115 protein-coding genes, 2 tRNA genes, 1 other RNA gene and 1 pseudogene (1 of these 119 cut by a window edge) are annotated in these 108,556 nt (G+C 70.3%); 61 read left to right on the top strand and 58 right to left on the bottom strand.

All coding sequences use genetic code 11. The features are described 5' to 3' along the window. Nucleotides 1-1,054, bottom strand: the 5' portion of a protein-coding gene (locus ACIBHY_RS18925) for an MATE family efflux transporter (RefSeq protein ID WP_397307320.1). 248 nt of this gene lie to the left of the window's left edge; 1,054 of the gene's 1,302 nt are visible here — the first part of the coding sequence; it begins with the start codon at nt 1,052-1,054; the stop codon falls past the left edge of the window. Between the two features lie 286 nt (nt 1,055-1,340). Here ACIBHY_RS18925 and dnaB point away from each other — a divergent pair, with 286 nt between their 5' ends. The 3 genes from dnaB (at nt 1,341) to ACIBHY_RS18910 (ending at nt 5,819) form a co-directional block, all read left to right on the top strand. Further along, nucleotides 1,341-4,202: a replicative DNA helicase gene (dnaB, locus tag ACIBHY_RS18920; protein ID WP_397307456.1), complete on the top strand. Its 2,862-nt coding sequence runs from the start codon at nt 1,341-1,343 to the stop codon at nt 4,200-4,202. Nucleotides 4,203-4,328: 126 nt separating this feature from the next. Then, nucleotides 4,329-5,294, top strand: coding sequence for a small ribosomal subunit Rsm22 family protein (locus ACIBHY_RS18915; protein WP_397257496.1), 966 nt, complete (start codon nt 4,329-4,331; stop codon nt 5,292-5,294). A gap of 78 nt (nt 5,295-5,372) precedes the next feature. Then, nucleotides 5,373-5,819: a universal stress protein gene (locus ACIBHY_RS18910; protein WP_397257495.1), complete on the top strand. Its 447-nt coding sequence runs from the start codon at nt 5,373-5,375 to the stop codon at nt 5,817-5,819. On the opposite strand, the gene soxR is transcribed toward ACIBHY_RS18910, so the two are convergent. After that, on the bottom strand, nt 5,816-6,301 hold the full coding sequence (soxR, locus tag ACIBHY_RS18905) for a redox-sensitive transcriptional activator SoxR (protein ID WP_379613089.1): 486 nt from the start codon (nt 6,299-6,301) through the stop codon (nt 5,816-5,818). The two genes, ACIBHY_RS18910 and soxR, sit on opposite strands and share 4 nt — an antisense overlap. 9 nt (nt 6,302-6,310) lie before the next feature. After that, nucleotides 6,311-6,748: an Lrp/AsnC family transcriptional regulator gene (locus ACIBHY_RS18900; protein ID WP_397307319.1), complete on the bottom strand. Its 438-nt coding sequence runs from the start codon at nt 6,746-6,748 to the stop codon at nt 6,311-6,313. Nucleotides 6,749-6,803: 55 nt separating this feature from the next. Between ACIBHY_RS18900 and ACIBHY_RS18895 the strand changes: the two genes are divergently transcribed. Further along, nucleotides 6,804-7,709, top strand: coding sequence for an SMP-30/gluconolactonase/LRE family protein (locus ACIBHY_RS18895; RefSeq protein ID WP_397257493.1), 906 nt, complete (start codon nt 6,804-6,806; stop codon nt 7,707-7,709). 1 nt (nt 7,710) lies between these two features. On the opposite strand, the gene ACIBHY_RS18890 is transcribed toward ACIBHY_RS18895, so the two are convergent. Then, the gene (locus tag ACIBHY_RS18890; protein ID WP_397257492.1) at nt 7,711-8,445 is read right to left on the bottom strand and encodes an ABC transporter permease; all 735 of its coding nucleotides are present in this window, start codon (nt 8,443-8,445) and stop codon (nt 7,711-7,713) included. Further along, nucleotides 8,442-9,350, bottom strand: a complete 909-nt coding sequence (locus ACIBHY_RS18885) for an ABC transporter ATP-binding protein (protein WP_397257490.1) — start codon at nt 9,348-9,350, stop codon at nt 8,442-8,444. Before ACIBHY_RS18885 ends, ACIBHY_RS18890 begins: the two co-directional genes overlap by 4 nt. A 108-nt stretch (nt 9,351-9,458) precedes the next feature. On the opposite strand from ACIBHY_RS18885, the gene ACIBHY_RS18880 reads away from it, so the two are divergent. The 3 genes from ACIBHY_RS18880 (at nt 9,459) to dnaN (ending at nt 12,697) form a co-directional block, all read left to right on the top strand. Next, complete coding sequence (locus ACIBHY_RS18880; protein ID WP_397307318.1) at nt 9,459-10,883, top strand: sensor histidine kinase; 1,425 nt, start codon at nt 9,459-9,461, stop codon at nt 10,881-10,883. After that, complete coding sequence (locus ACIBHY_RS18875) at nt 10,877-11,530, top strand: LuxR C-terminal-related transcriptional regulator (RefSeq protein WP_397257486.1); 654 nt, start codon at nt 10,877-10,879, stop codon at nt 11,528-11,530. The genes ACIBHY_RS18880 and ACIBHY_RS18875 overlap by 7 nt, the downstream gene beginning before the upstream one ends. Nucleotides 11,531-11,596: 66 nt before the next feature. After that, entirely contained in the window at nt 11,597-12,697 is a 1,101-nt protein-coding gene (gene dnaN / locus ACIBHY_RS18870) for a DNA polymerase III subunit beta (RefSeq protein WP_397257484.1), read from the top strand. 271 nt (nt 12,698-12,968) lie between these two features. Here dnaN and ACIBHY_RS18865 read toward each other — a convergent pair whose 3' ends face one another. Further along, complete coding sequence (locus ACIBHY_RS18865; RefSeq protein ID WP_397307317.1) at nt 12,969-13,403, bottom strand: MarR family winged helix-turn-helix transcriptional regulator; 435 nt, start codon at nt 13,401-13,403, stop codon at nt 12,969-12,971. A 60-nt stretch (nt 13,404-13,463) separates the two neighbouring features. On the opposite strand from ACIBHY_RS18865, the gene ACIBHY_RS18860 reads away from it, so the two are divergent. Next, the gene (locus ACIBHY_RS18860; protein ID WP_379613098.1) at nt 13,464-13,748 is read left to right on the top strand and encodes a hypothetical protein; all 285 of its coding nucleotides are present in this window, start codon (nt 13,464-13,466) and stop codon (nt 13,746-13,748) included. Between the two features lie 6 nt (nt 13,749-13,754). Here ACIBHY_RS18860 and ACIBHY_RS18855 read toward each other — a convergent pair whose 3' ends face one another. From ACIBHY_RS18855 to upp, 5 genes are all read right to left on the bottom strand, one after another. Beyond that, the gene (locus ACIBHY_RS18855; RefSeq protein WP_379613099.1) at nt 13,755-14,432 is read right to left on the bottom strand and encodes a FadR/GntR family transcriptional regulator; all 678 of its coding nucleotides are present in this window, start codon (nt 14,430-14,432) and stop codon (nt 13,755-13,757) included. A gap of 148 nt (nt 14,433-14,580) precedes the next feature. Further along, a complete protein-coding gene (locus ACIBHY_RS18850) occupies nt 14,581-15,921 on the bottom strand; it encodes a helix-turn-helix domain-containing protein (protein ID WP_397307316.1) in 1,341 nt (446 codons plus the stop codon). A gap of 97 nt (nt 15,922-16,018) precedes the next feature. Beyond that, the gene (locus tag ACIBHY_RS18845; RefSeq protein ID WP_397257476.1) at nt 16,019-16,549 is read right to left on the bottom strand and encodes a PH domain-containing protein; all 531 of its coding nucleotides are present in this window, start codon (nt 16,547-16,549) and stop codon (nt 16,019-16,021) included. Between the two features lie 252 nt (nt 16,550-16,801). Further along, a complete protein-coding gene (locus tag ACIBHY_RS18840; protein ID WP_184959181.1) occupies nt 16,802-17,026 on the bottom strand; it encodes a hypothetical protein in 225 nt (74 codons plus the stop codon). 111 nt (nt 17,027-17,137) lie between these two features. Then, nucleotides 17,138-17,776: a uracil phosphoribosyltransferase gene (gene upp / locus ACIBHY_RS18835; protein ID WP_397257474.1), complete on the bottom strand. Its 639-nt coding sequence runs from the start codon at nt 17,774-17,776 to the stop codon at nt 17,138-17,140. A gap of 154 nt (nt 17,777-17,930) precedes the next feature. On the opposite strand from upp, the gene ACIBHY_RS18830 reads away from it, so the two are divergent. The 5 genes from ACIBHY_RS18830 (at nt 17,931) to ACIBHY_RS18810 (ending at nt 19,982) form a co-directional block, all read left to right on the top strand. Then, nucleotides 17,931-18,440, top strand: coding sequence for a tRNA adenosine deaminase-associated protein (locus ACIBHY_RS18830; protein WP_397106192.1), 510 nt, complete (start codon nt 17,931-17,933; stop codon nt 18,438-18,440). Nucleotides 18,441-18,456: 16 nt separating this feature from the next. Then, nucleotides 18,457-18,933 (top strand): tRNA adenosine deaminase-associated protein, encoded by a 477-nt coding sequence (locus ACIBHY_RS18825; RefSeq protein WP_397257472.1) that lies wholly within the window; start codon nt 18,457-18,459, stop codon nt 18,931-18,933. A gap of 14 nt (nt 18,934-18,947) precedes the next feature. Further along, nucleotides 18,948-19,385: a tRNA adenosine(34) deaminase TadA gene (gene tadA / locus ACIBHY_RS18820; protein WP_397106188.1), complete on the top strand. Its 438-nt coding sequence runs from the start codon at nt 18,948-18,950 to the stop codon at nt 19,383-19,385. A gap of 10 nt (nt 19,386-19,395) precedes the next feature. After that, nucleotides 19,396-19,482: transfer RNA gene (locus ACIBHY_RS18815), tRNA-Ser, on the top strand. A 116-nt stretch (nt 19,483-19,598) separates the two neighbouring features. Further along, the gene (locus ACIBHY_RS18810; RefSeq protein ID WP_397257470.1) at nt 19,599-19,982 is read left to right on the top strand and encodes a hypothetical protein; all 384 of its coding nucleotides are present in this window, start codon (nt 19,599-19,601) and stop codon (nt 19,980-19,982) included. Nucleotides 19,983-19,985: 3 nt separating this feature from the next. Here ACIBHY_RS18810 and ACIBHY_RS18805 read toward each other — a convergent pair whose 3' ends face one another. Continuing rightward, a complete protein-coding gene (locus tag ACIBHY_RS18805) occupies nt 19,986-20,285 on the bottom strand; it encodes a type II toxin-antitoxin system VapB family antitoxin (RefSeq protein ID WP_379613156.1) in 300 nt (99 codons plus the stop codon). 113 nt (nt 20,286-20,398) lie between these two features. Further along, nucleotides 20,399-21,349: a neutral zinc metallopeptidase gene (locus ACIBHY_RS18800; RefSeq protein WP_397257468.1), complete on the bottom strand. Its 951-nt coding sequence runs from the start codon at nt 21,347-21,349 to the stop codon at nt 20,399-20,401. Nucleotides 21,350-21,440: 91 nt separating this feature from the next. On the opposite strand from ACIBHY_RS18800, the gene ACIBHY_RS18795 reads away from it, so the two are divergent. Both ACIBHY_RS18795 and ACIBHY_RS18790 read left to right on the top strand, forming a co-directional pair. Further along, nucleotides 21,441-22,064: a LysE family translocator gene (locus ACIBHY_RS18795; protein ID WP_397257466.1), complete on the top strand. Its 624-nt coding sequence runs from the start codon at nt 21,441-21,443 to the stop codon at nt 22,062-22,064. Nucleotides 22,065-22,080: 16 nt separating this feature from the next. Next, nucleotides 22,081-22,542, top strand: coding sequence for an NUDIX domain-containing protein (locus tag ACIBHY_RS18790; protein ID WP_397257464.1), 462 nt, complete (start codon nt 22,081-22,083; stop codon nt 22,540-22,542). On the opposite strand, the gene ACIBHY_RS18785 is transcribed toward ACIBHY_RS18790, so the two are convergent. Continuing rightward, nucleotides 22,539-22,994: a hypothetical protein gene (locus ACIBHY_RS18785; RefSeq protein WP_397307315.1), complete on the bottom strand. Its 456-nt coding sequence runs from the start codon at nt 22,992-22,994 to the stop codon at nt 22,539-22,541. The genes ACIBHY_RS18790 and ACIBHY_RS18785 overlap by 4 nt on opposite strands. 105 nt (nt 22,995-23,099) lie before the next feature. On the opposite strand from ACIBHY_RS18785, the gene ACIBHY_RS18780 reads away from it, so the two are divergent. Both ACIBHY_RS18780 and ACIBHY_RS18775 read left to right on the top strand, forming a co-directional pair. Next, a complete protein-coding gene (locus ACIBHY_RS18780) occupies nt 23,100-23,552 on the top strand; it encodes a helix-turn-helix transcriptional regulator (protein WP_397257565.1) in 453 nt (150 codons plus the stop codon). Between the two features lie 5 nt (nt 23,553-23,557). Continuing rightward, complete coding sequence (locus ACIBHY_RS18775; RefSeq protein WP_397307314.1) at nt 23,558-23,965, top strand: VOC family protein; 408 nt, start codon at nt 23,558-23,560, stop codon at nt 23,963-23,965. Nucleotides 23,966-24,030: 65 nt separating this feature from the next. Here the strand turns inward: ACIBHY_RS18775 and ACIBHY_RS18770 are convergent. After that, nucleotides 24,031-24,115: transfer RNA gene (locus tag ACIBHY_RS18770), tRNA-Ser, on the bottom strand. An 83-nt stretch (nt 24,116-24,198) separates the two neighbouring features. Here ACIBHY_RS18770 and ffs point away from each other — a divergent pair. Beyond that, an RNA gene (gene ffs, locus ACIBHY_RS18765) (signal recognition particle sRNA small type) lies at nt 24,199-24,294 on the top strand. Between the two features lie 30 nt (nt 24,295-24,324). Beyond that, a complete protein-coding gene (locus ACIBHY_RS18760) occupies nt 24,325-26,847 on the top strand; it encodes a DNA polymerase III subunit gamma and tau (protein WP_397307313.1) in 2,523 nt (840 codons plus the stop codon). A 4-nt stretch (nt 26,848-26,851) separates the two neighbouring features. Here the strand turns inward: ACIBHY_RS18760 and ACIBHY_RS18755 are convergent, their stop codons facing one another. Further along, entirely contained in the window at nt 26,852-28,285 is a 1,434-nt protein-coding gene (locus tag ACIBHY_RS18755; RefSeq protein ID WP_397257457.1) for a GAF domain-containing protein, read from the bottom strand. Between the two features lie 315 nt (nt 28,286-28,600). Here ACIBHY_RS18755 and ACIBHY_RS18750 point away from each other — a divergent pair, with 315 nt between their 5' ends. From ACIBHY_RS18750 to ACIBHY_RS18730, 5 genes are all read left to right on the top strand, one after another. Next, nucleotides 28,601-28,951, top strand: coding sequence for a YbaB/EbfC family nucleoid-associated protein (locus ACIBHY_RS18750; protein WP_379613165.1), 351 nt, complete (start codon nt 28,601-28,603; stop codon nt 28,949-28,951). Nucleotides 28,952-28,954: 3 nt separating this feature from the next. Then, the gene (gene recR / locus ACIBHY_RS18745) at nt 28,955-29,554 is read left to right on the top strand and encodes a recombination mediator RecR (protein ID WP_397106168.1); all 600 of its coding nucleotides are present in this window, start codon (nt 28,955-28,957) and stop codon (nt 29,552-29,554) included. After that, the gene (locus ACIBHY_RS18740) at nt 29,547-30,077 is read left to right on the top strand and encodes a DUF5063 domain-containing protein (RefSeq protein ID WP_379613167.1); all 531 of its coding nucleotides are present in this window, start codon (nt 29,547-29,549) and stop codon (nt 30,075-30,077) included. Before recR ends, ACIBHY_RS18740 begins: the two co-directional genes overlap by 8 nt. Before the next feature lie 72 nt (nt 30,078-30,149). Then, nucleotides 30,150-31,439 carry an aspartate kinase gene (locus ACIBHY_RS18735; RefSeq protein ID WP_397307312.1) on the top strand — a complete coding sequence of 430 codons (1,290 nt, stop codon included), beginning with the start codon at nt 30,150-30,152 and terminating at the stop codon, nt 31,437-31,439. Continuing rightward, entirely contained in the window at nt 31,436-32,494 is a 1,059-nt protein-coding gene (locus ACIBHY_RS18730) for an aspartate-semialdehyde dehydrogenase (RefSeq protein WP_397257453.1), read from the top strand. The genes ACIBHY_RS18735 and ACIBHY_RS18730 overlap by 4 nt, the downstream gene beginning before the upstream one ends. A 201-nt stretch (nt 32,495-32,695) precedes the next feature. On the opposite strand, the gene ACIBHY_RS18725 is transcribed toward ACIBHY_RS18730, so the two are convergent. Further along, on the bottom strand, nt 32,696-33,124 hold the full coding sequence (locus tag ACIBHY_RS18725) for a hypothetical protein (RefSeq protein WP_397307311.1): 429 nt from the start codon (nt 33,122-33,124) through the stop codon (nt 32,696-32,698). Nucleotides 33,125-33,469: 345 nt separating this feature from the next. Between ACIBHY_RS18725 and ACIBHY_RS18720 the strand changes: the two genes are divergently transcribed. After that, a complete protein-coding gene (locus ACIBHY_RS18720; protein ID WP_397257449.1) occupies nt 33,470-34,147 on the top strand; it encodes a TetR family transcriptional regulator in 678 nt (225 codons plus the stop codon). Here ACIBHY_RS18720 and ACIBHY_RS18715 read toward each other — a convergent pair. Further along, nucleotides 34,116-34,298: a hypothetical protein gene (locus ACIBHY_RS18715; RefSeq protein WP_397307310.1), complete on the bottom strand. Its 183-nt coding sequence runs from the start codon at nt 34,296-34,298 to the stop codon at nt 34,116-34,118. The genes ACIBHY_RS18720 and ACIBHY_RS18715 overlap by 32 nt on opposite strands. 105 nt (nt 34,299-34,403) lie before the next feature. Between ACIBHY_RS18715 and ACIBHY_RS18710 the strand changes: the two genes are divergently transcribed. The 3 genes from ACIBHY_RS18710 to ACIBHY_RS18700 are packed head-to-tail and all read left to right on the top strand — an operon-like array spanning nt 34,404 to nt 37,225. Beyond that, the gene (locus ACIBHY_RS18710) at nt 34,404-35,366 is read left to right on the top strand and encodes an LLM class F420-dependent oxidoreductase (RefSeq protein WP_397257447.1); all 963 of its coding nucleotides are present in this window, start codon (nt 34,404-34,406) and stop codon (nt 35,364-35,366) included. A gap of 10 nt (nt 35,367-35,376) precedes the next feature. Next, nucleotides 35,377-36,795: an amidase gene (locus ACIBHY_RS18705; RefSeq protein ID WP_397307309.1), complete on the top strand. Its 1,419-nt coding sequence runs from the start codon at nt 35,377-35,379 to the stop codon at nt 36,793-36,795. 58 nt (nt 36,796-36,853) lie between these two features. Beyond that, a complete protein-coding gene (locus ACIBHY_RS18700; RefSeq protein ID WP_397257444.1) occupies nt 36,854-37,225 on the top strand; it encodes a YkvA family protein in 372 nt (123 codons plus the stop codon). On the opposite strand, the gene ACIBHY_RS18695 is transcribed toward ACIBHY_RS18700, so the two are convergent. The 3 genes from ACIBHY_RS18695 to ACIBHY_RS18685 form a co-directional block, all read right to left on the bottom strand. After that, nucleotides 37,206-38,402, bottom strand: coding sequence for an amidohydrolase family protein (locus tag ACIBHY_RS18695; protein ID WP_397307308.1), 1,197 nt, complete (start codon nt 38,400-38,402; stop codon nt 37,206-37,208). The genes ACIBHY_RS18700 and ACIBHY_RS18695 overlap by 20 nt on opposite strands. 1,072 nt (nt 38,403-39,474) lie before the next feature. Beyond that, nucleotides 39,475-40,218 carry a tyrosine-protein phosphatase gene (locus ACIBHY_RS18690; RefSeq protein WP_397307307.1) on the bottom strand — a complete coding sequence of 248 codons (744 nt, stop codon included), beginning with the start codon at nt 40,216-40,218 and terminating at the stop codon, nt 39,475-39,477. Between the two features lie 501 nt (nt 40,219-40,719). Further along, entirely contained in the window at nt 40,720-41,499 is a 780-nt protein-coding gene (locus ACIBHY_RS18685; RefSeq protein ID WP_397307306.1) for an SURF1 family protein, read from the bottom strand. A 127-nt stretch (nt 41,500-41,626) separates the two neighbouring features. Between ACIBHY_RS18685 and ACIBHY_RS18680 the strand changes: the two genes are divergently transcribed. Further along, nucleotides 41,627-42,274, top strand: coding sequence for a VC0807 family protein (locus ACIBHY_RS18680; RefSeq protein ID WP_397257432.1), 648 nt, complete (start codon nt 41,627-41,629; stop codon nt 42,272-42,274). Here ACIBHY_RS18680 and ACIBHY_RS18675 read toward each other — a convergent pair. After that, on the bottom strand, nt 42,248-42,715 hold the full coding sequence (locus ACIBHY_RS18675; RefSeq protein WP_379613184.1) for a winged helix-turn-helix transcriptional regulator: 468 nt from the start codon (nt 42,713-42,715) through the stop codon (nt 42,248-42,250). The genes ACIBHY_RS18680 and ACIBHY_RS18675 overlap by 27 nt on opposite strands. Nucleotides 42,716-42,775: 60 nt before the next feature. On the opposite strand from ACIBHY_RS18675, the gene ACIBHY_RS18670 reads away from it, so the two are divergent. The 3 genes from ACIBHY_RS18670 to ACIBHY_RS18660 are packed head-to-tail and all read left to right on the top strand — an operon-like array spanning nt 42,776 to nt 44,894. Then, nucleotides 42,776-43,288, top strand: a complete 513-nt coding sequence (locus ACIBHY_RS18670) for a GNAT family N-acetyltransferase (RefSeq protein ID WP_397257430.1) — start codon at nt 42,776-42,778, stop codon at nt 43,286-43,288. Then, nucleotides 43,285-43,884: a TetR/AcrR family transcriptional regulator gene (locus ACIBHY_RS18665; protein WP_397257428.1), complete on the top strand. Its 600-nt coding sequence runs from the start codon at nt 43,285-43,287 to the stop codon at nt 43,882-43,884. Before ACIBHY_RS18670 ends, ACIBHY_RS18665 begins: the two co-directional genes overlap by 4 nt. Before the next feature lie 35 nt (nt 43,885-43,919). Continuing rightward, nucleotides 43,920-44,894 (top strand): NAD(P)-dependent oxidoreductase, encoded by a 975-nt coding sequence (locus ACIBHY_RS18660; RefSeq protein WP_397257426.1) that lies wholly within the window; start codon nt 43,920-43,922, stop codon nt 44,892-44,894. On the opposite strand, the gene ACIBHY_RS18655 is transcribed toward ACIBHY_RS18660, so the two are convergent. After that, nucleotides 44,869-45,171, bottom strand: coding sequence for a hypothetical protein (locus ACIBHY_RS18655; RefSeq protein ID WP_379613188.1), 303 nt, complete (start codon nt 45,169-45,171; stop codon nt 44,869-44,871). The two genes, ACIBHY_RS18660 and ACIBHY_RS18655, sit on opposite strands and share 26 nt — an antisense overlap. Before the next feature lie 130 nt (nt 45,172-45,301). On the opposite strand from ACIBHY_RS18655, the gene ACIBHY_RS18650 reads away from it, so the two are divergent. Further along, nucleotides 45,302-46,702 (top strand): methyltransferase, encoded by a 1,401-nt coding sequence (locus tag ACIBHY_RS18650; protein WP_397307305.1) that lies wholly within the window; start codon nt 45,302-45,304, stop codon nt 46,700-46,702. 279 nt (nt 46,703-46,981) lie between these two features. Here the strand turns inward: ACIBHY_RS18650 and ACIBHY_RS18645 are convergent, their stop codons facing one another. The 3 genes from ACIBHY_RS18645 to ACIBHY_RS18635 form a co-directional block, all read right to left on the bottom strand. Then, the gene (locus tag ACIBHY_RS18645; protein WP_397307304.1) at nt 46,982-49,963 is read right to left on the bottom strand and encodes an AfsR/SARP family transcriptional regulator; all 2,982 of its coding nucleotides are present in this window, start codon (nt 49,961-49,963) and stop codon (nt 46,982-46,984) included. 244 nt (nt 49,964-50,207) lie between these two features. Next, a complete protein-coding gene (locus ACIBHY_RS18640) occupies nt 50,208-50,855 on the bottom strand; it encodes a GNAT family N-acetyltransferase (RefSeq protein WP_379613191.1) in 648 nt (215 codons plus the stop codon). Nucleotides 50,856-50,958: 103 nt separating this feature from the next. Further along, the gene (locus ACIBHY_RS18635) at nt 50,959-52,242 is read right to left on the bottom strand and encodes a pyridoxal phosphate-dependent aminotransferase (protein ID WP_397257420.1); all 1,284 of its coding nucleotides are present in this window, start codon (nt 52,240-52,242) and stop codon (nt 50,959-50,961) included. 79 nt (nt 52,243-52,321) lie between these two features. On the opposite strand from ACIBHY_RS18635, the gene ACIBHY_RS18630 reads away from it, so the two are divergent. After that, nucleotides 52,322-53,257, top strand: a complete 936-nt coding sequence (locus tag ACIBHY_RS18630) for a LysR family transcriptional regulator (protein WP_397106126.1) — start codon at nt 52,322-52,324, stop codon at nt 53,255-53,257. 10 nt (nt 53,258-53,267) lie between these two features. Then, complete coding sequence (locus ACIBHY_RS18625; RefSeq protein WP_397257418.1) at nt 53,268-53,939, top strand: ribonuclease HII; 672 nt, start codon at nt 53,268-53,270, stop codon at nt 53,937-53,939. Here the strand turns inward: ACIBHY_RS18625 and ACIBHY_RS18620 are convergent. Genes ACIBHY_RS18620 through ACIBHY_RS18610 form a run of 3 tightly spaced genes read right to left on the bottom strand, consistent with a single transcriptional unit; the run spans nt 53,936 to nt 56,183 of the window. After that, entirely contained in the window at nt 53,936-55,195 is a 1,260-nt protein-coding gene (locus tag ACIBHY_RS18620) for an FAD-binding oxidoreductase (RefSeq protein ID WP_397307303.1), read from the bottom strand. The genes ACIBHY_RS18625 and ACIBHY_RS18620 overlap by 4 nt on opposite strands. Before the next feature lie 4 nt (nt 55,196-55,199). Next, the gene (locus ACIBHY_RS18615) at nt 55,200-55,637 is read right to left on the bottom strand and encodes a carboxymuconolactone decarboxylase family protein (protein ID WP_397257414.1); all 438 of its coding nucleotides are present in this window, start codon (nt 55,635-55,637) and stop codon (nt 55,200-55,202) included. A 60-nt stretch (nt 55,638-55,697) separates the two neighbouring features. Beyond that, entirely contained in the window at nt 55,698-56,183 is a 486-nt protein-coding gene (locus ACIBHY_RS18610) for an RrF2 family transcriptional regulator (protein WP_397257412.1), read from the bottom strand. Between the two features lie 55 nt (nt 56,184-56,238). On the opposite strand from ACIBHY_RS18610, the gene ACIBHY_RS18605 reads away from it, so the two are divergent. Next, a complete protein-coding gene (locus ACIBHY_RS18605) occupies nt 56,239-57,288 on the top strand; it encodes an LLM class flavin-dependent oxidoreductase (RefSeq protein ID WP_397307302.1) in 1,050 nt (349 codons plus the stop codon). Here the strand turns inward: ACIBHY_RS18605 and ACIBHY_RS18600 are convergent. Continuing rightward, nucleotides 57,257-57,643 (bottom strand): SCO5389 family protein, encoded by a 387-nt coding sequence (locus tag ACIBHY_RS18600; protein WP_397257408.1) that lies wholly within the window; start codon nt 57,641-57,643, stop codon nt 57,257-57,259. The genes ACIBHY_RS18605 and ACIBHY_RS18600 overlap by 32 nt on opposite strands. An 88-nt stretch (nt 57,644-57,731) precedes the next feature. Beyond that, nucleotides 57,732-58,667, bottom strand: coding sequence for an ATP-binding protein (locus tag ACIBHY_RS18595; protein ID WP_397307301.1), 936 nt, complete (start codon nt 58,665-58,667; stop codon nt 57,732-57,734). Between the two features lie 69 nt (nt 58,668-58,736). Here ACIBHY_RS18595 and ACIBHY_RS18590 point away from each other — a divergent pair, with 69 nt between their 5' ends. After that, on the top strand, nt 58,737-59,210 hold the full coding sequence (locus ACIBHY_RS18590; protein ID WP_397257405.1) for a tetratricopeptide repeat protein: 474 nt from the start codon (nt 58,737-58,739) through the stop codon (nt 59,208-59,210). On the opposite strand, the gene ACIBHY_RS18585 is transcribed toward ACIBHY_RS18590, so the two are convergent. Then, nucleotides 59,207-60,598, bottom strand: coding sequence for an LCP family protein (locus ACIBHY_RS18585; RefSeq protein WP_397307300.1), 1,392 nt, complete (start codon nt 60,596-60,598; stop codon nt 59,207-59,209). The two genes, ACIBHY_RS18590 and ACIBHY_RS18585, sit on opposite strands and share 4 nt — an antisense overlap. A gap of 124 nt (nt 60,599-60,722) precedes the next feature. Between ACIBHY_RS18585 and ACIBHY_RS18580 the strand changes: the two genes are divergently transcribed. Next, complete coding sequence (locus ACIBHY_RS18580) at nt 60,723-61,439, top strand: class I SAM-dependent methyltransferase (RefSeq protein WP_397257401.1); 717 nt, start codon at nt 60,723-60,725, stop codon at nt 61,437-61,439. Nucleotides 61,440-61,443: 4 nt separating this feature from the next. On the opposite strand, the gene ACIBHY_RS18575 is transcribed toward ACIBHY_RS18580, so the two are convergent. The 4 genes from ACIBHY_RS18575 to ACIBHY_RS18560 all read right to left on the bottom strand — a co-directional run bounded on the left by ACIBHY_RS18575 (nt 61,444) and on the right by ACIBHY_RS18560 (nt 65,301). Beyond that, the gene (locus tag ACIBHY_RS18575; RefSeq protein ID WP_397257399.1) at nt 61,444-62,061 is read right to left on the bottom strand and encodes a hypothetical protein; all 618 of its coding nucleotides are present in this window, start codon (nt 62,059-62,061) and stop codon (nt 61,444-61,446) included. Beyond that, entirely contained in the window at nt 62,062-62,724 is a 663-nt protein-coding gene (locus ACIBHY_RS18570) for a hypothetical protein (RefSeq protein ID WP_397257397.1), read from the bottom strand. A gap of 88 nt (nt 62,725-62,812) precedes the next feature. Continuing rightward, complete coding sequence (locus ACIBHY_RS18565) at nt 62,813-63,883, bottom strand: polyprenyl synthetase family protein (protein ID WP_397307299.1); 1,071 nt, start codon at nt 63,881-63,883, stop codon at nt 62,813-62,815. A gap of 5 nt (nt 63,884-63,888) precedes the next feature. After that, the gene (locus ACIBHY_RS18560; RefSeq protein ID WP_397307298.1) at nt 63,889-65,301 is read right to left on the bottom strand and encodes an MDR family MFS transporter; all 1,413 of its coding nucleotides are present in this window, start codon (nt 65,299-65,301) and stop codon (nt 63,889-63,891) included. Between the two features lie 56 nt (nt 65,302-65,357). Here ACIBHY_RS18560 and ACIBHY_RS18555 point away from each other — a divergent pair, with 56 nt between their 5' ends. The 3 genes from ACIBHY_RS18555 to ACIBHY_RS18545 are packed head-to-tail and all read left to right on the top strand — an operon-like array spanning nt 65,358 to nt 67,250. Then, on the top strand, nt 65,358-65,864 hold the full coding sequence (locus tag ACIBHY_RS18555; RefSeq protein WP_397257391.1) for a PadR family transcriptional regulator: 507 nt from the start codon (nt 65,358-65,360) through the stop codon (nt 65,862-65,864). A gap of 14 nt (nt 65,865-65,878) precedes the next feature. After that, nucleotides 65,879-66,277: a VOC family protein gene (locus tag ACIBHY_RS18550; RefSeq protein WP_397307297.1), complete on the top strand. Its 399-nt coding sequence runs from the start codon at nt 65,879-65,881 to the stop codon at nt 66,275-66,277. 34 nt (nt 66,278-66,311) lie between these two features. Then, nucleotides 66,312-67,250, top strand: a complete 939-nt coding sequence (locus ACIBHY_RS18545) for a serine hydrolase domain-containing protein (protein ID WP_397257387.1) — start codon at nt 66,312-66,314, stop codon at nt 67,248-67,250. Here ACIBHY_RS18545 and ACIBHY_RS18540 read toward each other — a convergent pair. After that, the gene (locus tag ACIBHY_RS18540) at nt 67,240-68,100 is read right to left on the bottom strand and encodes a LysR family transcriptional regulator (protein WP_397257385.1); all 861 of its coding nucleotides are present in this window, start codon (nt 68,098-68,100) and stop codon (nt 67,240-67,242) included. The genes ACIBHY_RS18545 and ACIBHY_RS18540 overlap by 11 nt on opposite strands. Before the next feature lie 71 nt (nt 68,101-68,171). Here ACIBHY_RS18540 and dapA point away from each other — a divergent pair, with 71 nt between their 5' ends. Then, complete coding sequence (dapA, locus tag ACIBHY_RS18535) at nt 68,172-69,047, top strand: 4-hydroxy-tetrahydrodipicolinate synthase (protein WP_397257383.1); 876 nt, start codon at nt 68,172-68,174, stop codon at nt 69,045-69,047. 4 nt (nt 69,048-69,051) lie between these two features. Here the strand turns inward: dapA and ACIBHY_RS18530 are convergent, their stop codons facing one another. Next, a complete protein-coding gene (locus tag ACIBHY_RS18530; RefSeq protein ID WP_397307296.1) occupies nt 69,052-70,197 on the bottom strand; it encodes an FAD-dependent monooxygenase in 1,146 nt (381 codons plus the stop codon). A 51-nt stretch (nt 70,198-70,248) separates the two neighbouring features. On the opposite strand from ACIBHY_RS18530, the gene ACIBHY_RS18525 reads away from it, so the two are divergent. Continuing rightward, nucleotides 70,249-70,755, top strand: a complete 507-nt coding sequence (locus ACIBHY_RS18525) for a MarR family winged helix-turn-helix transcriptional regulator (RefSeq protein ID WP_397257379.1) — start codon at nt 70,249-70,251, stop codon at nt 70,753-70,755. A gap of 157 nt (nt 70,756-70,912) precedes the next feature. Then, nucleotides 70,913-72,886: an ABC-F family ATP-binding cassette domain-containing protein gene (locus tag ACIBHY_RS18520; protein WP_397307295.1), complete on the top strand. Its 1,974-nt coding sequence runs from the start codon at nt 70,913-70,915 to the stop codon at nt 72,884-72,886. 335 nt (nt 72,887-73,221) lie between these two features. On the opposite strand, the gene ACIBHY_RS18515 is transcribed toward ACIBHY_RS18520, so the two are convergent. The 5 genes from ACIBHY_RS18515 to ACIBHY_RS18495 form a co-directional block, all read right to left on the bottom strand. Continuing rightward, nucleotides 73,222-77,988 carry a DNA repair ATPase gene (locus tag ACIBHY_RS18515; protein WP_397307294.1) on the bottom strand — a complete coding sequence of 1,589 codons (4,767 nt, stop codon included), beginning with the start codon at nt 77,986-77,988 and terminating at the stop codon, nt 73,222-73,224. A 4-nt stretch (nt 77,989-77,992) separates the two neighbouring features. Continuing rightward, nucleotides 77,993-80,077, bottom strand: a complete 2,085-nt coding sequence (locus ACIBHY_RS18510; RefSeq protein WP_397307293.1) for an SPFH domain-containing protein — start codon at nt 80,075-80,077, stop codon at nt 77,993-77,995. Next, nucleotides 80,077-80,574 (bottom strand): hypothetical protein, encoded by a 498-nt coding sequence (locus ACIBHY_RS18505; RefSeq protein WP_397257372.1) that lies wholly within the window; start codon nt 80,572-80,574, stop codon nt 80,077-80,079. The genes ACIBHY_RS18510 and ACIBHY_RS18505 overlap by 1 nt, the downstream gene beginning before the upstream one ends. A 198-nt stretch (nt 80,575-80,772) precedes the next feature. Further along, nucleotides 80,773-81,264 (bottom strand): DUF1269 domain-containing protein, encoded by a 492-nt coding sequence (locus tag ACIBHY_RS18500; protein WP_397106081.1) that lies wholly within the window; start codon nt 81,262-81,264, stop codon nt 80,773-80,775. Between the two features lie 47 nt (nt 81,265-81,311). Beyond that, nucleotides 81,312-81,497 (bottom strand): hypothetical protein, encoded by a 186-nt coding sequence (locus ACIBHY_RS18495; protein ID WP_184959265.1) that lies wholly within the window; start codon nt 81,495-81,497, stop codon nt 81,312-81,314. Nucleotides 81,498-81,577: 80 nt separating this feature from the next. On the opposite strand from ACIBHY_RS18495, the gene ACIBHY_RS18490 reads away from it, so the two are divergent. Continuing rightward, complete coding sequence (locus tag ACIBHY_RS18490; RefSeq protein ID WP_397307292.1) at nt 81,578-82,501, top strand: NADP-dependent oxidoreductase; 924 nt, start codon at nt 81,578-81,580, stop codon at nt 82,499-82,501. On the opposite strand, the gene ACIBHY_RS18485 is transcribed toward ACIBHY_RS18490, so the two are convergent. Beyond that, on the bottom strand, nt 82,498-83,007 hold the full coding sequence (locus tag ACIBHY_RS18485; RefSeq protein ID WP_397307291.1) for a CGNR zinc finger domain-containing protein: 510 nt from the start codon (nt 83,005-83,007) through the stop codon (nt 82,498-82,500). The genes ACIBHY_RS18490 and ACIBHY_RS18485 overlap by 4 nt on opposite strands. Nucleotides 83,008-83,095: 88 nt before the next feature. Here ACIBHY_RS18485 and ACIBHY_RS18480 point away from each other — a divergent pair, with 88 nt between their 5' ends. Both ACIBHY_RS18480 and ACIBHY_RS18475 read left to right on the top strand, forming a co-directional pair. Then, nucleotides 83,096-83,950, top strand: coding sequence for an alpha/beta fold hydrolase (locus tag ACIBHY_RS18480; RefSeq protein WP_397257366.1), 855 nt, complete (start codon nt 83,096-83,098; stop codon nt 83,948-83,950). Continuing rightward, nucleotides 83,950-84,411 (top strand): HPP family protein, encoded by a 462-nt coding sequence (locus ACIBHY_RS18475; RefSeq protein ID WP_397257364.1) that lies wholly within the window; start codon nt 83,950-83,952, stop codon nt 84,409-84,411. Before ACIBHY_RS18480 ends, ACIBHY_RS18475 begins: the two co-directional genes overlap by 1 nt. Nucleotides 84,412-84,413: 2 nt before the next feature. Here ACIBHY_RS18475 and ACIBHY_RS18470 read toward each other — a convergent pair whose 3' ends face one another. Genes ACIBHY_RS18470 through ACIBHY_RS18455 form a run of 4 tightly spaced genes read right to left on the bottom strand, consistent with a single transcriptional unit; the run spans nt 84,414 to nt 87,119 of the window. Beyond that, nucleotides 84,414-85,337, bottom strand: coding sequence for an aminoglycoside phosphotransferase family protein (locus tag ACIBHY_RS18470; RefSeq protein WP_397257362.1), 924 nt, complete (start codon nt 85,335-85,337; stop codon nt 84,414-84,416). 7 nt (nt 85,338-85,344) lie between these two features. Continuing rightward, nucleotides 85,345-86,223, bottom strand: coding sequence for a 1,4-dihydroxy-2-naphthoyl-CoA synthase (locus ACIBHY_RS18465; RefSeq protein WP_184959270.1), 879 nt, complete (start codon nt 86,221-86,223; stop codon nt 85,345-85,347). A gap of 10 nt (nt 86,224-86,233) precedes the next feature. Further along, nucleotides 86,234-86,746 carry a PadR family transcriptional regulator gene (locus ACIBHY_RS18460; RefSeq protein ID WP_397307290.1) on the bottom strand — a complete coding sequence of 171 codons (513 nt, stop codon included), beginning with the start codon at nt 86,744-86,746 and terminating at the stop codon, nt 86,234-86,236. Between the two features lie 37 nt (nt 86,747-86,783). Next, nucleotides 86,784-87,119 carry an ArsR/SmtB family transcription factor gene (locus ACIBHY_RS18455; RefSeq protein ID WP_397106067.1) on the bottom strand — a complete coding sequence of 112 codons (336 nt, stop codon included), beginning with the start codon at nt 87,117-87,119 and terminating at the stop codon, nt 86,784-86,786. Nucleotides 87,120-87,206: 87 nt separating this feature from the next. Here ACIBHY_RS18455 and ACIBHY_RS18450 point away from each other — a divergent pair, with 87 nt between their 5' ends. Next, complete coding sequence (locus tag ACIBHY_RS18450) at nt 87,207-87,374, top strand: DUF3073 domain-containing protein (protein ID WP_184959274.1); 168 nt, start codon at nt 87,207-87,209, stop codon at nt 87,372-87,374. Nucleotides 87,375-87,471: 97 nt separating this feature from the next. Here the strand turns inward: ACIBHY_RS18450 and ACIBHY_RS18445 are convergent, their stop codons facing one another. Continuing rightward, entirely contained in the window at nt 87,472-88,401 is a 930-nt protein-coding gene (locus tag ACIBHY_RS18445) for an NADP-dependent oxidoreductase (protein ID WP_397257356.1), read from the bottom strand. 122 nt (nt 88,402-88,523) lie between these two features. Between ACIBHY_RS18445 and ACIBHY_RS18440 the strand changes: the two genes are divergently transcribed. Together ACIBHY_RS18440 and ACIBHY_RS18435 are read left to right on the top strand one after the other, a co-directional pair. Further along, nucleotides 88,524-89,573, top strand: coding sequence for a hypothetical protein (locus tag ACIBHY_RS18440; protein ID WP_397307289.1), 1,050 nt, complete (start codon nt 88,524-88,526; stop codon nt 89,571-89,573). 20 nt (nt 89,574-89,593) lie between these two features. Next, complete coding sequence (locus ACIBHY_RS18435) at nt 89,594-92,143, top strand: AAA family ATPase (protein ID WP_397257352.1); 2,550 nt, start codon at nt 89,594-89,596, stop codon at nt 92,141-92,143. On the opposite strand, the gene ACIBHY_RS18430 is transcribed toward ACIBHY_RS18435, so the two are convergent. Together ACIBHY_RS18430 and ACIBHY_RS18425 are read right to left on the bottom strand one after the other, a co-directional pair. Next, nucleotides 92,136-92,582: a hypothetical protein gene (locus ACIBHY_RS18430; protein WP_397257350.1), complete on the bottom strand. Its 447-nt coding sequence runs from the start codon at nt 92,580-92,582 to the stop codon at nt 92,136-92,138. The genes ACIBHY_RS18435 and ACIBHY_RS18430 overlap by 8 nt on opposite strands. Continuing rightward, on the bottom strand, nt 92,569-93,099 hold the full coding sequence (locus ACIBHY_RS18425) for an RNA polymerase sigma factor (RefSeq protein WP_397307288.1): 531 nt from the start codon (nt 93,097-93,099) through the stop codon (nt 92,569-92,571). The genes ACIBHY_RS18430 and ACIBHY_RS18425 overlap by 14 nt, the downstream gene beginning before the upstream one ends. Nucleotides 93,100-93,218: 119 nt before the next feature. On the opposite strand from ACIBHY_RS18425, the gene ACIBHY_RS18420 reads away from it, so the two are divergent. Next, nucleotides 93,219-94,103, top strand: coding sequence for a DUF1702 family protein (locus ACIBHY_RS18420; protein WP_397257346.1), 885 nt, complete (start codon nt 93,219-93,221; stop codon nt 94,101-94,103). 40 nt (nt 94,104-94,143) lie between these two features. Further along, nucleotides 94,144-95,655, top strand: coding sequence for an NAD(P)-binding domain-containing protein (locus ACIBHY_RS18415; RefSeq protein ID WP_397307287.1), 1,512 nt, complete (start codon nt 94,144-94,146; stop codon nt 95,653-95,655). Here the strand turns inward: ACIBHY_RS18415 and ACIBHY_RS18410 are convergent. Beyond that, nucleotides 95,652-96,596: a glycerophosphodiester phosphodiesterase family protein gene (locus tag ACIBHY_RS18410; RefSeq protein ID WP_397307286.1), complete on the bottom strand. Its 945-nt coding sequence runs from the start codon at nt 96,594-96,596 to the stop codon at nt 95,652-95,654. The two genes, ACIBHY_RS18415 and ACIBHY_RS18410, sit on opposite strands and share 4 nt — an antisense overlap. A gap of 47 nt (nt 96,597-96,643) precedes the next feature. After that, entirely contained in the window at nt 96,644-97,246 is a 603-nt protein-coding gene (locus ACIBHY_RS18405) for a response regulator (protein WP_397307285.1), read from the bottom strand. A gap of 7 nt (nt 97,247-97,253) precedes the next feature. On the opposite strand from ACIBHY_RS18405, the gene ACIBHY_RS18400 reads away from it, so the two are divergent. From ACIBHY_RS18400 to ACIBHY_RS18370, 7 genes and pseudogenes are all read left to right on the top strand, one after another. Next, nucleotides 97,254-98,276: a sensor histidine kinase gene (locus ACIBHY_RS18400; protein WP_397307284.1), complete on the top strand. Its 1,023-nt coding sequence runs from the start codon at nt 97,254-97,256 to the stop codon at nt 98,274-98,276. A 3-nt stretch (nt 98,277-98,279) separates the two neighbouring features. Further along, nucleotides 98,280-100,097 carry a polysaccharide lyase 8 family protein gene (locus ACIBHY_RS18395; RefSeq protein WP_397307283.1) on the top strand — a complete coding sequence of 606 codons (1,818 nt, stop codon included), beginning with the start codon at nt 98,280-98,282 and terminating at the stop codon, nt 100,095-100,097. 55 nt (nt 100,098-100,152) lie between these two features. Continuing rightward, nucleotides 100,153-100,527 (top strand): PRC-barrel domain-containing protein, encoded by a 375-nt coding sequence (locus ACIBHY_RS18390; protein ID WP_397257334.1) that lies wholly within the window; start codon nt 100,153-100,155, stop codon nt 100,525-100,527. Between the two features lie 64 nt (nt 100,528-100,591). Further along, on the top strand, nt 100,592-101,584 hold the full coding sequence (locus ACIBHY_RS18385) for an SDR family oxidoreductase (protein WP_397257332.1): 993 nt from the start codon (nt 100,592-100,594) through the stop codon (nt 101,582-101,584). Nucleotides 101,585-101,728: 144 nt separating this feature from the next. Next, nucleotides 101,729-101,836: pseudogene (locus tag ACIBHY_RS18380) on the top strand (CBS domain-containing protein); the annotation flags it as partial. A gap of 170 nt (nt 101,837-102,006) precedes the next feature. Continuing rightward, a complete protein-coding gene (locus ACIBHY_RS18375) occupies nt 102,007-102,141 on the top strand; it encodes a CBS domain-containing protein (protein ID WP_397307282.1) in 135 nt (44 codons plus the stop codon). 5 nt (nt 102,142-102,146) lie between these two features. After that, on the top strand, nt 102,147-102,407 hold the full coding sequence (locus ACIBHY_RS18370; RefSeq protein WP_397257328.1) for a hypothetical protein: 261 nt from the start codon (nt 102,147-102,149) through the stop codon (nt 102,405-102,407). Nucleotides 102,408-102,414: 7 nt separating this feature from the next. Here ACIBHY_RS18370 and ACIBHY_RS18365 read toward each other — a convergent pair whose 3' ends face one another. Then, entirely contained in the window at nt 102,415-102,912 is a 498-nt protein-coding gene (locus ACIBHY_RS18365; RefSeq protein WP_397257326.1) for a DUF1707 domain-containing protein, read from the bottom strand. Nucleotides 102,913-102,961: 49 nt separating this feature from the next. Next, nucleotides 102,962-103,684 (bottom strand): TetR/AcrR family transcriptional regulator, encoded by a 723-nt coding sequence (locus tag ACIBHY_RS18360; RefSeq protein WP_397257324.1) that lies wholly within the window; start codon nt 103,682-103,684, stop codon nt 102,962-102,964. A gap of 77 nt (nt 103,685-103,761) precedes the next feature. Between ACIBHY_RS18360 and ACIBHY_RS18355 the strand changes: the two genes are divergently transcribed. Further along, complete coding sequence (locus tag ACIBHY_RS18355) at nt 103,762-104,556, top strand: DUF4097 family beta strand repeat-containing protein (protein WP_397307281.1); 795 nt, start codon at nt 103,762-103,764, stop codon at nt 104,554-104,556. 519 nt (nt 104,557-105,075) lie between these two features. Further along, nucleotides 105,076-105,552, top strand: a complete 477-nt coding sequence (locus tag ACIBHY_RS18350; protein WP_397307280.1) for a hypothetical protein — start codon at nt 105,076-105,078, stop codon at nt 105,550-105,552. A 3-nt stretch (nt 105,553-105,555) separates the two neighbouring features. Here the strand turns inward: ACIBHY_RS18350 and ACIBHY_RS18345 are convergent, their stop codons facing one another. From ACIBHY_RS18345 to ACIBHY_RS18335, 3 genes are all read right to left on the bottom strand, one after another. Next, the gene (locus ACIBHY_RS18345; protein ID WP_379613248.1) at nt 105,556-105,936 is read right to left on the bottom strand and encodes an HNH endonuclease family protein; all 381 of its coding nucleotides are present in this window, start codon (nt 105,934-105,936) and stop codon (nt 105,556-105,558) included. 715 nt (nt 105,937-106,651) lie between these two features. Continuing rightward, a complete protein-coding gene (locus tag ACIBHY_RS18340) occupies nt 106,652-107,686 on the bottom strand; it encodes an alpha/beta hydrolase (protein ID WP_397307279.1) in 1,035 nt (344 codons plus the stop codon). A gap of 38 nt (nt 107,687-107,724) precedes the next feature. Next, entirely contained in the window at nt 107,725-108,306 is a 582-nt protein-coding gene (locus tag ACIBHY_RS18335; RefSeq protein WP_397257315.1) for a TetR/AcrR family transcriptional regulator, read from the bottom strand. Nucleotides 108,307-108,556: the final 250 nt, after the last annotated feature.

The raw sequence follows: 108,556 nt of genomic DNA, 5'->3' as shown, positions 1-108,556 counted from the left end.
CCGGCCACAACACGGCCAGCAACTCCGCGGTGACCTGCGGGTCGGCGGCGAACAGCCCCGGCACCCACGGCCTGGTCACCAGCACCAGCCCGCCCAGCACCACCCCCGACCACAGGCCCCAGCGCACCATCCGGGTGGTGGCCACCCTGGCCGCGGCGACGTCCCCGGCGCCCAGCGCCCGTCCGGTGATCGCCTGCCCGGCGATGGCGATCGCGTCGAGGGCGAAGGCCAGCAGCGTCCAGACCTGGGTGGCGATGGCGTACGCGGCCAGTTCCGGCCGGCCCATGCGGGTGGCCACCACGGTCGCGACGACCAGCACCACGCGCAGGCAGACGGTCCGGACCAGGAGCGCGAACCCGGCCGTGCCCGCCTGCCCGATCCCCGCCCAGTCGGGGCGCAGCGAGACGCCGCGGGCCCGCGCGCCCCTGACCACGATCACGAGGTAGACGGCGGCGCCCGCCGTCTGGGCGGCGACCGTTCCCCAGGCCGAACCGGCGATGCCCCAGTGGAGCCCGAGGACGAACCAGGCGTTGAGCGCGGCGTTCAGCGCGAAGGAGCCGATCGCGACGACGAGCGGGGCGAGCGTGTTCTGCAGGCCACGCAGTACGCCGGTGCCGGCCAGTACCACGAGCATGCCCGGGGTGCCGAGCAGGCTGATGCGCAGATAGACGACGGCCTGCACGGCCTGGTCCGGGGCGGCGCCGAACAGGCCGACCACGGCGGGCGCGAGCGGCCAGCCGACGAGGATCACGGCGAGGCCGATGCCGATCGCCAGCCACAGGCCGTCCACGCCGCTGCGCATGGCGCGCGCGTGTTGTCCGGCCCCGGTGAGGCGGGCGACGGAGGCGGTGGTGGCGTAGGCGAGGAAGACGCAGAGGTTCACCACGGTCGCGAGGACGGTGCCCGCGACGCCCAGCGCGCCGACCGCGGTGGTGCCCAGACCGTGGCCGACGATGGCGTAGTCGGCGAGCAGGAAGAGCGGTTCGGCGACCAGCGCGCCGAAGGCGGGCACGGCTAGTCGGAGAATCTCCCGATCCTGGGAGGTAATGGGCATTTGTCTAGTATGAGCCTTACACGGCGTGTCGCGGCAACTTTCTTTCCTCCACAGTCGGTGGACATTGTTTCCCCAGGTCAAGATGCTGTTCGGGAGTGCTGTCCAGAGTTATCCCCAGGGCTGTCCACAGTGCTCCCACACCCTGAGGCGCGTCGTGCACAGCTTGACCACAGCCTTGTCCACAGGCCGCGTTGCCGTACCTCGCGGAACCCGCGAAACTGTCAGACCGGTCGGCTACAAGTGGGGGTGGTGCGACCGCCTGCTAGTTCGAGGGGGCGCGGTGAGCATGGACGACGAAGAGCCGGGCGGCGGTGGCGGCCCGAGTTTCGAACGTACCCCGCCCCACAACATCGAGGCGGAGCAGTCGGTCCTGGGTGGCATGCTGCTGTCCAAGGACGCCATCGCCGACGTCATCGAGATCCTGCGTTCCGACGACTTCTACCGGCCCGCCCACCAGATCATCCACGACGTCATCACCGACCTCTACGGCAGAGGCGAGCCCGCCGACGCCGTCACCGTCTTCGACGAACTGCAGAAGCGCGGCGAGATGGCCAGGGTCGGCGGCGCCGCCTACCTCCACACGCTGACCGCGGTCGTCCCGACGGCCGCCAACGCGGGCTACTACGCGAAGATCGTCCGCGAACAGGCCATCCTGCGCCGCCTCATCGAGGCCGGCACCCGCATCGTCTCCTACGGCTACGGCGGCCAGAACGAAGAGGTCGACGACCTGGTCGACCGTGCCCAGGCCGAGATCTACAAGGTCACCGAGCGCCGCACCTCCGAGGACTACCGCCCCCTGTCGGAGATCATGCCCGGCGCCCTCGACGAACTGGAGGCCATCGGCAGCCGCGGCGGCCACATGGTCGGCGTACCCACCGGCTTCCAGGACCTCGACCAGCTCACCAACGGCCTGCACCCGGGCCAGATGATCGTCGTGGCCGCCCGCCCCGCCATGGGCAAGGCCCTCGCGCTCGACACCCCGCTGCCCACGCCCACGGGCTGGACGACGATGGGGGAGGTCGCCGTCGGTGACGCTCTGATCGGAGCGGACGGCAAGCCCACCCGTGTCGTGGCGGCCACCGAGGTCATGCACGGCAGGCCCTGCTACGAGGTGGAGTTCAGCGACGGAACGGTGATCGTCGCCGACGCGCAGCATCAGTGGCGGACCACGACCCGTGCCGCCCGCCGCCAGGCGTCCGAGGCCAAGAGGTCCATGCGCTGGTCCGACGGTTCCGTCCGCCGGGTCCGGGAGGCGCACGCCGCGTACGCGGGTGATGTCGTGAGCTTCCTCAGCCACCGCGAGGCCGTCGCGACAGTGGGCGAGGAGTTCCGCCATGTCCTGTCGTCGGTGCAGCAGGAGATCGGCTCCAGCGACAAGAGGCCTGTCCTGGTGGGCGGGCCCGCCAGGTCCTACGAGTGGCGTTCGCCCGTGTACCCGGCGGCCAGGCCACTCGCGGCCCTGCTGGACAGGGTGACCAGTCCGATCAACTCCGCCACCACCGCGCGACACGAGCCCATTGTGACCACCGAGGAAATTGCCGCGACGCTGCGCTGCGGGTCGGCGGATCGGCGTCCGAACCATGCGGTCGCGGTGGCCGGCGCCTTCGAACTCCCCGAACGGGATCTGCCGTTGCCCCCCTACGCGCTCGGCCTCTGGCTCGGCGACGGGCATAGCGCGAGTGCGCGGATCACCACGATGGACGCCGAGGTCGTGGCCAACCTCCGAAGCGAGGGCCTGAGGGTCACTTCCGTCGCCAACTCGACGTCCTATGGCCTGGCGCTAGCGGTGCCTTCGGCTGTGCCCGCCCGGGAGTGTGCCGTTTGTGGCACGGAGTTCGTGCCAAAGACGGCGCAGGCTCGCGCCTGTGGGCGGAGTTGTGGTGGCCGCGCGAGGTTCGTCTCCCCCCCGGAGCCTGCTCCCACCTGCCCTGACTGTGGGGGGCCTTCGAGTGGTCCGCGTCAGTGCCAGGCATGCCGTAACGATCATGGCACGATCACCGGCATCCTCCGCAAGCTCGCCCTGCTGGGCGACAAGCACATCCCTCTCGCCTACCTGCGAGGCTCGGAGCGGCAACGCCGCGACTTGCTGGCCGGCCTTCTCGACTCCGACGGCTACGTGAGCCCCAGCGGGCAGATCCAGTTCGCGGTGACCAATCGGCGGCTCGCCGAGGACACCCTGGAGCTGGTCCTGAGTCTCGGTCATCGCGCGACCATGCGGACGAAGCCGGTACGAGGCAGGACCGAGGAGTCCTCGACCTGCTACATGATCGATTTCACGACCGCGGAAAGGGTCTTCCGGCTGTCCCGCAAGGCTGATCGGCAGGTAGAGACAGAACACGCCACCACACGTGTCCGCTACATCGTCGACGTGCGCCCGATCGCCTCGCGCCCGGTCCGATGTGTCGAGGTCGACAATGCCGACCACATGTACCTCGCCGGCAGAGCCTGTATCCCCACGCACAACAGCACGCTCGGGCTGGACTTCGCGCGCTCGGCGGCGATCAGGAACGGGATGACCACGGTCATCTTCTCGCTGGAAATGTCGCGCAACGAGATCACCATGCGCCTGCTCTCCGCCGAGGCCCGGGTCGCGCTGCACGCGATGCGCTCCGGCATGATGAGCGACGACGACTGGACCCGGCTGGCCCGGCGGATGAGCGAGGTGGCCGAGGCGCCGCTGTTCATCGACGACTCGCCCAACATGTCAATGATGGAGATCCGGGCCAAGTGCCGGCGCCTCAAACAGCGCCACGACCTGCGCTTCGTCATCATCGACTACCTCCAGCTGATGAGCTCGCCGAAGAAGACGGAAAGCCGCCAGAACGAGGTCTCGGAGATCTCGCGAGGCATCAAGCTGCTGGCGAAGGAGCTTGAGGTCCCGGTCATCGCGATGTCCCAGCTCAACCGCGGCCCCGAGCAACGCACCGACAAACGCCCCCAGGTCAGCGACCTACGTGAGTCCGGATCCATCGAGCAGGATGCGGACATGGTGATCCTCTTGCATCGTGAGGACGCCTACGAGAAGGAGTCGCCGCGTGCCGGCGAAGCCGACCTGATCGTGGGCAAGCATCGTAACGGTCCCACCGCCACGGTCACCGTGGCCTTCCAGGGCCACTACAGCCGCTTCGTCGACATGGCCCAGCACTGACGCGAAAAACCGGATGACGCGCCTGCCGACGCGGAGTTAGCCTGCCTGGCGACCCCAGGAGGTGCCCATGCAGGACAAGGACGTCATCCGGCCCCAGCGTCCCTTCTCCAGCCGAGGAGTCTCCTTTTGTATGTCCTGCCTGCCGAGCTCAGGCATGCCCTGACCGAAGAGCTCGAGTCCCACCGTGAGCACGACCTGGCCGCTTCGGCCGCTGAGCTCACCGCGCGTTACCACCGTCCGATCGACCGGCCCGCGCTGCGGTCGGCGACCGACGTGGCCGCCTACGCGGCGGTCCGCATGCCGGCCACCTTCGCCGCCGTCCGATCCGCCCTGGCCCAGGCGGCGGCCGTGGCGCCGGGTTTCGGCCCGCGTACCCATCTGGATGTCGGGGGTGGCACCGGCGCGGCGGTCTGGGCGGCCGCCGACTGCTGGCCCTACCTGCGCGAGGTGACCGTCCTTGAGCGCGACCGCGCGGCCGCCGGCCTCGGCCGCGCGCTGGCCGCCCGTTCCGCCCATCCCGCGGTACGGCAGGCCACCTGGCGCCAGGCCGACCTGGTGAAAGACGTCACCACGGAGCCGGCCGACCTGGTCACCGTGTCGTACGTGCTGGGGGAGTTGCCGGAGGCGGCCCGGCTGCCGCTGATCAGGCGGCTGGCAGGGCGGGCCGGGATGCTGGCCGTGGTCGAGCCGGGTTCGCCGGACGGGTTCGCGCGGGTGCTGGCCGTCCGTGATCTCCTGGTCGAGCTGGGCATGAACATCGCGGCTCCCTGCCCCCATGAGGGGGCGTGCCCGCTCGCTTCCGGCGACTGGTGTCATTTCGCCGCCCGGTTGCCGCGCGAGAGCCTGCACCGGCGGCTCAAGGCGGGCTCGCTGGGCTTCGAGGACGAGAAGTTCTCCTATGTCGTGGCGACGTCGGCGCCGGTCACGCCGCCGGGAGCGCGGGTGCTGCGCCACCCGCGTACCCGCAAGGGGCTGGTGACGCTGACGTTGTGCGGCGACGGCGTCTCCGACCAGAACGTCTCCAAGCGCGACGGCGAGCTCTACCGCGCGGCCCGCGACACCGCGTGGGGCGAGGCGTGGCCGCCGGTGTGACTCAGTAGACACGCGGCGGCGGAATCGGGCTGATCTTCGCGGTGCTTTAGCAGATGACTACAGCGAAGGGAAGAAGCCATGACCATCTTGATCGCCTATGACGGTTCCGCCGACGCGAAGGCGGCCATCGAGTTCGCGGGCGAGCACCTCGCCCGGGAGTCGACTGTCGTGATCACGGTGTGGGAGCCGCTGCTCGTCCAGCTGAAGCGGCACCCGATCGCCGGTCCCGCGCTGATTTCCGACCAGGGCGAGGAGTGGAAGGAACTGGCCGAGCAGCAGGCCAAGGAGGGCGCGGAGCTGGCCGTGAAGGCCGGTCTGAACGACGTGACGGCGCGCGCGGTGGCCGACCGCGAGTCGATCTGGAAGACCATCGTGGACGTGGCCGACGAGATCGACGCCTCGCTCATCGTGACCGGTTCGCGGGGTCTGGCCGGGGTGCGCTCGGTGTTGCTGGGCAGCGTGTCCAACCACGTGCTGCACCACGCGCACCGCCCGACGCTGATCGTGCCTCCGGCGAAGAGCTAGCAGGCCGCGCAGTTGGAGGCCGGGGAGAGCCGGGTGTCGATGCGCCTGGCTCCCGGCCCTTCGTCGCCCAGGCGGTCGAAGGGGTTGGCCAGGACGCACCGGTCGAGCGACAGGCACCCGCAGCCGATGCAGTCGGTCAGGTCGTCGCGCAGCCGCTGGAGCTGCTCGATGCGGTCGTCGAGCTCGGTGCGCCACGCGGCGGAGAGCTTGGCCCAGTCCTCGCGGTTGGGCGTGCGCTCCTCGGGGAGTTGGGCGAGGGCGTCCTTGATGGTCTTGAGCGGGATGCCGATGCGCTGGGCCAGCCGGATGAAGGCGACCCTGCGCAGGGTGTCGCGCGAGTAGCGGCGCTGGTTGCCGGTGGTGCGGCGGCTGTCGATCAGGCCCTTGGCCTCGTAGAAGTGCAGCGCGGAAACGGCGACCCCGCTGCGCTCGGACAGCTGGCCGACGGTGAGCTCCTTGGAATTCCACGGCGCCTTGCTCATCTGCGCAGCCTATGTCACCTGTGTCGGGCGATCGAAGAGGGTCTCCAGCACGACGATGGTCTGGGTGCCGGTGACGCCGTCGATGTCGAAGATCTCGCGGAGCACCTCCTGGAGTTGCTCGGTGCCGGCCGTACGGACCTTGACCAGGACGGAGGCGGGGCCGGCGATGATGTGGGCCTCCTCGACGCCGTCGATGGCCTTGAGCGGCTCGGTCGTGCCGCCCATCCACACGCTGCCGTCGACCAGGACGTAGGCGAGTACGCCCCGTCCGGTGGCGACCGGGTCCACGTCGACGGTGGTGCGCCGGATGACGCCGCGTTCGCGGAGTTTGCGGACCCGCTCGTGGGCGGCGCCGCTGGACAGCCCCACCGCCTTGCCGAGCACGGCGTACGAACGCGTGGCGTCCTCTTGGAGCTGACCGATCAGCATCCTGTCAATGTTGTCCACAACAGGATGGTAGTCGGCCGTAGCCTTCCATTGCCGGATGAGGTTTGCTTCTGCTATGACGACCGTGATTCCCACCGAGTTCGAGCCGTTCGACCCGCGCGCCGCCGAGATCCGCGGGGACCTGTGGACGGAGGTGTTGCACACCGGCACCCGCTGGGCCGAGGGCCCGGTCTACTTCCCGGCCGGACGCTTCCTGGTCTGGAGCGACATCCCCAACGACCGCCTGCTGCGCTGGGACGAGATGACCGGCCACGTCGGCCCCTTCCGCCAGCCGGCCGACTACGTCAACGGCAACACCCTCGACCGGGTCGGGCGGCTGATCTCCTGCGAGCAGGGCACCCGCCGGGTCACCCGCACCGAGGCCGACGGGCGCGTCACCGTGATCGCCGACCGGTGGAAGGGCAAGCGCCTCAACAGCCCCAACGACGTGGTCGTGCGCTCCGACGGCTCCATCTGGTTCACCGACCCGCCGTACGGCATCATCAGCGACTACGAGGGCCACCGGGCCGAGCAGGAGATCGACGGCTGCCACGTCTACCGCGTCGACCCGGGCACCGCCGAGGTGAGCGTCGTGGCCGGCGACTTCGAACGCCCCAACGGCCTCGCGTTCTCCACCGACGAGAAGCAGCTGTACGTCGCCGACACGCAGGCCAACCACATCCGCCTGTTCGACGTGCACGAGGACGGCCGGTTGTCCGGAGGGAAGGTCTTCGCCGACACCGAGCACGGCAGCTTCGACGGCCTGCGCCTGGACGACACCGGCCGGGTCTGGGCGGCCTGCGGCAAGGCGGTCAACTGCTACGACCCCGACGGCACCCTGCTGGGCCGCCTGAAGTTCCCCGAGCAGGTGGCGAACCTGGTCTTCGGCGGCCCCAAGCGCAACCGCCTGTTCGTCACCGCCACCTCGTCGCTGTACTCGATCCTGTCCGGGGTACGCGGCGCCCGCCCGGTCTGGGGCTGAGTCACTCCCACCGGAACAGCCGTACGGCCAGCCCGCCGAACACCAGCAGCCCACCGGCCATGACGGCCAGGTGCGGCAGCTGGGGCGCATTGCCCGCCCAGGTGTCGCGCAGGGCCTGGGCGAACGGCCCGGCCACGGAGAAGTCGCCGATCGTGCGCAGGACCGGGGACATGAGCTCGCGCGGGATCCACATGCCCGCGACGAACATCAGCGGAAACATGATCACCGATCCGACCGGCGCCGCCACCTTGCTGTTCTTCAGCATCGCCGCGACCACCAGGCCCATGGCCAGGAGCGCGGCCGTACCGAGGAGATAGACGAGGGCGAAGGCGACGGGGGCGCGCGGCGGCACGGTGCCGAGCACGAGACGGGCGCAGACGATGAGCGTCAACGTCGACAGGGCGGCGATCGAGAGGTTGATGACGAGCTGGGCGGCCAGGACGCGCGCCGGATGCACGGGCGTGGTCGACATCCTGCGCAGCACGCCGCGCTCGCGGTAGGCGGTCAGGGTCGAGGGCAGGACGGTGAACGCCAGCGTGAGCAGCGCGAGCATGGTCATCATGGCCGGCATCTGGGTGTCGTTGAGCGACTGGCCGCTCAGCTCGGGCTTGCGCTCGGAGAAGCCCGGCATGCTGCCCAGGACGAGCAGCAACGCCAGCGGCAGCGCGACGGTGAACGCGATGCCCGGCCATTCGCGCAGCTGGAGCTTGGTCTCGACGGCGAGGATCTTCATCATGGGATGAGCTTCTTTCCGGTGATGGCGAGGAAGGCGTCGTCCAGGCTGGCCTGCTCGATGCGCAGGTCGGTCGGGACGATCTGGTGCTGTGCCAGCGCGAGCGTGACGGCGGGCGCGAGGTTGCCGGAGCCGCTGACGACGAGCCGGGCGCCGCTGCGCTCGACCGACCGCACCTCGGGCAGGGCGAGCAGGACCGCCTCGTCCACGGGGGAGGAGGGCCGGAAGCTGACCTCCTGGTCACCGTCCACGGACGCCACCAGCCCGGCGGGGGTGTCGATCGCGGCCACCTTGCCCCCGTCGATGAGGGCCACGCGGTCGCAGAGCCGTTCGGCCTCCTCCATGAAGTGGGTGACCAGCAGGACCGTCACGCCGTCGGCGCGGATCCGCTCCACGAGCTCCCACACGTCGCGCCGCGCCTGCGGGTCGAGTCCGGTGGTCAGCTCGTCCAGGACGGCCACGCGCGGCCGCCCCACCAGCGCCAGCGCCACCGACAGCCGTTGCCGTTGGCCGCCGGAGAGCTTGGCGAACGTGGCGTTCCGCTTGGCGGTCAGGCCGACCAGGTCGAGCAGCTCCGGCCAGTCGGCGGGGTCGGGGTAGAAGGAGGCGTACAGGTCCATGGCCTCCCACACCTTGATGCGCTCGGGCAGCTGGGAGCTCTGCAACTGGGCGCCGAGGATGCGGCGCAGCCGGTCGCGGTCGCGGCCGGGGTCGATGCCGGCCACGCTGATCTGGCCGCCGTCGCGGCGGCGCAGGCCGGAGACGCACTCGACGGTGGTGGTCTTGCCGGCCCCGTTGGGCCCGAGGATGCCGAAGATCTCGCCTTCCTCGACGGAGAACGAGACGTCCTCGACGGCCACATGGTCTTTGTAGCTCTTGCGGAGGTTGGTGACTTCGATCAGGTCCATGCCTCAGACGCTAGAAACACCCGGTCCACGGCGGAATCGCGCTAGCTGCCAGGCAAGGGTGTACTTAGATGCAGTGTCTGATTCGCCGGGTTCCTGCACACTGAGGGCATGAGATTCGGTCGCGCCATGCTCCTGCTCGCGATGGCGTTCGTCGAGGTCGGCATGGTGCTGGTCGCGTTGCCGATGCTCACGCTGGCCTTCGCGTTCGGCATGGTGTTCCTCTATCCGCCGCAGGTCATGATGGTCCGGTGGGCGGCCGAGCTGACCCGGCGCTGGGCTCGGGAGTGGGCCGGGGTCGAGATCGCCTCGCCGTACCTGCCGAAGCCGCCGCCGGCGCAACCCCAGCCGGACGGCTGGTACCGGCACGACCGTACGCTCTACAAGACTCCGCGGATTCCCGACTGGAGCAACCGCTGGAAGTGGCTGATCAGCGACGCGGCCTCCTGGCGGGACTCGCTGTGGCTGCTGTGGGACCCGATCGTCAAGATCACGCTCGCGCCGCTGCTCATCTTCCTGCCGCGCGTGGGCGTCCGGCTGTACGCCCTGTGGGCGCGTGCCCTGCTGGCGCCCACCGCGGCGAGCCTGCTGGCGGGGCGGGTACGCCACCTGGACAGGGTGCGCAATCTGGCCAACGACACGCAGGCCGCCGAGATGCGCAGGATCGAGCGGGACCTGCACGACGGCACCCAAGCCAGGCTGGTGGCGCTCGGCATGACGCTCGGCGCCGTCGAGGAACTCGTCGAGAAGGACCCGGCGGCCGCCAAGGCCCTGCTGGCCAAGGCCCGCGACGCCTCGGCCGACACGCTGACCGAGCTGCGCCGCGTGGTGCGCGGCATCCACCCGCCCGTGCTGGCCGAGCGGGGCATCGGCGACGCCGTACGGGCGATGGCGATGGACAGCCCGCTGCGTGTCGAGGTGGACGTGGACCTGCCGCACCGCCCCGAGGCGCCCGTGGAGGCGGCCGCGTACTTCGCCGTCAGCGAGCTGCTGTCGAACGCCGCCCGCCACGGTCAGGCGGAGCGCGCCCACGTCGACATCAGCCAGCACGACGGCGACCTACGCATCACCGTCGAGGACGACGGCCTGGGCGGCGCCGACCCCGCCAAGGGCAGCGGACTGGCCGGGATCGAACGCAGGCTGGCCGCCTTCGACGGCGTCCTGGCCCTGCACAGCCCGCCCGGCGGCCCCACCACGGTCACGATGGAGCTGCCGCGCTCCCTGCCGGAGAAGTGGTCGTCCGGCGCCCTGCCCAAGATGCCGCTGTGGAAGACCTGCGTGGTCGTCTTCCTGTGGCTGACCGCCTGGTGCCCGTTCTTCCCGCAGGGCCTGGTGGCCGCGATCTTCAAGATCTTCTCCATAGACGAGAAGGCGTGGTTCCTCGCCCTCTACCTGCCGGAGCCGTGGCAGTGGCCGGTCATCGCCCTGATGATGCTGGTCGGCGGCAGTATGTACGTGGCGGCCGTCCTGATCCCCGCGACCCATTCCCACAAGGGCCAGTGGGCTCCTCCCCGCCTATCATTCAACCGATGCTGAACCGCGTTCTCATAGCAGAAGACCTGTACCTGCTCCGCGACGGACTCGTCCGCCTTCTCCAGGCGCACGGCTTCACGGTCGTGGGCGCGGTGGAGACCGGTCCCGAACTGCTGAAGGCCCTGATCGAGCTGCGCCCCGACGTCTCCGTCGTGGACGTACGGCTGCCGCCCACCCTCACCGACGAGGGCATCAAGGCCTCCCTGGAGGCGCGCAGGAAGATCCCCGGCCTGCCGGTCCTGGTGCTGTCCCAGCACGTCGAGCAGCTCTACGCCCGCGAGCTCCTGGCCGACGGCTCCGGCGGCATCGGCTACCTGCTGAAGGACCGCGTCTTCAACGCCGACCAGTTCGTCGACGCGGTACGCCGCGTGGCGGCCGGCGGCACCGCCATGGACCCCGAGGTCATCTCCAAGCTGCTGGCCAGCAACGCCCGCAACGAACCCTTGACCGCCCTCACCCCGCGCGAACGCGAGGTCCTGGAGGTCATGGCCGAGGGGCGTTCCAACGCGGCGATCGCGCAGCGCCTGTACCTGAGCGAGAGCGCGGTGGCCAAGCACACGGCCAACATCTTCGCCAAGCTCGACCTGGCGCCGTCGGACGACGACAACCGCCGTGTCCTGGCCGTTCTCACCTACCTCAACAGCCGGTGACGGGCCGCTTTGTCGGTGGCACCGGATACCTTCATAGGAGGCAGGTGACACGAAAGGGTAGATCAGGTGAAATTCCGGGTTAGCCGTGATGTGCTGGCAGACGCGGTGGCATGGGCGGCCAGGGTGTTGCCCAGCCGGCCTGTCGTCCCCGTGCTGTCCGGGCTGCTGATCGAGGCGAGCGACGAGCTGAGCCTGGCGGCGTTCGACTACGACGTCTCCGCCCAGGCCAGGGTCGAGGCCGACGTGGCCGAGCCCGGCAAGGTGCTCATCCCCGGCCGCCTGCTGGCCGAGATCAGCCGCAGCCTGCCCGCCGAGGACGTCCAGATCGTGACGGAGGGCGCCGAAGCCATCCTGACCTGCGGCAGCGCCGAGTTTGGCCTGATCACGATGCCCGTCGACGACTTCCCGACCCTGCCCACCATGCCGCCGGGCATCGGCGCCATCGGCGGAGGCGTGTTCGCCAGTGCGGTGACGCAGGTGGCGCCCGCCTCCAGCCGCGACGACACGCTGCCCATGCTGACCGGCATCCGCGTCGACATCGAGGGCGAGAACGTCGCGATGGCGGCCACCGACCGCTACCGCATCGCCGCCCGCGACTTCACCTGGCGCCCGGCCCGGCCCGACGTGGCGGTCTCCGCGATGGTGCCCGCGCGGGTGCTGGTCGAGGTGGCCAAGTCGTTGCGCGGCGGTGAGGTGCTGATCGCGATGGGCGACGGCGTGGCCGGCTTCGAGAGCGTGGGCAGGAGCACGACCGTACGCCTGCTCGACGAGCAGTTCATCGACTACCGCACCCGCCTGACCGCCGACTGGTCCATCCGCGCCGACGTCCGCGTGACGCCGTTCGTGGAGGCGATCAAGCGCGTGGCGCTGGTGGCGGAGCGCAACACGGCGATCAGGCTGACGTTCAGCAAGAGCCAGGTGCTGATCCAGGCGGGCGGCGGCGACATCGGCCGCGGCACCGAGGTCGTCGAATGCGAACTGCGCGGCGGCGACGACATCCAGATGGCCTTCCAGTCCCACTTCCTGCTCGACGGCCTGACCGGCGTGGAGACGGAGCTGGCCCGCATCAACATGGAATCCTCCACCCGCCCCGCCCTCATCCAGGACGTCCCCGGCGACGCCGAGCCCGAGTTCCGCTATCTCGTGATGTCCCTCCGCCAGGGATAAACCCTCACCATCCGTTACGGCGAAGCCACCCCCACGCCACCCGCCGCCGTGCGCGGGCGGCGATCGGGGGGATCGCTTCTCACGTCGGACGGATGCCCCACCGCAACGGCCCTCCGACAACCACGATCCCGAGCCCCCAATACCGAGCACCCGCAAGGCAGCCCCAGCGCCGCTCAAGTCGGCGGTGCTGCCTTGCGGGTGTGACGAGAAGTGCCGAGGCGGCGCCGCCCCGGCTCAACGGGCGGCGAGCGGTCCTGGGTGGGATGGAGGGTCAGGCGGTGATTTCGCGGAACACGCGTTTGAAGGCCGCCCACTCCGCGTCCCCCACCTTGGCCGCGTGGCGGTGTTCGATCTGTTTCACCAGTTCGTCCGCCTTGGCCATCTGGTCCAGTCCCAGCTCCGTCGGCACGATCAGCTTGGCCCGCCGGTCCTTCGGATCTGGCCGCCGTTCCACGTACCCCAGCTCCACCAGCTCATCCACCAGCGTCCCGATGACCTGCTTGTGCTGCCCCGACTGGGCGGAAAGGTCGGTGGCGCGGCTGCCTTCGGGATCCAGGTAGGCGAGGACGGCGCCGTGCCGGGGCCTGATGCGGCTGTGTCCCTGCTTGGCGATGGTGGAGAACAGCTCCCGCTGGAAGGCGAACAACGTCCGGCCGGCGAGAATCCCCAGGTCGGGGTCGATCTTCTTGTGCTCGCTGCGCCGCACGGCAACCTCCATATAGTCACTAATATTGACTATCATCAATCCTTACTATACCTTAGCCGCATGACGACAACTGTGGAACTCACCCGTTTCAAGGCGGCCAGAGCCGACGAGCTTCTGGCCGCGCGCCCCGCCATGCTGGCCGACTTCGCGAAGGACCGTGCCGGGTTCCTGAACGCCCGCCTGGTGCGCCTGCCCGGCGACGAATGGCTGGACGTCGTCGAATGGCGATCGCCCGCGGACTTCGCCGCCTCGCGGGAGAAGGGCGCCAACCTGCCCGGGATCGCGGCCTTCTTCGCCGCGATCGACGCCCTTGTGGTGGCCGAGGAGGGTACCCGTGAGGACTGAGGAGGGTCAGCTCTCGTCGGTGAGGGCGATGAGAATGTGCTCCATGCACGCGTGCCCGGCCCGCTCCGCCGCGGCGGCGTCGCCGGCGGCGATGGCGCGGGCGATCGCGTCGTGCGGGATGTAGCTCTTGTTGAGCGAGGTGCCCGCGGCGGTGATGCTGGCCCGCAGCGCGGCCGAGAAGTCCTCGTACAGGTCGATGAGCACCAGGTTGTGCGTGGCATGCGCGACGGCCATGTGGAAGGCCAGGTCGGCCTCCACGAACGCGTCGGGGTCGTCGGCCTCCCAGGCGCGGTCGCGCTCGGCCAGACGGCTCTCGATGTTGAGGATGTCGGTGTCGGTGCGGCGGGTGGCGGCCAGGCGTGCCGACTCGACCTCCAGCGCGCGGCGTACCTCGAGGATCTCCAGCTGTTCCGCCTGACGCAGCCGGCGCAGCATGGCCCCGGACAGCTCGCTGGTGGCCCGTACGTAGGTGCCGTCGCCCTGGCGGCAGTCGAGCAGGCCGGCGTGAGTGAGCGCGCGTACGGCTTCCCTGACGGTGTTGCGACCGACCCCGAGCTGCTCGGCCAGAACGGTCTCTGTCGGGATCTTGCCGTTCAACGGCCACGACCCTGACGTGATCTGCTCCTTGAGCTGATCGATCACCTGGTCCACGAGCGATGCCCGCTGTGCCGTACGCAGACTCACAGTCTGCCTCCTCCGGGGAAACCAATCATCCTATGAGTCAATGACTGGTAGACCCTAATTATTCCTGCCTGAGAGGCGCAAGTCTAAGCCTGCCGGGCAGGTGCCATCACCAGGGCCTCCACCGAAAGGCCCTGGTCAGCGGAGTCGGCTAACTGCTGCCGTGCGTGATCTGGGCGTCGGCTGTAACCCCCGCCATGAACGAGCGTACGCCTGCCGCTTCGAGCGCCCTGCGGTAGGCCGCCGTCTGCTGGCCGGGCGCGTTCGCCTCGCCGTAGAGGTCACCGAGCTCACGCCAGGAACGCGCGGCCTGCCGGTCGGAGCCGTACATCGGACGGCCGAGCCCGGCGAGCACGTCGCGGGCGGCGTCCAGGTGTACGAAGGCGTCGCCGCCCAGCCCCATCGAGACCTTGGCGATCACCAGGTGCGCCTCGGCCTTGATCGGAGAGCTCGCGAGCAGGTCGATCGCGGCTCCGGCCAGCTCGCCCGCCTTGGCGGGCTCGCCGGCGCGCAGGCGTACCTGGGCGTGGGCGACCAGGCTCTCGCCGTGCTCGGCCGCCGTGCCGGGCAGCCCGGCGAAGACGGTCGTCGCGGCGGCGGCGAGTACCTCGGCCTCGTCGACCGAAGAGGTCTCCAGCTTCGCCCACCGCATGGCGGTGACGGCGAGCTGGCGCCCGATCCGGCCGGCGCGACCGGCCATGATGGCATCGTCGGCCAGGCGGACCGCCAGAGCGGAGTCCTCGCCCGCGGCCGCGGCGATGCTCGCCTGCCACAGTGCGTGGATCTCTCCGGAACGGTCCACAACAAGCGATACGCCACTCACGTCCAGCACTTGCTTGACGAAGGTGATCGCCGCCGAGTCGCCCTCCCCCTGCGTCTCGATCAGCGCCGCGGCGAGGTCCACCGCGAGCTCACCCTGCATGATCGCCAGCCTGGACGCCTGCGCGAGCGCGTTCGCGGCCAGGTCGCGTGCTCTCAGCCGGTCGCCGGCCCGCTGGTAGCAGCGGCTCAGCGCGACGGTCAGCGGCAGGTCGGCCAGGCGCTCGGGATGAGCGGCGGCCTCGCGGCGCAGCCGTTCGAACGCCTCGACGGCCTGCCCGAGGCGGCCCTGTGCTTCGAGCGCGCGCGCACGGCCGAAGCGGGCCTGCGCGGTGAGCATCGCGTTTTCCTCGTCCGCGGCCTTCACGATCTCGGTGAAGCGCTCGGCTGCCGTGGCCGCGTCGCCGTGCTGCAGCTCAAGCTCGGCGTGTCTCAGCCCGAGCTCGGTGTCGATGCGCTGCCTTGGCTCGATGCCGTGCAGAAGGAATTCGGTGGTGCAGCCCAGCCGTTCGGCGAGAAGGCGGGCCACGACAGGAGTCGGCGTACGCTTGCCTGACTCGATGAGTGAGACGTAACTGTCTGACAGGTCGGGCCCGGCCAGCTGGGCCTGGGACATCCGCCTGTTCAGCCGCAGTCCTCGGACGCGGTCACCGATGGTTCCCTGACTCGGCATCTCATCTCTCAAGGCGGGGAAGGGTCAACAACACGCAAATGATTGCATGAAGTAGCCGAATCGGGTATCCCCGCCTGAAGAATTCCCTACGTGGAGATTAATCGTCCCCCTCGTCCTTGCCGGGGAAAAGCATCTGGCAGACCTCCAGATACAGGGTCTCGGGGTAGGGAATGTACTCCACGTTGGACAGGGCCTGGTCCTGGCCCGCCGACTCGAGGATGAACTCCCCGTAACCGAGCATGCGCCCCAGCAGGGACCGCTGGAAGCTCATGTCCGTGACCTTCTGCAGCGGCATCATCGCGACCTTACGGGTGATCAAACCCGTGGTCAGCAGCATCCGCTTCGAAGTAACCACAAAGTAGTCAACCGACCACTCCGCGACTTTCCATACAAAACGGATCAAGAGCAGCAACCAGAGCCACCAGACGACAACGAGGGCCGTGCCGCCCCCCTTGTCGCCGAAGAACTTGCTCAGCAGCCCGGCGATGATCAGGCCGCCGAAGACCTCGGCGACCGGACGGAGCAGCACGGCTGGGTGACGCCGCACCATGATGACCTGGTGTTCGTGGGGGAGTAGGTAGCGGTTGACCGACGACGGAGCAGAGTCCCCGTGGGTCACAAGTCTCATGCGAGGCTGTTCACAAATTGAGCCAGCGAGTCGGCCGCGTTGAAGACCGTGTCGAACGCCCCTCTGACCGCGTCAGCGGCGTCCGCTGGTCGCGCGAACAGGTAGTACGCAACGAATGCGATACCACCGTAGGTGAGGACTTTTTTGACCTGCACTGTCGCCTCCGTACCACTTACCCACTACACCCGCCGTATACGTTACCCACTACCTAGCCGGGGTAAAGCGCAACTGCGCCGGTTAGTTGTGATCTTCTTAGCCGCGCTCGCTGGCCACGAGCGCCAGGACGTGAAGGTGTTTGCGCGCGATCCGCTCGACGAGGCCCGCATGGGCGTAGCCGGTCACCTCTAGCGCACCGTAATGAGCGGCTTCGACGCAGCGTGTGACCGTGGTCGCGGAGTGGACGCCGGCGAACTCGTCGCGCAGCGCCGTCTCGACGTCCGCGTACGGACTCGGATCGGCTTCGGTGCGATCGCTCATCGTGCTCCCTCACGCCCGCATCCCGGAAAATGGGACGGCTTCCTTACTCTTCGTACCCACACAAACACAGTATGTAACGAAGGGCAGGTCCATGGAGAGGGAAAGAGGTTCTCAGACCACGCCGTAGAGACGGTCGCCGGCGTCCCCGAGGCCGGGCACGATGTAGCCGTTCTCGTTCAGCCGCTCGTCAAGAGCGGCCGTGACCACGCGGATGGGCTTGCCGGAATTGGCGAACACCTTGTCCATGTGCGCCAGGCCCTCCGGCGCCGCCAGGAGGCAGAGCGCCGTCACGTCGACCGCGCCCCGGTCGAACAGGAACTGGATCGCCGCGGCCAGCGTGCCGCCGGTGGCCAGCATCGGGTCCACGACGTAGCACTGCCGGCCGGACAGGTCGTCGGGCAGCCGGGTGGCGTAGGTCTCCGCCTGGAGCGTCGACTCGTTGCGGATCATGCCCAGGAACCCGACCTCCGCCGTGGGCAGCAGCCGCGTCATGCCCTCCAGCATGCCGAGCCCGGCCCGCAGGATCGGGACCACCAGCGGGTACGGCCGCGCCAGCCGTACCCCATGAGCCTCGGCGACGGGCGAGCGCACCGTGACGTCGGTGACCCGGACGTCACGAGTGGCCTCGTACGCGAGCAGAGTCACCAGTTCGTCCGCGAGCCTGCGGAACGTCGGCGAGTCGGTGCGGACATCCCGCAGCGCGGTGAGCTTGTGCGCCACCAAGGGATGATCGACGACGAGGGTTTCCATAAGGGACAACGCTATCTTGTGTGGAACGTACCGGCACGTCGCGGAACTGGTTTTGATCACAATTTGGTCGGAGCCGCCCACGGCGGGTAGGCACGTCTGGAACGATTGGGTGCCCTACTAGTGGCCGTCAGGTCAGGGATCGGGTGGATGGACGATGGCAGACGAAGACGCCCTTGATTTCGCCGTCGTGGTCTACCGCGAAGACGGCTGCTGGGACGCCGAGCTCCTTCCTATCGGGCTCACCTCCGACCTGCACGGCCTGATCCACGCGCTACGCCAGCAGCCGAGCGAGAGCGGCACGATTGGCCTGGTCGCCGTGGGGGATGAGTTCTTCGTGGCGCTGCGCGTTCTCGGTGAGCGGGTCGATGTCTTCCTGTCCGACATCGCCGCCTCCTGGGACTTCCCGCTCGCCCAGCAGGTCCTCGAGTACATCGACGTCCCGATCCCCGACGAGGATGAGCTCGACGAGATCCTCCAGGACGAGGACACGGTGCTGCCCGCGGGCGACCTGTCGATCTTCGCCGACCTCGGGCTCGACGAGATGGAGCTGGGCATCCTGTCCGGCGACATCGACCTGCTGCCCGAGGACGTCCTGTCCAGCATCGCCGGGCGGCTCGGATTCTCCGAGCCGTTCGAGCGCGCCATCGAATCGGTCTTCGGCTGACTCACGGGAGTTCGGGATGGCCTCTAACACCTTCTCTGCGGCGTTCGTCAGGACCGAGGACGGCTGGAGCGGTGCCGAGGTCGACCTCAGCGCGGCCGAGTTCGTCGACGATCTCGGCGACGCCGTACAGGAGAGTCTGGGCCTGACCGGCGACGAGCTGGCGCTGCTGTGCGTCGAGGTCGAGGACGAGTGGTTCGCCATCGCCCGCTACACCGGCGAGGAGGAGCCGCGCGTCTTCCTGTCCGACGCGCACGCCGGCCTGACCGACACCCTCGGCGAGCTGTTCGCCGAGTTCGCCGGTGTCGCGCCGGAGACGGAGGGCAACGGGCTCGGCGTGAAGCCGTCCGGCGACTTCGAGCTGCTGAGCGACCTCGGCGTCAGCTCCGAGGAACTCCTGGAGCTCAGCATGGAGGAGGGCGTGCTGCCCGCCGACGTCCTGTCGGTCATCGCCGAGCGCCTGGCCTTCGCCGACGAACTGGACCGCCTGCGTTGACCCACGCGGCCGCCATGCGCCTGGCGCTCCAGGAGGCCCGGCAGGCCGGGGCGCGCGGCGAGGTCCCCGTCGGCGCCGTGATCCTCTCCGCCGAGGGCGAGGTCCTGTCCCGCGCGGGCAACGACCGCGAGGCGAGCGCCGACCCCACCGCCCACGCCGAGATCCTCGCCGTACGGCGGGCCGCCACCGCACGCGGCGCCTGGCGCCTGACCGGCTGCACGCTCGTGGTCACCCTGGAGCCGTGCACCATGTGCGCGGGAGCCGCCGTGCTGGCCCGGGTGGACCGGATCGTGTACGGCGCGGTGGATCCGAAGGGCGGCGCCGTCGGCTCGCTGTGGGACGTCGTCAGGGACCGCCGGCTCAACCACCGCCCCGAGGTCGTCATGGGCGTGCTCGCGGATGAGTGTTCCGCGGTACTTAAGGAGTTCTTCGCCACTCGGCGGATCCGGTAAGCTCGTCGGCGGTGGTGTCGCCTAGTGGCCGAGGGCGCACGCCTCGAAAGCGTGTGATGGGGCAACTCATCCGTGGGTTCAAATCCCACCACCACCGCCTGGCACAAGAGCCGCCGACCCGGACCGGGCCGGCGGCTCTTCGCGTTTCTTGTGACCGTCCGCGATGACGTGTGATCATGGGCCGACTTGACTGCTTCTTTACCGGGGGTTTCCGTGAAACGTCTGATCGCGCTCGTCTCCGGCCTGGCCCTGGCCGGGACGCTGGTCGCGGCGCCGGCCCAGGCGGCGGCCGCGCCGGTGCGGCTGAAGCTCAGTTTCGGATGGTGCGAGTCGGCCTGCGCGATCCGCATCAAGGTGATCAACAACAGCCGTCGCAACATCGCCTGGGTGGGAGGGACCTGCCGCCTGCACATCAACGGCCGGTACGTCGGCAAGGGCACCATCTACGTGGGCCCGATCAAGCGCGGCCACTCCCGCACCAGCACCTGCAACGTCGTGGACGACCGCCTTGAGGACGCCTGGTACGACTTCCAGGACGACGGCGGCCTCTGGCAGCGCTACGCGAGCGTCAAGGCGAAGCCGTACTTCCGTCGCTGAGCGTCAGCTCGGGGGCAGTTCGAGGACCCTGGCGTGCAGGATGGACCGCTGGTGCAGCGCGGCGCGCAGTGCCCGGTGCAGGCCGTCCTCCAGGTAGAGCTCGCCCTGCCACTGGACCACGTGCGGGAACAGGTCGCCGTAGAACGTCGAGTCGGCGGCCAGCAGCGAGTGCAGGTCGAGCATGGCTTTGGTGGTGACCAGCGAGTCGAGCCGGACCTGCCGCGGTGGTATCTGCGCCCACTCGCGGTGCGTCAGACCATGTTCGGGATAAGGACGTCCGTCGCCGACCAACTTAAAGATCACCCATTGATTTTAGGAGAGAATCCGATTTCTCGCGCTCTCCACCGCCGTCGGCCCAGGCCGGCCCGCGTCGCATTCGCCGCGAACACCGGCGGTGTGGCCGCCGGGGAAAGCCCTCAGATCGCTCCGGTGAACGTGTCGCAACGCTTGGGGTCACCGGTCTGGTAGCCGACCGTGAACCACTTCTCGCGCTGCTGCGAGGTGCCGTGGGTGAACGCGTCGGGCGTCACCCGGCCCTGGGCCTTGCGCTGGATGCTGTCGTCGCCGACCGCGGCGGCCGCGCTGAGTGCCTGGTCGATGTCGGCCTGGGTGAACGGCTGGCTGTAGAAGCCGGTCTTGACGGCGTTGTTCGCCCAGACCCCGGCGTAGCAGTCGGCCTGCAGTTCCAGGCGTACGGCTCCGCTGCTCGCGCCCTGGCGGCTGTCGCCGACCCGGTTCATGGTGCCGAGGAGGTTCTGGACGTGGTGACCGTACTCGTGGGCGATGACATAGGCCTGGGCGAAGGGACCGCCTTCGGCGCCGTAGTCGCGCTGGAGGGTGTTGAAGAACGTGAGGTCGAGATAGACCTTGCGGTCCCTGGGGCAGTAGAAGGGGCCGACAGCGGAGTCGGCCGCGCCACAGGCGGTGTTGACGGCACGGGAGAAGAGCACCGTCTTGGCCGGTGTGTAGGCGCTGCCGCCGCGCGCGGCGAAGGCCTGCTTCCAGTACGTCTGGATGCTGTTGACGATGCCGACGACGCGGCAGTCCTCGGACTGGTCGGCGTCGGCGCCGGTCTTGCAGCGCTCGGCCAGGTTCCCGCTGGGCGTGACGGCCGGCGCGGGCGGCGCCTGACCGCCTCCCTGCGGTTGCTGCTGCTGGTCGCCGGTGAACGGGGACGGGACGATCTTGAACACGAACAGCGCCGCCACCGCCAGGATGATCAGCAGGCAGCCGCCGCCCTTGCCGCTGATCGGCAGCGACGCGCATCCGGCCGGCATCATCCCTCCGCCGCCGCCCTGCTTCGGGCCGGTCGCTCGTACGTCCTCGATCTCGGACGGGTCGAGCTTCGCGTCATCGTCGAACTGCATGTGAGACGACTTCCCGGGTAGCGGCCCTACTACGCTCCGTAATCGGCCATTTCTGGCACCAGGTTACCCTTGCGGGGTGACAGCTGGTTTGTTGGGAATTGCACTGGTTTCGCTGGGCATGGTGCTGACGCCCGGCCCGAACATGATCTACCTGGTCTCGCGGTCGATCACCCAAGGCCGGCGTGCCGGTCTGATCTCACTCACGGGCGTGGCGCTCGGCTTCACCGTCTACCTGACGGCGACGTGCCTGGGACTGACCGCTCTGTTCGCCTACGTGCCCGCCGCCTATACGGCGTTGAAGCTGGCCGGCGCGGCGTACCTGCTGTGGCTGGCCTGGAACACCATCAAGCCCGGCGGCGTCTCCGCGTTCGAGGCCCGAGAGCTGCCCGTCGAGCGGCCGCGCAGGCTCTTCGCCATGGGTCTGCTCACCTGCCTGCTCAATCCAAAGATCGCGATCCTGTATCTCTCGCTGCTCCCGCAGTTCATCGACCCGTCGATGGGGCACGTGCTCCTGCAGAGCCTCGCGCTGGGGTCGGTCCAGATCTTCATCGGCACGCTGGTCAACGCGCTGATCGCGCTGTCGGCGGGCGCGCTGGCGGCGTTCCTCGCGACGCACCCGCGATGGGTGCGCGTCCAGCGGTACGTGACCGGCAGCGTCCTCGGCGCGATGGCCGTCCACATGGCCACCGACCGCACCAAGGCGGTCGTCGCCTGAGGCCTAGGGTGATCGCGTGGATGACTTCTGGATGTCGGTGAACAAGCTCGTCGCCGCCGCCGCGGCCTACATCACGGACCCGCGGGGGCGCGTACTCCTGGTCAAGCCCAACTACCGCGACCACTGGAACTTCGCAGGAGGCCTGATCGACGAGGGCGAGCACCCCTCGCAGGCCTGCGCCCGCGAGCTGGCGGAGGAACTCGGCCTCGCCACCACGCCCGGCAGCCTGCTGGTGACCCAGTGGCTCATGCCCCTGGACACCTGCCCGCTGCCGTCGGTCCACTTCATGTTCGACTGCGGCACCCTCGACCCCGGCACCCCGATCACCCTGCAGGCCGAGGAACTCGACGACTACGGCTTCTTCCCCATGGAGACCGCCGCCGAGCTGCTCCGTCCGCACGCCTTCGCGCGGCTGTCGGCCGCGGCCGCCGCGCGCGACTCCGGCGCCCCGAGCTTCCTGGCGCCGGAGGACGCCTAGCCGGCCGGTCCCGCGCGCCGGGTCGCCCGCGCGTAGGACCGGACCGTCGCGGCCATCAGGCCGAGCACCACGATCCCGAGCACGCCGTGGTACCACCGCCAGCCCACGCCCAGCCCGAAGAACCCGTCCGCGATCATGACCACCATGCCCGCCCCGACGCCGAGGAACGCGACCCCGAGCCCCGCCAGCATCAGCGGACGCGGCACCCGGCGCCCCACCCTGGTCACCGTGGACAGGAAGAGCGCCGCGCCGATCAGCCCGTTCGCGGCGGCGAACCACTGGGCCGTGGTCACGTTCATCACGTCACGGGCATAGGCCACGTACTCCTCCGCCGGCACCACCGGCCCGCCGGGGAACCCCAGCTTCCCCTGGGCCGCGAACACCGCCTTGCCGGCGCCGTACCCGAGGAACAACACGGTCATCGTGTACGCCGGCCAGCGCGCCATTTCCATGCCCCGAACGTAGGCAGGCGGGCCGCGCGATCCCTCCCCCGGACGGGGGAGACCACTCCCACGCAAAGGGGACGGCGTGGACAGCGCGCCGGTCCGCAGGGCAGGCTGGGAGCCGTGACCGGCAGATCCGACCCGCGCCTGCGCGAGCTCGTCCTGCTGCGCCGCGTACGTGACCGGATCGACCGCGACTACGCGCAGCCACTGGACGTGGAGGCGCTGGCACGCGGCGCGCACATCTCGGCCGGGCATCTCAGCAGGGAGTTCCGCGCCGTCTACGGCGAATCGCCCTACAGCTACCTGATGACCCGGCGCATCGAACGGGCCATGACCCTTCTGCGGCGCGGCGACCTGTCGGTCACCGAGGTCTGCTTCGCGGTGGGCTGTTCGTCGCTGGGCACGTTCAGCACCCGGTTCTCCGAACTGGTCGGCATGTCGCCGAGCACCTACCGCCGCCTGGCCGCCAAGGACGCCGACGGCATCCCCGCGTGCGTCGCCAAGCGGATCATGCGACCGATCAGGAATCGAGAAGCGGTCACCGCGCGTGCCGACCTACCGTGAGGTGCATGAACCTCACGATTCACCTGACATTCCTGCCCGCCGACGACCCTGAGAAGTCGCTCGCCTTCTACCGCGACGCGCTGGGCTTCGAGGTGCGCAAGGACGTGGGCTACGAAGGCATGCGCTGGATCACGGTCGGGCCGCCGGGCCGGCCGGAGACGTCGATCGTCCTCGAACCGCCCGGCAGCGACCCGGGCCTCAGCGACGACGAGCGCCGCACGATCGCCGAGCTGATGGCCAAGGGCAGCTACGCGGGCATCGTCCTGGCCACCTCGGACCTGGACTCCACCTTCGAACGCGTCCAGGCCGCCGGGGCCGACGTCGTCCAGGAACCGGCCGACCAGCCGTACGGCCTGCGCGACTGCGCCTTCCGCGACCCGGCGGGCAACATGGTGCGCATCAACCAGATCTGAAGGGTCCGCCCCGAACGCAAAAAGAGGTTGTGCCGCTGATCACGGCACAACCTCTCCAGGCTGAGCGGAGGATAGGGGATTTGAACCCCTGATAGGTTGCCCTATACACGCTTTCCAAGCGTGCGCCCTCGGCCACTAGGCGAATCCTCCGCGGATGAGCTTACCGGACTCCCGGCGGTCTGGAGACCACGATTTCGCTGCAACAAGCACTGCCGGTTGTGGCTAGACTGTCCAAGGACCCCTCGCGCGGCGTCATCCTGTGAACCTCCCCAGGGCCGGAAGGCAGCAAGGATAAGCGGGCTCTGGCGGGTGTGCGGGGGGTCTCTTCGTTGGGAGCCCCCTGCAGGCGGGATGGTCGCATGAGCCTTGCGCTTTACCGCAAGTACCGCCCCGGGACCTTCGCGGAGGTCAAGGGGCAGGATCACGTCACGGAGCCGTTGCGCCAGGCGCTGCGCATGGGCCGCATCAACCACGCGTACCTGTTCAGCGGGCCGCGCGGGTGCGGCAAGACCTCCAGTGCCCGAATCCTGGCGAGAAGCCTCAACTGCGAGAAGGGCCCGACTCCCGACCCCTGCGGTGAATGCGAGTCGTGTGTGGCGCTGTCGGCCACCGGGCCCGGCCACCTCGACGTGATCGAGATCGACGCCGCCTCCCACGGAGGCGTGGACGACGCGCGCGACCTGCGGGAGAGGGCGTTCTTCGCCCCCGTGTCCGCGCGCTACAAGATCTACATCATCGACGAGGCGCACATGGTGACCCGCGAGGGTTTCAACGCGCTGCTGAAACTCGTCGAAGAGCCGCCGCCGCACCTGAAGTTCATCTTCGCGACGACCGAGCCGGAAAAGGTCATCGGCACGATCAAGTCGCGTACCCACCACTATCCCTTCCGGCTGATGCCGCCCGCGACGCTCCGGGCGCTGCTGGAGGAGATCCTCAGCTCCGAGAACGTTCCTTTCGAGCCCACCGCGCTGCCGCTCGTCGTGCGCGCGGGCGCGGGCTCGGCGCGTGACTCGCTGTCCATCCTCGACCAGTTGCTCTCGGGCGCCGAGGATGACGGCGTCACCTACGCCAAGGCCGTCTCCCTGCTCGGCTACACCGACGGCGACCTGCTCGACGAGGTCATCGGCGCCTTCGCGGAACGTGACGGGGCCAAGGTCTTCGGCGCGGTCAACCGCGTCATCGAAGGCGGCCACGACCCGCGCCGCTTCGCCGCCGACCTCCTCGAACGTTTCCGCGACCTGGTCATCCTCGCCAACGTTCCTGAAGCCGCCTCAAGCGGCCTGCTCGACCGCCCCGCCGACGAACTCGAGCGCTTGGTGCTCCAGGCAGCCTCCATGGGCCCGGCCGAGCTCACCCGCGCCGCCGAGGTCTTCAACGCGGGCCTCACCGAGATGCGCGGCGCCACGTCGCCGAGGTTGCTGCTGGAGCTCATGTGCGCGCGCGTGCTGCTGCCGGGCGCGGCGGCGGGCGAGGAAGCGCTGCTGGCCCGTCTGGAGCGCTTGGAGCGCGGCGGCGTGGTCGCCCAGATGGCCGCCCGCACCCCTCTCTCCTCCGGTACGGCAGGCGCCTCCGGTCACCCGGGTGCCTCCGGCGGCGCTGGAGCGGTCTCCGGTGGCGTGGGGGCAGGTGACGCGGGCGCCGCTGCACAGGGCGGCCCCGGGGCCCAAGGCAATCCGGGCGGCGCGGCGGGCGGCGATTGGCCTGACGCGGTGCGGCCCGGCGCCGGTGGTTCGGGCATGGCCGGTGGCCCGGCGGTCGGGTCCGGCGGTTCGGCGGGAGTACCTGGCGAGTCGGCGGGAGTGCCTGGCGGGTCTGTCAGTGGGTCTGGTGGGTCTGGCGGTGGGCTTGCGGGTGACGGCACGGCCGGTGGTGGCGCCGGTGCGACCGTCGGCGGGCCGGGGGCCGCGGACGCCGGTGGCGTGGCGGCCGGGCAAGCGTCCGGTGGGCAAGTGGCTGCCGGTGGGCCCGGGGCGATTCTGTCGCAGTGGCCTGCCGTACTGGCGGCGCTGAAGCAGCGGAGCATCGTCGTCTGGGCGAACGTCAGCACCAACGCGCAGGTCGTCGGCGTCGAGGGCAACATCGTCACGCTCGGCTTCGCCCAGGTCGGCGCGATGAAGAACTTCACCGGCGGTGGCAAGGACGCCGTCGTCGCCAGTGCCTTGGGCGACGTCCTGGGTGGCAAGTGGCGGGTGGAAGCGGTGGTCGGCGGCTCACCAGCCCCCGGCGGTCGCGGTGGCGGCCCCCAGAGCGGCCGCCCCGGCCCACAGGGCGCCGGCCCGAGTCCGCAGGGCAACCCGGGTCCGCAGGGAAGCCCGGACCAGCAGGGCGGCAATCCGGGTCAGCAGGGCAACCCGGGCCCGCAGGACGGCAACCCGCCGAGTCCCTCTGCCACCCAGCAGGGCAACCCTGGCAACCAGCCGGCCCCCGAGCAGAGCGCACCGGGCCCCACCGCGCCGGACAACCCGCCCCAGGCGCAGGCTCCAGTAGCCACAGCCGAGGACGCCACCGGCTCGGCGAGAGCGAGAGCGACGGCGACGGCGACCACCGACGAGTCGTGGCCCGACGCGCCCGACGACATGAGCCCGGGTTCGCCGCCGATGCCCGATCCCGGACAGGCGGCCGCGCCGAAGGCCGGTGGCGGCATGGCCGCGGCCCGTTCCGCGGCTCAGGCTGCGGCCCAGTCGGGCCCGCGGGCCCCCAAGCCCCGCCAGGGCGGTGCCTCCGCCTGGCCGGACGCGGTGCCGAGCCGGAGCAGGAGCGCCGACTCCGACGAGGTGGACCCGCTCAACGACGCCGACGCCGACCTCGACGCCGTGGGCGGCATGGCCCTGCTCCAGCGCGAACTCGGTGCCCAGGTCATCGGCGAGATCGACCACACGTAACCGGTCAGGGCGAGCGCAGGCGGATCCGCGCGGTGATCGCCCGGGGGTCGGTGGTGGGCAAAGTGGTGCTGAGCCGTTCCAGGATCTGCATGTCGTCGCGCCCGTTCGCGGTCTGCGCGTAGATCCACAGGTCTTCCGGTGAGCCGCTGCGGAGCAGGCTCGCGCGTACCTGGACTTCGAGCTCGTCCCGGGCCCGGCGCAGTTCGGGGGACTCCGAGCGCGGCAGCAGCGGCCCCGGGTAGGCGCGGGCGACGGCTGAGGGGTCGCCGGAGGCCAGGAGGCTGCGCAGTTCGACGAAGTCGGCTTCGACGGGGGAGGTCAGCCGGTACGGCTTCGCGCCGACGGTGTACCCGAGCTGGGAACGGAGCCGGTGGATCTCGGCACGGATGGTGACCGGGTTGCCGGCGTCGCCGTACAGGTAGAAGCAGAGTTGTTCGGCCGTCAGGCCGCGGGGGTGGAGCGCGAGCAGGGCGAGGATCTCGGCGTGGCGCAGGGACAGCGCGATGTGGCGCCCGCCGAGGCGGGCGGTGGGCTGCCCCTCGCCGAGGAAGGTGAGCTGGAGCGTGGGCGGCGCGCTCTCCGTGGTGACGCGCAGGAGGTAGCCGTCGTGGAAGGGCTCCAGGAGTACGGCGCGGCCGCCGGGAAGGACGTAGCGGCCGCCGGCGGCGGGCCGGGCGATGCGCTCGCCGAGCAGACCGCCGGGGTCGCCGGCGATGACCCGGCCGGTGGCGGTGACCAGGATGCCGGCGTGGTCGCGCAGCCCGTCGAAGCGGCGGCGCAGGCGCTCGTCGCGTTCGTACATGCGGACGGTGAGCTGTGACTCGGCGAGCTTCGCCGTGGCGGTCACCAGGGCGACGGTGGCGGGGTGGAGGCTGGGGGCGGTGCCGCTGATGTCGACGATGCCGAGCACCTCGTCGGTGTCGGGGTCGACGATCGGGGCGGCGCTGCACGACCAGACGTGCAGGACCCGCATCAGGTGCTCTTCCGAGTAGACGTGAACGGGCGTGCGGTCGGCGAGGGCGGTGCCGATGCCGTTGGTGCCCACGCTGCCTTCCGACCACTTGTGCCCGTCGGCGAGGCCGACGCGGTCGGCGCGGCGCATCATCGTGCGGTTGCCATCGCGCCACAGGATGTTGCCATCACCGTCGGTGATGATGGCGACGTGGCCGCTCGCGTCGGCCATGGTGGTGAGCGTGCCGGCCAGGAGCGGCAGCAGCGGCTGCAGCGGGTGCGACTCGCGCACGTCGTTGATGCGGGACACGTCGTAGACGAGCGGCGCGGCGGCGTTCTCCGGATCGACGCCGGCTTCGATGGATCGCTCCCATGACGCCGAGATGAGCCGGCGTGGAGCGCCCTCCGGCAAGGTGGCGCCCGTCCATGCGGCTTCATGGGCCCCGCGCAGTTTGCGGGAGTACGCATCGAGACTGGCGTAACTCATCGGCCACTCCAAGTAGTCAACCCCTATGAATCACCCTCGCGGTCAAGGGTTCCCAGCGCAAGCCGTTCGGGGGATTGCACAGGGTGATTGAACGATCGCAACCTGTGTGCAACGTTGCCGCCGCTAGCGTCCTCCACTGAAACGTCGGCGTGGTGCGGCCGCTCCGGTCGGCGTGCTGGCCGGGTCCCGGACGCTGGAGGGGGGCCGGGACCCGGCCATCAAACGGAAACACCTGCTCTCCGCAGTGCGGGACTGCGCCCAAACACCGTAGGCTCGTGGCAGTCAACGACGCGGAGCCATGAGGAGCGCACGAAGGTGAATCCAGGGGATGTCAACCTGCAGCAGCTGCTGGAGCAGGCACAGCTCATGCAGCAGCAGCTCGCGAGCGCCCAACAGGAGCTCAACGACGCGCAGGTCGAGGGCTCGGCGGGTGGCGGCATGGTCACCGCCGTGGTCAACGGGGCACGTGAGCTGCTCGAGCTGAAGATCGACCCGAGCGTCATCGACGCCGGCGACGCGCAGGACACCGCCGACACGATCGCGGACCTGGTGATCGCCGCCGTCCGTGACGCCTTCCGCGCGGCCGACGAGCTGCAGCAGGAGAAGCTCGGCCCGCTGGCCCAGGGACTGGGCGGCGGCGGTCTCGGACAGTTGCCGGGGTTCTAGGCCATGTACGAAGGGGTCGTCCAGAACCTGATCGACGAGCTCGGGCTGCTGCCCGGCGTCGGTCCCAAAAGCGCGCAGCGGATCGCCTTCCACCTGCTCGCGGCCGATCCCGCAGACGTGAAGCGGCTGGCGCACGCCTTGCTCGAGGTCAAGGAGAAGGTGCGCTTCTGCAGTACGTGCGGCAACGTCGCCGCCGAGGAAGAGTGCCGCATCTGCCGTGATCCCCGCCGGGACACCCACGTGATCTGCGTGGTGGAGGAGTCCAAGGACGTCGTCGCGATCGAGAAGACGCGCGAGTTCCGCGGCACCTACCACGTGCTGGGCGGCGCGATCAGCCCGATCGACGGGGTCGGCCCCGACGATCTGCGCATCCGTGAGCTCATGACCCGCCTGGCCGACGGCCGGGTGACCGAGCTCATCCTCGCCACCGACCCCAACCTCGAGGGGGAGGCGACGGCGACCTACCTCGCCCGTCTGGTCAAGCCGATGGGCATCAAGGTGACACGACTGGCCAGCGGTCTGCCTGTGGGCGGTGATCTCGAGTACGCCGACGAGGTCACCTTGGGCCGCGCGTTCGAAGGACGGAGGCTGCTGGATGTCTGACCAGTGGAGCGCTCTCGCTGATGAGATCGCTGGACACGCACAGAACTACGTCGACGGCCTGACCAGGGTCGCGGGCGGCGAGGGCGGCGACGGCATCTGGTCGTTGCTGCTGGTCGAAGTGGCGCAGGTGAGCCTCGCGGGCGCGAAGCTGGGGGCCAGCCAGGACGTGATCCTGGCCGGCAACTGGGAGCCGCCGCTGAGCGAGGATCCGGACATCGACGGCGTGCGTACGGCGCTGGCCGAGCTGCTGGGCGCGGTCGACGACTACGCCGAGGTCTTCGACCCTTACAAGGACACGGCGGTCACGCCGTACCGGCTCTCGGACGACCTGACCGCGGTCGCGGCCGACCTGATCCACGGACTGCGGCACTTCGAGGCGGGCCGTCCGCACGAGGCGCTGTGGTGGTGGCAGTACTCGTACTTCAACACCTGGGGCAACCACGCGGGCGCGGCCATGCGCGCACTTCAGGCGCTCGCCGCGCACACGCGGCTGGACGTGGCGGAAGAGGCCCTGTCCACATAGTGGTCCGGCCCAGCGGTGTCACGGAGGCTCGTCGGTAGACTGGCAGCTCACAGTCCAGACCGGGAGACTCTCGTGGCGCTCGTTGTGCAAAAGTACGGTGGTTCGTCCGTCGCCGACGCGTCCTGCATCAAGCGGGTCGCGCAGCGGATCGTCGCGACGAAAAAAGCCGGCAACGACGTGGTCGTGATCGTTTCTGCCATGGGCGACACGACGGATGAGCTGCTCGACCTGGCCGAGCAGGTGTCGCCGTTGCCGCCGGGCCGTGAGCTCGACATGCTGCTGACCTCGGGCGAGCGCATCTCGATGGCCCTGCTGGCGATGGCGATCGCCAACCTGGGACATGAGGCGCGTTCGTTCACCGGATCGCAGGCGGGTGTGATCACCACCTCCTCCCATGGCAACGCGCGCATCATCGACGTGACGCCGGGCCGTATCCGTGAGGCGCTCGACCACGGCCGCATCGCGATCGTGGCCGGATTCCAGGGCGTCTCGCAGGACACCAAGGACATCACCACCCTCGGCAGGGGCGGCTCCGACACCACCGCGGTGGCGCTGGCGGCCGCCCTGGAGGCCGACGTCTGCGAGATCTACACCGACGTCGACGGCATCTTCACCGCCGACCCCAGGATCGTGCCCGCCGCCAGAAAGATCCCCAAGATCTCCTACGAGGAGATGATGGAGATGGCGGCGTGCGGCGCGAAGATCCTGCACCTCCGGTGTGTCGAGTATGCTCGCCGCTTCAACCTGCCGATCCACGTACGCAGCTCTTTCAGCACCAAGGAAGGCACGTGGGTCGTGTCCGACCCTTACACCCCGAACGAAGCGAATGAAGGAACCGAGATGGAGCAGCCGATCATCTCCGGCGTCGCGCACGACCGGAGCGAGGCCAAGATCACCGTTGTCGGGGTTCCCGACAAGGTCGGCGAGGCTGCCCACATCTTCAAAACCCTGGCCGACGCCGAGATCAACATCGACATGATCGTGCAGAACGTCTCGGCCGCGGCGACGGGCCGTACCGACATCTCCTTCACGCTTCCCACGACGGACGCCTCCACGGCGCTGACGTCGCTGAAGAAGATCCAGGACAAGGTCGGCTTCGAGTCGTTGCTGTTCGACGACCAGATCGGCAAGGTCTCGCTGATCGGCGCGGGCATGCGCTCGCACCCCGGCGTGACCGCGACGTTCTTCGCGGCCCTCGCCGACGCGGGGGTCAACATCGAGATGATCTCCACGTCGGAGATCCGCATCTCGGTGATCGTCGAGCAGGAAGGTGTGGACGCGGCCGTGGCCGCCGCCCACCGGGCGTTCGACCTTGACGCAGACCAGGTGGAAGCAGTCGTGTACGGAGGAAGCGGCAGATGAGCAGGCCCAATCTCGCACTCGTGGGCGCGACGGGTGCGGTCGGCACCGTCATGCGCGACATCGTCTCCAACCGGGCGGACATCTGGGGCGAGATCCGCCTCGTGGCCTCCCCGCGCAGCGCCGGAAAGGTGCTGAAGGTCCGCGGCGAGGACGTCGTCGTCCAGGCGCTGGCGCCCGAGGTCTTCGACGGCATCGACATCGCCATCTTCGACGTGCCCGACGAGGTGTCGGCCGAGTGGGTGCCGGTCGCGGCCGAGCGCGGCGCGATCGCGATCGACAAGTCCGGCACGTTCCGCATGCACGCCGACGTCCCGCTCGTCGTTCCCGAGGTGAACCCCCTCGACGCCCGCCGGCGGCCGCGCAACATCATCTCCACCCCCAACTGCACCACGCTGTCGATGATGGCCGCTATGGGCGCCCTGCACGCCGAGTACGGCCTCCAGGAGCTCGTCGTCGCCTCCTACCAGGCCGCGTCCGGCGCGGGAGTGGCGGGTTCGGCCCGCCTCTACGACGAGATCGAGGCGCTGGCCGGAGACCGCAACATCGGCCAGGTGGCCGGTGACGTACGCCGGGTCCTCGACAAGAAGCTGCCCGCCGACTCGCCGTTCCCGGCGCCGCTCGCGTTCAACGTGGTGCCGTGGGCGGGCTCGCTCAAGGAGGACGGCTGGGCTTCCGAGGAGCTCAAGCTCCGCAACGAGTCCCGCAAGATCCTCGGCATCCCCTCGCTGAAGGTCTCCGCGACCTGCGTGCGGGTGCCGGTGATCACGACGCACTCGCTGGCGGTGCACGCGCGCTTCGAGCGCGAGGTGACGGTGGCGGGCGCGCACCGCGTGCTCACCGAGGCGCCGACGGTGGTGCTGGTGGACGACCCGGCCAACGGGGTGTGGCCGACGCCGCTTGAGGTGGTCGGCACGGATCCCACGTATGTGGGGCGGGTCCGGCAGGCGATCGACTTCCCCAACACGCTGGACCTGTTCGTCTGCGGCGACAACCTGCGCAAGGGTGCGGCCCTGAACGCCGCCGAAATCGCCGAACTGGTGGCCGCCGAGCTCTAACCCATCTGTTACGGCGAGGCCCTTTTCGCCGCTTCACGTTACGGCGAGGCCACCGGATCCGCCTCCGTCCGGCGTGGGTGGCCCCCGATCATCGGGCGCTTCTCACGTCGGACGTGGTCCCCGCCGTCACAAGGCCTCCATGGCCGGTTCCCGCGGGCACCGGCCGGGCGCCGTACCGGCGCCGGCAGGCGTTGGGGCGGGTCAGCGGAACAGGATGTCCCAGTGGTCGGACTCCTTGGCGAAGACGGTTCCGTCTGAGGAGCGGTACAGGGGCGAGCCGTCGCTGCGGGTGCCCACGCGGGCGTGGCTGGTGGCGATGTGCCGGTCGACGCATGGGCTCAAGGAGATGTCCAGCTTGTAGCCGTGCTCGTGGCTGTAGCGGCCGGGCATATGGCCCGCCTCGGTGCCGCCGGTCACCATGATCTTGCAGCCGCTGTCCCGCTTCAGCTCGATGATCTTGGCGATCGTGGCCGTGCGGACGGAGTCCAGCGAGGTGCAGTACCGCAGCCGCCGGTTGGCGCAGCCGCCCGTCGACTTCCAGCGCAGGCCGGCGCTCTTGAGGCGGCCCACTGCCGTGCTGTGCGAGATGCGTACGGCGGCCTGCCGGGTCTTCACCCGCTTCAGGTCCACCTTCGGGGGGTCGACCGTCGTGAACCAGTGTCCGGTTTGAATGCCTCCTTCGATCGCGTACGTGCGCGTTACCGGTGGCGGCGACTTCCGTGCTCCTCCTGTCGAAGCAGCGGATGCGGCCGATGCCAATGCGATTATCGAGATCTCAAGGCCGAGGAGTGCGACGACCATCAGCCGCACCTTGCCACGTATCCACATGTCGATGCTCTTTTCGCGGAATAGCCCTCCCGCCAGAAACATCAATCCCACGCTTCACACCAGATGACCCCTTCCTCAGAGCGATCTTTGCCTTGTGGCGGCGATCACCGTGCGGCTCCATGACCTAAAGGCGGTCTTGCCCGTAAAGTGACGAGGGTGTCCGAACCCCGAAACCGAGGATCGGAGAGCACCCGAGAGGTCATCGTCGAGACGGCCTTGAGACTGTTTCGGGAGCGCGGCTTCGATGCGACGACGATGCGGGCAATCGCGGCCGAGGCCGGGGTATCCGTGGGTAACGCCTACTACTACTTCGCGAGCAAGGAGGCGTTGATCCAGGCCTACTACGACCGCGCCCAGACGGAGCATGAGGAGGCCTGCCGCGAGCTGCTCGCGACGGAGCGCTCGTTCGCGGCCCGGCTGAGCGGCGTGCTCGGTGAGTGGGTACGCGTCTCCGAGCCGTACCACGAGTTCGCGGTGAAGTTCTTCAAGCACGCGGCGGAGCCGACGAACCCGCTCAGCCCGTTCAGCGCCCAGTCCTCACCCGCGCGCGAGGCCGGCATCGCGATCTACCGGCAGGTGGTCGAGGGCTCGCGGGACAAGATGGACTCCGAGCTGCGCGAGGAGCTGCCCGAGCTGCTGTGGCTGCTGTCGATGGGCATGGTGCTGTTCTGGGTGCACGACACCTCGCCGGGGTGCCGGCGCACGTACCGGCTGATCGAGGTGACGGTGCCGCTCGTGGACCGGCTCGTGGGCCTGTCCCATCTGCCCGGGTTGAGGGGGATCACTAAGGACTTCATCGGGGCCGTGCATGAGCTGCGGGCTTGACCGGCGTGCCTGAGCACAGCGGCAGCATCGTGGTGGGGAGCGTGCAGGTGGGGACGGTGTCCTCCGCGGCCACGGCGATCACGGAGGCCAGGAAGGGGACCGCCAGGCCTCCGGTCAGTACTACGGCCGCGAGCAGCCGGGTTCGTCTCACGGGGATGTTTTAGCACGTCAGAGCGTCGGAGGCGGTTAACCGCGATCAAGTGGCGCGTACATACCGGCTGGTTGGTATGGTCGCCCTTAAACGCTGGAGGGTGCGATGACACAGAACTGGGGCATGACGATCCCCTTCTACGACCGCTCGCTGGCCGAGTCGAAGGAGCTGATCGCCGAACTGCCCGCGCTCGGCTACACCGACGCCTGGTCGGCGGAGGTCAACGGGACCGACGGGTTCATGCCGCTGGCCATGGCAGGGGAGTGGGCGCCGGGGCTGCGGCTGGGCAGCGCCATCGTCCCGGTCTTCACCCGCGGACCCGGGCTGCTGGCCATGTCGGCGGCCACGCTGGCCGATCTCGCCCCCGACCGCTTCGTGCTCGGCATCGGTTCGTCCTCTCCGGCCGTCGTGGGGCGGTGGAACGCGGTGGAGTTCGCGCGGCCGTACCAGCGCACCCGGGACACGCTGCGCTTCCTGCGCAGGGCGCTCGCGGGGGAGAAGGTGTCGGAGCGGTACGAGACGTTCGAGGTCAAGGGCTTCAAGCTGGAGCGGGCGCCCCGCGTGGCGCCGAAGATCGTGCTGGCCGCACTGCGGCCCCGGATGCTGCACCTGGCGGCGAGCGAGGCCGACGGCGCGATCACCAACTGGCTCGCGCCGGAGGACGTGCGCAAGGTCCGCGCCGAGCTGGGCGGGGAGACCGAGCTGATCGCCCGGTTGTTCGTCTGCGTGAGCGAGGACGCCGACAGGGTGCGCGAGATGGGGCGCTGGATGCTGGCGGCCTATCTGACCGTGCCCGCGTACGCCGCCTTCCACGACTGGCTGGGGCGCGGTGAGGTGCTGCGGCCGATGCACGAGGCGTGGGCGGCGGGCGACCGGCAGGCCGCGCTCAAGGCCATCCCCGACGAGGTGGTCGACGCGCTGATCGTGCACGGCGACGCCGCGACCTGCCGGGCCAGGATCGGCGAGTATGTCGCCAACGGGCTCGACACCCCCGTGCTCGCGCCGGTCCCCGGCGGCGAGATCTCCATCGACCAGGCGGTACGCGCGCTGGCGCCGAAAGCTAGCTAAGGGAGAACCTGTGGACGAGATCCTCCGGCTGGACGCGGTCGGGCAGGCGCTGGCCGTACGGGATGGGCGGGTATCGCCGCGTGAGCTGGCCGAGGCGGCGATCGCGAAGATAGAAAAGCACGACGGGGAGATCGGCGCGGTCGTGCACCGGCGGTTCGAGCGCGCGCTGGCCGAGGCGCGTGAACTGCCCGGGGGCACGCCGTTTCGCGGGGTGCCGATCCTGCTGAAGGACCTCGGCTGGGTGGAGAAGGGCGAGCCGTACAACGCCGGTTCGCGCACGCTTGACGGGGTCAGGATCGCCGCGGACGCCTACAGCGTGGCCAAGCTGAAGGCGGCCGGGTTCGTGATCCTCGGCAGGACCAGCACGCCGGAGTTCGGCACCACGATCACCACGGAGCCGGTCGCGTTCGGGCCCACGCGCAATCCCTACGACCCCGCGTACTCGGCGGGCGGCTCCAGCGGCGGTTCCGCCGCCGCGGTGGCGGCCGGGATGGTCGCGGTGGCCTCGGCCAGCGACGGCGGCGGCTCGATCCGCATCCCCGCCTCCCTGTGCGGCCTGGTGGGGCTCAAACCCACCAAAGGCCGCACCAGCTATGGGCCGTCGGGCGGAGAGGGCTGGAGCGGGTTCTCGGTGGCCGGGATGGTCAGCAGGACCGTCAGGGACACCGCCGCCGTGCTCGACCTGATCGCCGGCCTGGAGGAGGGCGACCCCTACACCGCACCCGCGCTGCCCCGCCCGCTGGCCGAGGAGGTCGGCGTCGATCCGGGACGGCTGCGCGTCGGCTTCGTGACCCGCCACCCGCGCGGCGACGTACCCGAGCACGAGGAGCTGACCGCCGCCGTCACCGGCGCCGCGAACCTGCTGGCGTCCCTGGGCCACCACGTCGAACCCGGTCACCCGGACGAACTCGGCAACCCCGACTTCCCCCACCACTTCGGCGCCCTCGTCGCAGCGAACGTCGCCGCCGAAGTCCAGAGCGTCGGCGCCTGGCGCGGCCGCCCCGTGTCCCTGGACGAATTGGAACCACGCAACCGCGCCATGGCCGAGACCGGCGCCAAACGCACCGCCGTCGAGCACGTCCTCGCCGTCCAGTGGATGGACGGCTTCCGCCGCCGCATGGCAGCCTGGTGGCGTTCCGGCTTCGACGTGCTGCTCGCGCCCTCGCTCGGCGTGCCGCCGTTCCCGCTGGGCTGGCTGCCCCCTGACGACCTCAGCACCGGCTTCGGCCGCACCTCCCACGCCGTCTCCTACACCACCGCCTTCAACGCCACCGGCCAGCCCAGCATCTCCCTGCCCCTGCACAGGACCGCAGCGGGCCTTCCCGTCGGCGTCCAGCTGGTCGCCGCCACAGGCCGCGAGGACCTTCTCGTACGGCTGGCCGCCCAGATCGAATCCGCCCGCCCCTTCGGACATCCGGCCATGCGCTGATCGTTAGGAACCAACCTGGGCGGGTAACACGTTATGTCGTGAAGGAGGTGGCGCACCTATGCCTAAAGCAAGCCGCGCGGCAGCGGTCTGGCGTACATATCGCGACGTGAGCGAGCCCGGCTCCCCGGGGCTGTTCAAGCGGGTCAGGGCGATCCCGCGCCTGATCGGCGCCGTGACCCGGGGGCAGTACCCGGGCATGGGCAAGAGCAAGCTCGCCCTGATGGGGCTCGGCGTGGTCTACCTGATCTCGCCCATCGACGTCATCCCCGACTTCCTCCTGCTCGTCGGCGTGGCCGACGACTTCGGCGTGTTCCTCTGGCTGATGGGCTCCCTGATCGGGGAGAGCGGGCGCTACATCGGCTGGGAGCGCAGGGTCATCCAGGGCGCGGCCGTTCCTCCCGACCTTCCTCCTACAGCTCCTCGCGCCTGAGCCACGCTCGCGACGGCAACGGGTGCCCGAACAGCCGGGCGGCGTTGCCGTACGCGACCCTGGCGATGTCGGCCGGCGGCAGCTGGCCGAGGTTCCTGGCCACGGCCTGCTGGGTGTCGGGCCAGGTCGAGTCGGAGTGCGGGTATCCGCTTTCCTGAAGCACGTGGTCGAGGCCGACCGCCAGCCGTACCCCTGACAGGGCGTGGTCGTCGAGCGTCCCGAAGAAGAAGTTGCGGCGCAGGACCTCGCTCGGCTTGAGCCCGCCCTCCCACGACGCCTCGCCCGCGACCGGGTGGTCGAGGGCGTAGTCGGCGCGCTCGGCCAGCATCGGCAGCCAGCCCACCCCGCCCTCCACGATGAGCACCCGCAGGTTCGGGAACCGCAGCGGGATGCCCGACCACAGCCAGTCGGCGCAGGCGAACATGGCGCTCGTCGGCATCAGCGTGGTGATCGCCTCGATGGGCGTGTCAGGGGAGGGCACCGGCGACCAGCTGGAGTCCCCGGTGTGCAGGCAAACGACGGTGCCGGTCTCCTCACAGGCGGCGAAGAACGGGTCCCAGTGGTCGGAATGGATCGACGGCAGCCGCAGCCTCGTCGGGAACTCCGGGAAGACGACCGCCTTGAAGCCGCGGGCGGCGTTGGCGCGGATCTCCTTCGCCGCCACGTCGGGGTCCGGCAGCCACGGCAGCTGAAGCCCGATGACCCGCTCGGGATAGGTGCCGGCCCAGACGTCGATGTGCCAGTCGTTCCAGGCCTTGACGAGAGCCAGGCCCAGTTCTTGGTCTCTGGTCCGTGCGAACGGCATGCCGGACTGGCCGGCCAGCATCCCGGGAAAGCAGAGGGCGGCCCAGATGCCGGCCGTGTCCATGTCCTGGATCCGGGCCTCGATGTCGTGGCAGCCGGGGCGCATGTTCTCGAACCTGACCGGGTCGAGGGTCCATTGCTCGCGCGGCAGGCCGGCGCCCACGTCGATGCCGGCGCACGGGTACGTGGCTCCGCCGTACCGCCAGACCTGGTGACCCGCCTCCGTCTCCACGACCTTGGGCGCGACCTCGGTGTACTTCTCCGCAAGCCGGTCCTCGAAGAGGTCGGGCGGCTCGATCAGGTGATCGTCGGCGGAGATGATCACGTAGTCGCGCCGCCTCGGTTCGGGGTCGGGGAGCAGCGGCGTAGTCACGCAGGTAACCGTACGACGACGGCATGACCTCGAACAAGCTGCCAGGCCCCCGTCAACCGCCCCAAAACCCCGCCCTACCGCCGCATTCGCCCCCAGAACTCCTTGACAACCGGCCTTGACGGCCTGATGTTCGTGTGTTTCGTGGGGCTGGAAGCCACCCTCATCACTGATCGTCGGCATGCCTTGCGATCAGCTGTAAACGCCCTCGACCGTCGCTGCCTGCGGGGTGGCCCCGTTGCTGGGATCTGTTCAAGCGCGCGCCCACACCGCTCGGGCGCCGCTTGATGGCCATGCAGATCGCTGTCAGGAATGAGGTAGCGAATGTCGGAATCACAGGGGCGAACTGGCAGATTCCTACTACCCTGCCGCCCTCGCCCGCGGCACCCGGCTCGCCGAACCGCGCAAGATACCCGGCGGAGCCATCACCCTCCTCGCCCAGCTCGGGCATCGCCCGGGGCGACGTCGAGGAGCGCGTCCGGGCCCGCCGCACTACCGAGGATGAACGGCACGAGCTCGGGACCGGCGAGAACCCATGGGTGCTGGTCCTCACGCGGCTCCTCCGATCAGCTGAAGGCGTTCCGGTCGAGGCCACCGTGATGACGATGAACTCCGATACAAGATGATCATTGAGTGAAAGGCGGCATCAGGGCAGAGACCATGACCGGGATCCTCAGCATCGGAGAACAGCTCCCATCGGACGTCGGGGCGTACCGGTCATGGTGCTGATCCCGGTGGGATGCCCGGTCAAGTCTTGGGCGAAGGCGAGGGAGTCGGGCCTTGGCCTGACGGGATGGCGTGCGGAGCGCCTTTGTTCTGGGGCGGGCTCCCACTGCTCGACCACTTGACTGGGCAACGGGTGGGGCCTCAGAAGACAGTCCGACCGGAGGGAGGCCCTTCAGGGGTCGAGCTTCAGCTCGACTGGGAAACGCCTGGAACCTGGAACGCGCGAAGCGCGCCGATGTGCAAGACCTTGCCTTGGGACCCGGGATCGCCTGAAGGGGGGTGGGTGGCGATCCCGGGCCGGAGGGTCCGCCGTTGTGAGGGTGCTGCTCACCGCGGACCCCGGCCCCTCCTACCCGGGGGAGATCGGGTCAGTCAGGAGATGGGCGTGCAGTTTGGTGATCGTCTTGGGGTCCAGGCCCAGGACGTCTGAGCAGTACGCCCGCAGTGAGCCGTGGCGCTGCTCCATCTCTGCCAGGAACAGTTCCATCGCCCCCGCCGGCGCCGCCCCGTACCCGGCCCACATGAGGGCGTCCTTGTTCCTGGTCTGCCAGTCCGCCAGGAAGCGGGGTGTGGCCAACGCGGTCAGGGCGTAGTCCGCGACGATGTCGGTGGCCGCCACGCCCGCCAGCGACAGCACCAGCGCGGTGAGGATGCCGGTGCGGTCCTTGCCCGCGGCGCAGTGGATCACGATGGGGGCGTTGTCGGCGTCGGCTATGGTCTCGATGGCCGAGCGCAGGAGCGGGACGCCGTCCTCGGCCACCTCCAGGTAGCGGTCGGCGAGAAAGCGCTCCACGCCGGTCGACGGGTCGAAGGCGGCCAGGTCCCACCTGCGGCCCTCCACGGGAAGGTTGTGGTAGCGCAGCCCCTCGGTCTCGGGTACGCGCCCGCGCTTCTCGACCTCGGAGGGATGCCGCAGGTCGATGACGGTCCTGACCTTGAGGGAGCGGAACGTGGCGATGTCCGGCCCGGCCAGCCAGCCGAGCGAGTCGGCCCGGTAGAGCCGCTGCCATCGCACCCTCCGCCCGCCATGGGCGGCATATCCACCGACGTCGCGAAAATTGTGGATATTAGCGAACTCGATATGGCGGGTCACACCTAGAACGTAATCACACCTCGACCGCGACAGGCGTCTCGTGCGGGTTTCGCCTCACACCTCGACCGTGGCCGGCGTCTTCTGCTCGGCCTTCCTGTCGGCCACCTCGCGCCGGATCAGCAGGGTCGATCTGGTCCGTAGGCACCCCCAGCCCTTCCCCGCTGGCCAAGCGCTTCGGCTGAGAGCTCCTTCTCAGAGCTCCGGCTCCCATCCCGCAGGCTCGTATCCGATCGATCGCCGCGCGCACGCGGTTGAGGCTGCCTGTTAAGGGGAGCGCAAGCGGGTAGTCGGGCCTTGGCCCGACGGAGGGCGCGCGGAGCGATAGCGGAGCACGATTGTGATCGGGGTGGGCTCCAACTGCTCAACCACTTGGCTGGGCAAGGGGTGGGCGGGAAAGCGTCCGACCGGAGGGAGGGCCTTCAGGGGTCGAGCTTCAGCTCGACTGGAGGAACGCTTGGAACCCACGAACGCGCGAAACGCGCCGATGTGCAAGACCTTGCCTCATGCCTCGACCGTGACAGGCGTCTCCTGCTCGGCCTTCCTGTCGGCCACCTCGCGCCGGATCAGCAGGATCCACCCGCCGATCGCCAGCCCGATGAACAACCACCACTGCACGCCGTACGCCAGGTTGAGCCCCCCACCCGACCCCACGTCCGGCGCGGGCACCGGCTCCGGCGCCGTGGCCGCCGACGGCTGCTGTTCGGTCAGCTCCACATAACCGTCCACCAGCCGGTACGGCAGCGCCGCCCCGATCTTGCCGGGGTTGATCAGGAGCACCTGCCCAGCCGGCAACCCGCCCCTCTCCTTGATCCCGCTGGTCTCCTCGGTCTCGGTCAGCCGTAGCCGCCCGGTGACATTCACCTGTCCGGCAGGCGGCGCAGGCACCTCGGGTGGCGCGTCCGCGCTCGCCCCCGCCTTGACCCACCCCCGGTTCACCAGCACGGCCTGGCCGGAGCCCGTGACGAGCGGGGTCAGCACGAAGTACCCCGGCCGCCCTTCCTGGGGCCGCCGCCGTACCACCAGAGCGTGGGCCTGATCGTAGGTGCCGGAGGCGGTCACCAGCCGGTAGCGGTTCTCTTCGCTGACCGCACGGCCAGGCCCGGTCAGCGAGTCCAGCGGCACCGGCGCGGTCGTGATGTTGGCGGTGACGCGTTCGCTGTTGGCCGAGCGCTCCTCGAACCGCCCGAACTGCCACCTGCCCAGGAAGACGAAGGCGGGGATGACCAGCAGCACCACGATGTGGAGCGCCACCCATCGAGGGGTCAGGAGGAACCGGTACACCCTTCAAGGGTAGGCACGGGGAGCGGTGGTTCCTCACTCAGCCCGATCTGGTCGAACGGGTTACCAAAGCGCAAGTGATCGCGTACGGTCGGGACTCGTGCCGCCCCTCAAGAGCAAGACGTCCTGAATGACCCTTCTTGTCGCGCCACCCGCGCCCACCGCCTTCGTGTTGCCCCGCATGGGAACGCTCCTGCTGCACGCGGCACCGCGCGTACTGGAGAGCATGATTCTGCCCGTCGCGCTCTTCTACGCGGGCATGCTGGCCGGCGGCGAGGTGGCGGGCATGGCGGCTTCGGCGGCCTGGGTGTTCGGCGGCATGGCGGTGCGCCTGGTGCGCGGTCAGCCGATGCCGGGCACGGTGATCCTGGCCGCGGTGGGCATCACGGCCCGCGTGGTGGTCGCGCTGGCGGCGGGGGACGTGCGGTGGTTCTTCCTGCCGCCGACGTGCGGGGTGTTCGCGGTGAGCCTGGTGTTCCTGGCCACCGCGCGCGGGCGCAGGCCGCTGGCCGAGCGGATCACGCTCGACCTGGTGCCGCTGCCCGGCCATGTCGCGGGGCATCCGGTGATGCGGCGTTTCTTCGTCCGCCAGTCGCTGGCCTGGGGCTGCGCGCAGTTGCTCAACGGCACGCTCACGCTGTGGATCCTGCTCAGCCAGAGCATCGGGACGTTCCTGGCCCTGCGCACGTCGCTGGTGGCCCTGTTGATGACGGCCATGGCCGTGGCCTCGGTGCTCGACTTCCGCCGCTGCCTACGCGCTCTTCAGCTCCGCGCCTGAGCCGGGTTCCGGCGTGACCTCGCGGGGTCCGCTGACCTCGTGGCCGTCGGCGCAGCGGAAGTACTGCTCGATGGGGGCGCCGCAGTCGCGGTGGGTGAGCTCGACCGCCGGTCCGGCGTCGTCGGACAGGTACTTGTCACCGAAGTGCATGAGCGCGACCAGCAGCGGATAGAGGTCGCGCCCCTTCTCCGTCAGCCGGTACTCGTCACGCTGGCGCTGGCCGGGCTCGCGGTAGGGCACCTTGCGCAGCAGTCCCTCGTCCACGAGCCGGGCCAGGCGGGCGCTGAGCACCTGGCGCGGCGCGCCGGTCATGGCCTGCATGTCGGCGAAGCGCCGTACGCCGCTGAAGGCCTCGCGCAGCACCAGGAAGGTCCACTTCTCGCCGACGACGTCCAGGGTCCGCTCGATCGAGCAGTTGTTCACCCGGAAGGGCACGTTCATGCCGCATATCATACCTGAGTCTAGTTGACAGACTCAGGTGCGCCGCGAGACGCTGAGTCTATGAAGGGAACCCAGATTCGCCCGATACGCACGGGGGACGAGGCCGCGCTCCGGTGCTTCCTCGCGGGGTTGTCGCTGCACACGCAGACGCTGCGGTTCTTCACGGGGTTCAGCCGCCCGTCGGCCGGCCTGATCGGTGCTCTCATGAAGATCGACGAGCTGAGGGACGCTCTGGTCGCCGTGCACGAGGGCGAGATCGTCGCCCACGCGATGAGTTACCGGGGCTGCCGCACCGACGTCGAGGTCGCCGTGGTCGTCACCGACCGGTGGCAGGGGATCGGCCTCGGGCCGAAACTGGTCGACACGCTGCTGATACGCGCCGCCATCCGCGGCGCGACCACCGTCGCCATGGACGTTCTCGGCGAGAATCGGCGGGCCCTGCGCCTGATCCGCAGGGCCTGGCCCGACGCGAAATTGACGGTCTCTTCCGGTTCGGTCGAGGTGACCGCTATGATCAAGCAGGCGGTGGTATTTGCGGAACAAGGTTCTGTTGGCTCACCATTGACTGCGTGAAGAGTGTCAAGAACGGACGCGACGGCCGTACCCGCATCATCGAGGGTGCCCTCCGCCGCTTCAGCCAGGACGGGGTGTCGGCCACCACGCTGGCCAGCCTCCGTGAGGAGAGCGGCGTCAGCGTCGGCAGCTTCTACCACCACTTCGCCAGCAAAGAACACGTCTTCGGCGTGCTCTACTCCGAGATCCTCGCCGTCTACCAGGCCGAGTTCCTGGCCGAGCTGACCAGCCGGACCGAGGCGCGCGACGGCATCGAGGCGGTCGTGGCCTTCCACATGCGCTGGGCCGGCGAGCACCCCGAACGCGCCCGCATCCTGGTCAGCGAGCGCCCGCCGCGCAAGAACGAGCCCGGCGGCCAGGAGGTCGCCGACGCCCGCCGCGCCTTCTTCCGCCAGGTCTCCGACTGGTGGAAGCCGCACATGAAGAACGGCCTGCTCCAGCCCGTCCACGCGACCATGTGCTACGTGCTGTGGCTCGGCCCGGCCCAGGAGATGTGCCGCCTGTGGTTCGCCGGCGCCCACACGCCCACCGACGAGGAGATCAAGGGCCTGGGCGAGGCCGCGTGGCAGAGCCTGCGCCAACGTCCGGACGCATAGGGACGAGTACCCTCTGTGATGTTATTGTCACAAATGTGAGACGACCTCGGGCGCTGGTCCTGCCCACCCTGCCGGAGACCGCTCTCGCCAGCCTGGGCGAGTTCGCCGACCTGGCCGAGGTTCCCGCCCGGCCCAGCCTCGGTTTCTCCGACGAGCAACTCGCCGACCTCGTCATCGGGACCGGCGCCTCGGTGATCGTCACGGAGGGTGACCAGGTCCGCGCGTCGGTCCTGTCCCTCCCGCTCGACATCGTGGCCTGTGTCGGCTCGCCGACGAACGTCGACCTGGCGCTGGCCGCCGAGCGCGGCGTCGCCGTACTCCATGCCGCCGACCGCGACCCCGACGCGGTCGCGGAGCTCACGATCGCGCTGCTGTTCGCGGTCAGCCGCCACGTGGTGGCCGCCGATCGCGAGGTACGGCGCGGCCGCGTCTACCGGGGCAGAATCCCCCCTTCCGAGCGCCACCGCGGCTTGCGCCTGTCCGGACGCACGCTCGGCATCGTCGGCCTGGGCCGGGTCGGCAGGGCGCTGCGCTGGCGCGGCCAGGGCCTCGGCATGAACGTGATCGCCTGCGACCCCTACGCTCCCGACGCCGCCCACACGCTGCAAGAGCTGATCGCCGAGGCCGACATCGTCTCCCTGCACGTGCCGGTGACCGAGGAGACGCGCGGCTTCATGGGCCCGGCCGAGTTCGCCGCCATGCGCCCGGGAGCGATCTACCTCAACACCTCGCGCGGCGCCCTGCACGACCTGGCGGCCCTGGTGGACGCCCTGCGGTGGGGGCAGCTCGGCGGCGCCGGCCTCGACCACTTCGAGGGGGAGTGGCTGGACCCCGCCCACCCGCTGACCCGGCTGCAGAACGTGGTGCTCACCCCGCACCTCGGCGCGGCCACCGGGGAGAGCCATGTCGAACACGCGCACGCGCTGGTGGCCGACATCGGGCGCACTCTGCGCGGCGAGGAGCCCGCCTACCTCTGTCCGCCGGTCATACCGGTAGCCGGACTCTTGTAGCGATCCGCCAGCTGTGGGCGTCGAGGGAGATGTCGAGCCTGAGTTCGCCGCGCTGCCTGCGCAGTCCGGGCACCCGCAGCCGGTCGTGCACGGCGAAGCGCCCGCGATAGGGGTAGCCGAAACCCAGCTCGCCCGGCAGCACCCTGAGGTCGTCGTGGTTGCCGCAGCTCGGGCAGATCCACGAGACCAGATCCAGGCCGCGGTTGTAGTCGGTGCAGGCGCGGAAGTACTCGTCGGGCCTGAACCGGGACTCGCAGGCGAGGCAGGGGATCAGCACCTCCTACAGATACCGCGGGCGGCTTACTGCCCGCTTGCAGAACGCTTGGGTAGCTCCGTAACAGTATGGTTACGCAGAGTTTCTGATCTTGCGTCGGTGTCTGGGGTGAGTTGCGGTCCGCGGTGGAAGGATGGGATCCGTGGAACGACTGCGCGAGCATCTGCTGGAGACCGGCTACACCATCGACGGAGTCCGCGACCGACTGGGCGCGGTGGCGGCCGGTGCGCTCGCGCGTGAGGAACTGGTCCCCGCCCTGCGGACCACGGCCGAACGCGACCCGCTGGCCACGCTGATCCGCCTGTTCTGGCTGGGCGTCCCCGTCCCGGCCAACAGCGTCACTCCCGAGGTGCTGGCCTCGGGCCTGGTCACGACCGCCGACGACGAGGTACGGGCCACCGTCCACCTGCAGCCGTGGGAGACCGACGGCTACCTCGTCTCCGACCGCAAGGTACGCCCCGGCGACCCCGAGCTGAGCCCCGACCACGTGGTGGGCGCGGGTGGCGCCTCGGCCAACCTCGCCCAGCTCGTCACCCGCCGCCCGGTGGAGCGCGCGCTCGACCTGGGCACCGGCTGCGGCGTACAGGTGCTCCACCTGGCCGGGCGCGCCGAGCGGATCACCGCCACCGACGTCAACCCGCGCGCCGTCGAACTGGCGGGCCTGAGCTGGGCGCTGTCCGGCATCACCGGCGTGGACGCCAGGACGGGCTCGATGTTCGAGCCCGTCCGGGACGAGTTGTTCGACCTGATCGTCTCCAACCCGCCGTTCGTGATCTCACCCGCCGGCAAGCTCACCTACCGCGAGGTGGGCGGCGACGACTTCTGCCGCGCTCTGGTACGGCAGGCCCCCCGCCACCTCAACCCCGACGGCCAGGCCCACTTCCTCGCCAACTGGCTCCACGTCGAGGGCGAGGACTGGCGCGACCGCGTGGGCGGCTGGCTGGGCGAGACCGGCTGCGACGGCTGGGTGGTGCAGCGCGACGTCCAGGACCCGGCCGAGTACGTGGAGCTGTGGCTCAAGGACGCGGCGGAACAGGGCACCCCCGGCTACGCCCGGCACTACGACCAGTGGCTGTCGTGGTTCGACGAGCGCAAGGTCGAGGGGATCGGCTTCGGCTGGATCACCCTGCGCAACTCCGGCACCCTGGACCCGGTGGTCAGGGTCGAGCAACTGACCCATCAGGTGGAGATCCCGGTGGGCCAGTACGTGGACGGCGTCCTCGACGCGATCGCCGCCGCCCACCGCGCCAGCGGCCTGGAGGAGGCCCGCCTGCGTACGGTCGAGGGCCTGCTGGACGAACGCGTCGGCCGGCCGGGCGCCGAGGATCCCATGAAGATCGTGCTCCGCCAGACGAGGGGCCTGCGCAGAACACGGGACGTCGGCACGGTGGAGGCGGCCCTGGCGGGGGTCTGCGACGGCGACCTGGCCCTGGGCCCGCTGCTCAACGTGATCGCGGAACTGGTGGGAGACGGCGAGCAACTCGACGCCGACGCCCTGCGCCCGCTGATCGCGGAAGGCTTCTTCCACGTGTGAGCCGTCAAGGGAAAAGGACATTGATTCCGCGTTGATTGGACGTTGACAGGGGCGGGAGAAGCTGAGCGCACAGACACGGACCTGGGGGGTTCGAGGTTCGTGTCTGGTCCGGCCGGTCGTCAAGTGAGGCGGCTAACCGTCACGTGGAGCATCCGGATAACCGGGCCCCCTAGCGAAGCGTGGCGGTAGATGACCGGCCGGGCTGTAACCTTCCGCTCCCACCAAGGGGCAGCCTTGATCAACCACGTATGGATGACGCGACTCGACGACGAGCTGTACTCAGGTCTCGACGACCTGGGCGCTGTCGAGGAGGGCCTTGATGTCCCCGGCTTCGGGGGCGCCGAGCCTGGAGAAGATGTCGAAGGCCTGACGTAGGCAGTCGGTGCTGCGGGTCGTGCTCCCCAGGCCCATCAGCGCCTTGCCCAGCACCCCGAGCGAGAGGGCCTCGCCGTAGGGGTGGCCGATCTCCCTGCTGACCACGAGGGCCTGTTCGGCGTGGCGGACGGCGTCGGAGTAGCGCTCGGCGGTGATGAACGTCTCGGCCAGGCGCGAGCAGACCCGCTGCTCCCACACCCGCTGCTTGCTCGCCCGGAAGAAGGAGAGGCATTCGGCGTGGTGATGGACGGCCTCGGCGATGCGGCCGACCCGCGACAGGACGATGCCGAGGTGGTAGCGGGCGCGGGCGGTGCCGGCGCCGCTGCCGATCTCGGTGAAGATGGCCAGGCCCTTCTCGGCCGCGGCGATGGCGTCCTCGGGGCGGCCGAGACCGAGGTGCTCGCGGGCGGAGTACGACAGGACCAGCGCCTCGCCGGCGGGCACGCCGTTCTCGCGGTAGAACTCCATGGCGGCGTCGAACCAGTTGAGCGCCTCGGTGTGGCGGCGCTGGCGGCCGACGACGACGGCCAGGGCGTTGCGCACCTCGCCGGTGACGACCTTCTCCTCGCGGTCGACCGACAGCTCGTGCACGATCCTGAACTGCTCTTCCGCCTGCTGCAGCTGGTTGCCGGCGAACAACACGCGACCCAGCACGTAACGGGCGCGCAGCTCGCTGCCGGCGTCGCCGATGCGCTGCGCGGTGGCCAGCACGGCCCGGGTGGCCAGGTCGAACTCGCGGGTGTGGGTGCCCGACTCCAGCAGCGGCTCCATCGCCAGCAACATGTCGGCCGCGGGCAGCAGCTGCTCGCCGGTGCGCGAGGCCGAGGCGGCCTGGTTGATCGCGGCGAACAGCGCGTCGCCCTCGGCGATCAGCCACGCCACCGCGTCGTCGGCCGAGGTGAAGACATGCCCGCTGCCGACCACGACCAGATTGTCGGAGATCATGCTGCCCTCGTACGCCAGCCGGTGCGCCGACTGGCAGGAGGCCAGATAGAACCCGAGCAGCCGGCGCAACGCCATCGTGCGCGCCTGCGGCCGCTCCGACTTCTCCAAGGTACGGCGGGCGAACAGCTTGAGCAGATCGTGGAAGCGGTAGCGGCCAGGCGCCGGAGCCTCCAGCAGGCTGGCGTCGACCAGCGACTCCAGCAGGTCCTCGGTCTCGAACGTGCTCATCGACAGCACCGCCGCGGCCGCCCCGGCCGAGATGTCGGGGCCGTTGGGCAGCGACAGCAGCCGGAAGGCCTGCGACTGGGCGGCGTCGAGCTGGCCGTAGCCGAGCGCGAAGGTGGCCTCGACGGCCAGGTTGCCCACCCGCAGCTCGTCCAGGCGGCGCTGCTCGTCGGCCAGCCGCGGCACCAGCGAGGCGACCGTCCAGGAAGGGCGGGCGGCCAGCCGGGCGGCCACGATCCGCACCGCCAGCGGCAGGAACCCGCACGCGGCGACCACGTCCATGGCCGCGCCGTGCTCGGCGGCCACCCGTTCGGGCCCGGCCACCGTGGCGAACAGCGACAGCGCCTCGTCCGGCTCCATCACGTCCAGGTCGATCAGGCGGGCCGAGGGCAGATCGGCCAGCTTGACCCGGCTGGTGACGATCGCCGCGCACCCGGGCGTGCCCGGCAGCAGCGGGCTGACCTGCTTGGCGTCGCGGGCGTTGTCGAGCAGCACCAGGATGCGCCGCTCGGCCAGCAGCGACCGGTACAGCGCCGAGCGCTCCGACAGCCCTTCCGGGATCACGTCCGGCGGGATGCCCAGCGCGCGCAGGAACGCGCCGAGCGCCGACTCCGGCGCGGTCGCCTCGTCGGTGTAGCCGCGCAGGTCGGCGTAGAGCTGGCCGTCGGGGAACTGGTCGTCGGACAGGTGCGCCACGTGCACGGCCAGCGCGGTCTTGCCCACACCGCCGATGCCGCAGATCGCCGCGACCGGGACGCCCTCGTGGGTGCCGCTCTGGGCCGAGGACAGCAGCGTGCGCAGCCGTCCGGCGATCTCCTTGCGGCCGGTGAAGTCGTTGACCGCGGCGGGCAGCTGCGCCGGGCGCGGCAGTTCGTGCGCCGGCTCCTCCCCGTGGTCGGTGTCGTCGGTGAGGTCGACCACGACCGAGACCGTCAGCGCCGGGTCGGCGGCCAGGATGCGCTGGTGCAGCACGGTCAGCTCGCGGCTGGGCTCCACGCCCAGCTCCTCGATCAGCGCCTCGCGGGTGTCGGTGAACACCGCCAGCGCGTCACCCTGCCGGCCGCACCGGTACAGGGCCAGCATCAGCTGGGCGCGCAGCCGCTCGCGCAGCGGGTGGTCGGCGGTCAGCGCGACCAGCTCCGAGACGATCGCGGGGTGGTTGCCGAGCTCGAGGTCGACGTCCATGAGCGTCTCGACCACGCTGAGCCGGCGCTCGATCAGCCGGTCGCGCTGGTGGTCGGCGTACGGCCCGACGGCGCCGGCCAGCGGCTCGCCTTCGAACAACGCCAGCGCGCCGCGCATGCCGTCGGCCGCCTCCGCGGGCTTTCCCGCCCGGCGGGCGGCCTCGGCCTCGGCGATGCCGCGTTCGAAACGGGTCAGGTCAAGGGCGCCGTCCGGCAGGCGCAGCGCGTACCCCCGGCCGACGGAGGTCAGCAGCTCGGGACGGGTGCGCGCGGGACGGTGGGGCTCCAGCACGGTGCGCAGCCGGGAGACGTAGGTGCGCAGCGCGCCCAGCGCGCGCGGCGGCGCGTCCTCGCCCCACACCGCGTCGATCATCTCCGTCGGCGTGACCGCCCGGCCTTCCCGCAACAGGAGCATGCCCAGAATGGAGCGCTGCAACGGGGTACCCAAATCGACTTCCTGGCCGCCGCGCCATGCGCGAACGGGACCGAGCACAGCGAAGCGCAGTTCGCTTTCGATGGCGTGACCAGCCATGCCGTGTGTCTCCCAGGCAATGGAACGATTTGTTACCAAATGATAGATCCATACTTGCCTAACACATAGGCATGAGCCAATTCGTTAACCGAAGCGTTGATCCGCCGTTGATCGGGTGTTGAGCCTGGCCGGTGATGCTGATAGTGCAGCGGGCATGGCCCCGATACGGGGGCGGCCGTGCCCGTCCCCATAGATATGAGGGGCCCCGCCCTGAAATGTCGGGCGGGGCCTTAGCGGACGGTTGCTATGCGGCGGCCTCGACGAGCCCGAGTCTGCCGGAGAGGCGTTCTCGGACCGCGGGCCATTCTGAGCTCAAGATCGAGTAGAACGCGGTATCTCGGACCGTGTCGTCGGCGCCTCGGCTTTCCGCTCGCCGCACCCCGTCGAAGTGTGCGCCGAGGGCCTCGATGGCGGCCAGGGACCGTTCGTTTCTTACATCTGCTTTGAGCGTGATGCGGTGGACGTTCCAGGTCTCGAAGGCGAGTGAGAGCATCAGGAACTTGCTCTCCCGGTTCACACCTGTGCCCTGGGCCGAAGCGGCCAGCCAGGTGTAACCGATGTCCGCCACGGACGGGACGTCGCCCACCGTCGCGCGAGCACCCGGAGGCCAGGGCATGGGGCCCTGCCAGTACTCCAGGTTCATCAGACGGGTGGCACCGACCACACGGTCGGTGTGCAGCCACCGGATGGCGAAGGGCATCGTGCGGCCCTCCGCCTGCTCAGCCATGGCGGCCTCCACATAGGAGGCAACCTCGTCCCGGCCATGCGGGACGCGAGTGAAGGCATACGTGGAGCGGTCTTCACTCGCCGCGGCGGCGAGGTCTTCGACCGCCGCGAGGCTGAGAGGTTCCAGGCGCACGAGGCGCCCGGACAAGGTGACAAGAGCGGGCATGAGCACATGATGAGGGCTGCTGTGCCCACCTGTAACCACGTGACGCGTGTCAACATTTTCGGGTTGCGGAAAACAGGGTGTTTTCGCAGGTCAACCTGGAGAATCAGCCCAAAGATTCGCCCAACTGTGACACCAGCGAGCGGTGCCGTTCACGTGGCCGCCGCACCGACAGTTCTTTGAGCCCCATGAGCAGGTGATCGAGGCTGCCGGAGATCCACGGCAGGCACAGCGGGTCGGCCGAGGTGAGGGCGGTCAGCCGCTCCTCGGTGCTCTCCCCGTAGAGAAGGCTCGTGGCCACCCGTACGCGCGCCGCCGAGGGGTCGTCCCCGAAGGCGTGGCCGGGCAGGACGCCGATCCCGTGCTCGTCGAGCAGGATCCGCGTGACCTCCGCGGAGCCGCCCAGCCGCAGGTGGCCGAGATCCGGGTAGAGGTAGAAGCCGCCCTGCGGTTTCGCCACCGCGCAGCCCGCCTCGACGAACCGGTCGTAGACCGCCCGCGAGACCTTGGCGTGCAGCCGGCGGCTCTGGTTGACACGTTCCACCAGCTCCGGCGGCTCGGTGAAGGCGTAGGCCGCGGCGTCCTGGACCGGCGCAGCGGGCGCCGACCAGATCTCGCTGGCCACCGCGAGCAACTGCCTGCGCAGCTGGGTCGCGCCGTCCGGCAGCCGCGCCACGCCGATGCGCCAGCCGCCCAGCGCCAGGCTCTTGCTCAGCCCCGTCGTGATGACCGTCCGCTCGGGCGCGAGATCGGCCGGAGAGGTGTACGGCAGCGCCGTGTCGTGCAGCAGATCCCGGTAGATCTCGTCGGAGATGATGACCAGGTCGAGCTCGCGGGCGACCTCCACCAGGCGGTGGATGGTCCGCGGCGACGCGAGCCGCCCGGTGGGGTTGTCCGGCAGCGTCACCAGCAGCGACCGTACGGTCCTGCCCTGGGTGCGCGCGTGCAGCACCGCTGAGACGAGTTTGTCGGGATCGGGCGCCCCACCCTCGCCGGGGGGCGCCGGGACCATGATGGGCTTGGCGCCGACCAGGTCGGCCTGGGCCGCGTAGCTGACCCAGCTCGGCGCGGTCATCACGATGTCGCCGCCCAGCGCCAGGATCATGCCGTACAGGAGGGACTTGCTGCCCGGCCCGCACACCACGTAGTCGGGGTCGGTCGCCAGTCCCCGCCGGTTCCAGTAGCCCGCCGCCGCCTCGCGCAGCTCGGCCGCCCCCGCGACCGGCCCGTAGCCGTTGCGCTCGGATGCGGCGACCAGCTTGTCGCGCAGCGCCGGGTGGACGGGCAGCCCCGCCTCGCCGAAGGCGAGGTTGAGCACGCGTTCCCCGGCGCGCCGTCTTCGCTCGATGTCCTCGTTGGCCGCCAGCGTGGCGGAGAGGGTAACCGTCATGTTTGTCACGTTCCCAGCGTGGTTGGATAGAGGCATAAGTACAAGCGAGGCTTCATGTGGGTAGGCATAAGGAAGTCCGATGCTCGATCTGCGCCGTCTGACCTTGATCTGCGAGTTCGCCCGCCGCGGCAGCATCGCCGCGACCGCCGCGGCGCTCGGCTACAGCCCGTCCGCGGTGTCCCAGCAACTCGTCGCGCTTGAGCGGGAGACGGGCACCGCGCTGCTCGACCGGACCGCGCGCAGCGCCGAGCTGACCGACGCCGGACGCCGTCTGGTGGCCCACGCCGAGCGCATCCTGGCCATGGTCGAGGAAGCCGAGTCCGACCTTTCCGCCCAGGCGGGCAGCCCCACCGGGCGTGTGGTCCTGACCGCCTTCCCGACGGCCGCGGTCGCCTTCGCGCCCGCGCTCGCCCGTACGCTGCGCCGCCACACCGAGCTGTCGCTCCGGCTCGGGCAGAGCCGCTCGGGCCGCGGCATGCGCGAGGTGCAGGCGGGAGAGGTCGACATCGCGCTCATCGACGACTGGTACGGCAGAGCCCGCGACAGCGACAGCACCCGCGTCTTCCCCCTCCTGCACGACCCCCTGGTGCTCGTGGTGCCGCGCAAGCACCGGCTGGCCGACCCCGACATCCCCCTCGACCTGGCCGAACTGCGCGACGAGCCGTGGATGGCGACCCCGGACGGCGAGCCGTCCCGCCTGGCCGTGGACCGGCTGTTCGTCGACGTGGGCGGCACCAAGCCCACGCCGTGGGAGTTCGAGGGCCTCGGGACGATCCTGTCGCTGGTGGCCAAGGGCATCGGGATCGCCGCGGTCCCGTCCCTGGCGCTGGCCGCGGGCGTGCGCGGCATCGCGGTGCGCACCTTCCCCGGCGACCCGGTCGGCAGGGAGGTGCACGCGGTGGCCCGTACCTCCAGCGTGCACCGGCCGTCGGTGTCGGTGACCCTGCGGGCCATCCACGTGGCCGCCCGCTACATCGCGGCCGATCTGGAGCAGTTGCGGCTGGCCGAGCGATAGCCTCTGCCGCATGGCGCCCACCTACGACATCGAGCGGCAACTGCTCGCCCTGCCCAGCATCCGCCTGGTCGCCGGCGTCGACGAGGTCGGCAGGGGCGCCTGGGCGGGGCCGGTCACGGTCTGCGCCGTGGTGAGCGACCTGTCCGAGCCGCCGGCGGGGCTGACCGACTCCAAGCAGCTCACCCAGCGCCGCCGCGAGGGCCTCATCGGCGACCTGGAGTCCTGGGCCGCCGGCATCGGCTTCGGCGAGGCGTCCCACGCGGAGATCGACACGCTGGGCATGACAGAGGCGCTCTCGCGGGCGGCCAGGCGGGCGCTCGAAGCCCTGCCGGTGCGCCCTGACGCGGTCATACTCGACGGCGCCCACGACTACATCGGCCCGCCCTGGCCGGTCCGCCTGGAGGTCAAGGCGGACGCGGTGAGCGTCTCGGTGGCGGCCGCCTCGGTGCTGGCCAAGGTGCGCCGCGACGCGTACATGGGCACGATCGGCTGCGACGAGTACGGCTTCGCCGACAACGCCGGCTACCCGTCGCCCATCCACCTGACAGCACTGGCCGAGCACGGCCCCACGCCCCACCACCGCCTGTCCTGGTCCTACCTCGACGACCTGCCGAAGTGGCGCCACCTGAAGCGCCACCGCGACCCGCTCGCCGGCGAGGGCCAGGAGGCCCTGTTCGGCTAGATCGGATAGTTGGCGCGGAAGACGCCGTTGGGGTCGCGCCGCCGCTTGATCTCCCGCAGCCGCTCGTGGGCGAGCGCGCCGAACGCCTGCGCCGCCTTCTCCCCAGGCTTCAGGAAGGTGTACGGCTTGCGCCCCTCCCCGCCCAGCGCGGCGGCCAGCGCGATCTCCTTGCCTTCCACGTCACCGGTGCCCGGGATGCCGAACATATACAGCAGGTACGGATCGGCCACCGCCCCCGCCGCGCTGTCCGACGGCCGGGATAGCGCTCCGCCCAGGTGCCGGATCTGCACGCTGAGCAGCGGGTCGATGGGCTCGCTCAGCAGCGCGGCCGCGTGTTCCAGGCTCGGCAGCAGCTCGGCGTGCGACTGGCCGGGGCCCGGGTCGGTCGGCTCCTGCTCGATGGAGCCGAGCTCGTGCACGGGCAGCTCGGCGTGGCTGTCGGAGATCAGGCCGGCGATCTTGCCGAACGGCGCGAGCAACGCCTTGGCCTCCCGCTCCGGGCCGAGGTAGGTGGAGTCGAGCGCCACGAACGGCGGGGCGCCGGGGAACTGCAGCAGATCCAGCCACAGGGTCAGCTCGTCCGGCGCCACGGCCGTCACCCGCCGGAACGCCTCCAGCACCTCGGGGGCCCGCTCGGCCGGCCAGAGCAGCCGCCCGCCGTACAGCTGGGGGGCGGGGTGCAGGTCGATCTCCAGGGCGGTCACCACCGCGAAGTCGCCGCCACCACCCCGCAGCGCCCAGAACAGGTCGGGGTCGGACTCGGCGCTCACCCGGCGCGGCGCGCCTTCGGCGTCGACGATCTCGAAGGCGCGCACGCTGTCGGCGGCCCAGCCCCACGCGCGGCTGAACCAGCTCAGCCCGCCGCCCAGGGTGTAGGCGGTCACGTTGACGGCGGGGGTGCTGCCGGCGAGGCCGGTCAGCCCGCGGGGACCGGCCGCTTCGAGGAGCCTGCCCCACTTGACGCCGGCGCCGACCCTGGCCACACGACCGTCCAGGGTGACCTCGTCCAGGCGGGAGGTGCGCAGGAGGATCGTGCCCTCGGTGTCGCCGCTGGCACCGTGGCCGCTCGGCTGGGTGGTGACGGTCAGGCCGTTGCCGGCCGCGTGGCGGACGAGCGCGGCCACGTCGGCGGCGTGCGCGGCGTGGGCGACGGCCAGGACGGGCTGCTCGATCGCCAGGTTCCAGGGCTTGGTGGCCTGCTCGAAGGCGGCGTCGCCGGGGCGCAGGATCAGGCCGTCGAAGTTCTCGATGTTCATGGTCTTACGCTCCTGCGGTGGTGCGGATGGTGACGTTGATGCGGTTCCAGGCGTTGATGTTCGCGATGGCCAGGACGAGGGCGGCCAGTTGCTCTTCCGTGTAGTGGTCGGCGGCGGCGTCCCAGACGTCGTCGGGCACGCCCGCCGGGTTGTCGCTCAGGCGGGTGGCTGCCTCGGCCAGGGCCAGGGCGGCGCGCTCCTCGTCGGTGTAGTACGGCGCCTCGCGCCACGCGGCCACGGACCAGAGGCGCTCGTCGCTCTCGCCGGCCCGCTTGGCGTCGCGGGCGTGCATGTCGACGCAGTAGCCGCAGCCGTTGATCTGGCTGACCCGCAGGCGGAGCAGCTCCAGGGTGCTCTGGGGGACGTCGCAGCGGCGCAGGTGGGCCTCGACGGCCAGCAGGCCCTGGTACCCGGCGGTGGCGATCTTGATGCGGGCGCTCATGCGCTATTCTCGCTTTCCTGGATGCTTGATATCTAGAATCTGATGACGGGAGAGGCCCGCTCAGGTGCGCAGGCTCTCGAAACGGGCACGGGTGCCCTCGCGGGTGCGCGGATGCTTGCGCTGCACGGTCGCGGCGATGTCGGCGACGGTCCTGCCCGCCAGCGACGTGCGCCAGGCGAGGTCGGCCTGCCGCATGGCCACCGAGATCTCACAGTGCGCGCGGTAGTCCACATCGTCGCGGCCGCCGGGACCCTTGCGCAGGATGCCCTCGCAGCGGAACGCGTCCTCGCGGCCCTCGATCGCGGTCACGATGTCGAGCAGGGTGATCTGGTCGGGCCGCCTGGCCAGCCTGAAGCCGCCGCGCGGGCCCGAGATGGAGGTGAGGATGCCCGCCTTCACCAGGGACTGAAGCTGTTTGTTGAGGTAGGCGGCGGGCAGCTCGTAGAAGGCGGCGAGCTTCTTCGCCGTGATCGCCTCTTCCGGGTCGAGCCACGTCATGTTGACGCAGCTGTGCAGCGCCCACTCGACGCCCTCGTTCATCCGCATATTCTGGATACTAGAACTCCAGAATAGGAAGCGCAACCCGGTTAGCATCTGAGGGGTGCGTATCGGGATCTTTCTGATCGCGGCCCAGTTCCCCGGACAGGACGCCGGTCAGGCGCTGGCCCAGGCCGTGGAGTGGATCGAGGCCGCCGAGGAGGCCGGGTTCGACGACGTGTGGATCGCCGAACACCACTTCATGTCGTACGGCGTGTGCCCGTCAGCCACCACGCTCGCCGCCCTGGCCCTGGGACGGACCCGGCGCATCGGCGTCGGCACGGCGGTCAGCGTGCTGTCGGCCTGGCACCCGGTGGCGCTGGCCGAGCAGGCGGCGATGCTGCACCATCTGTCCGGGGGCCGGTTCACGCTCGGGGTCGGGCGCGGTGGGCCGTGGCTGGAGCTGGAGGTGCTCGGCACCGGCGTGGAGCGCTACGAGCGCGGGTTCACCGAGTCGCTCGACCTGCTGTGCGCGGCGATGTCGGGGGAGCGGGTCGCGGCCGACGGGGAGTTCTTCCGCTTCCGTGAGGTGGAGATGGTCCCGGCGGCCCGGATGCGGCCGGTGGTGGCCTGCACGTCGCGGGCGACGGTGGCGCTGGCGGCCGAGCGGGGGCTGCCGATGCTGCTGGGCATGCACGTCGGCGACGAGGAGAAGGCGGACCTGCTGCGCGAGTACGCGGGGCTGTCGGGCGGCGTCGTGCCGGACGGGGACGGCGGGCATGTGGCGGCCGCCGTGGGGTTCGTGGGGGACTCGACCGAACGGGCGGTCAGGGAGCTCAAGGAGGCCATGCCGCGCTGGCTGGAGCCGGGTCTGGCGGGATATGTGCCGGTGGACGGCCGGGCCCGCCCGCCCCGCGATATCCCGAAATATGTGGACTTCTTGAGCCGGGCACACCCGGTCGGCGACGCCGATCTCTGCGTCGAACGGATCCGGCGCACCGCCGAGGTCACCGGCCTGCGCCACCTCATCCTCATGGTCGAGGGCGGCGGGCCGGACCGGACTCTGGACAACATCCGCCGCCTCGGGCGGGAGGTGCTGCCGAGGGCCCGGCGGCCGACACCGCCGGGCCCCGCGCCGCCGGCTAGCAGTCCACCAGCTCCGGCTTCTGGTTGAGGATCTGCGCCCTGGGGGTCACGAACTCGGCGAGCGCCTTCTCGGCCGACGGGTCGAAGACGGCGACCCGGTGGCAGTTCTGGAAGGCGAGCCGTACCCCGAAGTGGCGCTCCAGCGCGCCGCGCATCGAGTCGCTCGCGAGGCAGCGCAGGAGCTGTCCCCGCGCCTCCTCCGACGGCGGCGGTACCTGGTTGTCGGCGAACTCGGCGCCGCTCTGACCACGCTGCTGGACCAGCTCGCTGATCACCGACCAGGCGTAGGGCAGGGAGTCGCGTACGCAGGCGACGAAGGCCGCGTCGTCGACGTCGCCCGCACGGGCCCGATCGAGCAGATCGTTCGGAACGGTCAGCGACATGCTGTCTCCTCACTATGGAAGAAAGGGATCTATCTGACGCTAGGTGAGAGCCCCGCAGGGCTCCAGATGGCGGGAGGGGGACAGTCGTCTACTGGGCCAGCGCGGCCGGGCCGTACACGAAGCCGGGGTCGATCTGTGTGGCGAGGTCGAGTCCGGTGCGCTCGTTGGCCCACGCGCGGGCGTTGCGCAGGTGGAACTCGGCCGTCTGACGGCCGAACCGCGCCCAGTCCTTGGGCTGCGCGTCGAGCTGCTTCAGCAGTACGGCCAGCGCGTCGAGGTTGCCGGTCTCCGGATCGGCCAGCGCGAACGGCCGCCCCTGCTCCAGCGCGCGCACGGCGGGCGAGTGCTCCATCCAGGTCAGCAGGTCGTCGCCCACGTGCTCGCGCAGGAACGCGACGTCGCCGGGGTCCTGCACCTTGTTGCCGACGACCGCGATCGGCACCTCGAAGTCGGCGGCGTGGTCGCGGTACTGCCGGTAGACGCTCACGCCCTGCCGGGTCGGCTCGGCGACGAGCACGGTCAGGTCGAAGCGGGTGAACAGCCCGGAGGCGAAGGAGTCGGCGCCGGCGGTCATGTCGACCACGACGTACTCGCCGGCCTCGTCCACCAGGTGGTTGAGCAGGAGCTCGACCGCGCCGACCTTGGAGTGGTAGCAGGCGACGCCGAGGTCCTCCTCGCCGAACGGGCCGGTCACCATGAGCCGCGGGCCCTCGGGCGTCGGTGCGGAGTAGGGCAGGTCCTCGAACGTCAGCAGCCGCGAGCCGCGCCCCGGCGGAGTGGTCTTGACCATGGCCGCGGCCGAGGGGATGCGCGGGTTGTCGCCGCGCAGCAGCTCCTTGATCTCGGTGAGGCGGGCGCCGAGTGGCTCCGGCTGGGTGTCGAGGCCGAGCACGAGCGCGAGGTGCTGGTTGATGTCGGCGTCGACGGCGACGACCGGGCTGCCCTGGCCGGCCACGTATCTGGCGAACAGCGCGGACATGGTGGTCTTGCCGCTGCCGCCCTTCCCCACGAATGCCACGCGCACGCCGGAGCCTCCTTTGGTTTTGAAAACCGTTTTCGTTCTTGAGTGGGCTCATCATGCCACACTGCGGCCATGAGAGAAGAAGCTTTGGCGCGAGTCGCGGAACTGAACCGGGAAGGCAAGCTGGAGGAGGCGCGCGCGGCGCTGCTGGAGTTGTCGGCCGCGTATCCGGGTGATCCGGACGTGGCCCGGGAGACGGCCTACGCGCATGACCGGCTCGGCTTGGAGAGCGAGGCGGTGCCGTACTACGAGAAGGCGCTCGAACTGGGGGCGGACGACCGGGCCGGGGTGTTCACCGGGTTCGGCAGCACGCTGCGCGTGCTCGGGCGCTATGACGAGGCGCTGGCGACGCTGGAGCGCGGGCTGGCCGAGTTCCCGGGCGATCCGGCGTTGCGCGCCTTCCACGCCATGGCGCTGCACAACAAGGGAGCCCACCGCGAGGCGGTGAGTTCCCTGCTGAAGCTGGTGTCGGAGGGCGAGCAGGCCGGTGGTTACGGCCGCGCGCTCGCCTACTACGCCGACAACCTCGATCTGGTCGTGGACTAACCGCAGGTCTCGTCGAGGGCGATCGGGCGGTCGGCGCTCGGCTCCTGCGTGGGCGTGGGCGACGGCCGCTCGCCGGGGGCGGTGGCCGTCTTGTTCGCCGGGCGCTCGGCCAGCGCCTGCTGGACCTTGCGCCTGATCAGCTGCCAGTCGGGGTAGGCGGTGCTGATCAGCGGCGGCACGAAGCTGAGGCTGCGGATCCTGGTGTCCTTGACCTTCTGCGCCAGATCGACCAGGGCAGGCAGCAGGCTCTGCGGGATGTCGGTGGAGATGGCCCGCTTGGTGGCGGTGGCCAGGCTCTCGAAACTGTTGAGCACGGTCATCGGGTCGGCCTGCTTGGCGACCGCGTTGAGCAGGCACTTCTGGCGGCCCATGCGGACGTAGTCGTCGCTGTCGGTGCGCGAACGGCCGTACCAGAGCGCTTCCTCGCCGGAGAGTTTGCGGGTGCCGGCGGGCAGCAGGCCCTCGCGGTACTTGCCGTAGACGATGGGCTCCTTGATGGTGACCTTGACTCCGCCCATCGCATCGACGATCTGGGCGAAGCCATACATGTCGACCATCGCGTAGTAGGTGACCGGGATGCCGAGGATGCCGCCGATCGTCTGCTTGAGCAGGGCCGGGCCGCGCTGGCCCTTGTGCACGCCGGGGGTCGTCTCGGGGTAGTCCTCGGCGTACTGGAAGACCTCGTTGAGCAGGCCGGGCGTGTACGGCGGTTCGCCGGTGAAGCCGTAGGGGAAGCGCTGCCGGGCCGGGCCGGCGGGCAGGGGCACGTTCTCCAGGTTGCGCGGCAGGCCGAGCAGGGTGGTGGCGCCGGTGGCCACGTCCACGCTGGCCACGGTCATGCTGTCGGTACGCACGCCCGGCCGGTTGGCGGCGGCGTCGGCGCCGATGAGCAGGATGTTGACCCGGTCGGACCCGCTCCAGGGGTCGGCGGCGACGACGGGAGCGGTGTTCGTGTTGTTGAACAGGCTGGTGACCACGTCGCGCGAGACATAGGCCAGGCGGGCGGCGTAGGCGGTCGGGGCGACGACCAGGACGCACAGGACGACGGCCAGGATCGTGGTGGCCTTGCGGGCGGCGGTGTCGGAGGCGGCCGGCCGTACCAGGGCATAGGACCAGATGATCACCGTGGACCAGGCGACGGCGATCGCGATCAGCGTGATCGTCAGGGTGGTCAGCCAGCTCGGCTGAACCGCCAGCGACAGCAGGTGGCTGCCCAGCACGGTGACCACGGTCAGCACGGAGGCGAGCAGCAGCGCGTAGACGGCCATCAGCGCCAGGCCGGTACGCCGCCGGCCGGTGGCCAGATGGGCCACGCCCCACAGCAGGGCCGAGCCGAGGGTCAGCGCGATGCTGGCGCCGAGGCTGAAGTCGCGATCTCTGGCTGCCATCCCCTGCCAACCCCCGTTTCGAGCAGATCATCTCAGATTAGTAACGGTTTTGGGATGATTGGGACAAAATCCGGCTCGTGGCGCGTCAATTCACGGCAACGGAAACTTGCGATATAACGTGAGTGTGAGACGTGGAAAATATGGATTCGACGCGCCGTTGCCCTTCGCGGGGCTGGTCGTGGGAGCCGTTGTGCTGCTGGCTCTCACGATCGTCTCCTTCGCCTATGACGTGGTCCCCGCCGGCCTCGCGTTCCTCCTCGGAGGTCTATATACCCTGGCCAGCGCGTTCAGCTACGCGTACACCACGCGCCGGGGAAAGTTCGAGGTCTGGGCGGGGGAGCTCGACGACCTCGACGGCGGCGAACGCGTGCTCGACCTCGGCTGCGGGCGGGGCGCGGTGCTCATGGCCGCCGCGCGGCGGCTGTCCAAGGGGTACGCGACCGGCCTCGACCTGTGGCGCGCCAAGGACCAGTCGGGCAACCACGCCGCCGCCACCCGGGCCAACGCCGAGGCGGAGGGCGTCGCCGACCGGATCGAACTGGTCACCGGCGACATGCGGGCGCTGCCGTTCGTCAGCGACAGTTTCGACGCGGTCGTCTCCAGCCTCGCGATCCACAACATCGGCACGGCCGGGGGACGCGCCGAGGCCGTGCGCGAGGCCTACCGCGTGCTCGCGCCGGGCGGACGGCTGCTGATCGCCGACTTCCAGCGCACCGAGGAGTACGAGGCGGTCCTGCGCGGCCTCGGCGCCTCCGACGTGCGCCGGCGCGACCTCGGCTGGCGGTTCTGGTACGGCGGGCCCTGGTTCGCCACCCGGATGGTGGAGGCCTACAAGAGGTGATCGGTCAGAGGAGGCGGGGGAGGGCGGGGCGCATGACGCGGAGGGCGGCGCCGGCGTCGGCGAGGTAAAGGTGGGGGACGTCCACGAACACGCGCATCGGGCCGTGGTCCAGGCCGAGATTCCGCGCCATCTCGGCCTGGACGTCCGCGAGCGGCAGGTAGTTCAGGTAGCTGGTGAAGGCGTTCTGGGAGCGGAAGGTGGCCGTCATCAGCAGGCGGTCGTCCCTTGCCCGGAAGGCCAGGCCGGTCAGGCAGGGGACCGAGTCATACGGCTCGCCTGGCGTGGTCAGCGAGATCCAGCCGCTCTTGCTGTACGGCCTGGCCCGCAGCAACTCCGCCGCCCAGGTCAGCTGGCCCTTGATGCGGGCGCCGTAGCTGTACTTGAAGGGCTCCACGATCGTGTCCTCGGTGAATTTTCTGGTGTAGAGGGCCAGCTTGGCGGCGTCGCCGTACCGCTCGACGATGGGGTCGGCGGGGCTGGGGCGGGTGATCTCGACCAGCACGGGCGGGCCTTCGATGACGGGGCCGCGGTCGTCGTCGGCCGGGACCCCGGATATCCAGACATGGCGGATCAGACCGATCCACGCCTCCCCACATGACGCCCATTGCACTGGGCTGTCCATTTACGTCTCCATATTCGGGAACTTGTAGGGGTTGTGGGGGAGCCGGCGCCGTCTTGTCACGTTGCAACGCACGTAGTAGATCGAGTAGTGCACCAGGGCGACGAGCAGGATGCTGGTCAGCAGCAGGAGCAGATTCGGGTACGTCCTGGACAGCCCGGTCACCCCTACCGTCAGGTAGGCCGAGTTGACCAGGGCCATCATCATCACGTTGATGCCCGGCCAGGTCAGCGGCGCGTAGGTCTCCGGGAAGCGCGGGTCGACGGGCAGGTTGGGCGTCCAGTCGAGCTCGTCCTTCAGCTGCGCCGTGTACAGCAGGCGGAAGTTGTTGATGGCCCTGGCCGTCCTGCCGTGCGCGTTGACCGCTTCGATCAGCCGCAGGAACGGCAGCACCCCCAGCAGGCCGAAGGCGGCCACCAGCGCGAAGAGGTACGGGGGAACGCTCTGCCAGGTCGTCAGATCATGTGGATTGACGACCTTGGCACTGGTCAGCGCGATCGTGGCGAGGAACGGCACCGACAACAGGCTCATCGCGAGCCTGGTCATCTTGAGCCGTTCTTCCTTCGCGGCCAGGTGGACCTGGTAGATGCCGTTGAAGTCCACGGCGGCGAGTTGGAGGAAGTGGGTCGCTTCGAGCGGCCCCGGTGAGGGGGATGACTTCCGCATCGGCGTGCTCCTGGATGGCCCGGTGAATCCAGTATGAGCACAGTTTCCGGAATTTGACTGGCATTCCTGCCAATCATTCCAACAAATCTCAACTTGTGGATGTCAGTGCAGGTCGGTTGATGGTTCTGATGATTGTGTTGATGTATGCGGTGGGAAGAGAGCGGAGGATTCCGGCGATCTCGTGGTCGCCGATCTCGGGGAGTGCGGCGAGGGCTTCGGCGGCCAGTCCGCGGCAGTATTCGATGGTCGTCTCGACCATCGTGGTCTGGCGAAGCTGGGCGAGGATCGCGGCTACTTGCTCATCCGAAATTCCCCTTTGTAGTGATATATCACCGTTTGTGAGGAAATTCGCTTTTGAGAGGATTAGCGGGAGGCTGTAGACGCCCTGCTTGAGGTCGTTGCCCGCGGGCTTGCCGAGTTGCTCGCTGGTGGCGGTCAGGTCGAGGAGGTCGTCGAGGATCTGGAAGATCAGGCCGAACCGCTCGCCGTACGCGGCCATCCTCGCCCGGTCCTCCGGGGAGGCCTGGGCGCAGACGGCGGCCACCAGGCAACTGGCGCGGAAGAGCGCTGCGGTCTTGCCGGTGATCGAGCGCAGCGCGCTGGCCTCGGTACGGCGCGGGTTGAACAGGTCCGTCGTCTCCAGGTACTGGCCTTCGGCCAGCTCCACCACCGTGGCCGCCAGCACCTCGGCGACCGGGCGGGAGACCGAGGTGATCGCGGCCAGGCCCGCTCTGGCCAGCATGAAGTCCCCGATGACCAGGGCCTTGCCGTCGCCCAGGTCGGAGTTGAGCGTCGCCGCGCCCCGGCGTTCCGTCGCGCGGTCCATCAGGTCGTCGTGGACCAGCGAGCCCGCGTGGATCAGTTCCACGCAGGCCGCCGCGGTGATGACCCTTCTGTCGGGGGTCTTGCCCAAGGCCATCGCCGTGGCGAGCGTCAGCGCGGGTCTCAGGCGTTTGCCGCCGGAGTTGATCACACGGGAGGCGCCGGCGTTGATCCCCGGCAGCGCCGAAGAACCGCTCAGTCGCGCCACGCGCGATTCCACCTTGCGGAGGCCGTTGACGATCGCCGGGTTTCGCAGCAACTGATCCATACCTCCAGACTGCGTCGCGGTGGCTGTGCCGTACCTGAGAGACGCTGAGGTTTTTCTCAGGAGACCCACCAGTCTCAGGGGAAGGTCAGGCGGGTGTTGGGGAGGGCGATCAGGGCCACCAGGGCGACCAGGGCGCCGGCCACTCCCAGGACGGGGATGATCAGGGCGGCGGCGGAGGCGTGGGCGGCGGGCAGGCCGTGGAGCGGGGTCTGCTCGGTCAGGACGGAGGTGTAGGTGGTTCCGGCCAGGGCCAGGGCGACGGAGCCGCCGATGTGGCGGAAGAAGTTCAGGTTGGCGGAGGCGGTGCCGAGGTACTGGGGCGCGACGGAGGCTTGGGCGGCGACCGTCAGGCCGGACAGCATGGGACCCATGCCGAGCCCGATCAGTGACATCCAGACGATGAGCAGCCAGTTCGGGGTGTGGACGGTCAGGTTCAGGCAGAGGAGGGTGCCGGCGATCATCAGGGCGGGCGCGGCGACGAGCCAGGGCTTGTAGACGGCGGTTCTGGCCATGAGGACGCCCATGATCCAGCTGCTCGCCAGCATGCCGAGCATCAGCGGGTAGATGCGCAGGCCGGAGGTGGTCGCGTCCTCGCCGAGCGCCTCCTGGAAGTAGCGGGGCAGGAAGACGACGCCGGTGTACATGACGAACGCGGTGAAGAACGACGTCACGTTGACCAGCGTGTAGCTGCGGCCGGCGAACAGGTGCATGGGCATGACCGGCGAGGCGGCCCGCCGTTCCACGAGGACGAAGGCGGCGAGCAGGACCAGCGCGAGCCCGATCGGCCCCAGCACCGGGAGGCTGGTCCAGGTGTTGCCGTCGAGGCCCTTTTCGGTCAGGCCGATCAGCAGCGCGCCGATCGCCAGGCTGAAGATCGAGATGCCCAGGTAGTCGGGGCGTTCGCGGCCGGTGCCGGGCTGGTGGGGCAGGTTGCGCGCGACGACGGCGAGCAGCACCAGGCCGATCGGCACGTTGACGTAGAAGGCCCAGCGCCAGGTCGCGTGGTCGGTGAACAGCCCGCCGAGGAACGGCCCGGCCAGGTAGCTCAGCGCCATGACGCCGCCAACGGCCCCCTGGACCCGGCTGCCGCCCTGGGTGGGCGGGAACAGGCTGAGCGCCAAGGCGAGCGACAACGGGACCAGCGCGCCCGCGCCCAGGCCCTGGATGGCGCGGAACGCGATGAGCTGGGTCATGTCCTGCGCGAGGCCGCACAGGGCCGAGCCCAGGACGAAGATGACCATGCCTATCAGCAACAGCGGTTTCCTGCCGTGCTGGTCGGACAGCCTGCCGTACAGGGGCATCGTCACCGTCGAGGTGAGCAGGTAGGCGGTCACGACCCACGTGTAGAGGTCGGATCCGCCCAGTTCCGCGGTGATGCGGGGCAGAGCGGTGCCCACGATCGTCTGGTCCAGCATCGCGATGAACATTCCGCCGAGCGCGGCGGCCACGAGGAGGGTGGTGCTTTGAGGCTTTGTGTCAGTCGGCACCTGTGAAGGTTCATATGTAAGGCTTTACATGTCAAGCCTTGGGTATGCTCCGGAGCATGTCCCTGCGGATCGCGTTGCTCGGCCTGCTGGCCGTCAAGGGCCCGGCGAGCGGTTACGACCTGGCCAAACTGTTCGAGGGTTCGCTCAACCATGTCTGGCAGGCCGGGCACACCCAGATCTATCCGGAGCTGGTGAGGATGGCCGGTGACGGGCTCCTGGCGGTCGAGGCCGAGGGCGCCAGAGGGCGCAAGATCTACACGATCGCGGAGGAGGGGGCGCGGCAGTTGCACGAGTGGCTGGCCGATCGCGAGCCGACCACGACCGTCCGCAGTGAGACCGCTTTGCAGGCGTTTCTCCTGCCGATTCTCGACACCGACGAGGCCATCGCGGCGGTCGAGCGAGTCAAGGCCCGCGCGCAGAAACGCCTGGACGAACTGAAATGCCTGCCGCCCGTCGCGAAGAACCCCAAGTTCGGCAGGTACGCGCTGCGCCTCGGCCTGGCCCAGACCCGCGCGACGATCGAATGGGCCGACGAAACACTCCACGCGCTGCGCACCAAATAGGCCATGATCTACCGATGATCGGTCATATCGGAGTCAACGTTCCCGACCTCGAAAGCGCGCGGACCTACTACGACGCGTTGATGCCCTTGCTGGGCTTCGAGAAGCACCTGGATATGGCCGATCAGTTCGCTTTCCGTCCGGCGGGGGGCAAACCGGGCACGTACCTCTTCTTCTATCCGGCGCTCACGCAGACCCCCTACAGCAGGCACCAGACCGGGTTGCAGCACCTGGCCTTCATGGTCAAGAGCCGGTCGGCGGTACGGGCGGCGCATGACTGGGCCATCGGAATGGAATGCCAGATCCTCCAGAAGCCACGAAATTTCCCTGAATATCCGCCGCCCTACTACGCGACGTTCTGGCTGGACCCGGCGGGGATCATGCTGGAGGCGGTCTGCCATCATGACCGGCCTTGACCCTCACACCGTGTGAGATGGGACCGTATGCCGCATGACGGAACTTGCTGAACGAGTCGACCAGGTCATCCGCGACGGTCGCGCGCCCGGCCTGCACGGGCTCGTGGTGATCCGTGGCGGCGAGACGGTCCTTGAGCGCTATGGCCAGGGCGAAGACTTCAAGTGGAACGACTCGATCGGCACCGTGGTCTTCGACCGCGGCACCCTGCACGACATCAGGTCGGTGACGAAGAGCATCACGGCTCTGGTGTACGGCATCGCCCTGGGCAAGGGCTTGGTGCCCGATCCGGACGAGCCGCTGATGGCAGCCTTCTCCGAGTACCCCGACCTGGCCGCATCCAAGCGGAACCACACCATCGGCCACGCGCTGACCATGACGCTGGGCCTCGAATGGGATGAGAGCGTCCCCTACACCAGCCCGGCCAACAGCGAGATCGCCATGGAGATGGCGCCGGACCGCTATCGCTACGTCCTGGAACGCCCGGTCGTCGAGGAGCCCGGCACCCGCTGGGACTACTGCGGCGGCGCCTCCGCGCTGATCGGCCGTCTGATCGTCAAGGGCGCCGGCACCACCCTGGACGCCTTCGCCCGCGACACGCTGTTCGATCCGCTCGGGATCTCGTTCGAGTGGATGGCGGGTGAGGACGGCGCGGTCTCGGCCGCCTCCGGTCTGCGCCTGGCGCCGCGCGATCTGGCGGCTGTCGGGCAGCTTGTGCTGGAGGGCGGGCGGGGCATCGTGCCCGGGGAGTGGATCACGCGGTCGCTCACGCGGCACGTCGCGCGGGAGGACGGGTCGGGGTACGGGTACCAGTGGTATCTGGGCGACGGGTGGTTCGGCGGGTTCGGGAACGGGGGGCAGCGGCTCTTCGTCGTGCCGGGCGAGAACCTGGTCGTGGCGACCGCGGCCGGCGAGTACAACGACTTCGAGCAGCCGAGTGCCTCCGCCGTCATGGACGCCGTTCTCAGCGGGTGACGGCGCTCTTGAAGGCGGCCACGGCGGCGAGGATGGCGGGGTGCCGGCCGTACCCCTTGCGGAAGGCGACGAGCGTGCGGCGGGACAGCGGCAGCGGGGTCAGGCGCACGCCCGGCGGCGGCGACTGCGTGGCCAGGCCGGGCACCAGCGCGACGCCCTGACCCGCGGCGGCGAAGGCGAGGACGGTGTCGAAGTCGTCCACGTGGTGCCGCACGTGCGGCTCGAACCCGGCCGCCTGGCAGGCCCGGATCGCCATCGTGTGGCAGAGCGTGCCCGGTTTGCTCATGATCCACGGGTCGTCGCGGGCGTCCCGGATCGAGGGCCGGTCGGTGAGGTACATCGGCTCCTCGAACAACGGCTCGGCGCAGATCCCCAGATCCACGACAGGCGGCACGAAGTCGTACTCGTGCACCAGCGCCACGTCCAGCTCGCCCGCCCGCAACGCGGCCGACACGTCCGCCGGGTCGATCTCCGACACCATCGGCTCCAGCGCCGGGTGGCCCGCCGCGAGCTCGGCGAGCGCGCGCGGCAGCAGCACCCTGGCCGCCGACGGGAACGCGCCGATCCGCAACGGCCCGCCCGGCCCGCCGCTGAGCGCGGCGAGCGCCGCCGTCGCCCGCTCCAGCTCTTCGAGTACGGCATGCGCATGCGTCACCAGCACCTGAGCCGCCGGGGTCAGGCTGACCGTGCGGCCGGTGCGTTCGAGCAGGGGCAGCCCGGCCTCCCTTTCCAGGGCGCTGAGCTGCTGTGACACGGCCGACGGGGTGAAGTTGGCGGCTTCGGCGACGGCGGCGATGGTGCCGCGCTGGGCGAGTTCGCGCAGGAGGTGGAGCTTGCGAGGATCGAGCATAAGACAAGCTTAAGCTCGACCGTAGGAATCGGCGCTGGACCTAATCAATGATCGTGCCGCACGCTCGGAACATGCTGAGAGGAATCTACGTACCGCTGATCACGCCCTTCACCGCGGGCGATCAGGTCGATCTGGAGGCGTTCGAGAAGCTCGCGCACCACGTGCTCGACCAGGGCGCGAGCGGGCTCGTGGCGCTCGGCACGACCGGCGAGGTCGCGATGTTGAGCGCCGAGGAGCGCGCCGCGGTGATCGAGAACTGCGTGCGGGTGTCCGGTGAGCGGGATGTTCCGCTGATCGTGGGCGTTTCCGGCAACGACACCCGCTCGACGATCGCCGCCCTGCGCGCTTTGCCGTCCGGGGTGACGGCGGCGCTGGTGCCGGTGCCGTACTTCCTGCGCCCGTCGGAGCGCGGGGTGATCGCGCACTTCGAGGCGCTGGCCGAGGCGTCGCCGGTGCCGCTGGTGATCTACCACATTCCCTACCGGACGGGTCAGCCGGTCTGTGCCGCCACGCTGCGGCAACTGGGCGCGCACCCGATGATCGCCGGGGTCAAGTACGCGGTGGGCGGCATCGACCAGGACGCCGTCGACCTTCTGGCCGATCTGCCGACCGGGTTCCAGGTCCTGGGCGGGGACGACGCGTTCATCTCGCCGCTGCTCGCGCTGGGGGCGTCCGGCGGCATCCTGGCCTCCGCGCATCTGGCCACGGACCGGTTCGTCGCGTTGGTGGAGGCTTGGGAGTCGGGTGACGCCGTTCTCGGGCGTTCGCTCGGACATCGGCTGGCGCGCCTGTCCGCGACGCTCTTCGCCGAGCCCAACCCCACGGTGATCAAGGGGGTGCTGCACGAGCGCGGGCTGATCCCCACCGCGGAGGTACGGCTGCCGCTCCTGCCCGCCGGCGACCAGTCGGTCACCCAGGCCATCGCCGCCCTGTCCACCATGGGCTGACCCGTCACAAGGAGACGTGGTGGCGGTACAGCCAGGACAGGGACTCCTGGCTGGCCGTCTTCTTCAGGAACAACGGCATCATCAGGTCGCGGAACACCCGCCCCACCGGTCCGGCGGCCTTGCTGTTGCTGATGGTCCGCGAGTACGACACCACCCGCTCGGCCCGCTCGCGGCGCTCGGCCTCGAACGCGGCGAAGGCCGCACTGTGGTCAGGGGCGTCACGCAGGCAGCGGGCCAGCACGATCGCGTCCTCGATGGCCTGCGAGGCGCCCTGGCCGGCGCTGGGCGAGGTGGCGTGCGCGGCGTCGCCGGTCAGCACGACCCTGCCCTTGTGCCAGATGGGGACGGGCGGCAGGTCGTACACCGGGAAGCCGTCCCCGATCGGGCTGTCGCGCAGGAGGTCGGCGGTGCGGTTGCCGTCGTGGCGGAAGGCCTCGACGAGCAGCGGCCGCCAGTCGCCCGGCACGTCGCCCTCCTCGCGCGGCAGGTTCGCGAACCACCAGACCTCACCCGAGGCGGCCACCGTGTAGCCGAAGAACGCCTTCTTGCCGAAGATCATGTGGTACGTGCCCGGTTCGCCGGTCAGGCCGGGGAAGGTGGTGAGACCGCCGAAGCTGTACAGGCCGGAGTAGCGGGGGGCGGGGGCGTTCGGGTCGATCAGGGTGCGGGTGCGTGAGTGCACGCCTTCCGCCGAGATCAGGATGTCGCCGGTCGCCCGCGTACCGTCGTCGAAGTGGGCGACGACCTGGTCGCCGGTGTCGTCCAGGGAGACGAGGCGCTTGCCGTACCGGATCTTGATGCCGCGCGCGGTGGCCTGGTCGCGCACGATGCGGTAGAGGTCGGAGCGCAGGATCGTGTGGCTGACCGTGCCGTCGTCGAGGGCCAGGCCGTTGGCGACCTCGCCGAGGCGTTTGCCGGAGCCGCTGGTCATGACCATGCGCGGGGTCGGGATTCCGGCGGCCATGACCTCGCGGTGCGTGTCGAGGACGCGCAGGGCGGACAGGCCGTTGGAGGCGACGTTCAGGAACGAGCCGACGCCCTCCGCCGTCGCGCCGTAGGCCTCGAAGATCTCGGCCTCGATGCCTGCCTTCTGCAGCGCCATCGCGGTCGCCGGTCCGCCGATCCCGCACCCTGTGATGAGAGCCTTCATCGTGATAACCTTTCGTTCGGTCGAACGAAATATATGACGATAGGAGAGGGTGTGTCCAGAGATATTTCGGAACACCGAAAGAATCTTCTCCAGGCGCTCGGCGACGCGGGGCGGGAGAGCAGCAACGCCGCGGTCATGTACCACACCGTCATGAGCGGGCTGCTCGGGCTCGGTGTGACCGAATGGAAGGCCCTTGACCTGCTCCAACGCCTTGGGCCGCTGACCGCGGGCGAACTGTCGCAGCACACCGGACTGGCTCCGGCCTCCGTGAGCGGGCTGGTGGATCGGCTGGAGGCGAAGTGGATGGTACGCCGCATCCGCGACCTCAAGGACCGGCGCCGGATCATCGTCGAGATCAACCCGGAGCAGTTGTCAGGGGCGAGTGCCGAGGCGATCGAGGTGTTCGAGCCGTTGATGCGGGGACTGGCCGATCTGTACGACGCGTACACGGACGAGCAGTTGGAGCTGATCCTCGACTACGTGACCAAGGCGGCGGCGGTCCAGCGCGCCGCGACCACCATCCTCACCGAACGCCAGCCCCGGCGATCCCACGATTAGGTCTTGACATATAGCAACATCCGCCCCAACCTAAACCGCATGGGTTCCCTGTGATTCTCGCACCGGACGCGTAGAGCGCTGCTCCGCGATCCGTCCCGCCATCGATCCGTTCGTTTTCGATGCGGCATTTGTGCCGAGAATCGGAGGTGGCTGCTTTATGCGTGCTACCCAACTATCGCTCTCAGACATCACCAAGCGTTACGAAGACCGCGTCGTCCTTGACCGGGTGACCTTCACCGTGAAGCCCGGCGAGAAGGTCGGCGTCATCGGGGACAACGGCTCCGGCAAGTCCACGTTGCTGCGGTTGATCGCGGGGGCCGAGAGGCCCGACAACGGCGAACTCACCGTCGTGGCGCCGGGCGGCATCGGGTACCTGCCCCAGGCACTCGACCTGCCCGCCGGATCCACGGTGAGCGACGCCATCGACCGCGCCCTCCACGACCTACGCACCCTGGAGGCCCGCATCCGCACAGCAGAAACCCGCCTCGCCAAAGCCGACCCCACCCCCACTTTCACCACCCCGCCCACGGTCCCGTCGGCCACGGGCTCCGTGTTCACGGGCGTCGGGACCACCGGTGGCGGGGCCGTAGCCGGTGATCAGGGCGCCGGGACCGGAGGGGTGACTGTGGCCGAGCTGGAGGTGGAGCTGGCTGCCTATGGGGAGCTGGTGGCGGCCTTTGAGGCGCGGGGCGGGTACGAGGCCGACGCGCGGGTGGAGGTGGCCCTGCACGGACTGGGGCTTCCGGGGCTCGATCGGGAACGCCCGCTGGACACCCTGTCCGGCGGCGAACGCTCCCGTCTCGCCCTGGCCGCCACCCTCGCCGCGGCCCCCGAACTGCTCCTGCTCGACGAACCCACCAACGACCTGGACGACCAGGCCGTCACCTGGCTCGAAGAGCACCTACGCGCCCACCGCGGCACCGTCGTGGTCATCACCCACGACCGGGTGTTCCTGGACCGGATCACCTCCACGATCCTGGAGGTCGACCAGTCCCAGGTACGCCGCTACGGCAACGGCTACACCGGCTACCTCACCGCGAAGGCGGCCGAGCGGGCGGCATGGGCGCTGGAGCACGAGGAGTGGAAGAACGAGCTGGCCCGCCACGCCACCCTCGTCGACGCCAACGCCTCCCGCCTCGGCGCCATCCCCCGCAAGGTCGCCAAGGCCGGCATGGGCACCGGCGCCTGGCGCGCCCGCTCCCGGGCACATGGCGCGATGAGCCGCATCCGCCAGTCCAACCAACGCCTGGACTGGCTCCGCACCCACCCCGTCCCACCCCCACCGGCCCCCCTCCGCTTCACCCCGACTCCGCTCTCCCCGCCCGCCGCCCCCGCTACCCAACCGGGCCGGCTGTCCGGGTCGGACCGGCCGTATGTGTCCGGGTCGGACCGGGATGGGGCGTCTGGGCCGAGACAAGCGTCTGGTCCCGACTCGGTAGCCGGGTCGGACCGGTTGTCCGTGTCTGGCCTGGGCTGGGACGGGGCGTTCGGGACGAAGCGAGCGCTTGGGGCGGACCGGCCGTCCGGATCGGGCCAGGTCGGTGGGGTGGAGGGGGCTGGGATGGTGGAGCTTGGTGGGGTTCGGGTGGGGGAGCGGCTCAGGCTGGACTTCCTGCGGATCCTGCCCGGCGAGCGGCTGCTGGTCACCGGGCCCAACGGGGCGGGCAAGAGCACGCTCATGCAGGTCCTGGCCGGCGAGCTGGTGCCCGACGCCGGAACGGTCAAGCGCCCGCCCCGCGTGGGATACCTGCGGCAGGAGGACCGGCCGGGGCGGATGGATCGGACCGTACTGGGCGCGTTCGCCGAGGGACGGCCGGGCAGCATGGACGAGCACGCCGACGCGCTGCTGTCCCTGGGGCTGTTCCGTCCCGCGGACCTGCGGTTGCGGGTGGGTCAGCTGTCGTACGGCCAGCGCCGCCGCATCGACGTCGCCCGCCTGGTCAGCCGACCCGTCGACCTGCTCCTCCTGGACGAGCCCACCAACCACCTCTCCCCTCACCTCGTCGAACAACTGGAGGAGGCCCTGTCCGTCTACGAGGGCGCCTTGGTGATCGTCACCCACGACCGCCGCATGCGGGCCGCCTTCCAGGGCTCACGCCTGGAACTCAAAGACGGCCACCCCACCACCTGACCCGCGCCCATCCACACCCTGTGGATAGACACGGCACCGACAGCCAGTCCGCGCGACCTGCTCGCGAACTGGTCTCCAACCTGCGGCACCGCGGCCCACGCCCGACGGGGAAGGCAAGCGCGGGGCATGGTGGGCGCGGGGCATGGTGGGCGGCCGGGGCGAGCCAGGCGGGCTGACGGATGACCTGCTCACGCGTCGGACAAGGGGAGTCGCGTGGTCATGCGCGCGCGTTGGCCCCGTTGCCCCGTTGCCCCGTTGCCCCGTTGCCCCGTTGCCCCGTTGCCCCGTTGCCCGGGTGGGTGGGCGGCGGGGCGTAGGCGGCGTGGTGCTTATCGTCAGGGTTCGGGGGTGGATTGGCGGATTGCGGTGGTGATGTCGGTGACGCGGTCCGTCAGGAGGCCGATGGCGCCCACTGTCCGGGTCACCGGGTCGTCCTCGGCCCCGCCCAACGCCCTCGTACGCAGGTACGCGGCCTTGATGGCGGTCCAGCGCTCCTGCTGTTCCGGTGTCAGGCGGCCCCTGAGCTCGGCGAGCTTGAGGAGGTTGGCCTCGGCGTCGGAGGTGAGCGTCTGGGCCTCGCCGACGTAGTGGTCGTCGATCACCGCCTCCAGTTCGGCGTCGTTCATGGCGGGCACGATCCGCTCGGCCAGCTTGTTCATGTTCCGGTAGGAGCCCTGCAGCTTGTACGGCGGCTCGGTGCGCGCGTCGTCCGACTGTGCCGCCGAGGCGATGTACGCCTGGTTGTTGGCCAGCACCACCTCCTGCACCCGCACCAGCTTGGCCAGCACGGACAGGATCTGGTCCAGCTCGACCTTGGAGTAGGGGTGCTTGAGCTGGTCGGAGCGGACCGCCTGGTCGCCGCGCGCCAGCCGTACGAGCAGTTCGACGTCGGAGCGGTCGCGGGTGGAGAGCGGGGCCAGGACCGGGTTGGAGGTGAGGGCGTTGTCCACGTAGCTGAGCGCGAACAGCTCGTCGCGGCCGGAGAGCACGTCGCCGAGGTTCCACACGTCGGCCCGGTTGGCGAGCATGTCGGGGATGCGGAAGCGCTTGCCGGACTCGGTGTACGGGTTTCCGGCCATGCACACGGCGAAGCGCTTGCCGCGCAGGTCGTAGGTGCGGGTGCGGCCGTTCCAGACGCCTTCGATGCGGCGCTGGGCGTCGCACAGCGAGATGAACTTCTGCAGCAGTTCGGGCGAGGTGTGCTGGATGTCGTCGAGGTAGAGGAGCGTGTTGTTGCCGGTCTCCAGCGCGAAGGAGATCTTCTCGACCTCCTGCCTGGAGGTGGCGTCGGGGGCCTCCTCCGGGTCGAGCGAGGTGACGGCGTGGCCCAGCGCCGGGCCGTTGACCTTGACGAAGACGAGGCCCAGGCGGCTGGCCACGTACTCCATGAGGGTGGTCTTGCCGTAGCCGGGCGGTGAGATGAGCAGCAGGAGGCCCATCTGGTCGGTGCGTTTGCCCGCTCCCGCCGCGCCGAGCTGCTTGGCCAGGTTGTCGCCGATGAGCGGCAGGTAGACCTCGTCGAGCAGGCGGTTGCGCACGAAGGCGCTCATGACCTTGGGCTTGTACTCGTCCAGCCGCAGGCGATCGCGCTCGGCCGCGACCAGCTCGACGCGGCGCTTCTGGTACGCCCGGAAGGCGGGGACACGTTCGGCGGCGAACGTCCTGGTCCTGGTGAGGATCTCGTCGAGCCGGAGCGGCAGCGTGCGCTCGGTGATGCGCGGATGGGCGCCGAGCAGGCCCTCGACCACGGCGCTGACGCTCGCGCTGGAGTCGTAGCGGGGCAGGTCGCCGCAGAGCTGCAGGGCTATGGCCTCGGGCAGCTCGGGTGACTGGTCGAAGGCGCCCAGCCAGGCCTCGGCGAGCTGGATGCGCGCGGGCGGCTCCAAGGACCTGAGATCGTCCTCGAACGAGCGCTGCGCCGCCGGGCCCAGCCGGGCGCGGAAGTTGTCCATCACCGAACGGGCCGCCTTGCTGGTGACGAAGCCGGCCGGAGTGGTGGCCAGCTCCTCCACGAGATACTCCCCGGCCAGCCGGGCCACGCCGGGGGCGGCGGTGATCAGGGACGACAGTTCCTCGGCCAGGGCGGCCACGGCCTCGTGAGCGCCGAACGCCTCACGCGCTCTGACCAGGGAAGACGCTCTGGTGGTGAATGTTTTACGTGAAACCTCGTCCGTGTGGAAGGCCCAGAAGAGCTGCGCCGCCGCTCTGGCCGCGGGGGAGTAGCGCAGCAGCCCGGCGCCGTCGCGCAGGCGGACCAGGGCGTCGAGGATCAGGGTGGCGTCGTGGTCGTGGACGCCGCGTTCGTAGCCCTCGTCGTAGCGTTCCTCGGCGGCCCGCCGTACGAGATCCGCCGAGGGGAGGTCGGCGGTGTCGAGAAGTGCGGCGGCCAGGTGCTCGGCGCGGTAGACCTCGGGCGTCTCCGAGACGAGCAACTGGTCCCAGAACGGGCGGGTGTCGGCGAAGTCGGACGGGACCGCCGCCCGGTAGTCGGTGCCGGTGATGGCGAACTGCATCGTGCCGTCGTGGGGGACCAGCGTGAGGTCGACGGGCTGGGTGTTGACCGCGAAGCGGTGGCGCCCCAGCCGCAGCGTCTCGCCGCCCGCGTCGAACAGGTCGAGCCGGTCGCGCAGCGAGCGTCCGGCCTCCTGCTGGGCGGCCTTGACCCGGCCGTCGAGCTCTTCCGCGCGCACCGGGTCGCCCAGGGTACGCAGCTCGGCGGAGACCGACTGGAGCTTGGCGACCATCGGGTCGGTGGCGAAGTAGGTGTTGACCTCGTCGAGCGAGGCCAGCCCGGCCACCCGCCTGGCGACGCTGCCCAGGATGCGCTCGGCCGAGGCGAAGACCCGGTCGGCGCGGCGGGCACGCTCGTCGAGCTGGCTCTGCTTGCGCGCGGAGAACGCCTCGTAGACGTCCTCCCGCTTGGTGCTGAGCTGGGCGGCGAAGTCGTCGAACTCCCCGAAGCGGGATTCGAGCCCCTCCAGCTGCAGCATGAGCTTGCCGAGCTGCTCGTCGCAGCGCTCCGGGGTGTCGGCCATGGCCAGCGCGCCGGTGATCGCCTGCCCGAGCAGCGCGAACTCGGCGGCGAAGGCGGCCCGCCCCTCGCTGGACAGCAGCTCCCTGCGCCGGCCCTCCAGCACCGCGCGGGCGCGGTTGACGCCGCCGAGCACCTCGGCGATGCGCTCCAGGATGGAGGTGCGCACGGTGGCGTCGGCGATGTCGAGCGAACCGACCACTTCGGTGACCACCTCAAGCCCCTCGGCCTGGTCGGCCAGCAGCTCCGACACCGGCACGGCGTCGGCCACGGTGGCGATCGCGCCCGCGTCGGCGGCGAGCCGCTCGACCGCGCCGTGGTAGCCGGTGAAGGCGTCGGGACCCTGCAGGAACGCGACCGCGCGCGTGCCGGTCTCCTTCAGCTCGGCCGCCAGCTCGCCGGCCAGCGAGTCGAGCCGGGTGAGGTCGAGGTAGCGGACCTCGCGCAGCGTCACCAGCCGCCCCTGCGCGCGGCGCAGCGTGGCCAGCAGGCTGACCCAGGCGTCGGCGCTCGCCGGCAGGTCGCCGCGGGCCTGCCGGACGAGGGTGACGGTCTCCTCCTCGGTGGCGGCCAGTGTCCGCGCGGCCTGCGCGGTCAGCTGCTCGACGTTCTCGTACTCGTCGAGCACCTGGCCGGCGGTCGCGCGTACGTCGGTGAGCGGGGCGCGCAGCCCGTGCTCACCGAGCCAGTGGTAGTGGTCGAAGGCCCGCTCGCAGGCGGCGATCAGCGCCTCGAAGGTCGCCGCTGACGGCGACATCTCCTCGACCATGCGCGCCACGGACAGGCAGTCGGAGATGCCGCGGACCAGCTCGGCGTTGCCGATGCGCTCCAGTGGCCCCGAGCCGGTGGGCTGGGCGGCGGCGTAGGTGTCGGAGACGTACGGCGTCTGCCACACCTGCATGGGATGGACCCGGGTCGGTTCGTCGGAGGTGGCGCGGAAGACCACCATCGTGCCGTCGTCGAACAGGCTGAACCCGTGGCACGGGATGGGGTTGGCCACCTCCTTCCTGATCACGTTGTACGGCAGCAGCAACGACCTCCCGTCGCCCCGGGCGTGGAAGACGTAGAGCACGTCCTCCCCGTTGGGCGAGCGGACCACGCGCTCGAACTCCAGCTCGCTGACGTCGAGGTCGAACGTCTTGCTGACCCCGGTCGCCAGGTAGTAGCCGCCGGGGAAGATCAGCCCCTGGTCCTCCGGCAGCCGCTGGCAGGCCTGGCCGATGCCGTCGAGCCTGACCACCGTCTTGGTCCGGGTGTTGAACACCAGGTGCCGCCACTCCGGCTCCTTGTACGGCCGGATGCGCAGCAGGATGAGCGGCCCGACCCGCGCGTAGGAGACGTCCGCGTCGGCCAGCGACTGCAGCGGCTCGGTGACCGGCTCGGAGTAGATCCCGTGGCCGCTCTCGGTGTTGTCCTCGACCTTGATGGTCAGGTCGCCGCCGACGGTCTCGACGAAGACCTCGCCCTCGATGGAGATGTGCGGATGGCGGCCCAGGACGTGGTCGTCGCGGTTGGTGACGGTCCACTCGAAGTCATGGGACGCCGGGAACACGTGGTCGCGCTCGCCCCGGTTGTCGAGGTATTTGCCGGACAGGTCCCAGCGCAGGACCTTGCTGTCGCTCGGCCCGGTCTGGAAGACCGCCAGCAGCTTGCCCTCGACCCGCCGCAGGGTCTGCAGGCGGGTCTCCTTGTAGTAGCGGTACAACTCGGCGAAGTCCTTCTGGAAGGCGGGGTCGGTGAGCGCCTCCCACTGTGCCGGATCGAACCGGAACGCTTCGCCGTCGCGCGTGAACCTGTGGACGGAGAACACGTCGTCCACAGCCGTTTCCGGCTTGAGTCCGATGAAAACGTTGTACCCGAACACCATCACCTCCCCGACGGAGACGATGTCCCTGGGCACGCAGTTGTTCCCGGTCCTGATCCGTTCCGTGCCGAGCAGCGTGAGCTCGGCGCCGCCGAAGACCTTCAGCCGCTCGTCGTTGACCGCCTCCGCGGCCTGCGCCAGCAGCTTGGCCTGCGACTGAAGGCGGTTCCTGAGCACCTCATAGGTGCCCGCCTCAAGATCCGCCATGCGCTCAGGCCCTCAGCGCGGCGACCGAGGAGTCGGCGACGCCGAGTCTGCGCGCGGTCTCCAGAAGCTCGGTCAGCTTCGCCTCCGGCCCACCGCTCTGGATCATCTGCATGAGCAGCGCGGACACGGTGACGTTCTTGAGGTCCTCGGTGCCGATCCCGCCGACGATCGCCGCGAGGTCCGCGGGCAGGCTCGCCGACCCGTTGAGGTACGGCGCCGCCAGCGTCCTGGCCACGGCCGAGTGCTCCACGAACCCGTCGACCGCCTTGCCCGCGGTGATCGAGCCCACGACCTTGTCGAAGAACATCGTGTCGCCGCCCACGATGTCGATGTCGGCCTTGGACAGCCCCGCCGCCAGCACGCTCGCCTGCGATTCGGCGACCTTCGCCTGCACGTCGATGCGCTTGAGGTGGATCTCCTTGTCGGCCTCCAGCCGCAGGCGGTACTCCTCGTGCGTACGCGAGGCCTCGTCCAGCGCGGCCAGCGCGGCGGCCTTCTCGGTCAGACCCTCGGCCTCGGCCTTGAGCTTCTCGCCGACGGCCGCGGCGGCGGCGAGCGCGAGGGCCTGCTCGCCCTCTGCGCGGGCCTTGAGCCGCTCGCCCTCGACCAGCGCCATCGCCTTGGCGCCTTCGGCCTCGGCGCGCAGCCGCTCGCTCAGCACCATCGCCTCGGCGCGGCCGACCTTCTCGATCGCCGCCGCGTCGCGCTCCTTCACCTGCACGTCGGCCAGCCCCGCCGCGGCGCTCTCGGCCTGGACGCCTTCCGCGAGCCGGATCTTGGCGCGGGCGTCGAGGTCGGCGGCCTGCTGCCTGGCCTCGGCGAGCACGAGCTCCTCTCGGGCGCGGAACTTGGAGGCCGCCTCGGCGGCCTCGGCCGCCTTGATGTCCTTGACCAGGTTCTCCTGGGCTTCCGCCTCGGCGGCGATGATCGTGGTCTGGCGCAGCCGCTCGGCCTCCTCGACCGCGCGCAGCCGCTTGATGTTCTCCTCCTGCTCGGCGACGGTCTTGTCGACCGCGATGCGCTCGCGCACGACCTCGGCGATCGAGCGCTTCTCGGTCTCGACCTCCTTGTCCTTGGAGATGCGCGACAGCTCGGTCTCGCGTTCGCGGGCGATGACCTCCAGCATGCGGTCCTTCTCGATCCGCTCGGTCTCGATCGCGATCACGCGTTCCTTGTTCTTCTCGGCGACGGCGACCTCGCGGGCGCGGTTCTCGTGCTGGACGCCGAGCTGCTCGTCCGTCTTGATGTTGGCGGCCTGGGCCTTGAGCCGCTCCTCGGCCTGCACGCGGGCGGTCTCGGCCTCCTCGCGCGCCCTCATGGTCTCGATCTCGCGCTTCTGCTTGGTCTCGGCGTCGGCCTGGCGGCGTTCCAGCTCCAGGATCGCCTCGCGGGCGTCCACGTTCTGGCGGGTGATCTCCTTCTCCTCGTTGCGCTGGAACTCGTTGGTCCGCACGTGCTCGATGGCCGTGAGCTCGGTGATCTTGCGGATGCCCTGCGCGTCGAGGATGTTGGACTTGTCCAGGTTGTGGAGGGGCGTCTGCTCGAGGTAGTCGATCGCGGCGTCCTCAAGGCTGTAGCCGTTGAGGTCGGTGCCGATGAGCCGGAGGATCTCGTCGCGGAACTCGTCGCGCTTGGTGTAGAGGTCGACGAAGTCCAGGTGCTTGCCGGCGGTCTTGAGCGCCTCGGAGAACTTGGCGTTGAACAGCTCCTGCAACGTCTCCTCGCCGCTGGCCCGCGCGGTGCCGATGGCCTGGGCCACCTTGATGACGTCCTCGGCGGTCTTGTTGACCCGGACGAAGAACGTGATGCGGATGTCGGCCCTGATGTTGTCGCGGCAGATCAGTCCTTCACGGCCGGACCTGACGATCTCCATCGTCTTCACCGAGATGTCCATGGTCTCGGACTTGTGCACGACGGGCAGCACGACGGCGCCCGTGAACGTCACGTCGACCCGGTTGACCTTCGAGATGATCAGCGCCTTGCCCTGCTCCACCTTGTGGAAGAGACGGCTGATGACCACGAGGATCGCGATGACGATGAGCAGGGCGGCGGCCAGCGTGATCGCCAGGCCAAGGGAGATGACACCCATCAGTGGTCCCTTTCATAGGGCATGACCAGGAAGAATTCCCCGGAGGAGGAATAGTCGAAGATGAGGGCGTTGTCGCCGCGGGAGAGGCGGTCGTCGCCGGTCGTCCTGACCTGGACGACGGCGGAGGACCCGTCGGCGGCGGTGACCTCGGCCTGGCCGAAGTCGGAGGTGACCTGTCCGGTGCGGATCACGCAGTGCCGGCCGACGAAGTCGTGGCGCGAGGGGCCGCGCTCGTCGGGATACAGGCGGCGAAGTGGCACGACCAGCAGGCGGGCGCCGAACCAGCCGCCGGCCAGGGCCACGATGAGCACGGCGATCAGCAGGTGCGGCGCGGAGACGAGCTGGCCGCCGATCAGGCTGAGCAGCCAGCCCAGCGTGATCACGATCGACAGCGTCACTCCGGCGGGCGCACCTGCCAGTCCGAGCCAGGAGGCGTCGACGTCGTCCAGGTCCAGAAGCCCGGTGAGCGCGGTCACCCAGTAGGCGACGACGATCACGAGCAGAAAGCTGAAAAGGACTGTCGGAAAACCCAGCACGGCTTGTAAGAACTCAGACATCTTCCCCCTGGTACATCCCCCGTCGGACTCTATACAGGTAAAGACGAAGTAAAGCGGAAAGTTCCCGTTATGGGCAGGTTTGCCGCGCCGTATATGCGAAAGAGCGACCGGAAACCCGGTCGCTCCTTGGGCGGAAGGTCAGGCGCGCGCGGCCGCGACGGCCTCCTTGAGGTGCTTCTCGTCCTCGGTGCTGAGCGAGGTCTTGATGATCTCGCCGCCGTACTGCGCGATCTGCTCGATGACCTTGTCCGGCGTGCTCTGACGGACCAGGAGGAAGAGGGCGGCGGTGCCCGGGGGCATCTTCTCGCCGAGTTCCTTCATGAAGTCGTCGTTGACGCCCACGTCGGTGAGGGCGCCGCCCGCCGCGCCCGCGGCCGCGCCGAGTGCCATGCCCAGCAGTGGCATGAAGAACAGCAGCCCGATGAGGCCGCCCCACAGCGCGCCGCCGGCCGCGCCCACGCCGGTGGTGCTGGTGGTCTGGTGAAGTTTGATCTTGCCGTCGTCCTTGCGCTCGACGATGGCCGCGTCCTCAAGCGTGATGAGGTTCTGCTTCTGCAGCTCGAACAGCCGCGTACGCACGGTCTCCGCGGTCGCGACGTCCGGATAGTCGATGACGATGAGGTTGCTCATGCCGTCCCCCGATTTCTATGAGCTCCTCACCGATAGTACACAGATGGCTACGCGAGGTCGGATGCTTCCCATTCGTGGCACGGCTGGAGCCCGTGGTGGTGGAAGATCACGCCGACCATCTTCTTGGTGGCGGAGTTGTGCACGCCCTGACCGGTCGGGCCGCACGGGCAGTCGTGCGACTCCTCGTGACCGATGGCGTCGTCGAGGGGTCTGACGTGGACGATCTTCTGCATGGTCGCTTGCCCTTCCTTTGGCGGGAAGTTTAAGTCACGGGGTTGACCTCAAGCAAAGTTGAGGATGCAGGCTCGTCGGCATGAGCGAAGTGATGAAGGCGGCGGCGTTCGCCGAGTTCGGCGGCCCAGAGGTGTTGAAGGTCATGGAACTGCCCGCGCCGCAGGCGGGCCCGGGACAGGTCCGGGTGCGGGTGAAGGCCGCGGGCGTGCAGCCGTACGACACCGCGGTACGCGCCGGATGGACCCCGCCGGGCATCGCCGGCGACCTGCCGCGGATTCCCGGCAACGAGTTCGCCGGAGTGATCGACCAGGTGGGCGAGGGCGTGACCGGCTTCGCGATCGGCGCGGAAGTGCTGGGCTTCACGCAGCTCAACGCCTACGCCGAGTACGCGGCGGTGCCCTCCGCCGCGGTCACGCCGAAGCCGGCCGGGCTCGCCTGGGAGGTGGCGGGGGCGATGACCGCGGGCGTGCAGACGGCCGAGATCGCCATCGACAACCTGGCGATCGGATCGGGGGACACGCTGCTGATCCACGGCGCGGCCGGATCCGTGGGCGGCGCCGCCACGCAGATCGCCCGCCGGCGCGGCGCCACGGTCATCGGCACCGCCCGCGCGGTCAACCACGACTACCTGCGCGACCTCGGCGCGATCCCGGTCGAGTACGGCCCCGGCCTCGCCGACCGGGTGCGCGCGCTGGCCCCGGGCGGCGTCACCGCGGCCCTGGACGGCGCCGGCGGCGAGGCGCTGGAGGTCTCGCTGGAACTGGTGGCGGATCGCGACCGCATCCTCACCCTGTTCGAGCACGACAAGGCCGCCGGGCTCGGCATCCGCACGACGGTGGGCGAACGGCTGGCCGAGCGCCTGGGCCGCTATGCCGCTCTGGTGGCCGCGGGCGAGTTCAAGTACCACATCCGCAGCACCTACCACCTGTCCGAGGCCGCCGACGCGCACCGCGAGATGGAGACCGGCCACGGCCGCGGCAAGATCGCCATCGTGATCCCTTAGGAGGTGCCGGTCGGGCGCTTGCGGTCGTTGAAGCGCCCGACCTTGGCCCGGTTGCCGCACACGTCCATGGAGCACCAGCGGCGGCTGCCGTTCTTGCTCACATCCAGGAACCACAGCACGCACCGCGGGTTCGCGCAGTGCTTGACCCGCCCGCCCATGACGCGCACGAGGTCGGCGGCCGCCACCCACGCCGCGTGCCACCCGGGCTCGTCCACGACCACCATCTCGTACGGCCCGCCCGCCCCGACCTGGGGCCGCAGGCTCCCGTGGGCCAGCACCGCGTTGAGCCGCTCGTGCCCCCGCCCCTCGAGCGCGTCGCGCATGGCGGCCCGCGCCTCGACCAGCCGCTCCCGCGCGCCCGATCCGCCCGGCAGCCCGTGGTCGGCGAGCCACGCCTCGACCCCCTCTGCCGTGTCGAACTGGTCGACCAGCTCCCCCTGCCACATCCAGGTGGTGTCGACCAGGTCAAGACCGACGGGCTCCCCGCGCAGCGGCCGGATCTTCATCCTAACCTCTCAAATCAGTTTGACCGGTTAATCATTGCCATGCTATCACTTAACCATCAAACCGCGTTTTGATGGTTAAGGAGTGACCATGCGCTACCGCACCGCAGTCGTCGAGGGACTGAACGTCTTCTACCGCGAGGCCGGAGACCCGTCGGCGCCCACGCTCGTCCTGCTGCACGGCTTCCCGACCTCGTCGATCGCCTACCAGGAGCTGATCGGCGAGCTGGCTGGGGAGTTCCATCTGATCGCCCCCGACTACCCGGGCTTCGGCCACAGCTCGGCCCCGGCCGCCGACGCCTGGGACTACACCTTCGACCACCTGGCCGACGTCGTGGACCAGCTCCTGGACTCCATCGGCGTCGACCGGTACGCCATCTACGTGCACGACTACGGCGCCCCGGTCGGCTTCCGCCTCGCGCTGCGCCACCCCGAGCGCATCACCGGCATCGTCACCCAGAACGGCAACGCCTACGACGAGGGCCTGACCCCGTTCTGGGACCAGATCCGCGCCTACTGGGCCGACCCCTCCAAGGACAACGGCGACGCCCTGCGCGCCCTGCTGACCCGTGAGGCCACCCACTGGCAGTACACCCACGGCGTCCCCGACACCTCCCTGGTCAACCCCGACCATGAGGCCTTCGACCAGGCGCTGCTCGACCGGCCCGGCAACCAGGAGATCCAGCTCGCGCTCTTCCTCGACTACGGCGTCAACCCCGGCCGCTACCCGTCCTGGCAGGAGTACCTGCGCACCCACCAGCCGCCGCTGCTGGCGGTCTGGGGCAGGGGCGATGAGATCTTCGGCCCGGACGGCGCCCGCGCCTACGCCCGCGACGTGAAGGAGGCCCGCATCCACCTGCTGGACGCCGGGCATTTCCCGCTCACGACGCGGCTGAGCCAGAGCGCCGCCCTGATTCGCGACTTCCTGCGCGGGCTGTCGGACTGATGCCGCCGTTGAAGAACGTGGTCAGCGCGACGACCGCGGCCCTGGCCGGGCTCCTGCTGCTGGCCGGGATCACCAGCGCCACCGGCCTGGCGTTGTTCGCCCTGCCGTTCGCGGCCACGGCGGGGATCGTGGCGCTGGCCCCGGCCGCGCCGTTCGCGCAGCCGCGCAGCATCGTGCTCGGGCACGTCAGCGCGACGGCGCTGGCGCTGCTCATCACGTCGGTCGCGGGGCCTTCGGTGTGGACGGCGGCCGTGGCCGCCGCCCTGTCGACGGCGCCGATGATGCTGCTCAAGGCGCCGCATCCGCCCGCCGGCGCGACCGCGGCGCTGGTCGGCCTCACCGCTCCCGAGCCGCTCTACCTGCTCAACCCGGTCATCCTCGCCAGCGCCGTCGTGATCGCCGGTGGGGTGGTGCTCGGGAAGCTGCTACCCGGCCACAGCTACCCGGCTTCCTGGAGGTGAGGTCACAGGCGCGGGCGCAGTGCCTCGGCGATCGCCAGCTGGTCCTCGTCCAGCTCGGTCTCGCCGTCCTGGACGTCCCACAGGGCGTTCTGCAGGAGCCGGCCGTACGTCCAGCCGGCGGCTCGCTTGGGGTCGAGCGCGAGCCGGTCGACCAGCAGGTCGAACCGCCGGCGTACGGCGCGGTGCACGTCGCCGGTGGCCACGACGTCCTCCCAGCGGTTGTCCAGGGCGGGCCACAGGTCGAAGCCCGGGTCGCCGGCCAGCGGCTTGGGGTCGATGGCCAGCCACGGCTCGCGCCCGGCGGCCAGGACGTTCTCGTAGTGCATGTCCCAGTGCAGCAGCCGATCACCCGGCTCGGTGACCAGTTCGGCGACGACCGAGGCGCACGTCTTCAGCCACGCACGGTCGCTCTCCTTGGCCAGGGCGGCCACCGCGTCGGGGGTCTCGTCGATCATGTCCTGGGCGATGTCGGCCAGGCGGCGCATGCCCTCGGGCGCCGGGTAGGCCACGAGGCGGGCCAGCAGGTCGGCCAGGATCGTCAGGGCCTTGGTGTCGTCGGCGACCGTCGCCAGGGTGCGATGGCCCTCCAGCCGTTCGAGCAGCAGCGTGCCGGTGGAGGGATCCTCATCCAGGAGGCGGACCATGGCGTCGCCGTTCCAGACCTTCAGGCCCATGGCCTCGCTGGCGTTCTCGTCGTTGACCGGCTGCAGCTTGAGCGCGGCCGGTACGCCGTCGGGCCCGGTCACGGGGAGTACCAGCGAGACGTACCCGTGCATCGGGTCTCCGTCGAGCCGTAGCCCCCACTCGTCGAGGTAGCGCCCGGCCAGGGCGGGCAGTCCGGCGATCCAGGTGGGTCCGCCCTCCTCGCCCTCGCCGATCTCGTCGTGGTTGCTGATGAGCTTGGCGGGTATTTCGATCTTCGTCACAAACGTCCTAGAAATGCCAGGGGAAGGGCGACCAGTCGGGCTCGCGCTTCTCCAGGAACGAATCGCGACCCTCCGCCGCCTCGTCCGTCATGTACGCCAGCCGGGTCGCCTCACCCGCGAAGACCTGCTGTCCGACCAGGCCGTCGTCGATGAGGTTGAAGGAGTACTTCAGCATGCGCTGCGCGGTGGGCGACTTGCCATTGATTTTCCGCGCCCACTCCAGGGCCGTGCTCTCCAGCTCGGCGTGGGGGACGGCGGCGTTGACCATGCCCATGCGGTGGGCGTCCTCGGCGGTGTAGGTGTCGCCGAGGAAGAAGATCTCCCTGGCGAACTTCTGCCCGACCTGGCGGGCGAGGTAGGCGGAGCCGAATCCGCCGTCGAAGCTGGCCACGTCGGCGTCGGTCTGCTTGAAGCGGGCGTGCTCGCGCGAGGCCAGCGTCAGGTCGGCCACGACGTGCAGGCTGTGCCCGCCGCCCGCGGCCCAGCCGGGGACGACGCAGATGACGATCTTCGGCATGAAGCGGATGAGGCGCTGCACCTCAAGGATGTGCAGGCGGCCGGTGGCCGGGGTCCCGTCGGCGTACTGGTAGCCGTCCTTGCCGCGGATGCGCTGGTCGCCGCCGGAGCAGAAGGCCCAGCCGCCGTCCTTGGGCGAGGGGCCGTTGCCGGTGAGCAGGACGCAGCCCACGTCGACGCTCTGGCGGGCGTGGTCGAAGGCGCGGTAGAGCTCGTCGACGGTCTGCGGGCGGAAGGCGTTGCGCACCTCGGGGCGGTTGAACGCGATCCGCACCGTGCCCTGGTCGACGGCGCGGTGGTAAGTGATGTCGGTGAAGTCGAAGCCTTCGACTTCCTTCCACGCCTGGGGATCGAACAGCTCGGAGACCATGACGGCGAGCCTAACGGATCTGTTTCTCGGCCCATTCGGCCCACTCCTCCTGCGTCCTGGTGAAGCGCAGGCCCCACTCCAGGGCGATCCGGCCGTACACGGAGAGGTTGTCGGTGCCGCCCTCGACGAACTCGCGGATGCTCTCCAGGTGCTCAAGGTTCTTGCGGCCGATCTCGGCCTGACGGCGGATGTAGCCGCGCGCCTGCTCGGGGTCGACCTGGGCCAGGAAGAAGACGCGCAGGAGCATGTCGCTGCGGATGGTCCCGACCGGCTCCACGTCGGTGATCCACCGGCGCAGCTCGGCCAGGCCCTCTTCGGTGACGGAGTACTCCTTGCGGCCGCGCGGACCCTCCGCCGACACGCTGACCAGACCGGCCTCGGCGAGCCTGCCGAGCTCGGTGTAGAGCTGGCTCTGCGTGGCCGGCCAGACGTTGCCCAAGGACGCGTCGAAGAGCTTGAGCAGGTCATATCCGCTCGCGGGCCCCTCGGAGAGCAGGCCCAGCACACCATGGCGAAGACTCATGTTCCTATAGTGACATATCTCAAGTGGAACGTTCGGCTCAGCCGTGCGCTTCCGCCCTCAGCTCGGCCAGCAGTTCGCCCTGGTCCACCAGCATCTCGGTGAGGATGCGGCGGACCGCGTCGAGCAGGTCGGCCAGTTCGGGCGTGGCCAGGGAGTAGACGACGGTGCTGCCTTCCCTCTCGGCGCTCACGACCCCTGCCCTGCGGAGTACGGCGAGCTGCTGTGACAGGCTCGATGCCTCGATGTCGATCTGGGCCAGGAGATCCCGGACCGGAAGCGGCCCCTCCTGGAGAAGTTCCAGCACCCTTATGCGAGCGGGGTGCCCGAGCGTCCGGAAGAAGTCGGCCTTGGCCTGGTAGAGCGGGACGGGCATGCGTCCAGGCTAATCCAGTGCAGTTGCATAATTGTTCAAGTCGCAATGTCGTTGGTTAGGATGACACCCGGGGAATAGGGAGTTGCCATGGGCCGAGGAAGACAGAAGGCGAAGCAGACCAAGGTCGCTCGCGAGCTGAAGTACACCAGCCAACACATGGACATCGACGCGTTGCGCAGGGAGTTGTCTGCGGACACGTCGCATGATGAGGGCTCTGGCGTACCGCATGACCAGGAGTCCGAGCCCGCCCGTTGAGGCGGGTGCGAAGGAGCCGTGTGCCAGCCGTCCGGGAAGGGACCGGACGGCGCGACACGGCCTTCTCGCGTCTCGGGCTCCAGGTCGGCACGACCGCTTATCGGGGCTGAATCTCGATCACGGTCTTGCCGCGTGAACGGCCGGCCTTGTTCTTGGCCAGCGCCGTCGCGGCGGCGGACAGGGGCACCAGGTCGTCGATGTGGACCTTGATCCGGCCCGCGTCGATCAGGTCGGCCAGCAGGTCCAGGAGTTCGGCGGAGGCCTTGTTGTCGAGGTTGACTCCGGTGATCTCCCTGGCCGCCAGGGCGGCGGGGTCCGCGGAGAAGACCGTGGTGACCACCGTGCCGCCGGGCCGTACCGTCTGGGCGAGTTGTTCCAGCGCGGCCGGGTCGGTGCTCACCGTGTCGAGCACCACGTCGATGCCGCCGGGGTGAAGCTGCAGCACCTGCTCGGCGACCGGGCGCAGGGTGTGGTCGACGAGTTCGGCGGCGCCGATCCCGCGCATGTGCTCGGCCATGTCGGCGGTGGCCGTGGCGACGACCTTGGCGCCGGCGTTGGCGGCGAACTGCACCGCCTGCTGGCCGACGCCGCCCGTGGCCCCGGAGACCAGGACCACCCGGCCCTGGTCGATCTTGGCCGTCTCGACCATGTTGTAGGCGGTCGTGGTCGCGATGGGCACCGCGGCGGCCTGGGTGAAGATCATGCCGGCGGGCATGCGCGCGATGACCGGGCTCGCCAGGGCGTACTCGGCGTAGCTGCCCTTGAACTGGCCGTAGACCTGGTCCCCCGGACGGAACGCCGACACCGCGGGGCCGACCGCCTCCACGACCCCGGCGCCGTCGATGCCCAGCACCTTCGGGAAGGCCTGGCCGGGGGTCTTGAACTCCCCTTCGGCGATCTTCCAGTCGACCGGGTTGAGACCGGCGGCGTGGAGCCGCACGAGGACGCCGTTGGGGCCCGGCGTCGGTTTCGGCAGTTCCATGAGCTCGGGTTCTTGCCCGAAGCCGGAGATGGCGATGGCACGCATGGGAGGTACATGCCCGTGTGTCCGGTTCGCCAACCTGAGTAGGGGCGTACTCACGACACCATCCGTGACCGGCCGCACGCTGGGTGCGAAGGAAGCGACCGCGGAAAAGCGAGGTGGTGGCCATGGCGGCCAGAAGTGTGGCGGTGACCTTCACCAACACCACAGGAGAGATCCTCGGCAAGAACTTCGAGGCGCTGATGCACGGCGTCTGGACCAACGGCATCGAGCCCCCGCAGACCGTCGTGCCCGGCGAGACCGTGAGCTGGGAGAGCGAGTCGGACGGCATCGCCACCGGCACCGAGGGCCGCGTGCAGTACCGCGTGGGCGACGGCGGGCCGATCATCGAGATGCACTGGAGCAACCCGTTCGTCGGGGCCAACACGTTCAACGAGGCGTGCGTCGCGGGCAAGGCGCTGCTGCGCAGCGGCGGCGACGGCGAGAACGCCCGGGTGTCCTGGGTGCTGGAGAACTCGCAGTGGCACACCACCGCGTTCCGGCCCAGCCTGCACGGCTTCCACTTCAACAACTCCTGGCCGGAGGGCACCACGCTCAAGCACCTCGACCTCGGCGTGGTGAGCCTGCCGATCGGCGACGCCACCAACGGGCTGTGCGGCGGCATGGTCTACGCGGCCATGGACTACTTCCTGTCCAACCGGCTCGCGCCCGCGCAGACCGTCGCGCCCGCCGGTGAAGGAGTGCCGCTGTTCGACTACTTCGTCTCGCGGCTGTTCGACTCCTTCGACCTGCCCGACCTGCCGCTCAGCCTGCTCAAGCTGATGAACCCGGCCTACCCCGACACCGACCAGGGCATCTTCGAGCCGATCGGGCTCATGTCGGGCCGCTCGGCCATCATGGTCAGGGACTCCTGGCCGAAGGTGAAGGACTGGATCGACCAGGGCTTCCCGCGGCCGATCTGCCTGGTGAAGACCAAGAGCCTCAACCCCGCGGACCTGGGCAGGAACCACCAGGTGCTCGTCTGGGGCTACCACGTGAGCGGCACCGGGGTCACCTTCGCCCTGTACGACCCCAACTTCCACGACCACGACGCGCTCATGATGACGTTCGACACCTCCCGCACGGACGTGCCGGTCGCCGTCGGCGTCACCGACCCGGGCCAGGGCACGATCTCCTGCTTCCTGCCCACCGCCTACGCCGCCCAGACGCCTCCCTGACCCCTGCTAGGTTCTGGGGCGTGCTCCAGGGAAGGAAGAACGAGCTGGTCGCGATCGAGCGGCTGCTCGGCACGGCCCGCGAGGGCGGCAGCGGCGCGCTGGTCCTGCGCGGCGAGCCCGGCGTGGGCAAGAGCGCCCTGCTGGAGCACGCGGGCCGCGCGGCCGACGGGTTCGCGGTCCTGAGCGGATCGGCGGTGGAGAGCGAGTCGGAGCTGCCCTTCGCCGCCCTTCACCAGATCCTGCGCCCCCTCCTCGACCAGCTCGACGCCCTCCCGGAGCCGCAGGCCGCCGCCGTACGGACCGCGTTCGGCCTGGCCACCGACGGCGTGGCCGACCGGTTCATGATCGGCCTGGCCACGCTGACGCTGCTCGCGGAGAACGCGCCGCTGCTCTGCCTGATCGACGACGCCCAGTGGCTCGACCAGGCCTCCGCCGAGGCCCTGCTGTTCGCCGCCCGCCGCCTGCACGCCGAGGGCGTGGTGATGCTGGTCTCGGCCCGTGACGAGGCGTCGCTGGCCGGGCTGCCCGAGCTGCGGGTCGAGGGGCTGGACCGGGCGGCGGCCCACGCGCTGCTGGCCCGCCACCTTCCCGGCCTGCCGCCCCACGTCAGAGACCGGGTGGTCGAGGAGTCGGGCGGCAACCCGTTGGCCCTGCTCGAACTGCCCGCCTCCGCGGCGGCGGAGGTCGGGCCGCTGCCGCTGCCCCGCCGCCTGCAGGAGGCCTTCGGCAAGCGCATCGCCGTCCTGCCCTCGCGGGCGCGCAGCGCGCTCGTGGTCGCCGCCGCGGCCGACTCCGGCGAGCTGGGCACGATCCTCGCCGCCACGCGCGAGCTCGGGCTGCCCGACGACGCGCTGGCGCAGGCCGAGGGGCTGGTGAGCGTGCGGGGCTCCACGGTCTCGTTCCGGCACTCGCTGACCAGGGCGGCGGCCTACCAGAGCGCCGGGTTCGTCGAGCGGCTGGCCGTACACCGGGCTCTGGCGGCGACCGCGGCCGATCCGGACCGGCGGGCGTGGCACCTGGCCGCGGCGGCGACCGGGCCGGACGAGGAGGTCGCGGCGGGACTGGAGGCGGCGGCGGAGCGGGCGCGCGACCGCACCGGGTACGCCGCCGCCGCGGCGGCCCTGGAACGCGCCGCGCACCTGACCCCTGACCCGGAGCGGCGGCTGCGCCGGCTGACCGCGGCAGCGCAAACGGCGACGGACGCCGGGCAGAACGGGCGGGCGGGCGGCCTGGTCGAGGAGGCGCTGCGGCTGAGCGGTGACCCGGACGCGCTGGCCACGTTGCGCGCCAAGGTCGCCTTCGAGGACGGCGACCCGGGCGCCGCCTACACGATCCTCATCGAGGCGGCCGGGCGGGCCGAGGGCGAGGCCCGGGTACGGCTGCTCACCGACGCGGCCAGGGCGGCCTGGACGCGCGCCGACCCCGAGGGCATGCGGCGCGCGCACGGCCTGCTGGCCGAGCTGCCGGGGCAGGAGTCCCTGGCGGCGGCCATCGGCGGGGCGGCCGAGCTGATGTCCGGCGATCCCGGTGAGGGCCTGCGGATCCTGCGCGAGAACGTGGCGGCGATGCCCCAGCGTCGCGCGGGACTGGTCGGCGAGCGGCTCGCGACCGTGATGGTGGACTTCTTCAGCGGCGATTTCGCCCGATCGCGCGAGACGATGCTGGTGCTCGCGGGCGAGTTCCGGCGGCGCGGCATGATCGGCTGGCTGGCCGGGGTGCTGGGGACGCTGGCCGAGGCCGAGTTCTTCCTGGGCCGCTTCCACGAGGCGGCGGCCAGCGTCGACGAGACCATCCGCATCGCCGTGGACACCGGACAGCGCCGGCGCGAGGCGCACGCGCGCGGCCTGCTCGCGGTGCTGGCGGCGGTACGCGGCGAGGAGGAGAAGGGCGAGGGCGAGTGGGCCGGGCGCGCGGGCGCGCTGCTCGACCTGGGGCGCGGCCGCTTCGAGGCGGCGCTGGAGCGCATGGATCAGCTCACCGGGCAGAACCACGCGCTCTACTTCGCGCCCGACCAGGTCGAGGCGGCGGTCAGGCTGGGCCGTCCCGAGCGGGCCGCCGAGCCGCTTGAGCGCTTCGAGCGGTGGGCGCGGGCCGCCGGTCAGCCCTGGGCCGACGCGGTGCTCGCCCGCTGCCGTGCCCTGCTGGCCGAGGATCCCGAGGAGCAGTTCGCGCTGGCCGTACGGGATGGGGCCAGGCCCTTCGAGCAGGCCCGCAGCAGGCTGCTGTTCGGGGAGTGGCTGCGCCGTGAGCGGCGCAAGGCCGAGGCCCGCACGCAGCTGCGGGCCGCGCTGGAGACGTTCGAGCGCGCGGGCGCGCACCCGTGGGCCGAGCACGCCCGCGCCGAACTGCGCGCGGCGGGTGAGACCGCCGCGCGGGCCGCGCCCGACGCGATGGCCGCCCTCACCCCGCAAGAGCTGCAGGTGGTACGGCTGGCCGCGACGGGCGCCACCAACAAGGAGATCGGCGCCCAGCTCTTCCTGAGCCCGAAGACGGTCGGCCACCACCTCTACCGGGCCTTCCCGAAGCTCGGCGTGGCCACCAGGACCGAGCTGGCCCACCTGTTCAGCTGAGCTCGGCCTTCCTGCGCAGCAGGGCGTTACGCCGGCGGTGAGCCAGGAACGTCACCACCGCCGCGACCGCCACGCACAGCGGCCCCACCACGAACAGGACAGGAGTGTCGCGCACGACGGCGAGCACGGCGAGCAGCACCGCCGTCATGGTGGAGGCGGCGACCGCGAGCCAGCCCGCGACCACTCGGTCCAGCGCGAACATGGGCGTACGCCGGGCCAGCACCCACCCGCCGTACCCGGCCCAGGCCAGGCAGAGGGCCAGGAGCAGGGCGAAGGCGAGGTGCAGGCGGTCCGGCAGCGGTCCCGGCTCGGTCAGCCACAGCGAGCCCAGCGCGACCGCGCCGGAGAGCCCGGCGAGCAGCGCGACCAGCCCGCCGGCGCGCCGCCACGGCGACAGCACGGGCGACAACGTGGCGATGATGTCATCAGGCGAGTTCATGGCCGTATCCCTTTCGCGTGAGGTGTTCCGACAGCAGGCGACGGGCGCGGTTGAGCCGTGACTTGACGGTGCCGACCGGTACGCCGCAGATCTGCGCGCAGTCCTCCAGGGAGAAGTCCTCCAGGTAGAACAGCGCGAGCACGTCCCGTTCCCGCACGGGCAGCGCGGCCAGGGCGTCGACCAGCTCGGCCCGGTCGAGCGCCGCCTCGAAGACGTCACCCTGCGGGCCGGGCGGCTGTGATTCCGGTGGCGGCTGGGCGTACTCGGCGCGCAGCCGGTCGGCGACCGACCGCCTCGCGATGGTGAACAGCCACGGCGCGAACCTGCCCGGTTCCTTCAGCCGGGGCAGGCCGCGCAGCACCGCCACCCAGACCTCCTGGGTGACGTCGTCGGCCCGCTCGGCGTCCAGCATGCGACGGACGTAGGTCCAGACGGGTCCGTGCCATGTTCTGACCAGCTCGGCCAGCGCGTCGCGCTCGCCGAGCTGGCAGCGGACCACCAGCAACTCGTCGCTCATGCCTGTCCAGTCGGGTGATGGTCCGGGAAGGTTCATGCCGGGGCGATAAACACCTCATGCGGTCGTGTGCAGGCTTGTTCACGCTCTGTCACGTCCCTACCTTCTTGGCGGGGGGACGCATGAGAAAGCTCCTATATCAGGATGCCGGACAGGTCGATTTCGAGCGGCGCGGGTTCCGGCTCGGGCCCGCGAGGGGCCACCTGGAAGCCGTCGGGCGGGCCTTCATGGCCGGGTTCAACGCCGCGGGTCCCGGCGGGATGGACGTCTCCGGCCTCGCGCCGGAGATGCGGGGGTTCGCCTACGAAGGCGCCGGGATGGCGTGTGCCATGCACGACGTCCTGACCCTCTCCGGCGGCAGGCGGCTGGCCGCGCTGCTGGCCGGGCAGGGGCGCGAGCACCCGTACCCGATCCATCTGGGCGCCGGATGGGCCTTCGCCAGGCTCCGGCTGCGGCCGTGGCCCATGCGCAAGGCGCTGGACCCGCTGCTGCGCTGGCTGAGCTGGGACGGCTACGGCTTCCACCAGGCCTTCTTCCGCCAGCCCGTGGGCCTGACCACCAACGGGGTCAGGCGAGCCATCCGCGACCAGGGCTACGGCCGGGCACTGTGGTTTCGCGAGTGCGCCGACGTGGACGCCCTCGCCGTCACCATCGCCGCCTTCCCACTCGACCGGCACGCCGACCTGTGGAGCGGCGCGGGCCTGGCCGCCGTCCACGCCGGCGGCGCCACCCCCGACGACCTGGTACGGCTGGCCCGCCACGCCGGCGAGAACCGGGCCGACCTCGCCCAGGGCGCCGCCTTGGCCGCCGCGGCCAGGGTGCGCTCCGGCCTCGTCCCCGCCCGCGCCGAGCAGGCCATCGAGATCCTGGCCGGAGCCGGACCCGAGCGGGCGGCCGGCTGGGCCGAGCAGGCCAGGCGCGGACGCGGCCACACGGCGGAGGAGTACCAGCTCTGGCGGGCGGAGATCCGCAGGTTGTGGGGATCGCGGAGAAACGTGCGCTCCTGAGGGGGTTGACCGCTCCGGGTGGCCCGCAGAACCTACGGGTGTGCAGACCTACCGCTATCTCGTCGTCGGCGCCGGTCCCGGCGGACTCCAGCTCAGCTACTTCCTGCACCGCCGCGGCGCGGACTACGTGACGCTGGAGCGGGAGGCGGGACCGGGGGCCTTCTTCCGGCACTATCCCCGCCACCGCAGGCTGATCTCGCTCAACAAGGTCCACGTGGGCGACGACGATCCGGAGATCCGGCTGCGCTGGGACTGGAACTCGCTGCTCAACGACACGCCGGACCTGCTGTTCCCCGCGTACTCGGCCGAGTACCTGCCCGCGGCCGACGACCTGACCCGCTACCTCGCCGACTTCGCGGCCAAGCACGCGCTCAACGTGCGCTACTCCACGCCGGTCACGGAGATCCGGCGCGAGGAGGACGGCTTCGTGGTGCGGGCGGGCGAGCAGGTCTACCGGGCCGAGTGCGTCGTCGTGGCCACCGGGTGGGGCGGGCCGTACGTCCCTGAGATCCCGGGGATCGAGCACGCGGTCGGCTACGAGGACATGGAGACCGACGGCGCGCGCTTCGCCGGGCAGCGGGTGCTGGTCATCGGCAAGGGCAACTCGGCGTTCGAGACGGCGCAGGCGCTGCTGCCGCACGCCGACATCGTCCACCTGGCCAGCCCCCACCCCTTACGGCTGGCCTGGCGCAGCAAGCACCCCGGCGACGTACGCGGGCAGTACGGCGCCTTCCTCGACAGCTACTGGTTCAAGACCCTGCACGCGGTCCTGGAGTGCGAGATCGACCGGATCTGGCGGGAGGACGACGTCTTCAAGGTCGCCATCACCTACACGCTGGCCGACGGCGAGCGGGCGCTGCTCGACTACGACGCTGTGCTGCGGTGCACCGGGTTCACCATGGACCAGGGGGTGTTCGGTGATGGCAGCGTGCCGTACCTGCACGAGAACGGGCGGATCCCGGCCATCGGGCCGGACTTCCAGTCGGCCAACGTCGACGGGCTGTACTTCGCCGGGACGCTGATGCAGGGGCGCGACGTCAAGCACGCCTCCTCGGCCTTCATCGACGGCTTCCGCTACAACCTGCGCACGCTGGACCGGCTGCTGGCCGAGCGCTTCGACGGGGCGCCGCTGGAGCACCGGCCGGCGCCGGTGGAGGCGGGCGGGCTGTGCGCGTACATGCTGGACCGGGCGAACTGGAGCTCGGCGCTGTGGACGCAGTTCGAGTACCTCTGCGACGCCTACGTGATCGAGGACGGCCGGATCGAGCACTACGAGGACCTGCCCGAGGACTACGCGACCGGGCGGTTCCACGATCTGCTCACGCTCACGCTGCGCTGGGGGCCGCGCGACCAGCCGGACGTTTTCGCCATCCAGCGGCATCCCGAGCCGGATCGGGCCGAGGAGAGCGCCTTCCTGCATCCGGTCGTGCGCCGGTGGCGGGGCGGGGCCCTGGTGGCGGAGAAACACCTGCTGGAGGATCTGCGGGCGCGCTGGCGCGACCCGGTCAGGCACGTCGAGCCGCTCACCGGGTTTCTGGCCGGGCAGCTTTAGCGCAGGTGCGGGGCCACCACGTCGATCCGGTTCGTCCAGACGCCGCCCGCGTAGCCTTCCGGCAGGCGTTCCAGGTCGGCGGGGGTGTCGAAGCCCTCCGACCAGCCGCCGTCGCCCGCGACCAGGACGACGCGGGTGCCGTGGGCGCGCATCCGCTCGACGAACCTGTGCGGCCAGCCCCACAGCCAGGGGGCGTAGCTCTCCGGAAGGTGCAACTGGATGTTCTGGCAGACCGCGGGGACCAGGCCGGTCCAGCCGGTCGCGACGTAGCGCAGGCCGCAGCGTTCCATGATGGCCCGGGAGCCGACCCTGGCGCCGGGCGCCTTGGCGGCGTAGGCGGCCACCGAGGCGTCGCCGCCGTAGACGGTGATCTTCGCGCGGCGCTCGGGGGGCAGGGCTTCGGCCACCTTCTCGCCGTCGGCGGGGTCGTCGCTCTTGATGTGCAGCAGCAGTTCCCTGCCGGGGAAGGCTTCCAGGACCTCATCCAGAGCCGGCATCAGGCCGACGCCCTTGCCGCGGAAGGGGAAGGTCCTGCCGCCGTCGGGTGTGTAGCCGTGGCCGACGTCCAGGCGGCGCAGCTCGGCCATCGTGTGGTCGCGGACCGCGCCCCTTCCGTCCGTGCGGCACTCCAGGAGGTGGTCGTGGAAGACGGCGATCCTGTCGTCCTTGGTCACCTGGACGTCGAACTCGACCATGTCCGCTCCGGCCGCGAAGGCGGCGCGCATGGACTCCAGGGTGTTCTCCAGGTAGGGGTGCCGCGGTGGGTGGATGCGCTCCGCCGTACAGGTGTCGCCGGTCAGGCCGGCGAACCCGAACGTCTGCGCCATCCCGCGGTGGGCCAGCAGCAGCGGCGGCTCGTCCGGGGTGCTCCACGAGCGGTTGCCCGCGTAGACGAGCACGAGGCCCAGGAGCACGACGAGGGCGATGCGGCGTTTCGACACCGCTCGACGATCGCGTCGGCTGGCCCGGCCCACAACCGGCGAAGGGACTAGTCCCTTGGTACGAGCCGCGCGGCCTGGGTGCGGCTGGTGACGCCCAGCTTGGCCAGCACGTTGCTGACGTGCGCCTTGACCGTGCGCTCGGCCAGGCCCAGCGTGCGGGCGATGTCCTGGTTCGACAGGCCCTCGGCCACCAGGTCCAGGACCTCCCGCTCCCTGGCGGTGAGCGCCTCCAGGCCGGGCGGGCGGGCGCGGGCCAGCAGCCGGCCGGCCGAGGCGCTCAGCGTGGTGACGCCGGCGTGCGCGCCCCTGACGGCCGCGGCCAGTTCCTCGCCGGTGGCGTCCTTGAGCACGAAGCCGTCAGCCCCGGCGGCCAGGGCGCGCTGGATCTCCCCGGCCCTGCCGACCGTGGTCAGCATCAGCACGCGCGGCCGCGGCCTGGGCAGGTGCTCGCGCAGCAGCGTGATGCCGTCCATGCCCGGCAGGTACAGGTCCAGCAGGATCACGTCCACCTCGCCGGCCGCGAGGAAGGCGAGAAGTTCCGGCCCGTCTTCCACCGCGGCGACCACCTCGATGTCAGGTTGTGCCCCGAGAATGAGGGACATGCCCTCCCGGACGAGCGCCTGGTCATCGACGATGACGAGCCTGATCACGCGGCCGATGCTACGAGATGCCCGGCTATGGCTGGAACTCTCGCTCGCCGGACTCCTCGCCGGGCTCTTCGTGATCAGCGGCGCGGCCGTCTCGGCGCCGCTCGGGCTGGCGCAGATTCTTCCGCTGGCCTGGCGGCGCAGGTACCCCGCGCTCGTGCTCGTCGTGGTCGCGCTGGCCACGCTCGTGCACCTGCGGCTCGGGATGTGGCGGGTGGTGGGCTGTCTTCCCGCCATGCTCGCGCTGCACGCCGCCGCCGGGAGCGGCAGCAGGAGCGTGCGGATCTGGCTGTGCGCGGCCGCGGCGCTGGCGCTGTCGATCTCGGACGCCACCCTGCGCGGGCCGGTCGAGGGCGGGCTGATCAGCCTCGTGTCGTTCACCGTCGTGTGGGTGACCGGGGTCGAGCGCGGCCAGCACGCCCGTGAGCGGGCCGCGCTGGCGGCCACCGCCGCCGAGCACGCGCGGCTGCGCGCGGAGTCGGCCGAGCGCGAACGGCTGGCCAGGCGGCTGCACGACACGCTGGCCGGGACCGTCACGGTGATGCTCGTCCAGACCGAGGCGCTGCGGCACACGGCCGCCTTCGCGCCGCCGGAGCGCGAGCGGGTGGATCGGGTGCTGTCGGCGGGGCGCAGGGCGCTGGCCGAGGTCCGCGACACCATCGCCGATCTCGACCGGCGGGACGCCTCGGGGGCGGAGCTTTCCGCCCATCTCAGCCGGCTGCGGGCGGCGGGGCTGGACGTGCCCGCCGTACCGTCGATGGATCTCGCGCCGCCGCTCGCGGACGTCTTCCACCGCCTGGTCGGGGAGGCGGCGACCAACGCGCTGCGGCACGGCGGGCCGGGCGCGCGGGTGGAGTACCTGGCCGAGGGGCGGGTGCTGACGATCGTCAGCACCCCCGTGCGCGCGCGGCGGGCCGGGAGCGGCGGTTACGGCCTGCGCAGCCTGGCCGCCGATCTCCAGGAGTACGGCGGTGCCCTCGCCTATGGCCGGGACGGCGAGCGCTGGGTCGTGACCGCGACCTTCCCGGAGTAGCCGATGCTGTCCAGGCGCGCGATGCTCCTGCTGGGGGCAGCCGCGCTGCTCCCGGCCGAGGACCCGTTAGAGCTGGTCAGGCGGCGTTGGCGGGAGCTGGCCACGGGCCCACTTGTCCACGACATCGACGGATACATCCGGCGGGCCTACGCCCCCGGCGCCGACCCCGAGGGCAACTGGTGGCGCTGGCGGATCGGCGTGCCCAAGCGGCTCCTCGACAGCGCGATGCGTACCGGCTACCGGGGCACGCTGCTGCTGGAAGCCGTCGACCACTTCGTCCCGGAGAGCGTGCTCGACGACTACGACGGCACCAGCACCGGCGCCAACCGCGTGGACCTGTGCACGGTGCTGCTGCTGCGCGCCGTCCTCGGCGGCGGCCGCTCCGGCCGCGAACGGGCGGCCAGAGCGGTCGCCGGGCTCGCGCCGGTCCTGCGCTATGTCACGGAAGGCGATGGCTTCTACCGCGACGGCTCCTTCATCCAGCACTCCTGGGTCCCTTACCAGGGCGGCTACGGCGCGGTGCTGCTGTCCGGCCTGGCCAGGATCTTCGCCGTGCTGCGCGGCACCCCCTGGGAGGTCGCCGACCGGCAGGTCGTCCACGACAGCGTCGAGCGCTCCTTCGCCCCCTTCATCCACCAGGGCCTGTGCATGGACCTCGTCCGGGGCAGGAGCGTCGGCAGGCACCCGGATGGCGCCCGGCGCAGAGCCCGCGAGATCGCCGAGGCCGTGCTGCTGCTCGGCGAGACGGCCGGCGCCGCCGAGCGGGCCCGGTGGCGCGGCATGGTCAAGGGCTGGGGCCTGCTCGACGACGACAGGGTCGCGGCGCGGCCCGAGCCGCCGGGCCACGTGCTGATGCCGATGAGCGCCCGCGCCGTCCACCGGGCGCCCGGCTGGTGCGCGGCGCTCAGCATGAGCTCGCACCGGATCGGACACTACGAGCACGGCAACGGCGAGAACCTGCGCGGCTGGCACACCGGCGCCGGAATGCTCTACTGGTGGACCCCGGAGCACCCCGCCCAGTACGCGGACGGCTTCTGGCAGAGCGTCGACCCCTACCGGCTGCCCGGCACCACGGTCTCCACCCGCCGCCTGCCCGACGGCGCCGGGACCGCGTGGGGCGAGACCCTCACCCCGTGGCGCTGGGTCGGCGGCGCCACCGACGGCACGTACGCCACCGTCGGCCATCACCTGTCCGGCCTGGAAAGCTCACTTGAGGCGTTCAAGTCGTGGTTCTTCCTCGACGACGCCGTGGTCTGCCTGGGAGCCGGGATCGCGTGCCGCGACGGCGTACCCGTCGAGACCGTCGTGGACAACCGCAGGACCGGCGCCGCCCTGGCCGTGGACCGCCGGGCGGGCTGGTTCCACCTGGAAGGCCACGCCGGATACGTCGTCCTGGACGGGGCGCAGCCGAAGATCCGGCGCGACGAGCGGTACGTGACGCTCTGGCTGGACCACGGCGCCGACCCCGCGGACGCCCGTTACGCCTACGCCCTGCTGCCCGGCGCCTCCGAGGCCGGGACGCGGGCCCGTGCCGCCGCGTCGACCTGGCTGCACGTCCTGGCCAACACGAGCGGGCAGCAGGCCGTACACGTGCCGGGGCTGGGCCTGACCGCGGCCAACTTCTGGCGGCCCGGCACCGTCGGCCCGCTGACCGCCTCCGCGCCCTGCGCGGTCCTCGTCAGGGAGAAAGGCGACGGCACCGCCACGCTCACGGTCGCCGACCCGCGCCGCGAACTGCCTGGTCTGACCGTCGTCTGGAACCGGCACGTCCTCGTCTTCGAGGCCCTCCCCGAGCCCCGGACCGTGACGCTCCCCGTTTAGCCGCCTGCCGCCGGGTAGCCGGATGTGCGTCCGCAACCAAAGGAAAGGAGCAGTCATGCAGCCTGACCCGAACCTGTGGGCCTACCACCACGACGTGTACGGAACCGGCGGCACCATGGATCTCGCCGGATACACCGTCGAGGCGACCGACGGCAAGATCGGTTCGGTCGACGAGGCGACTTACGAGGTCGGCGAGAGCTACATCGTCGTCGACACCGGCCCGTGGATCTTCGGCAAGAAGGTCATGCTTCCGGCCAGCGTCGTCACCAGGGTGGATCCGCAGGAGAAGAGAGTCCACGTCTCCCGCACCAAGCAGGAGATCAAGGACGCTCCCGAGTTCGACGCGTCGAACTACAAGGAGTCCGTCTACCGGGACCAGATAGGCACCTACTACGGGAAGTTCCCCCCGTACGGTCCCGGCCCTCTCTAAACGCGAAACCCACGGGCAGGCCGCCCTCGCGGCCTGCCCGTGGCCGGTCTCCGAGGAGGTTTCCATGGATCTGCGAGGAAAGGTGGTCGTGGTGACCGGCGCCAGCGGCGGTGTCGGACGCGCCGTGGTGCGGGAACTGGGCACGCGCGGCGCCACCGTCGCGCTGATCGCGCGTGGCACGGCTGGCCTGGCCGAGGCGTCGGTGGAGGTCGGCGTCGCGGGCGGCGAGGGCCTCGTCTACGAGGCCGACGTCGCCGACTATCACCAGGTACGGCAGGCCGCACAGCGGATCGAGGCCGACCTCGGCCCGATCGAGGTGTGGATGAACGTCGCCTTCTCCTCGGTGTTCGCCACGTTCTGGGACATCCAGCCCGAGGAGTACGAGCGCGCCACTCGCGTCACCTACCTCGGCTACGTCTGGGGCACCCGCGTGGCACTCGACCTCATGCGCCCCCGCGGCCACGGCGTCATCGTCCAGGCCGGGTCGGCGCTCACCTACCGGGCCATCCCCCTGCAGTCCGCCTACTGTGGCGCAAAACACGCCATCAAGGGCTTCACCGAGTCCGTCCGCACCGAACTGCTGCACGAGAAGAGCGACATCCAGATCACGATGGTGCAGTTGCCCGCGCTCAACACCCCGCAGTTCGACTGGGTGCTGGCCAGGCTGGGCCGCCATCCGCAGCCGGTGCCGCCGATCTACCAGCCCGAGGTCGCCGCGCGAGCCATGGTCTACGCCGCCGAGCACCCGCGCCGCCGCGAGTACTGGGTCGGCGCCACCACGGCGGCCACGATCCTGGCACAGAAGTTCGCCGCCGGAGCGCTGGACCGCTACCTGGCCCGCACCGGAGTCGACGCGCAGCAGATCGCCGGCGAGGCGCCCAGCGGTGTCCACAACCTGTGGAAACCCGCCGACGACGAGCAGTCCTACGGGGCGCACGGCCGCTTCGACGAACGCAGCCACCCCCGCAGCCTGCAGGTCTGGCTCTCTCGCCACCGAGGCGCGCTCGCCCTCGGCGCCGCTGCCGCCGCCTTCCTGGGCTGGCGGGCGCTCCGTTAGACAGCGTGACCGTGGGTAGCCGTCCGTTCGCGAGCGGCGACTTGGCCGTGGCGGAGAACCGGCGGCCGGTGTGGAGGGCCGGCGCGGGGGTAGGTAGGACCCTTACCGATCCGTCCGATCCGTCCGATCCGTCCGAGGAGGGACATGCCGACCGCACGAGAGATCATGACACCCGGCGCGGAGTGCATCGCCGCCGACGCCAGCGTGTCCGAGGCCGCGGAGAAGATGGCCAGTCTCGACGTCGGCTCACTGCCGGTCTGCGGGTCGGACGAGCGGCTCCGGGGGATGCTGACCGACCGGGACATCGTGGTCAAGGTCCTGGCGATCGGCAAGGATCCGGACTCCTGCCGTACGGGCGAGCTGGCCGGGGCAGGCCGGTCACGGTCGGCGCCGACGACGACGCCAGGGAGATCCTGCGCACGATGGCCGCGTACAAGGTCCGGCGGCTGCCCGTCCTCGACGGCCACCGCCTGGTCGGCGTCGTCGCCCTGGCCGACGTCGCCCGCGCCCTGCCGGATGCCCCGGTGGGGGACCTGATGAGCGCGATTGCGAGTTGATGACCATGACGCACAACGAGGACTACCGTCCGCCCGAGCGTTCGCCCGAGGGCAAGCCGATGGCCAGTGCCACCCCGCGTGACGTGGTGCACATCAGGGTGGGTTCGTTCATCCTGATCTTCGCCGTCGTGCTCGGCGTGGCGAGCCTGCTGCTGGGCATCCCGCTGCTGGCCGCCGGGGCCGGGGTGGTGATCGTGGCCACGGTCGTGGACATGGTGCTGGCCGTTCGCGGGCAGCGCGCCCGTGGTTCCGGGGAAGCCGGCTGAGGCGGCCTCAGCGGTGGCGGATCTTGAGGCGGCCGTAGCCGAGTTCGCCGCTCACCTGGACGTGCAGAGTGCTCGGGCCCGGGTTGCGGGGTGGGCGGTGGGTGGCGCCGCCCCAGGTGAGGCGTACCCGGTCGTAGTCGACGCTCGCCCGCTTCGGCAGGGTGAGAAGGACCGAGCCGTAGGCCAGCTGGAAGTCGATCTCGATGGCCGCGTGGCGGATGTCGGCCGCGGACAGGTCGAGGTTGGCGCCGCCGTACTCGCCGATGATCCGCAGCGAGCGGGGGACGCGCCACGCGCCCGAGCGGCGGATGCGGGCCCCGGTGGAGACCAGCTCGACCCGCTCGTCGGGCAGCTCCGCCAGCGCCGTGGCGAGCGTGCTGGGGGAGCGCGCGGTGAGGGCCTGCTCCAGCCGCACTTCCATCTCGGCGGAATCGAGATGGCCCTCCGCGTAGGCGTGCTGGAGCCTCTGGACGGCCTGGTCGCGCTCGGCCTCGGACAGGGGCATGACGACCTCCTTTCATGGCGTCATACAGACACCATAATGGTGCCATGCATCATCCGGTAGTGCGCTCGGACTCCAGGCTGGCGAGGATGTGGCGCAGGCCGAAGGAGAACTGGTCCTCGCGCGCCGCATCGACACTGACGTCGGCGACGTGCTGGGCGGTGTAGAGACGGCGCAGTCGCGGGTACGGCTGGGCGGCCCGCTCGGCGACCGGCCACATGAGCGCCACCCAATCCTCCTGGCTCAGGCCGTTGCGGGCCATCAGCGACAGCACCGCCGCCTCGGCCGTGCTGACACCGGTGACGTAGGACGCGACGGTGCTCAGCGCCCGGTTGGCCGCCTCCAGCGGGAAGCCGGCGGTCTCGAGGATGCCGATCATGCGATCGGTCTTTTCCATGGTGTTCGGGCCGAGGTACGACAGGCCGGCCGCGCCGAAGAGCTGTGCGGACCAGGGGTGGCGCAGGATCGCCGCGCGCAGGCTGTGGGCGCAGGCGAGCGTGGGGGTGCGCCAGTCGGCCGGGTCGCCGCTCTCGGTGATCTCGATCTCGGCGTAGATCTGGTCGACGACCAGTTCGATCAGCTCGTCCTTGCTGGCCACGTGGCGGTAGAAGGCGGTGGCGGCGGTGCCCAGCTCCGCGCCGAGACGCCGCATGCTCAGCGCCTCCAGCCCTTCGGCGTCCAGGACGCGGATCGCGGTGGCGACGATCAGCTCGCGGGTGAGCGCGGGCGATTTCTTGGGCGGGCGCGTCCACACCGACGGGCTCTGTTCTTGCATGCTCTCTCCCTGGTCGCGGCCATTGTAGTGCACAGCGTGATTGCCATCGAGTACACTGTTCGCTTAGGGTGCACGGTGTGAATTCCTTCGACACCCCGGAACCCATCCAAGCCGCGGTCGACCTCGCGGCGGGAGAAGTTCGGCTCGTGGCGGAGCGCCGCGCCGACACGCTGGTCAGGGTGAACCCGCTCGACCCGGCCAGCGACGACGACGCCACCGCGGCCGGTCTGACCGAGGTGGAGTACTCCGGCGGCCTCCTGAAGGTGCGCACGCCGCGCCTGTGGGGGCGCCGCACCGGCGCGGTCGAGGTGGAGATCCGGCTCCCCGAAGGTTCCGGCCTGGAGGTCGGCCTGTCCACCGGCGGAGTACACAGCCACGGCCGGCTCGGCGAGACCAGGATCCGCACCACCCACGGTGAGATCCAGCTCGACCAGACCGCCGGGCTCCACCTGGAGTCGGGGTCGGGCCACGTGTGCGTCGCCGCGGTCGAGGGTCCGGCCGTGATCAAGATGCCCAGCGGCGACCTGTGCCTCGGCGAGGTCACCGGCAGCCTGCGGGTCCGCGCCGCCAACGGGCGGATCGTGGTCGAACGGGCCCACGCCGACGTCGAGGTGATGACCGCGCACGGCGACATCAGGATCGGCGAGGTGATCCGCGGCCTCGTCACGCTCACGACCGGCTCGGGGGCCGTCGACGTGGGCGTCAGGGAGGGCAGCGCCGCCGTGCTGAGCCTCGGCTCCACCTACGGCGCCGTACGCGACCTGCTGGACGCGGAGCCGCCGCCCGAGCCGGCAGAGGAGAACCTCGTGATCCACGCCTCGGCCACGCACGGCAACGTGGTGGTCCGCCGCGTGACACACCTGCGGAAGTAGGCGCGGGCCGGCGGAAGGAGGAGCAGCACGACCACCGGGGTGAAGAACGTGCGGCCCTCGGTCGGGACCGGCACCCAGTCCGGGTAGACGTCCGAGGTCGCGTCCACGACCGCCCGCGCGTCCGCGCTGTTCTGGGGGTACGCCACCTTCGACGGCCGGCTGAGGATGACGAGCGCGTCCATCACGAGGAACAGGGGTTGCGCGATCAGGGTGAGGATCCAGCCCGCGCGTCTGCCCGCCAGGTTGAGCGCGCCCGGGACCGCGACGACGACCGCGGTGCCGACGGGCACGAGCAGCGCGTCACCGCCCTCGTCGAAGCGGACGTCGTTCGCGGCCAGGACCGACTGCGACAGACCCAGCCCGATCAGTTGTGCCACGGCAGGACGTGCGGGCCGGTTGACCGGGTCGGGGCCGAAGTCGGCCGGTGAGACCTGCTTGCCGTCCGCTTTGAGCACCTTCTGGGGTCAAGATGTCCTGACGGCAACACGGCAAGCTGGTCGTCAGGGTATCTTGACGGGTATGACGATGAAGCTTTCCGACATCCCCGACCACGAGGGGTTCGCCGCGCCCGTCCTCCCCGACGGGCAACTGGCCCGTTCCTCCAGTGCCTTCACCCGAGCCTTCACCGGCTACCAAGCCGCCTGCTCCTGCGGATGGGCCGACCGCCGCCGCTTCCCGCCCACCCCGGAAGGCGCCAAGGAGGCGGAGGGCCGCTGGTACACGCATGCCGCCCCGCTCCTGGCCGCAGCCCCACCCAGCTGGCTGGTCGTCAAGTCGAACCTGCTGTGCGAGCAGATCGTCAACCTCGCCGCCGACCGCCCGCTGGCCGCCCTCACCCTGCTGGCACAGGTGGAGAGCTGGCAGCGGACGTTGCTCGACCAGGCCGTGGCCGGGGCCAAGGCAGCCGGTGCCTCCTGGGCCGATGTCGGCGAGGCCATGGGCATCACGAAGCAGGCGGCCCACGAACGCTTCCGCGCGCACGTAGGCCCCCAATGACCGTCAGCGGCAGGTACGGAGCATGTTGATCAGCGCCTTCTTCTCCCGCTTGGTGACGAAGAGGCGGTAATGATGTTTCACCGAGATCCAGGAGGTGGCATACCGGCACCAGTAGCCCCGGCGCGGCGGCCGCCAGCTCTGCGGCCCCTTGCCGCCCTTGGCGATGTTGATCGAGTGGCTGACGACCTTGAGCTCGGGCCGCGTCAGGTCATTGGCGAACGCACGCCGCTTGGCCTGACTCCACCGCTTGGCCCCCGACCGCCACGCGTACGCCAGCGGCACCACATGGTCGACGTCCACCAGCTTCTCGCTCTTCAGCACCTTGCCGTCATAAGGGCTGTACCAGGTCCCCTTGACCGGATGACAGTACTTGTTCCTCCGCACACCCCGCCCATCACGCGCCAGCACGACTTCGCGCGCGTCACAGGTCCCCCGGTGATGTGCCCACCGAGGCTGGAACCGCCGATGACTGTAGCCCCGGCCGGACAACGCCTTGGCAACCTTCAGCTGCCCAAGCATCCGAAGAGACCCGGCCTGTGACTGTTCGCGCCGTTCAGCCGCCGCCTGCGGACTCATGGCCACCGCCGTAACCGGAATAGCCAGAGCAGTGAGTACGGCGACGCGGACCACCCGACTTAAGATCATGCTTTCCCCCATACCCACGACACCGTAAGGGCTCAGCCGCCCTCGCGCACCCGGGATTCCCCACATCCCAGCAGCTACCCGGCCCCAGAGACGTCGCCCCAAGAGCAACTCCTCCCTGCACCACGCCCCAAATCAACCGACTCGATACACCCAGCCCAACATGTCCCAGCCGCCACCCAACCTTGGCCCCTGCCGCCGCCCAACCTCAGCCCTCGGTGGTCGTCGCCGCGTGCCCACTGGACAGCTACGCCGTCCACCCGGCTCATGCCCGTGGCCCGAAAGCACCCGCGCCCGCAAGCCCACCCAACCCCTGGAGCGCGACCGACAGCTGAGCGCGCCCGAGAGACGAGAACGACCGGCACACAACCCCGACCGCCACAACCCCCGACCGCCACAACCCCCGACCGACACGCGAGCACCGCTGACAGGCGAGCCCGACCGAGAAGAGGGGCGGTCAGGCGGCGAACCGCTCACACAACCACGCCAGCGCCAGCGGATACCGGTACTCGATCGCCATATGCGTGGCGTCGAACAGCTCGAACCGCGTCCGCTCACTCCGCAGCCCAGCGTCAAGAACCGCCTGATGAAAGGCGGCCGCACCCAGGTCCAGGTACCACTCGTCCCTGGTGCCCGCGTCGATCCAGACACCCCGCATGCTTTTGAGCGACCCGGCATACTGCTCCTGCCTGGCCATACGGACGGGATCTCTGGCCAGCCACCTCTCCCAGACCTCCGGAACCAACGCCCCATTCCCGTCGAACGGCAACCGGACCGTCCCGTCCTCGTCGGCCGAGTAGGCGGCCGCATAGCCGTAGAGCTCGATGAGGACGTCGTCGCCCGGCCTGGTCATGGCGATCCGCCCGCGGAAGTCGGCCAGGAACGCGTCGTACGACCCGTCATAGAGGTCGCGCAGCGTCCGGGCCGCCCGCGGAAACTCCGGCAGATAACAGGTCTCGAACAGCGCGTCACCGGCATGCGTGGCGAACAACCCGAACACGTCGGGCCGCATCATCGCGGTGACCATGGCGCCATAGCCGCCGCTCGACTTGCCGGTGATCGCCCGCATGTCCCGGTGGGGCAGCGTGCGGTAGTGGCCGTCCACCCACGGCACGACCTCCCTGCACAGGTAGGTGTGATAGCGGCCGGTCCCGGGGGAGTCGAGGAACTGGCTGCCTCCGTAGGCCGTCCACGCGTCGACGTAGACGACGATCGCCGGGGGCGTCTGACCGGCCGCGAACACCTCGTCGGCCAGTTCGGGGAACGGCCGGCGGAACGGGGTCAGGTTGCTCCACATGGCGAGGTGCCCGGTATAGCCCTGGATGACGTAGACCGTGGGGTAGCGCCTGGTGGGTTCGTCGTCGTAGCCGGGCGGGACGTACACCCACAAAGGCCGCTCGTGCGGATCGCCCAGCGGGTTGCCGCGCAGGACATCGCTGTCGATGACATGGCGGTCGATGCGACCGGCGAGGTCGGCGGACCAGGGAAGCACGGAGCACTCCTTACGTGAGCAGGGTCAACGGCGGGGGTCTAGCCGGGCAGGACGTGGGACAGCGCGCGGCGGAGGATGGCGGCGAAGGGTTCTGCGGTGCCCGGTTCCAGCCACCTCCGCCCCGCCACCCGAACCGCGCCCGCGACGGCGGCAGCCGTAACGGCGGGGAAAAGGTCGCCGTCGCCATCGGTGCGGTCCGCGATCGCGTCGGCGAGCGGGCCCTCGGCCATGGTGAACGCCTTGAGCGCCTCTCCTTCCAGCTCGGGCGTCAGCATGATCATGCTCAGCCCGGCCCGGTCTGGCTCAGGTTCTGTGTAGAGCTCGATCACGGCGGCGGTGATGGCCTCGGTCAGCGACTCGCCGGCCGGGCGGGCGCGCAGGGCCTTGCCCGCGCGTTTGGACTGGTCGGCCTGGAAGGCGCAGATCGCCTCGCCTCTGCTGGAGAAATAGTTGTTGTACGTGCGGGGCGACACCCCGGCGGCCGCGGCGATGTCGTGAACACGCACGAGTGCCAGCCCGTTGGGTCCCTGCTCGATGGCCAGGCGCAGCGCCGCATGGCCGATCGCCTCCCTGGTGGCCTGGCTGTTGCGTGTCCGTAGGTCTGCGGTCTCGTCGGTCATGCCGATACGATACCGCGAGATTGCGCGTCGCGCATCATGTGCGTGACACGCAAATTCTCTGTAGAGTGCCAGCGAGCCGGGACGGCGCAGTCGCGGGTGCCGTCCCTCCACAGACAGGTCAGGAGTGCGGAATGACGTCAAAAATGATCGCGTTCGACGAGGACGCCCGGCGCGGTCTCGAGCGCGGCATGAACCAGCTCGCTGACGCCGTGAAGGTGACCCTTGGTCCCAAGGGGCGCAATGTCGTGCT

This window comes from Nonomuraea sp. NPDC050547 (assembly GCF_044457345.1).
In the GTDB taxonomy this organism is placed as follows: Bacteria; Actinomycetota; Actinomycetes; order Streptosporangiales; family Streptosporangiaceae; genus Nonomuraea.
This window is presented reverse-complemented; position numbering and strand designations above follow the sequence as displayed.

Coding starts and splice junctions, on each gene's coding strand:
- dnaB (WP_397307456.1), top strand. CDS start 1,341: ATGGACGACGAAGAGCCGGGCGGCGGTGGCGGCCCGAGTTTCGAACGT.
- ACIBHY_RS18910 (WP_397257495.1), top strand. CDS start 5,373: ATGACCATCTTGATCGCCTATGACGGTTCCGCCGACGCGAAGGCGGCC.
- soxR (WP_379613089.1), bottom strand. CDS start 6,301: ATGAGCAAGGCGCCGTGGAATTCCAAGGAGCTCACCGTCGGCCAGCTG.
- ACIBHY_RS18895 (WP_397257493.1), top strand. CDS start 6,804: ATGACGACCGTGATTCCCACCGAGTTCGAGCCGTTCGACCCGCGCGCC.
- ACIBHY_RS18890 (WP_397257492.1), bottom strand. CDS start 8,445: ATGATGAAGATCCTCGCCGTCGAGACCAAGCTCCAGCTGCGCGAATGG.
- ACIBHY_RS18885 (WP_397257490.1), bottom strand. CDS start 9,350: ATGGACCTGATCGAAGTCACCAACCTCCGCAAGAGCTACAAAGACCAT.
- ACIBHY_RS18880 (WP_397307318.1), top strand. CDS start 9,459: ATGAGATTCGGTCGCGCCATGCTCCTGCTCGCGATGGCGTTCGTCGAG.
- ACIBHY_RS18875 (WP_397257486.1), top strand. CDS start 10,877: ATGCTGAACCGCGTTCTCATAGCAGAAGACCTGTACCTGCTCCGCGAC.
- ACIBHY_RS18860 (WP_379613098.1), top strand. CDS start 13,464: ATGACGACAACTGTGGAACTCACCCGTTTCAAGGCGGCCAGAGCCGAC.
- ACIBHY_RS18850 (WP_397307316.1), bottom strand. CDS start 15,921: ATGCCGAGTCAGGGAACCATCGGTGACCGCGTCCGAGGACTGCGGCTG.
- ACIBHY_RS18845 (WP_397257476.1), bottom strand. CDS start 16,549: ATGAGACTTGTGACCCACGGGGACTCTGCTCCGTCGTCGGTCAACCGC.
- ACIBHY_RS18840 (WP_184959181.1), bottom strand. CDS start 17,026: ATGAGCGATCGCACCGAAGCCGATCCGAGTCCGTACGCGGACGTCGAG.
- upp (WP_397257474.1), bottom strand. CDS start 17,776: ATGGAAACCCTCGTCGTCGATCATCCCTTGGTGGCGCACAAGCTCACC.
- ACIBHY_RS18830 (WP_397106192.1), top strand. CDS start 17,931: ATGGCAGACGAAGACGCCCTTGATTTCGCCGTCGTGGTCTACCGCGAA.
- ACIBHY_RS18825 (WP_397257472.1), top strand. CDS start 18,457: ATGGCCTCTAACACCTTCTCTGCGGCGTTCGTCAGGACCGAGGACGGC.
- tadA (WP_397106188.1), top strand. CDS start 18,948: ATGCGCCTGGCGCTCCAGGAGGCCCGGCAGGCCGGGGCGCGCGGCGAG.
- ACIBHY_RS18800 (WP_397257468.1), bottom strand. CDS start 21,349: ATGCAGTTCGACGATGACGCGAAGCTCGACCCGTCCGAGATCGAGGAC.
- ACIBHY_RS18785 (WP_397307315.1), bottom strand. CDS start 22,994: ATGGAAATGGCGCGCTGGCCGGCGTACACGATGACCGTGTTGTTCCTC.
- ACIBHY_RS18775 (WP_397307314.1), top strand. CDS start 23,558: ATGAACCTCACGATTCACCTGACATTCCTGCCCGCCGACGACCCTGAG.
- ACIBHY_RS18760 (WP_397307313.1), top strand. CDS start 24,325: ATGAGCCTTGCGCTTTACCGCAAGTACCGCCCCGGGACCTTCGCGGAG.
- ACIBHY_RS18755 (WP_397257457.1), bottom strand. CDS start 28,285: ATGAGTTACGCCAGTCTCGATGCGTACTCCCGCAAACTGCGCGGGGCC.
- recR (WP_397106168.1), top strand. CDS start 28,955: ATGTACGAAGGGGTCGTCCAGAACCTGATCGACGAGCTCGGGCTGCTG.
- ACIBHY_RS18740 (WP_379613167.1), top strand. CDS start 29,547: ATGTCTGACCAGTGGAGCGCTCTCGCTGATGAGATCGCTGGACACGCA.
- ACIBHY_RS18730 (WP_397257453.1), top strand. CDS start 31,436: ATGAGCAGGCCCAATCTCGCACTCGTGGGCGCGACGGGTGCGGTCGGC.
- ACIBHY_RS18710 (WP_397257447.1), top strand. CDS start 34,404: ATGACACAGAACTGGGGCATGACGATCCCCTTCTACGACCGCTCGCTG.
- ACIBHY_RS18700 (WP_397257444.1), top strand. CDS start 36,854: ATGCCTAAAGCAAGCCGCGCGGCAGCGGTCTGGCGTACATATCGCGAC.
- ACIBHY_RS18680 (WP_397257432.1), top strand. CDS start 41,627: ATGACCCTTCTTGTCGCGCCACCCGCGCCCACCGCCTTCGTGTTGCCC.
- ACIBHY_RS18675 (WP_379613184.1), bottom strand. CDS start 42,715: ATGAACGTGCCCTTCCGGGTGAACAACTGCTCGATCGAGCGGACCCTG.
- ACIBHY_RS18670 (WP_397257430.1), top strand. CDS start 42,776: ATGAAGGGAACCCAGATTCGCCCGATACGCACGGGGGACGAGGCCGCG.
- ACIBHY_RS18650 (WP_397307305.1), top strand. CDS start 45,302: ATGGGATCCGTGGAACGACTGCGCGAGCATCTGCTGGAGACCGGCTAC.
- ACIBHY_RS18645 (WP_397307304.1), bottom strand. CDS start 49,963: ATGGCTGGTCACGCCATCGAAAGCGAACTGCGCTTCGCTGTGCTCGGT.
- ACIBHY_RS18640 (WP_379613191.1), bottom strand. CDS start 50,855: ATGCCCGCTCTTGTCACCTTGTCCGGGCGCCTCGTGCGCCTGGAACCT.
- ACIBHY_RS18635 (WP_397257420.1), bottom strand. CDS start 52,242: ATGACGGTTACCCTCTCCGCCACGCTGGCGGCCAACGAGGACATCGAG.
- ACIBHY_RS18630 (WP_397106126.1), top strand. CDS start 52,322: ATGCTCGATCTGCGCCGTCTGACCTTGATCTGCGAGTTCGCCCGCCGC.
- ACIBHY_RS18625 (WP_397257418.1), top strand. CDS start 53,268: ATGGCGCCCACCTACGACATCGAGCGGCAACTGCTCGCCCTGCCCAGC.
- ACIBHY_RS18620 (WP_397307303.1), bottom strand. CDS start 55,195: ATGAACATCGAGAACTTCGACGGCCTGATCCTGCGCCCCGGCGACGCC.
- ACIBHY_RS18615 (WP_397257414.1), bottom strand. CDS start 55,637: ATGAGCGCCCGCATCAAGATCGCCACCGCCGGGTACCAGGGCCTGCTG.
- ACIBHY_RS18610 (WP_397257412.1), bottom strand. CDS start 56,183: ATGCGGATGAACGAGGGCGTCGAGTGGGCGCTGCACAGCTGCGTCAAC.
- ACIBHY_RS18600 (WP_397257408.1), bottom strand. CDS start 57,643: ATGTCGCTGACCGTTCCGAACGATCTGCTCGATCGGGCCCGTGCGGGC.
- ACIBHY_RS18590 (WP_397257405.1), top strand. CDS start 58,737: ATGAGAGAAGAAGCTTTGGCGCGAGTCGCGGAACTGAACCGGGAAGGC.
- ACIBHY_RS18585 (WP_397307300.1), bottom strand. CDS start 60,598: ATGGCAGCCAGAGATCGCGACTTCAGCCTCGGCGCCAGCATCGCGCTG.
- ACIBHY_RS18575 (WP_397257399.1), bottom strand. CDS start 62,061: ATGGACAGCCCAGTGCAATGGGCGTCATGTGGGGAGGCGTGGATCGGT.
- ACIBHY_RS18570 (WP_397257397.1), bottom strand. CDS start 62,724: ATGCGGAAGTCATCCCCCTCACCGGGGCCGCTCGAAGCGACCCACTTC.
- ACIBHY_RS18555 (WP_397257391.1), top strand. CDS start 65,358: ATGTCCCTGCGGATCGCGTTGCTCGGCCTGCTGGCCGTCAAGGGCCCG.
- ACIBHY_RS18550 (WP_397307297.1), top strand. CDS start 65,879: ATGATCGGTCATATCGGAGTCAACGTTCCCGACCTCGAAAGCGCGCGG.
- ACIBHY_RS18545 (WP_397257387.1), top strand. CDS start 66,312: ATGACGGAACTTGCTGAACGAGTCGACCAGGTCATCCGCGACGGTCGC.
- ACIBHY_RS18540 (WP_397257385.1), bottom strand. CDS start 68,100: ATGCTCGATCCTCGCAAGCTCCACCTCCTGCGCGAACTCGCCCAGCGC.
- dapA (WP_397257383.1), top strand. CDS start 68,172: ATGCTGAGAGGAATCTACGTACCGCTGATCACGCCCTTCACCGCGGGC.
- ACIBHY_RS18530 (WP_397307296.1), bottom strand. CDS start 70,197: ATGAAGGCTCTCATCACAGGGTGCGGGATCGGCGGACCGGCGACCGCG.
- ACIBHY_RS18520 (WP_397307295.1), top strand. CDS start 70,913: ATGCGTGCTACCCAACTATCGCTCTCAGACATCACCAAGCGTTACGAA.
- ACIBHY_RS18515 (WP_397307294.1), bottom strand. CDS start 77,988: ATGGCGGATCTTGAGGCGGGCACCTATGAGGTGCTCAGGAACCGCCTT.
- ACIBHY_RS18510 (WP_397307293.1), bottom strand. CDS start 80,077: ATGGGTGTCATCTCCCTTGGCCTGGCGATCACGCTGGCCGCCGCCCTG.
- ACIBHY_RS18500 (WP_397106081.1), bottom strand. CDS start 81,264: ATGAGCAACCTCATCGTCATCGACTATCCGGACGTCGCGACCGCGGAG.
- ACIBHY_RS18495 (WP_184959265.1), bottom strand. CDS start 81,497: ATGCAGAAGATCGTCCACGTCAGACCCCTCGACGACGCCATCGGTCAC.
- ACIBHY_RS18490 (WP_397307292.1), top strand. CDS start 81,578: ATGAGCGAAGTGATGAAGGCGGCGGCGTTCGCCGAGTTCGGCGGCCCA.
- ACIBHY_RS18485 (WP_397307291.1), bottom strand. CDS start 83,007: ATGAAGATCCGGCCGCTGCGCGGGGAGCCCGTCGGTCTTGACCTGGTC.
- ACIBHY_RS18480 (WP_397257366.1), top strand. CDS start 83,096: ATGCGCTACCGCACCGCAGTCGTCGAGGGACTGAACGTCTTCTACCGC.
- ACIBHY_RS18475 (WP_397257364.1), top strand. CDS start 83,950: ATGCCGCCGTTGAAGAACGTGGTCAGCGCGACGACCGCGGCCCTGGCC.
- ACIBHY_RS18465 (WP_184959270.1), bottom strand. CDS start 86,223: ATGGTCTCCGAGCTGTTCGATCCCCAGGCGTGGAAGGAAGTCGAAGGC.
- ACIBHY_RS18460 (WP_397307290.1), bottom strand. CDS start 86,746: ATGAGTCTTCGCCATGGTGTGCTGGGCCTGCTCTCCGAGGGGCCCGCG.
- ACIBHY_RS18455 (WP_397106067.1), bottom strand. CDS start 87,119: ATGCCCGTCCCGCTCTACCAGGCCAAGGCCGACTTCTTCCGGACGCTC.
- ACIBHY_RS18450 (WP_184959274.1), top strand. CDS start 87,207: ATGGGCCGAGGAAGACAGAAGGCGAAGCAGACCAAGGTCGCTCGCGAG.
- ACIBHY_RS18445 (WP_397257356.1), bottom strand. CDS start 88,401: ATGCGTGCCATCGCCATCTCCGGCTTCGGGCAAGAACCCGAGCTCATG.
- ACIBHY_RS18440 (WP_397307289.1), top strand. CDS start 88,524: ATGGCGGCCAGAAGTGTGGCGGTGACCTTCACCAACACCACAGGAGAG.
- ACIBHY_RS18430 (WP_397257350.1), bottom strand. CDS start 92,582: ATGAACTCGCCTGATGACATCATCGCCACGTTGTCGCCCGTGCTGTCG.
- ACIBHY_RS18425 (WP_397307288.1), bottom strand. CDS start 93,099: ATGAGCGACGAGTTGCTGGTGGTCCGCTGCCAGCTCGGCGAGCGCGAC.
- ACIBHY_RS18420 (WP_397257346.1), top strand. CDS start 93,219: ATGAGAAAGCTCCTATATCAGGATGCCGGACAGGTCGATTTCGAGCGG.
- ACIBHY_RS18400 (WP_397307284.1), top strand. CDS start 97,254: ATGCTACGAGATGCCCGGCTATGGCTGGAACTCTCGCTCGCCGGACTC.
- ACIBHY_RS18395 (WP_397307283.1), top strand. CDS start 98,280: ATGCTGTCCAGGCGCGCGATGCTCCTGCTGGGGGCAGCCGCGCTGCTC.
- ACIBHY_RS18390 (WP_397257334.1), top strand. CDS start 100,153: ATGCAGCCTGACCCGAACCTGTGGGCCTACCACCACGACGTGTACGGA.
- ACIBHY_RS18385 (WP_397257332.1), top strand. CDS start 100,592: ATGGATCTGCGAGGAAAGGTGGTCGTGGTGACCGGCGCCAGCGGCGGT.
- ACIBHY_RS18375 (WP_397307282.1), top strand. CDS start 102,007: ATGGCCGCGTACAAGGTCCGGCGGCTGCCCGTCCTCGACGGCCACCGC.
- ACIBHY_RS18370 (WP_397257328.1), top strand. CDS start 102,147: ATGACGCACAACGAGGACTACCGTCCGCCCGAGCGTTCGCCCGAGGGC.
- ACIBHY_RS18365 (WP_397257326.1), bottom strand. CDS start 102,912: ATGCCCCTGTCCGAGGCCGAGCGCGACCAGGCCGTCCAGAGGCTCCAG.
- ACIBHY_RS18360 (WP_397257324.1), bottom strand. CDS start 103,684: ATGCAAGAACAGAGCCCGTCGGTGTGGACGCGCCCGCCCAAGAAATCG.
- ACIBHY_RS18350 (WP_397307280.1), top strand. CDS start 105,076: ATGACGATGAAGCTTTCCGACATCCCCGACCACGAGGGGTTCGCCGCG.
- ACIBHY_RS18335 (WP_397257315.1), bottom strand. CDS start 108,306: ATGACCGACGAGACCGCAGACCTACGGACACGCAACAGCCAGGCCACC.